Annotated in this window: 98 protein-coding genes (1 of these 98 running past the window's edge); 44 read left to right on the top strand and 54 right to left on the bottom strand. The window is 60.9% G+C overall.

Going from position 1 to position 115,343, the window contains the following annotated elements; all coding sequences use genetic code 11:
* Positions 1-353, bottom strand: partial view of a heme ABC exporter ATP-binding protein CcmA gene (gene ccmA, locus H6M51_RS06250; protein ID WP_185809343.1) — the 5' portion only. 295 nt of this gene lie to the left of the window's left edge; the window shows 353 of its 648 coding nt (coding positions 1-353); the start codon lies at positions 351-353; its stop codon lies beyond the left edge, outside the window.
* Positions 354-625: 272 nt separating this feature from the next.
* Between ccmA and acnA the strand changes: the two genes are divergently transcribed.
* Entirely contained in the window at positions 626-3,319 is a 2,694-nt protein-coding gene (gene acnA, locus H6M51_RS06245) for an aconitate hydratase AcnA (RefSeq protein WP_185809035.1), read from the top strand.
* A 186-nt stretch (positions 3,320-3,505) separates the two neighbouring features.
* Entirely contained in the window at positions 3,506-4,270 is a 765-nt protein-coding gene (locus H6M51_RS06240; protein WP_246780423.1) for a thioredoxin family protein, read from the top strand.
* 273 nt (positions 4,271-4,543) lie between these two features.
* Here the strand turns inward: H6M51_RS06240 and H6M51_RS06235 are convergent, their stop codons facing one another.
* From H6M51_RS06235 to chvE, 9 genes are all read right to left on the bottom strand, one after another.
* Positions 4,544-5,176 carry a 2-dehydro-3-deoxy-6-phosphogalactonate aldolase gene (locus tag H6M51_RS06235; protein ID WP_185809034.1) on the bottom strand — a complete coding sequence of 211 codons (633 nt, stop codon included), beginning with the start codon at positions 5,174-5,176 and terminating at the stop codon, positions 4,544-4,546.
* 3 nt (positions 5,177-5,179) lie between these two features.
* Positions 5,180-6,112: a 2-dehydro-3-deoxygalactonokinase gene (locus H6M51_RS06230; protein WP_185809033.1), complete on the bottom strand. Its 933-nt coding sequence runs from the start codon at positions 6,110-6,112 to the stop codon at positions 5,180-5,182.
* A gap of 9 nt (positions 6,113-6,121) precedes the next feature.
* Positions 6,122-7,636, bottom strand: coding sequence for an aldehyde dehydrogenase (NADP(+)) (locus H6M51_RS06225; protein ID WP_185809032.1), 1,515 nt, complete (start codon positions 7,634-7,636; stop codon positions 6,122-6,124).
* A gap of 21 nt (positions 7,637-7,657) precedes the next feature.
* Positions 7,658-8,587, bottom strand: coding sequence for a Gfo/Idh/MocA family protein (locus H6M51_RS06220; RefSeq protein WP_185809031.1), 930 nt, complete (start codon positions 8,585-8,587; stop codon positions 7,658-7,660).
* Between the two features lie 11 nt (positions 8,588-8,598).
* On the bottom strand, positions 8,599-10,344 hold the full coding sequence (gene araD, locus H6M51_RS06215) for an L-arabinonate dehydratase (RefSeq protein WP_185809030.1): 1,746 nt from the start codon (positions 10,342-10,344) through the stop codon (positions 8,599-8,601).
* 49 nt (positions 10,345-10,393) lie between these two features.
* Positions 10,394-11,359 (bottom strand): AraD1 family protein, encoded by a 966-nt coding sequence (gene araD1 / locus H6M51_RS06210; protein WP_185809029.1) that lies wholly within the window; start codon positions 11,357-11,359, stop codon positions 10,394-10,396.
* A gap of 10 nt (positions 11,360-11,369) precedes the next feature.
* Complete coding sequence (gene mmsB, locus H6M51_RS06205; protein ID WP_185809028.1) at positions 11,370-12,581, bottom strand: multiple monosaccharide ABC transporter permease; 1,212 nt, start codon at positions 12,579-12,581, stop codon at positions 11,370-11,372.
* Entirely contained in the window at positions 12,581-14,116 is a 1,536-nt protein-coding gene (gene mmsA / locus H6M51_RS06200) for a multiple monosaccharide ABC transporter ATP-binding protein (RefSeq protein ID WP_185809027.1), read from the bottom strand. Before mmsA ends, mmsB begins: the two co-directional genes overlap by 1 nt.
* Before the next feature lie 120 nt (positions 14,117-14,236).
* Positions 14,237-15,307 carry a multiple monosaccharide ABC transporter substrate-binding protein gene (gene chvE, locus H6M51_RS06195; protein WP_185809026.1) on the bottom strand — a complete coding sequence of 357 codons (1,071 nt, stop codon included), beginning with the start codon at positions 15,305-15,307 and terminating at the stop codon, positions 14,237-14,239.
* 171 nt (positions 15,308-15,478) lie between these two features.
* On the opposite strand from chvE, the gene H6M51_RS06190 reads away from it, so the two are divergent.
* Positions 15,479-16,417: a LysR family transcriptional regulator gene (locus H6M51_RS06190; RefSeq protein ID WP_185809025.1), complete on the top strand. Its 939-nt coding sequence runs from the start codon at positions 15,479-15,481 to the stop codon at positions 16,415-16,417.
* Positions 16,418-16,521: 104 nt separating this feature from the next.
* Positions 16,522-16,920, top strand: coding sequence for a DUF2794 domain-containing protein (locus H6M51_RS06185; RefSeq protein ID WP_185809024.1), 399 nt, complete (start codon positions 16,522-16,524; stop codon positions 16,918-16,920).
* A gap of 3 nt (positions 16,921-16,923) precedes the next feature.
* Here H6M51_RS06185 and H6M51_RS06180 read toward each other — a convergent pair whose 3' ends face one another.
* Positions 16,924-17,475 carry a GNAT family N-acetyltransferase gene (locus tag H6M51_RS06180; protein ID WP_185809023.1) on the bottom strand — a complete coding sequence of 184 codons (552 nt, stop codon included), beginning with the start codon at positions 17,473-17,475 and terminating at the stop codon, positions 16,924-16,926.
* 413 nt (positions 17,476-17,888) lie between these two features.
* Between H6M51_RS06180 and H6M51_RS06175 the strand changes: the two genes are divergently transcribed.
* Both H6M51_RS06175 and H6M51_RS06170 read left to right on the top strand, forming a co-directional pair.
* The gene (locus H6M51_RS06175) at positions 17,889-18,920 is read left to right on the top strand and encodes an aspartate-semialdehyde dehydrogenase (protein ID WP_185809022.1); all 1,032 of its coding nucleotides are present in this window, start codon (positions 17,889-17,891) and stop codon (positions 18,918-18,920) included.
* A 232-nt stretch (positions 18,921-19,152) separates the two neighbouring features.
* Complete coding sequence (locus H6M51_RS06170; RefSeq protein ID WP_246780435.1) at positions 19,153-19,923, top strand: lytic transglycosylase domain-containing protein; 771 nt, start codon at positions 19,153-19,155, stop codon at positions 19,921-19,923.
* Between the two features lie 58 nt (positions 19,924-19,981).
* On the opposite strand, the gene H6M51_RS06165 is transcribed toward H6M51_RS06170, so the two are convergent.
* The gene (locus tag H6M51_RS06165; protein WP_185809020.1) at positions 19,982-20,635 is read right to left on the bottom strand and encodes a carbonic anhydrase; all 654 of its coding nucleotides are present in this window, start codon (positions 20,633-20,635) and stop codon (positions 19,982-19,984) included.
* Positions 20,636-20,699: 64 nt separating this feature from the next.
* Complete coding sequence (gene pdxY / locus H6M51_RS06160; RefSeq protein WP_185809341.1) at positions 20,700-21,584, bottom strand: pyridoxal kinase PdxY; 885 nt, start codon at positions 21,582-21,584, stop codon at positions 20,700-20,702.
* Between the two features lie 188 nt (positions 21,585-21,772).
* Between pdxY and H6M51_RS06155 the strand changes: the two genes are divergently transcribed.
* Together H6M51_RS06155 and H6M51_RS06150 are read left to right on the top strand one after the other, a co-directional pair.
* Complete coding sequence (locus H6M51_RS06155; protein ID WP_185809019.1) at positions 21,773-26,560, top strand: NAD-glutamate dehydrogenase; 4,788 nt, start codon at positions 21,773-21,775, stop codon at positions 26,558-26,560.
* Positions 26,561-26,658: 98 nt separating this feature from the next.
* Entirely contained in the window at positions 26,659-27,990 is a 1,332-nt protein-coding gene (locus H6M51_RS06150; RefSeq protein ID WP_210314729.1) for an MFS transporter, read from the top strand.
* Between the two features lie 76 nt (positions 27,991-28,066).
* On the opposite strand, the gene purH is transcribed toward H6M51_RS06150, so the two are convergent.
* The 4 genes from purH to htpX all read right to left on the bottom strand — a co-directional run bounded on the left by purH (position 28,067) and on the right by htpX (position 33,993).
* Complete coding sequence (gene purH / locus H6M51_RS06145) at positions 28,067-29,683, bottom strand: bifunctional phosphoribosylaminoimidazolecarboxamide formyltransferase/IMP cyclohydrolase (RefSeq protein WP_185809017.1); 1,617 nt, start codon at positions 29,681-29,683, stop codon at positions 28,067-28,069.
* A 100-nt stretch (positions 29,684-29,783) separates the two neighbouring features.
* On the bottom strand, positions 29,784-31,460 hold the full coding sequence (locus tag H6M51_RS06140) for a heparinase II/III family protein (RefSeq protein ID WP_185809016.1): 1,677 nt from the start codon (positions 31,458-31,460) through the stop codon (positions 29,784-29,786).
* A 191-nt stretch (positions 31,461-31,651) separates the two neighbouring features.
* Complete coding sequence (locus tag H6M51_RS06135; RefSeq protein ID WP_185809015.1) at positions 31,652-33,040, bottom strand: RsmB/NOP family class I SAM-dependent RNA methyltransferase; 1,389 nt, start codon at positions 33,038-33,040, stop codon at positions 31,652-31,654.
* Positions 33,031-33,993 (bottom strand): zinc metalloprotease HtpX, encoded by a 963-nt coding sequence (htpX, locus tag H6M51_RS06130; protein WP_185809014.1) that lies wholly within the window; start codon positions 33,991-33,993, stop codon positions 33,031-33,033. The genes H6M51_RS06135 and htpX overlap by 10 nt, the downstream gene beginning before the upstream one ends.
* 124 nt (positions 33,994-34,117) lie before the next feature.
* Here htpX and H6M51_RS06125 point away from each other — a divergent pair, with 124 nt between their 5' ends.
* Genes H6M51_RS06125 through H6M51_RS06115 form a run of 3 tightly spaced genes read left to right on the top strand, consistent with a single transcriptional unit; the run spans position 34,118 to position 35,137 of the window.
* Complete coding sequence (locus H6M51_RS06125; protein ID WP_185809013.1) at positions 34,118-34,324, top strand: DUF1674 domain-containing protein; 207 nt, start codon at positions 34,118-34,120, stop codon at positions 34,322-34,324.
* On the top strand, positions 34,263-34,823 hold the full coding sequence (locus H6M51_RS06120) for a thermonuclease family protein (protein ID WP_348644410.1): 561 nt from the start codon (positions 34,263-34,265) through the stop codon (positions 34,821-34,823). Before H6M51_RS06125 ends, H6M51_RS06120 begins: the two co-directional genes overlap by 62 nt.
* A gap of 35 nt (positions 34,824-34,858) precedes the next feature.
* Complete coding sequence (locus tag H6M51_RS06115) at positions 34,859-35,137, top strand: excalibur calcium-binding domain-containing protein (protein WP_348644408.1); 279 nt, start codon at positions 34,859-34,861, stop codon at positions 35,135-35,137.
* Positions 35,138-35,179: 42 nt separating this feature from the next.
* Here the strand turns inward: H6M51_RS06115 and acs are convergent, their stop codons facing one another.
* Positions 35,180-37,132, bottom strand: coding sequence for an acetate--CoA ligase (gene acs / locus H6M51_RS06110; RefSeq protein ID WP_185809011.1), 1,953 nt, complete (start codon positions 37,130-37,132; stop codon positions 35,180-35,182).
* Between the two features lie 233 nt (positions 37,133-37,365).
* On the opposite strand from acs, the gene H6M51_RS06105 reads away from it, so the two are divergent.
* Positions 37,366-38,067 carry a DUF1013 domain-containing protein gene (locus H6M51_RS06105; protein ID WP_185809010.1) on the top strand — a complete coding sequence of 234 codons (702 nt, stop codon included), beginning with the start codon at positions 37,366-37,368 and terminating at the stop codon, positions 38,065-38,067.
* 70 nt (positions 38,068-38,137) lie between these two features.
* Here H6M51_RS06105 and H6M51_RS06100 read toward each other — a convergent pair whose 3' ends face one another.
* Positions 38,138-40,075, bottom strand: a complete 1,938-nt coding sequence (locus H6M51_RS06100; protein ID WP_185809009.1) for a propionyl-CoA synthetase — start codon at positions 40,073-40,075, stop codon at positions 38,138-38,140.
* A gap of 111 nt (positions 40,076-40,186) precedes the next feature.
* Positions 40,187-40,846: a YggS family pyridoxal phosphate-dependent enzyme gene (locus H6M51_RS06095; RefSeq protein ID WP_185809008.1), complete on the bottom strand. Its 660-nt coding sequence runs from the start codon at positions 40,844-40,846 to the stop codon at positions 40,187-40,189.
* A gap of 193 nt (positions 40,847-41,039) precedes the next feature.
* Here H6M51_RS06095 and leuS point away from each other — a divergent pair, with 193 nt between their 5' ends.
* The 3 genes from leuS to holA are packed head-to-tail and all read left to right on the top strand — an operon-like array spanning position 41,040 to position 45,222.
* A complete protein-coding gene (gene leuS, locus H6M51_RS06090) occupies positions 41,040-43,661 on the top strand; it encodes a leucine--tRNA ligase (protein WP_185809007.1) in 2,622 nt (873 codons plus the stop codon).
* Positions 43,651-44,166: a hypothetical protein gene (locus H6M51_RS06085; RefSeq protein ID WP_185809006.1), complete on the top strand. Its 516-nt coding sequence runs from the start codon at positions 43,651-43,653 to the stop codon at positions 44,164-44,166. The genes leuS and H6M51_RS06085 overlap by 11 nt, the downstream gene beginning before the upstream one ends.
* 9 nt (positions 44,167-44,175) lie before the next feature.
* Positions 44,176-45,222, top strand: coding sequence for a DNA polymerase III subunit delta (gene holA / locus H6M51_RS06080; protein WP_185809005.1), 1,047 nt, complete (start codon positions 44,176-44,178; stop codon positions 45,220-45,222).
* Here holA and H6M51_RS06075 read toward each other — a convergent pair whose 3' ends face one another.
* The 8 genes from H6M51_RS06075 to hemE all read right to left on the bottom strand — a co-directional run bounded on the left by H6M51_RS06075 (position 45,223) and on the right by hemE (position 53,876).
* Positions 45,223-46,104 (bottom strand): ParB/RepB/Spo0J family partition protein, encoded by an 882-nt coding sequence (locus H6M51_RS06075; protein WP_185809004.1) that lies wholly within the window; start codon positions 46,102-46,104, stop codon positions 45,223-45,225. It lies immediately after the preceding gene.
* A gap of 21 nt (positions 46,105-46,125) precedes the next feature.
* Positions 46,126-46,920, bottom strand: coding sequence for a ParA family protein (locus tag H6M51_RS06070; protein WP_185809003.1), 795 nt, complete (start codon positions 46,918-46,920; stop codon positions 46,126-46,128).
* 15 nt (positions 46,921-46,935) lie between these two features.
* Positions 46,936-47,559, bottom strand: coding sequence for a 16S rRNA (guanine(527)-N(7))-methyltransferase RsmG (gene rsmG / locus H6M51_RS06065; protein WP_185809002.1), 624 nt, complete (start codon positions 47,557-47,559; stop codon positions 46,936-46,938).
* A 10-nt stretch (positions 47,560-47,569) separates the two neighbouring features.
* Positions 47,570-49,441 carry a tRNA uridine-5-carboxymethylaminomethyl(34) synthesis enzyme MnmG gene (gene mnmG / locus H6M51_RS06060; protein WP_185809001.1) on the bottom strand — a complete coding sequence of 624 codons (1,872 nt, stop codon included), beginning with the start codon at positions 49,439-49,441 and terminating at the stop codon, positions 47,570-47,572.
* A gap of 28 nt (positions 49,442-49,469) precedes the next feature.
* Positions 49,470-50,795: a tRNA uridine-5-carboxymethylaminomethyl(34) synthesis GTPase MnmE gene (mnmE, locus tag H6M51_RS06055; protein WP_185809000.1), complete on the bottom strand. Its 1,326-nt coding sequence runs from the start codon at positions 50,793-50,795 to the stop codon at positions 49,470-49,472.
* A 51-nt stretch (positions 50,796-50,846) separates the two neighbouring features.
* Positions 50,847-52,112: a transcription termination factor Rho gene (gene rho / locus H6M51_RS06050; RefSeq protein ID WP_185808999.1), complete on the bottom strand. Its 1,266-nt coding sequence runs from the start codon at positions 52,110-52,112 to the stop codon at positions 50,847-50,849.
* A gap of 193 nt (positions 52,113-52,305) precedes the next feature.
* The gene (gene hemJ / locus H6M51_RS06045) at positions 52,306-52,842 is read right to left on the bottom strand and encodes a protoporphyrinogen oxidase HemJ (RefSeq protein ID WP_185808998.1); all 537 of its coding nucleotides are present in this window, start codon (positions 52,840-52,842) and stop codon (positions 52,306-52,308) included.
* A 2-nt stretch (positions 52,843-52,844) separates the two neighbouring features.
* Entirely contained in the window at positions 52,845-53,876 is a 1,032-nt protein-coding gene (hemE, locus tag H6M51_RS06040) for a uroporphyrinogen decarboxylase (RefSeq protein WP_185808997.1), read from the bottom strand.
* 404 nt (positions 53,877-54,280) lie between these two features.
* On the opposite strand from hemE, the gene H6M51_RS06035 reads away from it, so the two are divergent.
* Genes H6M51_RS06035 through dnaQ form a run of 5 tightly spaced genes read left to right on the top strand, consistent with a single transcriptional unit; the run spans position 54,281 to position 57,883 of the window.
* On the top strand, positions 54,281-55,102 hold the full coding sequence (locus tag H6M51_RS06035) for a pyruvate, water dikinase regulatory protein (RefSeq protein ID WP_185808996.1): 822 nt from the start codon (positions 54,281-54,283) through the stop codon (positions 55,100-55,102).
* Between the two features lie 32 nt (positions 55,103-55,134).
* On the top strand, positions 55,135-55,734 hold the full coding sequence (locus H6M51_RS06030) for a Maf-like protein (protein WP_185808995.1): 600 nt from the start codon (positions 55,135-55,137) through the stop codon (positions 55,732-55,734).
* Entirely contained in the window at positions 55,727-56,587 is an 861-nt protein-coding gene (locus tag H6M51_RS06025) for a shikimate dehydrogenase (RefSeq protein ID WP_185808994.1), read from the top strand. Before H6M51_RS06030 ends, H6M51_RS06025 begins: the two co-directional genes overlap by 8 nt.
* Entirely contained in the window at positions 56,584-57,189 is a 606-nt protein-coding gene (gene coaE / locus H6M51_RS06020) for a dephospho-CoA kinase (RefSeq protein ID WP_185808993.1), read from the top strand. Before H6M51_RS06025 ends, coaE begins: the two co-directional genes overlap by 4 nt.
* Positions 57,182-57,883: a DNA polymerase III subunit epsilon gene (dnaQ, locus tag H6M51_RS06015; RefSeq protein WP_185808992.1), complete on the top strand. Its 702-nt coding sequence runs from the start codon at positions 57,182-57,184 to the stop codon at positions 57,881-57,883. Before coaE ends, dnaQ begins: the two co-directional genes overlap by 8 nt.
* Before the next feature lie 52 nt (positions 57,884-57,935).
* Here dnaQ and secB read toward each other — a convergent pair whose 3' ends face one another.
* Together secB and H6M51_RS06005 are read right to left on the bottom strand one after the other, a co-directional pair.
* On the bottom strand, positions 57,936-58,412 hold the full coding sequence (gene secB, locus H6M51_RS06010; protein ID WP_185808991.1) for a protein-export chaperone SecB: 477 nt from the start codon (positions 58,410-58,412) through the stop codon (positions 57,936-57,938).
* Between the two features lie 87 nt (positions 58,413-58,499).
* The gene (locus H6M51_RS06005; RefSeq protein ID WP_185808990.1) at positions 58,500-58,991 is read right to left on the bottom strand and encodes an FxsA family protein; all 492 of its coding nucleotides are present in this window, start codon (positions 58,989-58,991) and stop codon (positions 58,500-58,502) included.
* A gap of 149 nt (positions 58,992-59,140) precedes the next feature.
* Between H6M51_RS06005 and H6M51_RS06000 the strand changes: the two genes are divergently transcribed.
* The 5 genes from H6M51_RS06000 (at position 59,141) to gyrB (ending at position 64,451) form a co-directional block, all read left to right on the top strand.
* The gene (locus H6M51_RS06000; protein WP_185808989.1) at positions 59,141-59,839 is read left to right on the top strand and encodes a Tim44/TimA family putative adaptor protein; all 699 of its coding nucleotides are present in this window, start codon (positions 59,141-59,143) and stop codon (positions 59,837-59,839) included.
* Positions 59,836-60,951 (top strand): murein transglycosylase A, encoded by a 1,116-nt coding sequence (locus tag H6M51_RS05995; protein ID WP_185808988.1) that lies wholly within the window; start codon positions 59,836-59,838, stop codon positions 60,949-60,951. The genes H6M51_RS06000 and H6M51_RS05995 overlap by 4 nt, the downstream gene beginning before the upstream one ends.
* Complete coding sequence (locus H6M51_RS05990) at positions 60,952-61,512, top strand: Smr/MutS family protein (protein WP_185808987.1); 561 nt, start codon at positions 60,952-60,954, stop codon at positions 61,510-61,512.
* Positions 61,509-61,874: a helix-turn-helix domain-containing protein gene (locus H6M51_RS05985; RefSeq protein WP_185808986.1), complete on the top strand. Its 366-nt coding sequence runs from the start codon at positions 61,509-61,511 to the stop codon at positions 61,872-61,874. The genes H6M51_RS05990 and H6M51_RS05985 overlap by 4 nt, the downstream gene beginning before the upstream one ends.
* Positions 61,875-62,015: 141 nt before the next feature.
* Entirely contained in the window at positions 62,016-64,451 is a 2,436-nt protein-coding gene (gene gyrB / locus H6M51_RS05980; RefSeq protein ID WP_185808985.1) for a DNA topoisomerase (ATP-hydrolyzing) subunit B, read from the top strand.
* A 111-nt stretch (positions 64,452-64,562) separates the two neighbouring features.
* Here the strand turns inward: gyrB and H6M51_RS05975 are convergent, their stop codons facing one another.
* Positions 64,563-65,153: a nitroreductase family protein gene (locus H6M51_RS05975; RefSeq protein ID WP_185808984.1), complete on the bottom strand. Its 591-nt coding sequence runs from the start codon at positions 65,151-65,153 to the stop codon at positions 64,563-64,565.
* Positions 65,154-65,429: 276 nt separating this feature from the next.
* Between H6M51_RS05975 and H6M51_RS05970 the strand changes: the two genes are divergently transcribed.
* The 8 genes from H6M51_RS05970 (at position 65,430) to H6M51_RS05935 (ending at position 73,277) form a co-directional block, all read left to right on the top strand.
* On the top strand, positions 65,430-66,713 hold the full coding sequence (locus H6M51_RS05970; RefSeq protein WP_185808983.1) for a polyhydroxyalkanoate depolymerase: 1,284 nt from the start codon (positions 65,430-65,432) through the stop codon (positions 66,711-66,713).
* 143 nt (positions 66,714-66,856) lie between these two features.
* Positions 66,857-67,288, top strand: coding sequence for a DUF2852 domain-containing protein (locus tag H6M51_RS05965; RefSeq protein WP_185808982.1), 432 nt, complete (start codon positions 66,857-66,859; stop codon positions 67,286-67,288).
* Positions 67,289-67,383: 95 nt separating this feature from the next.
* Positions 67,384-68,142 carry a M48 family metallopeptidase gene (locus H6M51_RS05960; RefSeq protein ID WP_185808981.1) on the top strand — a complete coding sequence of 253 codons (759 nt, stop codon included), beginning with the start codon at positions 67,384-67,386 and terminating at the stop codon, positions 68,140-68,142.
* Between the two features lie 72 nt (positions 68,143-68,214).
* On the top strand, positions 68,215-68,889 hold the full coding sequence (locus H6M51_RS05955; protein ID WP_185808980.1) for a phosphoribosylanthranilate isomerase: 675 nt from the start codon (positions 68,215-68,217) through the stop codon (positions 68,887-68,889).
* Positions 68,886-70,106 carry a tryptophan synthase subunit beta gene (gene trpB, locus H6M51_RS05950; RefSeq protein ID WP_185808979.1) on the top strand — a complete coding sequence of 407 codons (1,221 nt, stop codon included), beginning with the start codon at positions 68,886-68,888 and terminating at the stop codon, positions 70,104-70,106. The genes H6M51_RS05955 and trpB overlap by 4 nt, the downstream gene beginning before the upstream one ends.
* Positions 70,107-70,108: 2 nt before the next feature.
* Positions 70,109-70,948, top strand: a complete 840-nt coding sequence (gene trpA / locus H6M51_RS05945; protein WP_102021214.1) for a tryptophan synthase subunit alpha — start codon at positions 70,109-70,111, stop codon at positions 70,946-70,948.
* Between the two features lie 38 nt (positions 70,949-70,986).
* Positions 70,987-71,895: an acetyl-CoA carboxylase, carboxyltransferase subunit beta gene (gene accD, locus H6M51_RS05940; protein ID WP_185808978.1), complete on the top strand. Its 909-nt coding sequence runs from the start codon at positions 70,987-70,989 to the stop codon at positions 71,893-71,895.
* Positions 71,896-71,936: 41 nt separating this feature from the next.
* Positions 71,937-73,277 (top strand): folylpolyglutamate synthase/dihydrofolate synthase family protein, encoded by a 1,341-nt coding sequence (locus H6M51_RS05935; protein WP_185808977.1) that lies wholly within the window; start codon positions 71,937-71,939, stop codon positions 73,275-73,277.
* Positions 73,278-73,328: 51 nt separating this feature from the next.
* Here H6M51_RS05935 and trxA read toward each other — a convergent pair whose 3' ends face one another.
* The 12 genes from trxA to H6M51_RS05875 all read right to left on the bottom strand — a co-directional run bounded on the left by trxA (position 73,329) and on the right by H6M51_RS05875 (position 90,887).
* The gene (trxA, locus tag H6M51_RS05930) at positions 73,329-73,649 is read right to left on the bottom strand and encodes a thioredoxin (protein ID WP_006724193.1); all 321 of its coding nucleotides are present in this window, start codon (positions 73,647-73,649) and stop codon (positions 73,329-73,331) included.
* Positions 73,650-73,724: 75 nt separating this feature from the next.
* The gene (addA, locus tag H6M51_RS05925; protein ID WP_185808976.1) at positions 73,725-77,282 is read right to left on the bottom strand and encodes a double-strand break repair helicase AddA; all 3,558 of its coding nucleotides are present in this window, start codon (positions 77,280-77,282) and stop codon (positions 73,725-73,727) included.
* Positions 77,275-80,463, bottom strand: a complete 3,189-nt coding sequence (addB, locus tag H6M51_RS05920; RefSeq protein ID WP_185808975.1) for a double-strand break repair protein AddB — start codon at positions 80,461-80,463, stop codon at positions 77,275-77,277. Before addB ends, addA begins: the two co-directional genes overlap by 8 nt.
* Position 80,464: 1 nt before the next feature.
* Positions 80,465-81,199 carry a nucleotidyltransferase family protein gene (locus H6M51_RS05915; protein ID WP_185808974.1) on the bottom strand — a complete coding sequence of 245 codons (735 nt, stop codon included), beginning with the start codon at positions 81,197-81,199 and terminating at the stop codon, positions 80,465-80,467.
* 4 nt (positions 81,200-81,203) lie between these two features.
* Positions 81,204-82,733 carry a tRNA (adenosine(37)-N6)-threonylcarbamoyltransferase complex ATPase subunit type 1 TsaE gene (tsaE, locus tag H6M51_RS05910; protein WP_185808973.1) on the bottom strand — a complete coding sequence of 510 codons (1,530 nt, stop codon included), beginning with the start codon at positions 82,731-82,733 and terminating at the stop codon, positions 81,204-81,206.
* Positions 82,730-85,273, bottom strand: a complete 2,544-nt coding sequence (locus H6M51_RS05905) for a PAS domain-containing sensor histidine kinase (protein ID WP_185809339.1) — start codon at positions 85,271-85,273, stop codon at positions 82,730-82,732. The genes tsaE and H6M51_RS05905 overlap by 4 nt, the downstream gene beginning before the upstream one ends.
* 240 nt (positions 85,274-85,513) lie before the next feature.
* Complete coding sequence (ahcY, locus tag H6M51_RS05900) at positions 85,514-86,911, bottom strand: adenosylhomocysteinase (protein WP_185808972.1); 1,398 nt, start codon at positions 86,909-86,911, stop codon at positions 85,514-85,516.
* Positions 86,912-87,071: 160 nt separating this feature from the next.
* Positions 87,072-87,350, bottom strand: a complete 279-nt coding sequence (locus H6M51_RS05895; RefSeq protein WP_185808971.1) for an HPr family phosphocarrier protein — start codon at positions 87,348-87,350, stop codon at positions 87,072-87,074.
* Positions 87,351-87,355: 5 nt separating this feature from the next.
* Positions 87,356-87,757: a PTS sugar transporter subunit IIA gene (locus H6M51_RS05890; protein WP_185808970.1), complete on the bottom strand. Its 402-nt coding sequence runs from the start codon at positions 87,755-87,757 to the stop codon at positions 87,356-87,358.
* A gap of 117 nt (positions 87,758-87,874) precedes the next feature.
* On the bottom strand, positions 87,875-88,333 hold the full coding sequence (locus H6M51_RS05885) for an HPr kinase/phosphorylase (RefSeq protein ID WP_185808969.1): 459 nt from the start codon (positions 88,331-88,333) through the stop codon (positions 87,875-87,877).
* Positions 88,330-90,111, bottom strand: coding sequence for a sensor histidine kinase (locus tag H6M51_RS05880; RefSeq protein WP_185808968.1), 1,782 nt, complete (start codon positions 90,109-90,111; stop codon positions 88,330-88,332). Before H6M51_RS05880 ends, H6M51_RS05885 begins: the two co-directional genes overlap by 4 nt.
* A 50-nt stretch (positions 90,112-90,161) precedes the next feature.
* Entirely contained in the window at positions 90,162-90,887 is a 726-nt protein-coding gene (locus tag H6M51_RS05875) for a response regulator transcription factor (protein ID WP_210314727.1), read from the bottom strand.
* A 340-nt stretch (positions 90,888-91,227) separates the two neighbouring features.
* Between H6M51_RS05875 and H6M51_RS05870 the strand changes: the two genes are divergently transcribed.
* The 3 genes from H6M51_RS05870 (at position 91,228) to H6M51_RS05860 (ending at position 94,018) form a co-directional block, all read left to right on the top strand.
* The gene (locus H6M51_RS05870) at positions 91,228-92,838 is read left to right on the top strand and encodes a phosphoenolpyruvate carboxykinase (protein WP_185808966.1); all 1,611 of its coding nucleotides are present in this window, start codon (positions 91,228-91,230) and stop codon (positions 92,836-92,838) included.
* 113 nt (positions 92,839-92,951) lie between these two features.
* The gene (gene arfB / locus H6M51_RS05865) at positions 92,952-93,386 is read left to right on the top strand and encodes an alternative ribosome rescue aminoacyl-tRNA hydrolase ArfB (protein WP_185808965.1); all 435 of its coding nucleotides are present in this window, start codon (positions 92,952-92,954) and stop codon (positions 93,384-93,386) included.
* A 2-nt stretch (positions 93,387-93,388) separates the two neighbouring features.
* A complete protein-coding gene (locus H6M51_RS05860; RefSeq protein WP_185808964.1) occupies positions 93,389-94,018 on the top strand; it encodes an alpha-ketoglutarate-dependent dioxygenase AlkB in 630 nt (209 codons plus the stop codon).
* A 15-nt stretch (positions 94,019-94,033) separates the two neighbouring features.
* On the opposite strand, the gene coaA is transcribed toward H6M51_RS05860, so the two are convergent.
* The 3 genes from coaA to hisF are packed head-to-tail and all read right to left on the bottom strand — an operon-like array spanning position 94,034 to position 96,142.
* Positions 94,034-95,029, bottom strand: a complete 996-nt coding sequence (gene coaA, locus H6M51_RS05855) for a type I pantothenate kinase (RefSeq protein WP_185808963.1) — start codon at positions 95,027-95,029, stop codon at positions 94,034-94,036.
* Complete coding sequence (locus tag H6M51_RS05850; protein ID WP_185808962.1) at positions 95,026-95,349, bottom strand: phosphoribosyl-ATP diphosphatase; 324 nt, start codon at positions 95,347-95,349, stop codon at positions 95,026-95,028. Before H6M51_RS05850 ends, coaA begins: the two co-directional genes overlap by 4 nt.
* 16 nt (positions 95,350-95,365) lie before the next feature.
* Entirely contained in the window at positions 95,366-96,142 is a 777-nt protein-coding gene (gene hisF / locus H6M51_RS05845) for an imidazole glycerol phosphate synthase subunit HisF (protein WP_185808961.1), read from the bottom strand.
* A 50-nt stretch (positions 96,143-96,192) separates the two neighbouring features.
* On the opposite strand from hisF, the gene H6M51_RS05840 reads away from it, so the two are divergent.
* Positions 96,193-96,954 carry a DUF3800 domain-containing protein gene (locus H6M51_RS05840; RefSeq protein ID WP_185808960.1) on the top strand — a complete coding sequence of 254 codons (762 nt, stop codon included), beginning with the start codon at positions 96,193-96,195 and terminating at the stop codon, positions 96,952-96,954.
* 124 nt (positions 96,955-97,078) lie between these two features.
* Here the strand turns inward: H6M51_RS05840 and hisA are convergent, their stop codons facing one another.
* The 3 genes from hisA to hisB all read right to left on the bottom strand — a co-directional run bounded on the left by hisA (position 97,079) and on the right by hisB (position 99,163).
* Positions 97,079-97,810 carry a 1-(5-phosphoribosyl)-5-[(5-phosphoribosylamino)methylideneamino]imidazole-4-carboxamide isomerase gene (hisA, locus tag H6M51_RS05835; RefSeq protein ID WP_185808959.1) on the bottom strand — a complete coding sequence of 244 codons (732 nt, stop codon included), beginning with the start codon at positions 97,808-97,810 and terminating at the stop codon, positions 97,079-97,081.
* A 17-nt stretch (positions 97,811-97,827) separates the two neighbouring features.
* A complete protein-coding gene (gene hisH / locus H6M51_RS05830) occupies positions 97,828-98,478 on the bottom strand; it encodes an imidazole glycerol phosphate synthase subunit HisH (protein WP_185808958.1) in 651 nt (216 codons plus the stop codon).
* Positions 98,479-98,566: 88 nt separating this feature from the next.
* Positions 98,567-99,163: an imidazoleglycerol-phosphate dehydratase HisB gene (gene hisB / locus H6M51_RS05825; protein WP_054149978.1), complete on the bottom strand. Its 597-nt coding sequence runs from the start codon at positions 99,161-99,163 to the stop codon at positions 98,567-98,569.
* Between the two features lie 199 nt (positions 99,164-99,362).
* On the opposite strand from hisB, the gene hslV reads away from it, so the two are divergent.
* The 6 genes from hslV (at position 99,363) to H6M51_RS05795 (ending at position 108,199) form a co-directional block, all read left to right on the top strand.
* Positions 99,363-99,890 carry an ATP-dependent protease subunit HslV gene (gene hslV, locus H6M51_RS05820; protein ID WP_185808957.1) on the top strand — a complete coding sequence of 176 codons (528 nt, stop codon included), beginning with the start codon at positions 99,363-99,365 and terminating at the stop codon, positions 99,888-99,890.
* A gap of 68 nt (positions 99,891-99,958) precedes the next feature.
* Entirely contained in the window at positions 99,959-101,266 is a 1,308-nt protein-coding gene (hslU, locus tag H6M51_RS05815; protein WP_185808956.1) for an ATP-dependent protease ATPase subunit HslU, read from the top strand.
* A 164-nt stretch (positions 101,267-101,430) separates the two neighbouring features.
* Entirely contained in the window at positions 101,431-102,381 is a 951-nt protein-coding gene (locus H6M51_RS05810) for a DUF1402 family protein (RefSeq protein WP_407073559.1), read from the top strand.
* Positions 102,382-102,419: 38 nt separating this feature from the next.
* Positions 102,420-103,823 carry a cytochrome P450 gene (locus H6M51_RS05805; protein ID WP_185808955.1) on the top strand — a complete coding sequence of 468 codons (1,404 nt, stop codon included), beginning with the start codon at positions 102,420-102,422 and terminating at the stop codon, positions 103,821-103,823.
* Positions 103,824-103,921: 98 nt separating this feature from the next.
* Entirely contained in the window at positions 103,922-105,925 is a 2,004-nt protein-coding gene (locus H6M51_RS05800) for a hydantoinase/oxoprolinase family protein (RefSeq protein WP_185808954.1), read from the top strand.
* A gap of 105 nt (positions 105,926-106,030) precedes the next feature.
* Positions 106,031-108,199, top strand: coding sequence for a malate synthase G (locus tag H6M51_RS05795; protein WP_185808953.1), 2,169 nt, complete (start codon positions 106,031-106,033; stop codon positions 108,197-108,199).
* 80 nt (positions 108,200-108,279) lie between these two features.
* Here the strand turns inward: H6M51_RS05795 and H6M51_RS05790 are convergent, their stop codons facing one another.
* On the bottom strand, positions 108,280-108,945 hold the full coding sequence (locus tag H6M51_RS05790) for a L,D-transpeptidase (protein ID WP_185808952.1): 666 nt from the start codon (positions 108,943-108,945) through the stop codon (positions 108,280-108,282).
* A gap of 177 nt (positions 108,946-109,122) precedes the next feature.
* Here H6M51_RS05790 and H6M51_RS05785 point away from each other — a divergent pair, with 177 nt between their 5' ends.
* Entirely contained in the window at positions 109,123-109,605 is a 483-nt protein-coding gene (locus tag H6M51_RS05785) for an MmcB family DNA repair protein (protein ID WP_185808951.1), read from the top strand.
* Here the strand turns inward: H6M51_RS05785 and H6M51_RS05780 are convergent, their stop codons facing one another.
* From H6M51_RS05780 to H6M51_RS05765, 4 genes are all read right to left on the bottom strand, one after another.
* On the bottom strand, positions 109,606-110,202 hold the full coding sequence (locus H6M51_RS05780) for an ActR/PrrA/RegA family redox response regulator transcription factor (RefSeq protein WP_246780422.1): 597 nt from the start codon (positions 110,200-110,202) through the stop codon (positions 109,606-109,608). It abuts the gene before it with no gap.
* Between the two features lie 71 nt (positions 110,203-110,273).
* Positions 110,274-111,575 (bottom strand): ActS/PrrB/RegB family redox-sensitive histidine kinase, encoded by a 1,302-nt coding sequence (locus H6M51_RS05775; protein ID WP_185808950.1) that lies wholly within the window; start codon positions 111,573-111,575, stop codon positions 110,274-110,276.
* Between the two features lie 28 nt (positions 111,576-111,603).
* Entirely contained in the window at positions 111,604-114,075 is a 2,472-nt protein-coding gene (gene hrpB / locus H6M51_RS05770) for an ATP-dependent helicase HrpB (RefSeq protein WP_185808949.1), read from the bottom strand.
* Positions 114,072-115,025 carry an ornithine cyclodeaminase family protein gene (locus H6M51_RS05765; protein WP_185808948.1) on the bottom strand — a complete coding sequence of 318 codons (954 nt, stop codon included), beginning with the start codon at positions 115,023-115,025 and terminating at the stop codon, positions 114,072-114,074. Before H6M51_RS05765 ends, hrpB begins: the two co-directional genes overlap by 4 nt.
* Positions 115,026-115,343: the final 318 nt, after the last annotated feature.

Below are 115,343 nucleotides of genomic sequence, written 5' to 3'. Positions count from 1 at the left end.
GCTGCAGCCTCCTCGACATCAAGGCTTCGCCCCGTACCGATATCGCCCAGAAACGACTTCCAGAAGGCGAGGTTTTCGGCAACCGTCAATTCCCGCTTCATGCCGTTGCGATGACCGAGATAATGGCTGAATTCACCCGCCGGTCGCGCCTCCTTGTCCGTGCTCGACAGGCAGATCGCCCGCCCTGTTTCGGGGCGAAGCAATCCGGCAACGACACGCAGAAGTGTCGATTTGCCGGAGCCGTTCCGACCCGTCAGGACCAGCGCCTCTCCGGCGCTCAACGTAAAGGAAACATTAACGAAAATCAGATCTTCGCCACGACGTGCTGAGAGATTTTCGGCTTCGAGCCTGATCATGGTCGCTTTCTGGCAGGATGAGGCCTGCCTCATAAAAAAATCCGTTTTCGCCCTTCGTCGGTCTGGCGCCTTTCTTAGAAATTATCTATAAGACCTGCAACCACGCCAGCGGCCGGCGTGACGTTCATCCTTGTGCCGAACTTGAACATCGCAAGCAGCGATTTCACGAGCGGACAGCGGAAATGGTCGTACCCGCATCCTGATGTGCATGAAGTGCATGGGCGTCCGCACGATTGTGTTGGCTATCAGTTTCAAGCGGGGTTCTATCCGTGGCTAAATCTCTCGACAGCTTCAATTGCCGTTCGGTCCTGACCGTCGATGGCAAGGACTATGTCTACTACAGCATTCCGAAGGCCGAAGCGAACGGTCTTGCCGGTGTATCGAAGCTCCCCTACTCGATGAAGGTGCTTCTCGAGAACCTGCTTCGCAACGAAGACGGTCGTTCCGTCACCAAGGCCGATATCGAAGCCTGCGCCGCCTGGCTCGTCAACAAGGGTCTGACCGAAGCCGAAATCGCCTATCGCCCGGCCCGCGTGCTGATGCAGGACTTCACCGGCGTTCCCGCCGTCGTCGACCTCGCCGCCATGCGTGACGGCATCAAGAACCTCGGTGGCGATCCGGAAAAGATCAACCCGCTGGTTCCCGTCGACCTCGTCATCGACCACTCCGTCATCGTCGACGAGTTCGGCACGCCCCAGGCCTTCGCCCGCAACGTCGAGCTGGAATACCAACGCAACGGCGAGCGCTACCGCTTCCTGAAGTGGGGCCAGCAGGCATTCAAGAACTTCCGCGTTGTTCCCCCGGGCACCGGCATCTGTCACCAGGTGAACTTCGAATATCTTGGCCAGACCGTCTGGACGAAGGACGAGGACGGCGAAACGATTGCCTATCCCGACACCTGCGTCGGCACGGACAGCCACACCACGATGATCAACGGCCTCGGCGTTCTCGGCTGGGGTGTCGGCGGTATCGAAGCGGAAGCGGCGATGCTCGGCCAGCCGGTCTCCATGCTGCTGCCGGAAGTTATCGGCTTCAAGCTGACCGGCACGCTGAAGGAAGGCGTCACCGCGACCGACCTCGTTCTGACCGTCGTCCAGATGCTGCGCAAGAAGGGCGTCGTCTCGAAGTTCGTCGAATTCTTCGGCCCCGGCCTCGACACGCTGCCGGTCGCAGACCGTGCGACGATCGGCAACATGGGTCCGGAATACGGCGCGACCTGCGGCTTCTTCCCGGTCGATTCGGCCACCGTCGGCTATCTCGACATGTCCGGTCGCTCCAAGGACCGCATCGCACTCGTCGAAGCCTATTCGAAGGCACAAGGCATGTGGCGCGACAATGACGGCGCACAGCTCGTCTTCACCGACACGCTGGAACTCGACCTTGGCGACGTCGTCCCGTCGATGGCCGGCCCGAAGCGTCCGGAAGGCCGTCTGCCGCTCGAAACCATCGCCCCGAACTTCGCATCCGCTCTCGAAGGCGACTACAAGAAGCCCGGCCAGCTCTCCCAGCGTTGGGCCGTCGAAGGCACCGACTACGATCTCGGCCATGGTGACGTGGCAATCGCCGCCATCACGTCGTGCACCAACACCTCGAACCCGAGCGTGCTGATTGCTGCCGGCCTGCTGGCACGCAACGCCGTGGCCAAGGGCCTGAAGACCAAGCCATGGGTGAAGACCTCGCTCGCACCCGGATCCCAGGTCGTCGGCGAATATCTCGAAAAGTCCGGCCTGCAGAAGGAACTCGACGCGCTCGGCTTCAACCTCGTCGGTTTCGGCTGCACGACCTGCATCGGTAACTCCGGCCCGCTGCCGGGTCCGATCTCGAAGACGATCAACGACAAGGGCATCATCGCTGCCGGCGTTCTCTCGGGCAACCGCAACTTCGAAGGCCGTATCTCGCCTGATGTCCAGGCGAACTACCTCGCCTCCCCGCCGCTCGTCGTCGCCTACGCGCTCGCCGGCACGGTCCAGAAGGACCTGACCAAGGAGCCGATCGGTGAAGACCAGAGCGGCAACCCGGTCTACCTCAAGGACATCTGGCCGACCTCTGCCGAAGTGCAGGAGTTCATCCAGAAATACGTCACCCGCGCACTCTTCGAATCGAAGTATGCCGACGTGTTCAAGGGCGACGAGAACTGGCAGGCCGTCCAGGTTCCGGAAGGCCAGACCTATGCCTGGGACGACAAGTCGACCTATGTCCAGAACCCGCCCTACTTCGTCGGCATGGGCAAGACCGGTTCGGGCCTGAAGAACATCAAGGGCGCCCGCGTCCTCGGTCTCTTCGGCGACAAGATCACCACCGACCACATTTCCCCGGCCGGTTCGATCAAGGCCGCATCGCCGGCAGGCGCATACCTTACGGGTAACGGCGTCGCAGTCGCAGACTTCAACCAGTACGGCACGCGCCGTGGCAACCATGAAGTCATGATGCGCGGCACCTTCGCCAATATCCGCATCCGCAACCACATGCTCGGCCCGAACGGCAAGGAAGGGGGCTACACCATCCACTATCCGTCCAAGGAAGAGCTGTCGATCTACGATGCGGCCATGAAGTACAAGGATGAGGGCGTTCCGCTCGTCATCTTCGCCGGCGTCGAATACGGCAACGGTTCGTCGCGTGACTGGGCTGCCAAGGGCACCAACCTGCTCGGCGTCAAGGCTGTGATCGCCCAGTCCTTCGAGCGCATCCACCGCTCGAACCTCGTCGGCATGGGCGTCGTGCCCTTCACATTCGAGGAAGGCACGACCTGGGCTTCGCTGAACCTGAAGGGCGATGAGATCGTGACGATCGAGGGCTTGGAAGGCGATATCAAGCCGCGCGAGAAGAAGATCGCCAAGATCACCTACTCCGATGGCACCGTGAAGGACGTACCGTTGCTCTGCCGCATCGATACGCTCGACGAAGTCACCTACATGAACAACGGCGGCATCCTGCAGACCGTTCTGCGCGACCTCGCTGCCTGATCGTCTGCCGATGTGACCATGGGAGGCCGCCGGGAAACCGGCGGCCTTTTCTTTTGGGGCGCCGCACACCATCAGATGCCGAAAGTTTCACCCCATCGTGACTTCTCGGATGACGCTGTTGGCGTTATCAGTGCAGCACTCAAGTGAAGGCATCTCGATAGCATGCGGCACACGATCAATAAAAAAATGGCAGGATGGCTCACGACAGGGACGATGGTGGTCCTTGCCGCGCTGAGTCTTGTCTCATTCTCCGAAGAGGTCTTCGCCGAGGAATTCGAGGAGCCGAAAGGAGTGGTCGAACTCTTCACGTCGCAAGGCTGCCGCTCCTGTCCGCCTGCCGATCGCGCCTTTGAACAGCTGGTACGCCAGGGCGATGTTGTCGCCCTCTCCTACCACGTCGACTACTGGAACTATCTCGGCTGGGCAGACACGCTCGCCTCTCCTGAAAACACCGAGCGGCAATATGCCTATTCGAAGGCCTTCGGTCGCAGCGGCGTCTACACCCCGCAGGCCATTCTGAATGGCCGGGAACATCTCAAGGGCACGGATGCGGCCGACATCGACCGCCGTCTCGAGCGGCTGCAGGCTGAGGGCCAAGGCCTTGTCGTGCCCATCCGCGCCTCGCGCCAAGACGACCACCTGTCGATCTCAGTCGGCGCCGGTCAGGGAAAAGCGAACGTTGTCGTCGTATACTTCCGCCAGCATCAGACGGTCGAAGTGCTGAAGGGCGAGAATGTCGGGCAGAATCTCGACTACTGGCACAGCGTGACAGATGTGCAGACGGTCGGCATGTGGGAAGGCAAGCCGCTGGATTTGACGCTTCCGGCAAAGCGCATGGGCGACGAGAAAAGCGACGGCTGCGCGATTCTCCTTCAGGCTGCTGACGACGAAGGAAACCCGTCTCACATCGTCGGGGCGACGGTGATGATGGAAACGCCCAAGACACTCTGATGAGAAACCTGGTGTGGTCCGGCCCGGAAGCATTGGGGGGCTGGGGGTAAGGGGTCAATGCGCCAGACCGGACCGTTTGGCGCACCGCGCCAACCAAGTTAGTTATATACTATCGCAAAAAGCGGCGCACGTATGTTCAAAATTGGGCAACGGCGCACTTATATGATTTAATGCGTGATAATCGTCACAGCATCCCGGCATGTCGGAAATGAAAAAACCTGCCCGGCGTGCCGGACAGGTTTCGCATGTCATTTCGCCTAGCGGCTTCAGGTATCAGCCTTGCAGCGCGTCGTAGGCCTTCACGCTCTTCAAGGCGCGCTCGCCAATGAGCTTGGCATCGTCGCCCGGCTTGTAAAGGCTGGAGCCGAGACCAAAGGCTCGCACGCCAATCTTCCAGTAATCGGCAAAGTTCGCGTCCGAGACGCCCCCGACGGCACCGATCGGCAGATGCGGAGGCAGGATCGCCTTGATCGCTGAGATGCCGCCCGGTCCAAGGACACTGGCCGGGAAGAACTTCAGGGCAGCAGCACCCGATTTTGCGGCAAGCAGAGCTTCCGTAGGAGTAAATACGCCAGGCATCGTCACCATGCCGTGGCTGACTGCGCGACGAATCACATCCGGCTCGACATTGGGGGTCACCAGAAGATTGCCGCCGACATCATTGAGACGATCAACCTGCGACACTTCCAGAACCGTACCGGCTCCGATCAGGACATTGGCAGGTGCGCGCTTACGCGCCTTCTCGATGGACAGAAATGGATCTGGAGAATTGAGCGGAACTTCGATGGCTTCGAAGCCCGCCTCGACAAGAGCGTCGACGGTCGCTTCTATCTCGGCCGGCTTGATGCCGCGCAGGATGGCGACGAGGTTACGGCGAAGCGCGGGCCAGGCAACGGATGCAGTCATCGTTCAGTCCTTGAATTCGTGGTCGAAAAGCGAAAGGGCCGATGCGAGCAGACCCCGGCGCACAAGCAGGCCGCCATCGAGCATGGCAGGGTCGCCGCCGGCCTTAGTGATGGCCCTGGCATACAGACGGGTCAGCTTGCCGGTCCCGATCAGATAGGCCTTCCCGTGTCGCAGCAGGTCATCTCGGATGGCAGCGATCTCGGCACCGATCAGGAGGCCGGAGAGGCGCGCTGCCGGATAGACCTTGGCGCCTTGGCTGGCGAGAAGGCTTTCGGCGCGGATCGAAAACAGGACGGAGGTCAGCGCGAACCCGGGTTGCAGCGCCTGATCAACAGCAGCATCGAAAATGTCAGGATCGGCTTCCGCATCCCCGTCCTCGGGAACAGAGAGCCGCAGGATGGATTGCCGGCTAATCAGATTGAAGAGTTCCCCGGTCATGACGGTCGAAAAGCGGCGAACCTGGCCCTGTTCGACCAGAGCCCATTTGGAATGCGTCCCGGGAAGGCAGAACAGGGCATTGTCCAGCCCCTGCTCAAGCGCGCCGGCGAGTTGCGTTTCCTCGCCGCGCATCACGTCATAGGCACCGCCCTCCCGCTGGCAGACACCCGGCAGGATGTAGACGGGGCGATGGACGCCCTCGGGCTTCACCGCCTGCCGGAACAGGCCCACCAGTGGCGCCGGCGTTTCCACATAGGGTGCTTCCCGCCAGCCGGTACGGGCCCCGGCCATACCGGCGACAACCACCGGGAGATCCGGTGGCGCACCGAGCGCAGAAAGATGCCCTTCCAGAACGGCAGGATAGGCAGCCTTGTCCAGGCTGCCCATGCCTTCTGGCGACTGCCTTTCACCGAGCACCGCACCCTGGCTGTCGATGAGCCAGATACGCAGGTTGCTGGTGCCCCAATCGACGAGCGCGGCAAACGGTGATGCAGTCACGGCATGTCCTCAGGCGAGATCGATCGGCAGCAAGGCCGCCGGGATATCCTGGAAGCAGACCGGCCGCAGGAAGCGGCGGATCGACAGCGTACCAACGGAAGTGGCGCCGAAGTTGGTCGAAGCCGGGTACGGGCCGCCGTGAACCATGGAATCGGCCACCTCGACGCCGGTCGGGAAACCGTTGGCGAGTACGCGACCCGCCTTCCGCTCAAGCACCGGCATCAGGCGCTTCGCCAGCGCTTCGTCACCGTCTGCGAGATGGATGGAAGCCGTCAGCTGGCCGGACAGGCTGCGGGCCATGGCAACCATTTCGTCTTCGCTATCCGCAATGACGATCAGGCCGAGCGGTCCGAAGACTTCTTCACCGAGCACGTGGTTATCCAGCCAGTCCTTCGCCGTCGTCTGGAAAAGGTAGGGCGTGGCATTGCGCAGGTCGCAGGTCGACGTGAGCACCGAGCGCACTCCTTCGGTACCGGCGATGCGGGTTGCACCGTCCCGATAGGCCTTGGCGATGCCGTCCGTCAGCATCGTCTGCGGACCAACAGCCGAGAGGGCTTCGGTTGCGGTTTCGACATACTTGTCCGCATCGGCACCCTTCAGAAGGACGACGATGCCAGGGTTGGTGCAGAACTGCCCGGCGCCCATGGTCAGCGAACCGACCCAGCCTTTGGCGATGGTTTCGCCACGGCTGGCAACGGCCTTGGGCAGCATGAACATCGGGTTCACAGAGCCCAGTTCGCCGAAGAACGGGATCGGCTCCGGACGCTGGGCGCAGAGATCGAACAGCGCGCGACCGCCACCGAGCGAACCGGTGAAGCCGACTGCCTTGATCAGCGGATGCTGGACGAGAGCCTGGCCGACGTCGCGGCTGCCGCCATGGACGAGCGAGAAGACGCCCGGGTGAACGCCGGTGCGCTTGATGGCTGCATCGATCGCCGAAGCCACGATTTCGCCCGTGCCCGGATGGGCGTCATGCGCCTTGACCACCACAGGGCAACCGGCAGCAAGAGCGGCGGCCGTGTCACCACCAGCCGTGGAGAATGCGAGCGGGAAATTCGACGCGCCAAAGACGGCAACGGGACCGATCGGCCGCTGAACCATCTTCAGGTCAGGCCGCGGCAAGGGCTTGCGGTCGGGCAGGGCCTCGTCATGGCGACGGTCGAGATAGTCACCCTTGCGGATATGCGCCGCAAAGAGGCGAAGCTGGCCGACGGTGCGGCCACGTTCGCCGATCAGGCGGGCTTCCGGCAGACCGGTTTCCTGGCTGCCGATCTCCGTGATCGCGTCCCCCCGGGCATCGATTTCTTCGGCGATCGCCTCGAGGAAGGCGGCCCGTTCTTCGCGGGTGGAATAGGCATAAGTCTCGAACGCCTCTTCGGCAGCCTTCACGGCCTGGTCGACCAGGGCGGGGGTGCCCTTCGAGAAGGTGTGCGAAGAACCGGTCGCGGGCGACGAAGCGAATGTATCCGTGCTGGCAATCCAGTTGCCGGCGATCAGGTGTTTTCCAGTCGGTGTATAGGCCATGGGAGGGGCCTCCTTTTGATCTCAGTCTTCAAAGTGAGCGACGACTTTCCGTTCCCCGCAGAGGAACGAATCCGCCACGATGCGCAGCGGCTGATAGTCGGTGTCGCTCTGGCGGGAGCGGATAAGCTTGGCGAAGCGTTCGTAGATGCCAGCATATTCGCGGTCCGGGCCGGACGCCTGTTCCTTGCCCCCGATATAGAGTTCCGAGCCGCCCTTTGAAAGGCGCAGCTCCCCGGCATTCGTCTGGACTGTGATGTCCCACGTCTGCGGGCCTTCCTGTCGCCAGTCGAATTCGGCCGTGATTGGCGCGCCCTCGACGGTCCGCATGGCGATGGAAGCGGCAATCGGCTGCTTCTTGTTTTCGGGGAACTCCAGAACCGACTTCTGGACCATGATATGGCCAGGAACGATTTCGGTCAGGATGGACAATGCATTGATGCCGGGATCGAAGACACCGAAGCCGCCCGGCTCCCAGATCCAGGCCTGGCCCGGATGCCAGCGACGAACATCTTCCTTCCAGACGATTGAGATCGACTGGATGTTCTTGTCCGCGAGCCACTGCTTGGCCGGCTCAACACCAAGGGCAAAACGCGAATGCCAGGTGGCAAACAGCGTCACGCCGGCCTTGGCAGCAAGTTCCGAGAGGGCCTCGGCCTCGCCCAGCGTCGTCGCCGGCGGCTTTTCCATGAGGACGTGGCGACCGGCCGCAATGGCTGCCTTCGCCATGTCGAAGCGCACCTCCGGCGGTGTGCAGAGCGACACGACCTTGATATCGGGCCGTGCGGTCAGGAAGGTGTCGAAGTCCGTGAAGTTTTCCGCACCTTCCACCTTGCCATGACGGCTGACGCCGGCGGCGACGACAAAATCGTCACCGCCTGCGATCGACGGAATATGCTGGTCGCGGGCGATTTTGCCGATGCCGACAAGCGCGAGCGGGATACGATCTGCCATTGTGATATCCCTCAGTGTGCATCCTTGCCGACCGGCGAACCGCGGCAGCCCTTCAGGAAATCGAAATCGGCGCCGGTATCGGCCCCTTCGACATGATCGTGGAACAGGCGGGCATAGCCGCTGGCCGGCGGATCGACAGGCGGACGCCATTCGGCGAGACGACGCTGCAGTTCCTCGTCCGAAATGTCGAGGTGCACGCGGCGGGCTTCGACATCGACTTCGATGAAGTCGCCATTCTTGACGATCGCGAGCGGGCCACCACGGGCTGCTTCGGGCGAAGTATGCAGCAGAACCGTTCCATAGGCCGTGCCGGACATGCGGGCATCAGAGATGCGAACCATGTCGGTGATGCCCTTGCGCAGCACCTTGGGCGGCAGACCCATGTTGCCGACCTCGGCCATGCCGGGATATCCGCGCGGACCGCAGTATTTGAGGACCATGACGCAGGTTTCGTCGATATCGAGCGCTTCGTCGTTGATCTTGGCCTTGTAGTCGTCAATGTCCTCGAACACGACGGCGCGACCGCGATGCTTCATCAGATGCGCAGAAGCCGCCGACGGTTTAAGCACGCAGCCCTTCGGTGCAAGATTGCCACGCAGGACAACGATGCCGCCCTGTTGGGTCAGCGCCTTGTCGACCGGCAGGATGACGTCCTCGTTCCAGTTGCGGACATCCTTGACCTCGTCCCAGATGCTCTCGCCGGAAACGGTGAGCGCATCCTTGTGCAGCTTGCCGGCTTCGCCGAGCATCTTGATGACGACCGGCAGACCGCCGGCATAGAAGAACTCTTCCATCAGGTACTTGCCGGACGGCATCAGGTTGACGATCGTCGGGATATCGCGACCAAGGCGATCCCAGTCGTCGAGGGTGAGATCGACACCGACGCGGCCGGCCATGGCAAGGATATGCACGACCGCATTGGTCGAGCCACCGATGGCACCGTTGACACGGATCGCGTTCTCGAAGGCTTCCTTGGTCATGATGTCGGAGGGCTTCAGGTCATCCTTGACCATCTGCACGATGCGGCGACCTGACAGCTGTGCCATCACCTTGCGGCGGCTGTCGACGGCCGGTATGGCAGCGTTTCCAGAAAGCGCCATGCCGAGCGCTTCAACCATGGAAGCCATGGTTGAGGCCGTACCCATGGTGTTGCAGGTACCGCTAGACCGCGACATCGAAGCTTCGGCTTCCAGGAATTCCTCCTGGCTCATCTCGCCCGCCTTTACGGCTTCGGAGAATTTCCAGAGATGCGTACCGGACCCGACACGTTCGCCGCGGAAATAGCCGTTGAGCATCGGACCGCCGGTGACGACGATCGACGGCAGGTCGGTGGAGGCAGCTGCCATGACCAGCGACGGGGTGGTCTTGTCGCAGCCGACGAGCAGGACGGCGCCATCGATCGGCTGGCCACGCATGGCTTCCTCAACGGCAAGGGCCGCAAGGTTGCGATACATCATCGCCGTTGGACGGAAGGTGTTCTCCGACGCCGAGAAGACCGGGATTTCGACCGGGAAGCCGCCGGCTTCCCAGACGCCCGCCTTCACCTTCTCCGCGAGTTCGCGCAGGTGACCGTTGCAGGGCGTCAGATCGGACCATGTATTGAGGATGCCGATGACCGGACGACCGTCGAACAGGTCGTGCGGGTGTCCCTGATTTTTCAGCCAGCCGCGGTGGTAGATGGTGTCGCGCGAGGTGCCACCATACCAGTGCTGCGATCTGAGTTGGCGCGGCCAGGCCGCCGGTTTGAACTTGCTCATGGCTTTCGTCCTGTCTCTGGAAAATGGGCGGGTCGGGGCACCGATCCGCTCAGAGCATCTTCACCCTGACGGTCTCTGCTGCCGCCTTGGCGAGACGGTTGCGCAGCGGAAGGCCGAATTGCGGGGATACGATTTCGAAAACGTCACCCTCTTCCGTGACGAAGCCGTCTGCGACCGAAAGCGTGGCCGTGCCATACATGTGCACATGCAGGTCACCCGGTTGGCAGAACAGTGCGTATTTGAAGTGGTGATATTCAAGATTTGCGATCGTGTGGGACATGTTCGCCTCACCCGAGAGGAACGGCTTTTCCCAGACGGTCTTGCCCGCGCGGATGATGCGCGAGGTACCTTCGACGTGATCAGGCAAGGCGCCGACGCGAAGTTCCGGGCCGAAGGAGGCCGGACGCAACTTCGAATGCGCGAGGTAGAGATAGTTGATCTTCTCCGTCACGTGGTCGGAGAACTCATTGGCCACCGAAAAGCCGAGGCGGTGCGCCGTGCCGTCATCGCCGATGATGTAGTAGCCGGCCATCTCCGGCTCTTCGCCGCCGTCGAGCGCAAAGGAGGGGGAGACCAGGTCTTCGCCCGGAGCAACGGCGTTGAAGCCATTGCCCTTGTAGAACCATTCGGGCTGAACGCCGGTTTCGCCGGGCTTCGGCTTTCCGCCCTCAAGACCCATGCGGAACATCTTCATCGAGTCGCTCATGCCTGCCGTATCGGCATGCATGCTGTCGCGAGCCGATGCAGAGCCCGTATGCGTCAGACCGGTTCCGGTCAGATACATATGCGCCGGATCCGGATGACGGACCGGGCAATCGAGCTTTCCGTCGGCTGCCAGCGCGACGAGATCGACACTGTCGCCGGCACCCTGCTTTTCGATCAGAGCCGCAACGGTCGTGCCGGCGGCAATCGCTGCCTTGGCAAGGTCGTAGGTGGTGTTGAATCCTGGGACAAGGCGCGCAGCCTCACCCTGGCGGCAAATGATGCCGCCAGCCTTCAATTGCGAGAGAAACATAAGCCTATCCTCAGACTGCTTTGTTCTTGTTGTAGACGTCGAAGAAGACAGCAGCCAAAAGCACAAGGCCCTTGATGAGCTGCTGATAGTCGATGCCGATCCCCATGATCGACATGCCGTTGTTCATGACGCCCATGATGAAGGCGCCGATGACTGCACCGGTAATCTTGCCCACGCCGCCGGACGCCGAGGCGCCGCCGATGAAGCATGCCGCGATGACGTCGAGCTCGAAGCCGACGCCGGCCTTCGGGGTCGCCGAGTTGAGGCGAGCCGCGATGATCATGCCCGCCAGAGCAGCGAGAACGCCCATGTTGACGAAGGCGAGGAAGATCAGCCGTTCGGTGTTGATGCCCGAGAGTTTTGCCGCTTTTTCATTGCCGCCAAGCGCATAGATGCGGCGACCGATCGTCGTACGGGTGGTCACGAAGGAATAGAGCGCGATCAGAACCGCCATGACGATCAGAACGTTCGGCAAACCGCGATAGGTCGCGAGCTGATAGCCGAGGAAGAGAGCAACCGCGCTGATGATGCCCATCTGTACGACGAAGAACACGAAGGGCTCGTTCTCCGTGCCGTGCTCATCATTCAGCCGGCGGTTCTTCATGCCATTGTAGATGGCGAGCGCGACCAGGCCGATCACCGCGATGATTGCGACATGGTTGACGATGCCCGTCGCTTCCGGATTGGTCAGCGGCAGGAAGTCCGGCACGAAGCCGGTGGAGAGCAGGGTGAACTCCTTGGGGAAGGGGCCGATCGGACGTCCGTCAAGAACGACATAGGTCAAGCCGCGGAACACGAGCATGCCGGCCAGAGTCACGATAAAGGATGGAATCTTCTGATAGGCCACCCAGTAGCCCTGGGCAGCCCCCATGAGGCCGCCCAGCACCAGACACAGCGGCACGACAAGCGAGAAATGCCATCCCCATTTGACCAGCATGATCGCCGAAATGCCGCCGATAAAGGCCACGATCGAGCCCACCGACAGGTCGATATGGCCCGCCACGATGATCAGGAGCATGCCCAGCGCCATGATGACGATGAACGAGTTCTGCAGCACGAGGTTCGTGATGTTGACCGGACGGAAGAGAACGCCGTCCGTCAGGACCTGGAACAGCAACATGATGACGACGAGCGCAAGCAGAAGGCCGTATTCACGGATGTTGTTGCGCAGGTAGTCGCCCACGGAGACCTTGGGGGTTTCGGTTCTTGTGTCGATGGCCATTAGTGTTTCTCCCCAGAGCGCATGATGGCACGCATGATGGACTCTTGGCTTGCTTCTTCCTTGGTGAGTTCCGCGACGATGCGCCCTTCGTTCATGACGTAGATGCGGTCGCAGGTGCCGAGCAGTTCGGGCATTTCCGACGAGATCATCAGAATGCCCTTACCTTCGGCGGCAAGCTGGTTGATGATGGTGTAGATTTCGAACTTCGCCCCGACGTCGATGCCGCGGGTCGGCTCGTCGAGGATCAGGATTTCCGGATTGGTGAACAACCACTTCGACAACACGACCTTCTGTTGGTTGCCGCCCGACAGATTGACGGCTTCCTGATAGATCGAATGGGAGCGAATCCTCAGCTTCTGCCGATAGTCGGCAGCCACCTTGGCTTCCTTGCGCTCATCGATCACCGTGCCGCTCGACACACCTTCGAGATTGGCGAGTGTGGTGTTGTCCTTGATATTGTTCTGTAGCACGAGACCGAGATGCTTGCGGTCTTCGGTCACATAGGCGAGGCCGGCATCGATCGCCTTAGGGATCGTCGAGACGTCGACCGGCTTGCCGTGCATCAGGACGTCGCCGGTGATCCGGTGTCCCCAGGACTTGCCGAAGATGCTCATCGCCGTTTCGGTGCGTCCCGCGCCCATCAGCCCCGCGATCCCGACCACTTCGCCAGCGCGAACGTTGAAGGCGACATCGTGCAGGAACTGGCGATCGCGGTGGTTCTGGTGGAAGACGTTCCAGTTCTTTACCTCGAGCAGCACATCCCCGATTTTCGGCTCGCGTTTCGGGTAACGGTCCTCCATGTCGCGACCGACCATGCCCTTGATGATCCGGTCTTCCGTGATCTCCTGGGTATGACAGTCCAGCGTCTCGACCGTGCCGCCGTCACGCAGGATCGTGATCTGGTCGGCGACCTTGCGAATTTCGTTCAGCTTGTGGGAGATGATGATCGAGGTCATCCCCTGCTTGCGGAACTCCATGAGAAGTGTCAGCAGAGCGTCCGAGTCCGTCTCGTTCAGCGAGGCAGTCGGCTCGTCGAGGATGAGCAGGCGAACCTTCTTTGACAGAGCCTTGGCAATTTCGACAAGCTGCTGCTTGCCAACGCCGATGTCGGTAATGCGCGTCGACGGAGCATCCTTCAGGCCGACCTTTTCCAGCAGCTCTTTCGTCCGCGCAAAGGTCTGGGGCCATTTGATCACGCCCTTGTGGGCGATCTCGTTCCCGAGGAAGATGTTTTCGGCAATCGACAGGAGCGGCACGAGCGCCAGTTCCTGGTGAATGATGATGATGCCGAGATGTTCGCTGTCGGAGATGCGGCTAAAGCGACGGACTTCGCCGTCGTAGAAAATGTCGCCGTCATAGGTGCCGGCGGGATAAACACCGCTCAGGACCTTCATCAGCGTAGACTTGCCGGCACCGTTTTCGCCGACCAGCGCGTGGATCTCGCCCTCGCGAACCTTGAAGCTGACATTGTCCAGCGCCTTGACGCCGGGGAATGTCTTCGTGATGCCACGCATCTCGAGAATGATGTTGTCCATGTGCAGAATTCCAGCGCTCGTTCAGCGATCTCTAAAGATCTAGCCGAAGGCGCGAGCTCCCTCAATGCGTATAGAAAATGGGTCCGCGACGAATCGCGGACCCGAGAATGATCCTGAGGATCAGTTGTCGATCTGCTCGGCGGTGTAGTAGCCGGCGCCGACGAGGACGTCCTTGGCATTGGCCTTGTCGAGAGCGACGGGCTTCAGCAGGTAGGACGGAACGACCTTCACACCGTTGTTGTAGGTCTTCTCGTCGTTGATCTCGGGGGTCTTGCCGCCCATGATGGCTTCAACCATCGAGACAGCGACCTTGGCGAGTTCGCGGGTATCCTTGAAGACGGTCGAGTACTGCTCGTCGGCGAGCATCGACTTGACCGACGGAAGCTCGGCGTCCTGACCGGTGACGATCGGCATCTTGAGGTCGCCAGAGCCGTAGCCAACGCCCTTCAGAGCCGAAAGGATGCCGATGGACAGACCGTCATACGGCGAAAGAGCGCCGTGCAGCTTGTCTTCGGTGTAGGTCGAGGAGAGCAGGTTTTCCATGCGAGCCTGGGCAACGGTACCGTCCCAACGCAGCGTACCGACCTGGTCCATGCCCTGCTGGCCGGACTTGATGACGATTTCGCCGCTGTCGATCATCGGCTGCAGGACAGACATGGCACCGTCGTAGAAGAAGAAGGCGTTGTTATCATCCGGCGAACCGCCGAAGAGTTCGACGTTCCACGGCTTGACGTCCGGGAAGCGCTCCTTGAGGCCAGCAACGAGGCTGTTGGCCTGGAGAACGCCGACCTGGAAGTTGTCGAAGGTGGCGTAGTAGTCGACATTGCCGGAATCGCGGATCAGGCGGTCGTAAGCGATGACCTTAACGCCAGCATCGGCAGCCTTCTGCAGGATGTCGGACAGGGTCGTGCCGTCGATGGCGCCGATCACGAGAACCTTGGCACCCTTGGTGACCATGTTTTCGATCTGAGCCAGCTGGTTCGGAATGTCGTCGTCAGCAAACTGCAGGTCCGGCGTATAGCCGGCTTCCTTGAACAGCTTCTCCATGGTCTCGCCATCGGAGATCCAGCGGGTCGACGTCTTCGTCGGCATGGAAATGCCAACCATACCCTTGTCCTGTGCAAAGGACATGGGCGCGAATGATGCGATACCGATTGCGAGCGACGCAATCAGGGCGCCAAGTTTCTTCATGGTAACCTCCCTGGTCATACCGTGCGAGGCCAAGCTCCTCCTGGCACCCGCTGAAACAAGAACGAGCGGCTGACGCGGCAGCCCCCAGCTCCGCGGCGAGTCTTATCGCGCCCCATATACCGATCAAATGAATATTTTGACTTTCTGCATATCAAGGTTGATATACCGTTCATGTCTGAGATTCATATCAACCGTTTGCAGCCAAAACACTTGAACCTCATTCGCTCGATCGCCGAGCTGGGGCAATTAAGCCTTGCTGCTCAGGAACTTGCCCTGACCCAGCCTGCGGCTTCCCGCATGTTGGGCGAGATCGAGCGATACGTCGGCTCGCCTATCTTCGTCCGGACCCCGAAAGGCATGGAGCCGACCGCGGTCGGCAGCGCATTGGCGCGGAGAGCGCAGAATGTGCTTGAGGAAATGCGCGAAGCCGCCCGGGAGGTTGAAGCCATTCAGCGGGGCCTCACCGGCAAGGTGAGGATCGGCGCGGTTACCGGGGGAGCTGTGGGATATGTGGTTCCTGCCATTCGCGCGCTGAAAGCCGAGGCTTCCACCGTCGATATCCATGTTGATGTCGCCCCGAGCGGAGAAATGATCAGAGACCTTCTGACAGGACAATACGATTTTGTTCTGGGCCGGATTCCGCCCGGCATTGATGCCCGCCAGTTTCATGTCGAAGGTGCGACCATGGAGGAAGTGGAGATCGTCGTGCACCGACTCCATCCCTTGGTGAATGTCGACCGCCTGAACATATCCGACATGGCGCATTTCCCGTGGGTCATGCAGGCGCCCGGCACACCCTTACGCCAGGCGGTTGAGAACGTCTTTATAGAGAAGGGGGCGCCGATACCGCGCAACATCGTCAACACGACGTCTCTTCTTGTGATGATCGCAATGCTTGCATCGTCAAACGCCATCGCTCCCATGTCGCGGGAGGTCGCGGATCTCCTCTGTCGCCAGTCGCCTGTCGGCGATCTCACCACTTTGAAGCTGGACACGGCGATCGAAGTGACGCCGTATCATCTGATCACCCTGAACGGCAAAAGAATGTCGCCGATTGCGTCACGCCTGCGCGACCTTCTGCTGGGCCACTTTCTCAGCAGGAGCCGCTGAGGCTTTTTGTGAAGCCGGACCGATCGAGCCGTTAAGCTTGCATTTTCGGGCATGTCAGGCACACTGTCACGCAGCCGTCATGAATCGGAGCTCGTGGAGCATTGATGACAGAGCAGCCGGAAGGGCAGCGTCGCGAAGACGAAGTAACCGAAAAGAGCGCCAGCGGCGTGGTGGATCTCGGTATCTACAGACAATCTCTGGATCCGCTCCCTGTCACATTCCATCGCCGCGAACTGGATGCCATTCTCTGGATCTATGGCCGGATGGTCGGTGAAGGGGAGTGGCGGGACTATGCGATCGATCATCTCAAGGATCGCGCAGTGTTTTCAGTCTTCAAACGGTCAGGCGAATATCCGCTCTACCGGATTGAAAAGAATCCAAAGCTTGCCACCAAGCAGGGCGCGTTTTCAGTCGTTGCGATGGATGGCCGTATCCTGAAGCGCGGTCATGACCTGCGCCAGGTCCTCAAGGTTTTTGACAAGACGTTGAAAGCCGTCGACTGACGATCAGGCCAAAGTGCCGGGATAGCGAGATAGATCCGGCAAGCTTGAAGTCCCCTCGCCAAGGGTCTTCTGCATGAAGATGGTATCGAGCCACCGGGCGTGTTTAAAACCAGTGCCGACCAGGCGACCGGCGGCTTCAAAGCCGCAGCTGCGATGCACGGCCACGGATGCTTCGCTCGCGCCGCCGATCACCGCCACCATCTGCCGAAAGCCCAGCGCCTCGCAACGAAAGAGCAACTCCGTCAAGAGCGCTTTTCCAACGCCGCGCCCCCGGGCGGAAGGATGTATGTAGATGGAATCTTCGACCAGCCAGCGATAGGCGGGGCGGGTGCGGAAGGCCGAGGCATAGGCGTAGCCCGCCAGCGCACCCTTTTCATCGACAGCCGCCAGATAGGGGTATCCCTTCGATCTTAGCGCCTCGTATCGGCCGGTCATTTCGGCAAGATCCGGCGCGACGATCTCGTAGCTCGCAGTCCCATTGTTCACCGCGTCGGCATAGATCGACACTGCGGCCGGAAGGTCCTCAGGGATCAAGTCGCGTATGCTGAGTTCCATGCTTTGACTCCGCTCGGAAGGACACCCTATTTCCACGGGGAAGGGCAGGGAGGCAAGCGATGGCTTGTCACGGTGACACGGCGATCGACAAGTTCAAATTCGCTTTTCGCCGAAGCGGCGGGTGTGTCGGCTTGACTCACGCTGAAAACCTTGTAATCCCTCGCCGCGAAGAGGAATTCGGTCCATGCACGCTTTCGGGCAACCCTTTGCGGTCTTCCACCCCCTGCAGCAAGCTGCTGCCGGTGGCGCATGCCTTTCTCTTGCATCCACGACCAAGGCTAAAACGACGACGAAAACCGTCTGACGTCTTCGGCCACCGCTCTCTCCCCGGCACGGCCGGGGACAAGGAAGGTTGCGTCCTGTCGCGAACTTCCCCCTCACCATCCGCGGAGAGACAGAAAGAGAGCATAGACATGGGTTTCAAGATTGCAGTCGTAGGCGCCACCGGCAATGTCGGTCGCGAAATGCTGAACATCCTGTCCGAGCGCGGCTTCCCCGCATCGCAGGTCATCGCGCTGGCATCCGCCCGCTCGCAGGGCACAGAAGTTTCCTTCGGCGATAGCGTTCTGAAGGTCCAGAACCTCGAGAATTATGACTGGTCGGACACGGACATCTGCCTGATGTCGGCAGGTGGAACCATCTCGCAGAAGTGGTCGCCGAAGATCGGCGCTCAGGGCTGCGTTGTCATCGACAACTCGTCGGCCTGGCGCTACGACGCCGACGTTCCGCTGATCGTGCCGGAAGTGAACCCGGATGCGATCGTCGACTTCAAGAAGCGCAACATCATCGCCAACCCGAATTGCTCGACCGCCCAGCTCGTCGTGGCCCTGAAGCCGCTGCATGATGCGGCAAAGATCAAGCGCGTCGTCGTTTCGACCTACCAGTCCGTTTCCGGCGCTGGCAAGGAAGGCATGGACGAACTCTTCACCCAGACCCGCGCCGTCTTCGTCGCCGATCCGGTGGAAGCCAAGAAGTTCACCAAGCGCATCGCCTTCAACGTCATTCCCCACATCGACGTCTTCATGGAAGACGGCTACACCAAGGAAGAGTGGAAGGTCCTCGCCGAGACGAAGAAGATGCTCGATCCGAAGATCAAGGTGACCTGCACGGCCGTGCGCGTTCCCGTCTTCATCGGCCACTCGGAATCGGTCAACATCGAGTTCGAGAACGAGATCACCGCCGACCAGGCCCGTGACATCCTGCGCGACGCGCCGGGTTGCCTCGTCATCGACAAGCGCGAGAACGGCGGCTACATCACCCCTGTCGAATGCGCCGGTGAAGATGCGACCTACATTTCCCGCATCCGCGAAGACGCGACGGTCGAGAACGGCCTCAACATGTGGATCGTATCCGACAACCTGCGCAAGGGTGCAGCTCTCAACGCCGTCCAGATCGCAGAGTTGCTGGTCAATCGCGGCCTGATCAAGCCGCGCGCTGCCGCCTGACTTATTGAGCGTCGAGGCTTCCCGGATGATCCGGGAGGCCTCCGGCGGACCTTTCAGCGGAAAGTGATCCCGATTTGAGACGCAAGCGGCCCTACATGAGCACTGGACGGATGACAGACTTCTCATTCGCTGGCATGGTGCCGCCGATTCGAACCTATCCACAGTCTGTAATGAGGCATGAATGCGACTGACATCAACTCTGTCGGCAGCCCTGATTTCCGTAGCCACCATCATGGCGGGCGCCGGATCTGCGGCCGCGGCCGCGTGCAGCAATACCTCCGAAGGTTTCGAGGCATGGGCCGACGCCTTCAAACAGCAGGCAGCCGGCCAGGGCTTCAACCCGCGCATGCTCGACAAGGTCTTCTCGACCGTCAACTACAGCCGCAGCACGATCAGCGCGGATCGCGGCCAGAAGAGCTTCAAGCTCTCCTTCGAACAGTTCATGCAGAAGCGCGGCGGTCAGACGATCATCAATCGCGGCAAAACCATGAAGAAGAACAATGCCGCGCTTTTCGCGCGGCTTGAGCAGCGTTACGGTGTTCCCGCCGGTCCCCTGATCGCGATCTGGGGCATGGAGACCGGTTTCGGCTCCTTCCTCGGCAAGGAGCACACGCTCTCCGCCGTGGCGACGCTCGCTTTTGACTGCCGCCGCAGCGAGTTCTTCACCGATCAGCTTTACGCCGCCCTGGAGCTCGTCCAGGCCGGCAATCTCGATGTCAACGCCAAGGGCGCAGCCCATGGCGAAATCGGCCAGACGCAATTCCTGCCGCGCAACGTGGTTCGCTATGGAGCCGACGGTGACGGGGATGGCCACATCGACATGGTGCGCTCGCGTGCCGATGCGCTCGCGTCGACCGCGAACTTCCTGCGTGGCCACGGCTGGCAGCCGGGCGCGGGCTATCAGCAGGGTGAGCCGAATTTTGTCGCCATCCAGGGCTGGAACGCCGCCAAGGTCTACCAGCAGGCGATCGCCTATATCGGCGCCCAGATTGACGCCCAGTGAGCAAACCGAAACGGCGGCTAAGGGCCGCCGTTTTGTTACCAAGCGGATGAGATGAGTTTCAGCTTGAGGCTTCGGGATCGAGGCGCACGAAGTCCTGCGATTTGGGATCCATCAGCCACAACTCGCCATTGCTGATATCGAACCAGGCGCCGTGGATCTTTAGCTTGCCGCGCTCTTCCAGGATCTTGACGCAGGGGAAGGTGCGCAGGTTGGTGATCGAGTTGCGGATGGAGATACGCTCGAGCGCCGTCTGCCGCTCCGCCGGGGTCATGACAGAATTGCCCTGGATCTGCTCGGCAGCCGGTGCGACCAGATTCATCCACTTCCCGATGAAATCGCCCGGTGAAAGGGGCTCCGCATTCGGGTCGAGTGCTGCCCGGATCCCGCCGCAGCGGCCGTGACCCATGACGATGATATCCTGCACTCGCAGCGCCTGGACGGCAAATTCGAGCGCCGCCGAAGTGGAGTGATACTGCCCGTCAGGCTCGTAGGGCGGCACCATGTTGGCGACGTTTCGCACCACAAACAGTTCGCCGGGAATGGAATCGAAGATCATCTCGGGTGCCGCACGGGAATCGCAGCAGGCAACGACCAGTGTATTCGGCTTCTGCCCCTGTTCGGCGAGGACCCGGTAGCGGTCGCGCTGATCGTGGTAGCGACCACCCATGAAGTTGCGGTAGCCGTTGAGAAGTGCGGGAGGAAAATTCGTCATCGCTACCGATTACAGCGCGTAACCGGCCGTGGCAACAGACGAGCCGCAGAGAAGTGGGCAGACCTCAGGATGCTCCGGTTGGCTTTTTCTGTGCCGGATGCAGAAGCCTGCGCATCTGGACCATGGCCATCGGCGTAGCGAGACTGGATGCGTCGCTCTCGAGCGCAAGCTCGTCACCGCCCCTCTTCGCCGTCCGCGCCAGGATCTCGAAAACGCTGGCGGTCGCCAGCTGCAGCGCCTTCTCTTCGTCCAGTCCCTCCAGCAGGCGTGCCAGAAAGACAGCAGCCAGAAGATCGCCAAGACCATTCGGCGGATCGTCGATCAGCCGGTGCTCGGCCAAGAGCGCCGATCGGCCACTGAGAAGCAGGTTGCCGGTGCCACCGGCCATCATCGGCACGGCGGATGTGACCAGCATCCGCTTTGGTCCAAGGGACAGGGCCGCATCGATAATGGCTTGGTTGCTCGCCAGTTCACTGCCGACCATCCACTGCAATTCGTAGCGATTGGGGGTTGCCAGATCCGCAAGGGGAATAAGCCGGTCACGGATCGCGCTGGCGGTCTCGACAGGAACATACAGTCCTCCGAGATCACCCATCACCGGGTCACACACATAAAGGAGATCGGGATTGGTCTGCCTTGCCGCCTCGACAAGCCGGGCAACGGTGGCCGGCTGACGTGCGCTGCCGAAATAGCCCGAGAGGATCGCCGAGACCTCGCCGAGCCAAGGGGCGCGGATCAAATCATCGATCGCCCGATCAAAGTCGTCGTCCGGAAAGCGCAGGCGCGTGGCCGGCCCATGACCGGGATGCCATGGCAGAACAATGGTGGGAAGCGCCCAGACCGGACGTCCAAGCGTTTCAAGAGCAAAGACCGCAGCTCGATTGCCCACCGATCCTCGAACCACATGACTGGAGATGACGATGACGGCCCCATCTGTTTTTTCGCGCATTTTACGTGTTTCCATGTGCTACTCCGGCAATTGACCCGTTGATCGGTCCATACGTGCCAAAATTTCCTGAATTGAGAGATTTTGACCGCATATTTTTGCCTGATTTTTTCCTATTTCTGTTCCATACATACTTTTGCAAACCATTTGCGTGAAGATTACGCGAAATGGCGCGAGCTACGGAGGGGTAAATGGGTAGGACTGGGGTCAGCAAGCGGGACGAGCTGCTGGAAAATGCGGACGCGAAGGCACGAGATCAGGGCAGCGCCTTCATTTCGCCGGCGATCATCTTCGGCAGGGCGAGCAAAGACGATATGGATCGTTATGATGCAGCCACGCTTGCACGATCTGCGGCACGCGCGGCGAGCGACATCGCCAGCTGGGATCGCCAGAAACCTCATATCTGCATCGAGACAATCGACGGCGTGAGCCCGAACGGAGTGCCGGTCAGCGTGCTCTCGATCGTCGACCATAACAAGTCGTTCCTCTACGACTCGCTGATGGGCGAAGTCACCAGTCACTACCGCGACATCTACATGGCGGTTCATCCGATCCTCGCTGTGACACCACGCGGTGATGTCTCGCTTTCCAACCCGGACTCTGATCCGGAAGGCGCGATCAAGGTCAGCTACATCCAGCTTCACCTCGCGCCACTGTCGAGCGAGCAGTCTGCCGATCTGATCAAGCGGATCGAACACGTCCTTGGACAGGTCAAGATGGCCGCCACCGACTGGAAGCCGATGCTGAACCTGTTGGAGACCGCGTTGTCGGAGCTGCGAGACCTGCCTGCAGGGCGCAGCGAAGCCGAACGAGATGAGGCAGTCGCCTTCCTCGAATGGCTGCGGAACAACAATTTCACCTTCCTCGGCATGCGCGAATATGTCTATTCCGGAGAAGGCGCCGATGCGACCGTGGAACGGGGCAAGGGCAGCGGCCTCGGAATTCTCTCGGACCCCGATGTTCTGGTTCTCCGCCAGGGGCAGAACCAGGTGACGACCACTCCGGAGATCCTCGCCTTCCTGCAAGGGCCGGATTATCTCATCGTCACCAAGGCGAACGTCAAATCCGTGGTCCATCGTCGCGCCTATATGGATTATGTCGGCATCAAGCGCTTCGGACCGAACGGCAAGGTCGTCGGTGAATTGCGTATCGTCGGCCTGTTCACGGCCACGGCCTATACCCGATCCGTCAACCAGATCCCGCTTCTGCGCGCCAAGGTCGAGAAGGTCGTCTCGCATTTCGATTTCGACCCACGCAGCCACTCGGGCCGCATGCTACAGAACACGCTCGAGAACTATCCGCGTGACGATCTCTTCCAGATCACGCCCGAGCTGCTGGCGAAATTCTGCGAACAGATCAACGACCTCTCGGAACGACCCCGCGTGCGTGTTCTGCCGCGCATCGACCACTTCGATCGCTTCGTCTCGCTGATCGTCTATGTGCCGCGCGAGGACTACAACTCGATCGTCCGCGAGAAGATCGGCCTCTACTTCCAATCCGTCTATAAGGGCCATGTTTCGGCCTTCTATCCGGCCTTCCCCGAAGGGGGCGTCGCCCGCGTCCACATCATCATTGGCCGGCGCGAGGGAACGACACCCGACATTCCCCAGGCAACCCTCGAAGAGGCGGTCCGTCAAATCACAGCCCGCTGGACCGACCGTTTCGCCGCCTTGGCCGGCGCCGGTGCACCCAGTCTCGACGTCGGTCAGGCTTTCCAGGAGGCCTTTACGCCGGAAGAGGCGGTGAGCGATCTCAAGCATATCAAGGCCTGCATCGCCGGTGCGCCCCTCTCGCTCGAATTCCACGAGGTGACGAGCGAACACGGCCCGCTTCTCTACCTGAAGATTTTTCACGCCGGCGACCACCTGCCGCTCTCCCGCCGTGTACCACTGCTCGAAAACCTGGGCTTCCGGGTGATCAGCGAACGCACCTTTGACATCGGCCTGAGCAAGTCCGGCGAGGCACAGCGATCCGTTGTCCTGCATGACATGGAGCTGCAGGTCCCGGATGGTGTGAGCTTTGACATCCGCCAGCACGGGTCCCAGGTTGAAGAAGCCTTCCTCGCCGCCTTCACCGGCGCTGTGGACAATGACGCCTTCAACCGGCTGATCCTCGCGGCCGGCGTGAACGCCCGCGAAGCGTCCGTGCTCAGAGCCTATGCTGCCTATCTGCGCCAGGCAGGCGCCGTCTATTCGCTGACCTACATGGCAGAAACGCTGGCGAAACATCCGGCGATCGCCGCCGACCTCGTTGCGCTCTTCCGGACCCATTTCGACACAAAGCTCGCCGAAAAGAGCCGCAAAACACGCCAAGTGGAGCTCCTGCAAGCTCTGGAAACCAAGCTTGCCGACGTGAAGAGCCTCGACGAGGACCGGATCCTGCGCCGCTACATCAACGCGATCGAGGCAACGCTCCGCACCAACTTCTTCCAGAAGGGCTACCGTGAGAGCGAACGCCCGATGCTCGCCTTCAAGTTCGACCCGCACAAGCTGGACGGCCTGCCCGAGCCGCGTCCGTTCCGCGAGATCTTCGTCTATGGCGTCGAGGTCGAGGGCGTGCATCTGCGCTTCGGCAAGGTGGCCCGTGGCGGCCTTCGCTGGTCCGACCGCGCCCAGGATTACCGCACGGAAGTGCTGGGCCTCGTCAAGGCGCAGCAGGTGAAGAATGCCGTCATCGTCCCCGTCGGCGCCAAGGGTGGCTTCTTCCCGAAGCAACTGCCACCGCCAAGCAACCGCGAAGCCTGGTTTGCCGCCGGCACCGAGGCCTACAAGACCTATATCCGCACATTGCTGTCGATCACCGACAACATTGTCGCAGGTGAGATCGTGCCTCCTGCCGATACCCTTCGGCCCGATGGCGATGATCCCTATTTCGTCGTCGCCGCCGACAAGGGCACGGCCACCTTCTCCGACACGGCAAACGGCCTCGCGCAGGAAGCGGGCTTCTGGCTGGACGACGCCTTCGCATCGGGTGGTTCTGCCGGCTATGACCACAAGAAGATGGGCATCACCGCGCGCGGCGCCTGGGAAACGGTCAAGCGCCACTTCCGCGAGATCGATACGGATATCCAGACCACTCCCTTCACCGTCGCTGGTGTCGGCGACATGTCCGGCGATGTCTTCGGCAACGGCATGCTGCTTTCGGAAAAGATCCGGCTGATCGCCGCCTTCGACCATCGTGACATCTTCATTGATCCCAATCCGGATCCGGCAGTGTCCTTTGCCGAGCGCAAGCGCATGTTCAATCTGCCGCGCTCCAGCTGGCAGGACTATGATCGCGCCACCCTCTCGCCCGGAGCGATGATCATCTCGCGTGCCGAAAAATCGGTGACACTCACCCCTGAAGCAGCAGCCGCGATCGGCCTGGAGACAACAACGGCCACGCCGATGGACATCATGACGGCGATCCTCAAGGCGCCCGTCGATCTCCTCTGGTTCGGTGGCATTGGCACCTACATCAAGGCAGCCGCCGAGACAGATGCTGAAGTCGGAGACCGGGCCAATGATGCAATCCGCATCAACGCTACCGATGTGCGCGCCAAGGTCATCGGCGAAGGCGCCAATCTCGGCGTGACCCAGAAGGGCCGTATCGCCTATGGCCTGAATGGTGGCCGCTGCAATTCCGACGCGATCGACAACTCGGCAGGCGTCAACTCCTCCGACGTCGAGGTCAACATCAAGATCGCGTTGAGCCCGGCCATGCAGGAGGGTCGCCTGCCGCGCGACAAGCGCAACGTGCTTCTCGCCCAGATGACGGATGAAGTCGCAGGCCTCGTGCTGCGCAACAATTACCTGCAGTCGCTTGCGATCTCGCTGACCGAAGCCAAGGGAGCCGGAAACCGCGAAGAGCTGAGCCGGCTCATGGATTATCTGGAAGGCATGGGCCGCCTCAACCGCAAGGTCGAGACCCTGCCGGATTCCGCCGGCGTTGCCGAACGTTACGTCTCCGGCAAGGCGCTGACCCGCCCGGAAATCGGCGTGCTTCTCTCCTACGCCAAGATCGTGCTCTTCGACCAGTTGATCGAAAGCGATCTCCCTGACGATCCCTATTGCGAGACGACGCTGTTCAACTATTTCCCGGCCGCCATGCGCAAGGCCTTTGCACACGACATCGCCGGGCATCGCCTGCGTCGGGAAATCATCGCGACCGTTCTTGCCAACCATGCCATCAACCGGGGTGGCCCAGGCTTCGTCGTTTCTGTATCCGATGCCACCGGAAGCTCACCCGATGCGGTGGTCAAGGCGGCCCTGGTCACCCGGGATGCGCTGGGCCTGTCGGCACTGTGGGACAAGATCGACGCTTTGGATGCCAAACTTGCCGGTCAAACCCAGAACCGCCTCTATGCCATCGTCGCCGAAGTCTATGCGGCAATGACCCGGCTCCTGCTCGACACCGGCCTGGTGAAGGGCTCTGTCGGCGAAGCGGTTGCCCAGATCGCGAGTGCCGTTTCGACCGCCGCTCCGGTCTTCAGAAAGGCCGTCCCGGCGACGCTCCGCCAGCATTTCGACGAGCAGATTGCCACTCTGATCGAGGCCGGTGCGCCGGCGGCTCTGGCAACCGAGGTGGTGAACCTGCAGACCATGCAGCTGCTGCCGGAGATCCTGCAGATCGCCGAGCGGACGGGTGCTGATTTTGCGAATGCCATGCGCGGCTTCTTTGCTGTGTCGGAAGCCTTCCGGATCGGGCGCATCGTCGAGAATGCCGGACGGATCCAGACGACTGATCACTATGACAGTCTGGCGCTCACCCGCAGCCTGGACCGGATCGGCCAGGCGCGACGCCAGATCGTTTGCGCGGCTCTGACAAGCCACGGCAAGGAAAGCCAGCCGGTGCAGGCCTGGATCGAGACCGACCGGAACCGCGTCGAGAGGATCGGCAAGGAACTGGCCTCTATCGTCGACAGCGGCGAACCGAGCATTTCCAAACTTGCCGTTGCAGCAGGGCTCCTGGGTGACCTTGCACAAGACCACGTGAGGTGACACTGTCCCGGGCCTGAGAGCCTGTGGGGGTGCGTGTGACGACAAGTGTAGAGACAAAATCCAGCCACGGTCCCATCGACAGGGGGGTCCGTGGCTGGATGTTTTTCGACTGGGCCGCACAGCCGTTTTTCACGGTGGTGACGACCTTCATCTTCGGCCCCTATTTCGTGTCGCGAATGACCGATGATCCGGTGAGTGCGCAGACCGCCTGGAGCAATGCGGCCACGATCTCCGGCGTCATCATCGCCATCCTTGCGCCCATCCTGGGTTCGATTGCCGATGAATCGGGCGCGCGCAAGCCTTGGATTGCGTTCTTCGCGCTGATCAAGATCGCCTGCCTGGCGCTGCTCTGGACGGCCGCCCCGGGCTCGCCGGTGGCCTTCGTCATGCTTTTGATGATCCTGGCAAGCGTCGCGGCCGAGTTCTCGATCGTCTTCAACGATTCCATGATGCCACGTCTGGTCGGCCAGCAGGATGTCGGACGCGTCTCCAACATCGCCTGGGGCATGGGCTACATGGGCGGCATGATCGTCCTGATCTTCGTTGTCCTGTTCCTTGCCGGCAGCCCGACGACCGGCAAGACGCTGATCGGCCTGGATCCGCTGTTCGGCCTGGACCCGGCAGCGGGCGAGGATGCCCGCATCACCGGTCCGATATCGGCCGTCTGGTACCTGATTTTCATCCTGCCGATGTTCTTCTTCACACCCGATACGGCGAAGGGCAAGACGCTGGGCGCGGCCGTCCGCTCCGGGCTGCGTGAGATCCGCTCGACACTGGGCGAATTGCGTCACCGCGGCAACATTCTGCGCTTCTTGATCGCCCGGATGATCTATCAGGACGGCGTCAACGGACTGCTCGTCCTCGGCGGCGTCTTTGCTGCGGCGATGTTCGGATGGTCGACAATGGAAATCGGCATCTATGGCATTATTCTCAACATCGTCGCCATCTTCGGCTGCCTGGTGGCCGGCCGCGTGGACAGGGCCCTGGGATCGAAGGTGGTGGTTCTCGTGAGCCTGGCCATGCTGATCGCAGCGACCTTCGGCATCGTATCGACCGGTGTCGACTTCACGCTTTTCGGGTTAGTCAGCCTGCCGATTACGGGGACGGAGGGCCTCTTCGCAACCCCCGCTGAAAAGGCCTATATTCTCTATGGCCTCCTGATCGGCATGTCCTTCGGGCCCGTTCAAGCCTCGTCCCGGTCCTACCTTGCCCGAAGCGTCGAGCTTCATGAAGCGGGCCGCTATTTCGGCATCTACTCGCTTTCCGGCCGCGCGACGAGCTTCCTTGCAACGCTCTCCTTCTCGGTCGTGACGGCCTGGTCCGGCTCGGCACGCGCCGGGATGGCAACGCTGCTCGTCTTCCTCGTCGGTGGCTTGGCACTGCTCTGGAAGACTCCCTATCCCGCCAGGGACCGGGTGAAGCCAGTCTGACCTCAATAACGCGGCAGAAACACGAAGGGCCGGCGGATCGCTCCGCCGGCCCTTCGTTTGTAAGGGTATGATCAAATCAGTGGCGGAAGTGCCGGATGCCGGTGAAGACCATGGCCACGCCATGCTGATCGGCAGCGGCGATCACCTCTTCGTCGCGCATCGAGCCGCCCGGCTGGATGACGGCAGTGGCACCGGCCGCAATCGCCGCCAGCAGACCATCGGCGAAGGGATAGAAAGCTTCCGATGCGACTGCGGAGCCCTTGGTCAGCGGTTCGGCAAGGCCAAGCGCCTTGGCAGCATCTTCCGCCTTGAGTGCGGCGATGCGGGCGGAATCCACGCGGCTCATCTGGCCGGCACCGATACCGGCCGTCTGGCCATCCTTGGCATAGATGACGGCATTCGACTTCACATGCTTGGCGATCTTGAAGGCGAACTTCATGTCTTCGAGCTCGGTCGCGGTCGGCGCACGCTTGGTCACGACCTTGAGCTCCAGATCCTCGACCATGACATTGTCTCGGCTCTGGACGAGCAGGCCGCCCGAAACCGTCTTTGCCATGACTCCACGGGCGCGCGGATCGGGCAGGGCACCCGTCGTCAGCAGGCGCAGGTTCGGTTTCGCCGCAATGATCGCCTTCGCCTCGTCTGTCACTTCAGGCGCGATGATCACTTCGGTGAAGAGCTTGACGATCTCCTGTGCCGTCTCGGCATCGAGGATCTGGTTGAGGGCAATGATGCCGCCGAAAGCCGAGGTGCTGTCGCAGGCGAGAGCCCGCTTGTAGGCTTCGACCAGGCTCGATCCTGTGGCCACGCCGCAAGGATTGGCATGCTTGATGATCGCGCAAGCCGGACCGTTCTCCGGCGGGAACTCGGCGACGAGTTCGAAGGCGGCGTCGGTGTCGTTGATGTTGTTGTAGGAGAGCTGCTTGCCCTGCAAAAGCGTGGCCGTTGCGACACCGGGGCGGTTTTCGCCGGTGACGTAGAAGCCGGCGCTCTGATGCGGGTTCTCACCGTAGCGCATCTTTTCCTTCAGTGCGCCGCCAACGACACGGTAGGCCGGCATGTCGATCTCGAGCGCCTCGGCGAACCAGTTGGAAATCGCTGCATCATAGGCAGCCGTGCGCGCATAGGCCTTGGCCGCGAGCCGCTGGCGGAGCGCATAGGTGATCTGTCCATCATTGTCGCTGAGAGCCGCGATGACCTCCGGATAATCGGCGGCATCCGTGACCACGGTGACATAGGCATGGTTCTTGGCCGAGGCGCGGATCATCGCTGGACCGCCGATATCGATGTTCTCCACGGTGGTCGGGTAGTCACCACCGGCGGCGCGCACCTGTTCGAACGGATAGAGATTGATGACGGACAGATCGATGGCTTCGATCCCGTGCGCCTTCATGGCCTCGACATGCTCGGCATCGTCTCGGATCGAGAGGAGCCCGCCATGCACCAGCGGATGCAACGTCTTGACGCGGCCGTCCATGATCTCGGGGAAGCCGGTGATTTCCGAGACATCGATGACGGGGAGCCCGGCGGCAGCCAGCGTCTTATGCGTGCCGCCCGTCGACAGAAGCCGCACGCCGCGCTGATGCAGCGCCTGGGCAAACTCCACGATGCCGGTCTTGTCGGACACGGACAGAAGTGCCGTGCGCACGCGCACGAGGTCAGGGGCGGGGATCTTCTTGGAAACGACGGCCATGGTTCACTCCGAGCTGGCAGGCGCCCGGACCAGCGGCGGCGGGCGCGATGCCGCCGCCTAGCACAGCTTCATCCGCGATGAAACCGCAAGATCGCTGCCATCAGGCGTGATGGGCGAGAAACCATCGGATTTCCGGGCCCTGGAAGACGATCTCCAGCTGCTGCGATGGCCGGATCCCCGATACGTCGGCGAAGAACACATCCTCGCCGATCACCAGCTCGCCGACCGGAATGGAGAAGGACCAGCTTTCGCCGTCCGGCGCAACGAGGCGCACCTTGCGGTCGTCGACACGATCCACGGTGATCGACGGGTGGATGTGAAACCGTGCAATGACCTCCGCCCCCGGCAGGTTCGGTGTCGGCAAGCCATCCGGCAATAGCAGGCGATCGCGTCCGGCGATCTTGGTACCCTGCTCGTTGACGCGGATTTCACGCTCATGCAGCACCCCGAACCGCTCCACATAACCGTCGTGACGCGCCGAAAGTCGGTCGCTGCCGTCGGGACCGGTCTGGCGATCGATTTCGATCTTCGAAGGACCGGACACGATGATCGGACCGAGATGTGATGAATGTGCGATGCTGGCGGATGAAACATCGCCAATGCAGACGGTGGTGTGGGCAGCCGTCGTGCGCGCCAGCTGCCGCAGCCGCTCGCCCGCAAAACGCGGCGATCCGCTGTTGATGATGAACCGGTTGCGCCCCGACGAAAGCTCGAAGGACAGGCAGCCTGCATGGGCGGTGTTCGACAAGCGGGCCGAAATGGGCTTGCCGGTATCAACCAGGATGGTGGTGTCACCGCCGGCAAGGCGCTGATACCCGCCATGCGGCAGGGCCTTGAAGGGTTGACCTGCCGTTTCGTCGTAACGCAGCACGCTCATCAGGTCGGTCGCCAGGGACGAACTGGCTCCATTGAACAGTGCCAGATCACCGCTGCTGTGGCGGAAGAAGCGAACCGCCGGGTACATGCGATCGACGGCGGGAATCAGTTTCGACGGCACTTCATGGCCAAGATTGATGTAGCTCTGACGCAGGGGCAGCAGGTCGAAGAGCAAATCCACGCAAGCCTGCGGATTTCGCGACACGTGGCTGCCGTCCGGCAGGACCTGCCGTTCGAGCTCGCGATCGAGTAGCCGCCCGGCCCGACGGATGGCACCCGGTCGCGCTTCAGCGGCGATCGAGGCCATGGCGATGGCGATTCGGGCTTTCAGCCGCGGCAGGCCATCCGGCAGGGACCCGGTTCGGCGCTGGAGATGGCGGATCTGTTGCCCGAGGGATGCGGTGAAGCGGCGATAGAACCCGGCATCGGCATCCTGCAGCAGGATGGGCGAGTGAGAGAGCCAGCTGATGATCCGTCGCGAGACGACTTCGCTATCCCAGGCGATCCCCCTGGTGCGACTGCCATGAAGCGAAATCCACTGGTCAGTGATCCGACGTGCATGGCTGCAGGTCGCGGGAGTCTTGTCCGCCCGTATATGGCGCAGCCAGCCAAACCCATGCAGGCGCCGCGCAAACTGCAGGGAGGGAAGTTCCAGTTCAAAGGGTGACTGCCCGTCAGTATCCAGAATGCGCCCCGCCAGCGGATAACGCCCATGGATGATCTCTTCGGCAACGAAGGAATCGACCGCCCTGAGATCGGTGGGTGCAACGACCACACGGCTGACGCGGAAACCACCGCGATGCAAGACGGAAGGGGTCAGGACAGCAGCCGTCTGGCGCAGGCGTCGCCAGGATTCGGCGATGTGAAGCGAGATCAGGCGGGCGCGATCATTGATTCGCATACTGTTTCCTGTCACCGGATCATGATGATCCGACCATTTCGGTTGTCCAAGTCAACGGAAGCCCGGCCGGAAATGCCAGCCGGGGCCTTTTTCTGGAGCACGAAACTGCATGTCATAACGTCCCACTTCGTTCAGGCGGAGCGAGACGCGACGTCCAAGCAGACTTCCCAACAGGTTTATTGAGATATTAGTTAAATTTTAGCAATGACTGCCGCGTAGAAGCCATCCAATCCGCCGCGATCCGCGAGCATCGCCGGCGTGGTGCGGAATTCGCCCCTGCTGCTGATTGCCTCTTCGAGCCCTGGCCAGTCGGCCGGATCGATCGGTACCAGGCGCAGGTCGGGAACCTCGGCAAGCAGCCCGTCAACCACCTGCTCGCCCTCAGACGGGTCGATCGAGCAGTTGGAAAAGACGAGCCGTCCGCCGGGCTTCAGCAGGGTGACCGCATGACGAACGAGCTTCGCCTGGAGCGCGGCAAGCTTGGCGATATCGGCCGCATCCTTGGTCCACAACACATCGGGATGTCTGCGAGTCGTTCCCGTGGATGAGCAGGGCGCATCGAGAAGGATCGCGTCGAAGCCTTCGGCATCCTCGATATCGAGCAGATTGACGCAGCGCGTCTCTGCTGAGAGGGCCAGTCGCTGGAGATTGCTTTCGAGGCGCTTCAGACGGGACTTCGACTGCTCGACCGCGACCACCTCACCGCCGGCAAAGACAAGCTGCGCCGTCTTGCCACCAGGGGCGGCGCAGAGATCGGCGACGCGCTTGCCGGTGAGATCACCAAACAGCTTGGCTGGGATGGCGGCAGCAGCGTCCTGGACCCACCAGCTGCCATCCTCGAAACCTTCAAGGGTGGTGATCGAGCCACGGAAGCGGTCGAGGCGAACGCTGCCGGTCGGCAGAACATGCCCGCTCAAGCGCGCGGCCCAGCCTTCAGGATCAGCCTTCACGGTGAGATCGATCGTTGGCGGCTCAAGTTGCGAGGCGGCGATCGCAAGCGCCTGCTCTGGTCCATAGACCGTGGCAAGCCGCTGCATGAACCACCCGGGCATGCAGGCAAGCTCCTCGACGGAAGCGAGGAGGTCCGCCTTTTCGCGACCGATGCGGCGCAGGATGGCATTGACCAGCTTCGCAAACCGTCGGCTGCGCGGATCGCTGTTCGCCTGCTCGACTGCCAGGTCGACTGCCGAGTGATCCGGCACATCGAGATACAGCATCTGAGCGGCAGCGACGACGAGCAAATGATGGAGGGATCGCGCACCATCCGGAAGCGGGCTGTCGAGCAGCTGACCGATGATGGCTTCGATGCGTGGCAGATGGCGCAGCGCACTTTGCAAGATCGCCTTGACCAGACCGCGATCCGCGTCATTCAGCACCATGAAGGCTGGATTGCCATGTTCGGCATCCAGCATCCCGTCGAGCGATGTCTTCTTGTCGATGACGGCAGCCAGGATGCGGGAGGCGGCGATACGCGCGTCGAGCCCCGGCTTGTCGCTGCGCCGGGGTGCTGCGTCTTTGCGGCTTTGATGGCGTCTTGGCTTGTTCTTGGATGCGTCCGTCGATCGATCGTTCAAGACCATGGTCCCTTGGGTGGTTCGGCATTGCCGCGCCCCCAACCGGTGGCCGGAACGGAACGCGCCGTGCGCGTGGCCTTAACAGGCGCCTCCGGCGGCGTCGATCCCCCCGGGCGGATATCGGTCATCGCCAGCAGGGCTTCGATCCGGTTGCGCGTATTTGGATGGGTGGAGAACAGATTGTCCATCCTTTGTCCATTGAGGGGATTTATGATGAACATATGCGCGGTTGCCGGATTGCGCTCGGCATCCACGTTTTCGATTTGGGAGGCGTCGCCTGCGATCTTCTGCAGCGCGGAGGCGAGCCAGCGTGGCTGACCGCAGATTTCCGCTCCGCGACGGTCAGCCGCATATTCGCGCGTCCGACTGATCGCCATCTGCACCAGCATGGCAGCAAGCGGGGCAACGATCATCGCGATGATGACGCCAACGAAGCCGAGGGGATTGTTTCGATCATCCCGGCCGCTTGAGAACAGAAAGGCGAAGTTCGACAGCATCGAGATCGCACCGGCAAGCGTTGCCGTGATCGTCATCGTCAGCGTGTCGCGGTTCTCGATATGGGCAAGCTCATGTGCCATGACGCCCGCGACCTCTTCCGGAGTGAGCCGCTGCAACAGTCCCGTGGAAGCGGCAACGGCTGCGTTCTGGGGATTACGGCCGGTCGCGAAGGCGTTTGGCTGGGGGCTGTCAAAGACATAAACCTTCGGCATCGGCAGACCGGCATTCCGCGCCAGATCCCGCACCATGACATAGAATTCGGGCGCGGTCCGCTCGTCGACCTCCTGGGCGTGGTAAGCACGCAGCACCATCTTGTCCGAATTCCAGTAGGAAAAGAAGTTCATGCCTGCGGCGATGACGAAGGCAATCATCATCCCGCCTCGGCCGCCGATGAGAAAGCCGACGCCCATGAACAGGGCGGTCATGAAGGCGAGCAGCATGGCAGTCCGCATGGTATTCATGTCGAGCTCCTCCGGAAGCAGCATATCGGCAAATTCCTTGCCGTTTTCGCCTGTTGATTTAAAAAGCGCGCACCCCAATTTCAATGTTGGAGTTGGAAATGCCGTCTCAGCGAAGGACGATGTGATGTCAGAAGATCGTGAAGCCGAAGTCAGTGTGGACGAACAGCCACGCGAACTCAGCCCGGCCGCGAAACGGGCACTCGCCGAGGCCGAGGAGCGACGCCGGAAGGAAGCAGCGCCTGAGATGCCGCCGGAAATCGGGGGACGCGGTGGTGCAGATCCTGCCCGCTTTGGCGATTGGGAGATCAAGGGTCGAGCAATCGACTTTTGAGGAAAGATTCCCCATTGATTGCCCCGCGATATCGGAATATGTTCCTATTATGTTCCGGATCTATTGCGCCGCTGTGACCATTTTCCTGTCTGCCGTGTCTGCTGTTGCAGGCAGCCGGCTGATAGACGGCCCTGTCGCGGCAGAGCTCATCAAGATTATCGACGGTGACACGGTGCTGGTCGAGGCCATGCCCTGGCCCGATCACAAGGTGAGCACCTATGTGCGCCTGCGCGGCATCGATGCACCCGAGCTTCGGTCGAAATGCCCCGCCTTCCGCAAGGCGGCGCAAGAGGCAAAGAGTGAACTGGCAAGCCTGATGGACGGTGAGCGGATGGTGCAGCTAACCGATATCTCCGGGGACAAGTATTTCGGCCGCGTGGTCGCCGATCTTACCCTGCCAGACGGTACGCGACCGGCGGATCGTCTATTGGAGGCGGGCTTGGCTGAGCGATACGCGGGAAAGCAGAAGATCAGACGAACTTGCCCTGGCAGATTGTAGGGCGTTTGTAGACAGCTGCCGGCAGATGCGGCTTGATGCTACGCATGTTGATTCGCCAGATTTCTATCTTCCGCTGGTCATGTTCGCTTATTTTGCTTCTTTTCGCGCAGGCAGAACCGCTCGCGCATGCACAGACAACCTCATTCGAAGTGGCAGCGCGCTCTTGCAAGCAAGTGTCGAGTTGTGAGGAAGCCGTTGTCCTGTGGTGCAGTGGATACCGTCGCGCCGATGGCGATAACGACGGCATACCTTGCGAGAACGTCTGCTCGACAGTAGATCAGGTCAACGAGATCCGCCGTGCGATCGGATGTTGAGGCAGCCGGGAGCTATAGGGAGCTCCCGGCCTACGTTTTCAGTTAGGCGCTCTTATTCTGTCGGTTAGCGATCAGATCATCCACGACAGCCGGATCGGCGAGCGTCGAGGTATCACCAAGCGCGCCGAAATCATCCTCGGCGATCTTGCGAAGGATACGGCGCATGATCTTGCCCGAGCGGGTCTTCGGCAGGCCGGGCGCGAACTGGATCTTGTCCGGTGTGGCGATCGGGCCGATTTCCGTACGGACATGCTTCACCAGGTCGGCACGCAACGCATCATTGCCCTCGTGCCCCGACATCAGGGTGACATAGCAATAGATGCCCTGGCCCTTGATGGTGTGCGGGTAACCCACGACAGCCGCTTCGGAGACGAGGTGGTGGGAGACCAGCGCTGACTCGACTTCGGCCGTTCCCAGACGGTGACCGGAGACGTTCAAAACGTCGTCCACGCGACCCGTGATCCAGTAATAGCCGTCTTCATCGCGCCGGCAGCCGTCACCCGTGAAGTACTTGCCCTTGTAGGTCGAGAAGTAGGTCTGCACATAACGGTCATGATCGCCATAGACGGAGCGTGCCTGACCCGGCCAGCTGTCGGTAATGCAGAGATTGCCGTCGGTTGCGCCTTCCAGAACATTGCCTTCGTTGTCGACAAGCTCAGGCTTGATGCCAAAGAACGGTCGGGTCGCGGATCCGGGTTTCAGCGCCGTGGCGCCGGGCAGCGGCGTGATCATGATGCCGCCCGTTTCCGTCTGCCACCAGGTATCGACAACAGGCGATTTTTGCTCGCCGACGACGTTGTAATACCATTCCCAGGCTTCCGGATTGATCGGCTCGCCGACAGAGCCGAGAAGACGGAGCGACGAACGATCCGAGCGCTTGACGAAATCGTCCCCCGCACCCATCAGCGAACGGATCGCGGTCGGTGCGGTGTAGAAGATGTTGACCTTGTGCTTTTCGATCACTTCCCAGAAGCGGCCTTGGTCAGGGAAGGTCGGGATACCCTCGAACATCAGGGTCGTCGCGCAGTTCGAAAGTGGTCCGTATACGATGTAGGAGTGACCGGTGACCCAGCCGACATCGGCCGTGCACCAGTATACGTCGCCATCGTGATAATCGAACACATATTCATGCGTCATCGAGGCATAGACGAGGTAACCACCCGTGGTGTGCATGACACCCTTCGGCTTGCCCGTCGAACCCGAGGTGTAGAGAATGAACAGCGGATCTTCTGCCTTCATCTTCACCGGCGGGCAGTCTGCCTTGACCGTGTGCACTTCCTGGTGATGCCAGATGTCGCGGCCCGGCGCCCAGCCGATCTTGCCGCCCGTACGGCGCACGACGAGAACCTTGTTGACGATGACATACTGCTTGGCGGCGATGTCGATCGCAATATCGGTGTTTTCCTTGAGCGGTACCGGCTTGCCGCCGCGCACGCCCTCGTCGCAGGTGATCACGAAGGTCGATTCGCAGTCGACGATACGGCCGGCGAGCGCTTCCGGCGAGAAGCCGCCGAAGACGACCGAATGGATGGCACCGATACGGGCACAGGCGAGCATTGCATAGGCCGCCTCCGGAATCATCGGCATGTAGATGGTGACGCGATCGCCCTTCTTGACGCCGTGCTTCTTCAAGACATTCGCCATGCGGCAAACATGCTCGTAGAGCTCGTTGTAGGTGATCTTCTTGTCGATATAGGGGTTGTCGCCTTCCCAGATGATGGCGGTCTGCTCGCCATGCGTCTTCCGGTGACGATCGATACAGTTGTAGGAGACGTTGGTGAGGCCGTCTTCGAACCACTTGATCGGGACCTTGCCCTTGAAGGACGTGTTCTTGACCTTCGTATACGGCTTGAACCAGTCGATACGCTTTCCGTGCTTGCCCCAGAATTTTTCCGGATCCTCGACGCTCTCCTGATACCATTTCTGGTACTTGTCATCGTCGATCAGGGCGCGGGTTTTTGCAGATTTCAGCACCGGATAGGTTTTGGCTGACATGAACTCCTCCTCATGTTGACGGGCCACTACTGGCGACCAGGACCGTCCTCCCCGGCCTATCGCCGACATTCATAGCAGGTGCAACATGGCCAGCAATTAGACAAAGGTCATTCGTGACTTCGCGAATTGCAATTTCGTTACATAATCGCTATAAGGACGCCGAATTCCCGGAAATAGTGGTTTAAACCCACGGCCCGCGACAACCGGCGCGGACCCTCAGAAGGATTGTATCCATGGCCCAGACACTGCTCATGCCGAAGGCGACTGCCGTATGGCTCGTCGACAACACCGCTCTGTCATTCGACCAGATCGCGCAGTTCTGCAAGCTGCACCCGCTCGAGGTGAAGGCGATTGCGGACGGCGAAGCAGCCCAGGGCATCAAGGGTCTGGACCCGATCGCAACCGGCCAGCTCTCGCGTGACGAAATCGCTCGCGCCGAAAAGGACGTGAACTACAAGCTGAAAATTTCCGAGCCGAAAGTTCGCGTTCCCGACAACAAGCGCCGCGGCCCGCGCTACACGCCGGTCTCCAAGCGTCAGGATCGCCCGAACGCCATTCTCTGGCTGGTTCGCAACCATCCGGAACTGAAGGACGCCCAGATTTCCCGTCTCGTCGGCACGACAAAGTCGACGATCGAACAGATCCGCGAGCGCACGCACTGGAACTCGGCCAACCTGACGCCGATGGACCCGGTCACACTCGGCCTCTGCAGCCAGATCGATCTCGACCTGGAAGTGGAAAAGGCATCGAAGGGCCGTCCGCTTCCGACCGCAGCCGAACTCGGCGCAACGCTCCAGTCGGCCAGCGAGACCGAAAACCTCGGCTTCGGCTACGACCGCGAGGAAGAGAAGGAAATCGACGCCAACGCCGTCTTCGCCAAGCTGCAGTCGCTGAAGTCCGACCGCCGCAACGACGACGAAGACGATCAGTACTGATCGCTTTCGCAACGGATTGAGCCCCGGCAGCCCATGGCAGCCGGGGTTTTTTATTGCCCGCAATTCTGGTTCACGCGCTGGCGGCGGCCTTTGTCACGACCGGAACCTGGCCATGCGCCTGCAGCACGGCGGTGATTTCATCAAGGATCGCCGGATCGTCGATCGTCGCCGGCATCTTCCAGGGCAGACCATCGGCTATCTTCTGCATGGTCCCACGCAGGATCTTGCCTGACCGCGTTTTCGGCAAACGATCGACCATCAGCACCATCTTGAAGGCGGCAACCGGCCCGATCTCATCCCGCACAAGCTGGACGACTTCCTTCGAGATGAGAGCATGGTCGCGATGCACGTTCTTCTTTAACACCAGGAAGCCGCAGGGGATCTGCCCCTTCAGGTCGTCGGCGATGCCGATGACCGCACATTCCGCGACATCCGGATGCATGGCGCAGACCTCTTCCATCGCACCGGTGGAGAGACGATGACCGGCACAATTGATGATGTCGTCCGTGCGGGCCATGACGAAGACATAGCCGTCCTCGTCGATGATCCCGGCATCGGCAGTCTTGTAGTAGCCCGGGAATTCTTCGAGGCACGAGCTCCGGAAGCGATCGTCAGCATTCCAGAAAGTCACCAGGCAGCCGGGGGGCAGGGGAAGCTTGGCCACGATATTGCCAAGCGTGCCGGGGGCGACCGGGTGGCCGGCATCGTCGAGGACTTCAAGCGCATAGCCCGGCATGGCCTTGGTCGGTGAGCCATGTTTCACGGGAAGCAGACCGAGCCCTGCGGGATTGGCGGCGATCGCCCAGCCCGTCTCAGTCTGCCACCAGTGGTCGATAACAGGGATCTTCAGAATCCGCTCCGCCCATTTCAGCGTCTCCGGATCGGCCCGCTCGCCGGCCAGGAACAGAGCGCGAAGCCCAGAGATGTCATAGCGTGCAACATGCTCGCCGTCGGGATCGTCACGACGGATCGCGCGGAAGGCCGTTGGCGCTGTGAACAGGGCTTTGACATCATGATCGCTGACGACGCGCCAGAAAGTCCCGGCATCCGGCGTGCCAACCGGCTTTCCTTCGAAAACCACGGTGGCATTGCCGGCCAGAAGCGGCCCGTAGACGATATAGGAGTGACCGACCACCCAGCCGATATCCGAGGCCGCCCAGAAGACTTCCCCGGGTTTCACGCCATAGATGTTCTTCATGGTCCAGTTGAGCGCGACCATGTGTCCGCCATTGTCGCGCACCACGCCCTTCGGCTGGCCGGTGGTACCGGATGTGTAGAGAACATAGAGCGGGTCGGTTGCGGCCACCGGCACGCAATCGACAGACGAGCCATTGATCTTTTCCTGCTCGATCGCCTGGGCGAGATCGACATCGCCGTGTTCGTAGCGCAGCGGTGCATGATACTGGTCGCGCTGCAGTATCAGGCAGTAGTTCGGCTTCACCTTGGCCATGTCGATCGCCTGATCGAGCAACGGCTTGTAGGGAACGATGCGGCCCGGTTCGAGACCGCAGCTGGCGCCGATGACCACTTTCGCGCCGGAATCATCGATGCGGGTCGCCAGTTCATGCGCGGCAAAACCTCCGAAGACCACGGAATGCACGGCACCGATACGTGCGCAGGCGAGCATGGAAAACACGGCTTCCGGGATCATCGGCATGTAGATGATGACGCGGTCACCCTTGCCGACACCGTGATTGCGCAAAACGGCCGCAATCGCAGAGACTTCGGTCAGGACCTGATCATAGCTGTATCGCGCCGTCTGACCGGTCATTGGACTGTCGTAGATGACGGCCGTCTCAGCACCACGCCCGGCTTCAATATGCCGGTCGATACAGTTGTAGCAGGTATTGGTCTCGCCACCGGCAAACCACCGGCCATAGGTGCCCTGAGACGGATCGAAGACGCTCTCGGGTGGCTTGAACCAGTGGATGTCTTTCGCCGCAGCCTCCCAGAAGCCCTCGGGGTTCGCCTTCCAGGAATCATAGATGTCCTGATAGCTCTCGCGCATGTCGATCCTCCCATGACAACGCTTGAGGCTTTCGCCTTTACCGCCATTTTAGGATCGACGAAGGGAGGAGGAAAGAGAGACCAAAGCGCTATGCCGAAGGTCTAAGGCAAATTAACGTGTGCCAAAAATGGCGGAGCCGACGCGCACGCTCGTTGCCCCGAAGCCGATGGCCGTCTCGAAATCGCCGGACATACCCATCGAGAGCTTCGACAGTCCATTTTCCCCAGCGAGTTTGGCAAGCAGGGCAAAGTGCGGCCCCGGGTTTTCATCGACCGGCGGAATGCACATCAGGCCTTCAACATGCATCGCAAGTACATCCCGGCAGAGCGCGACGAACGACGCAACGTCATCGGGCGCAATGCCGGCCTTCTGAGGCTCGAGACCGGTATTGACCTGGATGTAGAAGCGGATCGACCGGTCCTGCCGCTTCGTTTCCTCTGCAAGCGCCCGGGCGATCTTCTCACGATCGACCGTTTCGATGACATCGAAAAGGGCCACCGCATCTGCTGCCTTGTTGGATTGAAGCGGGCCGATGAGGTGCAGTTCGAGATCCGGGGTTTCCGCCTTCAGATCGGGCCATTTCCCCTGGGCCTCCTGGACACGGTTTTCGCCGAACACACGCTGCCCAGCGACGATCGTCGGACGGATATGCTCGGCATCGAAGGTCTTGGAAACCGCAACAAGCGAAATCGAATCCGGCTTACGACCGGCTTCCTGCGCTGCACTTGCGATCTTGTCCCGGACGTCCTGAAGCCGCTCTACAACCGACATGCCCAATCCTCGTTTTCATCTGGCTGATATCTGGCGTGACCAGATCTTTCGGCAAGGGGTTAATATCAGGCTCGGAGGTTGGCAAGCGCTTGCCCGGAAAGCCCACCCGAATGCCTCAAAAACTTGACGCTTGGCCGGTTTCATGATGAAGGTCGGCCCTCTCTTTTTGATGCTATTCCCGGAAATGCGATCCATGGCTACCGAACGTTACAATCCGCGCGACGCCGAGCCCCGTTGGCAGGCGAAATGGTCTGAAGACAAGGTCTTCGAGACCGACAATGCCGATCCGCGCGAGAAATACTACGTGCTTGAGATGTTCCCGTACCCCTCGGGCCGCATCCACATGGGCCATGTCCGCAACTACGCCATGGGCGATGTCGTCGCGCGTTACAAGCGCGCCCGCGGCTACAACGTGCTGCATCCCATGGGTTGGGACGCCTTCGGCATGCCGGCCGAAAATGCCGCCATGAAGAACAAGGTCCACCCCAAGGCCTGGACCTACGAAAACATCGCAACCATGCGCGGCCAGCTGAAATCCATGGGCCTGTCGCTCGACTGGTCGCGCGAATTCGCGACCTGCGACGTCGACTACTACCATCGTCAGCAGCATCTCTTCCTGGATTTCCTGGAAAAGGGCCTGGTCTATCGCAAGAACTCCAAGGTCAACTGGGATCCGGAAGACATGACCGTGCTCGCCAACGAGCAGGTCATCGATGGCCGCGGCTGGCGCTCGGGCGCTCTGGTCGAACAGCGCGAACTGACCCAGTGGTTCTTCAAGATTACCGATTTCAGCCAGGACCTGCTCGACGCCCTCGACGAGCTCGATAACTGGCCGGAAAAGGTCCGGCTGATGCAGAAGAACTGGATCGGTCGCTCGGAAGGCATGTTGGTCCGCTGGGAGGTTGCCTCCGGCAGCGAAGCCGGCGAAGTGACCGTCTACACCACCCGTCCCGATACCCTGTTTGGTGCCTCCTTCCTGGCGATCGCTGCCGATCACCCCTTGGCCAAGGAAGCGGCTTCCCGTGACGCGGCTGTTGACGCCTTCTGCCAGGAATGCCGGCATGCCGGCACGTCCTTGGCGGCGCTCGAAACCGCCGAAAAGAAGGGTATCGACACCGGTATTCGTGTGAAGCACCCGCTCGACCCGAGCTGGGAGCTGCCGGTCTATGTCGCGAACTTCGTCCTGATGGATTACGGCACGGGCGCGATCTTCGGCTGCCCCTCCGGCGACCAACGCGACCTGGATTTCGCCCGCAAATATGATCTGCCCGTCGTCCCGGTCGTCATGCCCAGGGATAGCGACGCCGCAAGCTTTGCGATCGGCGAGACAGCCTTCACCGATGACGGCGTAATGATCAATTCGCGGTTCCTGAATGGGCTCTCGACAACGGAAGCCTTCGAGGAAGTCGCCAACCGTCTGTCGTCGCAGCAGCTGAACGGCGGACCTCAGGGCGAACGCAAGGTGAATTTCCGTCTGCGTGACTGGGGTATTTCCCGTCAGCGCTATTGGGGCTGCCCGATCCCGGTCATCCATTGCGATGACTGCGGTGTCGTACCCGTCCCGAAGAAGGACCTGCCGGTCAAGCTTCCCGACGATGTCACCTTCGACAAGCCGGGCAATCCGCTCGACCGCCATCCCAGCTGGCGCCATGTCGCTTGCCCCCACTGCGGCAAGGATGCCCGTCGCGAGACGGACACCATGGATACCTTTGTCGATTCAAGCTGGTACTTCGCCCGCTTCACCGCACCTTGGGAAGACAATCCGACGGATCCCACGGTTGCCAATCGCTGGCTGCCGGTCGACCAGTATATCGGCGGCATCGAGCATGCGATCCTGCATCTGCTCTATTCGCGCTTCTTCACCCGCGCCATGCGCGAGACCGGGCATCTGGATCTGAAGGAGCCCTTCAAGGGCCTCTTCACCCAGGGCATGGTCGTGCATGAAACCTACAGCATCGGCGAGGGCCTGGAGCGTGAATGGGTGGCACCCGCAGACCTGCGCATTGAGGAAACGGACGGAACTCGCCGCGCTTTCCTGCTGAGCAATGGTCGGGAAGCCAAGATTGGCTCGATCGAGAAGATGTCGAAGTCGAAGAAGAACGTCGTCGATCCCGATGACATCATCGGCTCTTACGGCGCCGACACCGCTCGCTTCTTCGTTCTCTCCGACTCACCGCCGGACCGTGACGTCATCTGGTCGGAATCGGGTGTCGAAGGCGCCCATCGCTTCGTCCAGCGCGTCTGGCGCCTGGTTTCGGAAGCAGCCGACAGACTGAAGTCCGTTCAACCGAAGCCGGCTAAGGAAGGCGAGGGGCTCCCCGTTTCGCAGATTGCCCACAAGACGCTCAGGGCTGTTCAGGGCGACCTGGACAAGCTCGCCTTCAACAAGGCGATTGCGCGCATCTACGAACTGGTCAATGCACTCGCGGCACCGCTGACCAATGTCGCGACTGGGCAGGGTGACGCTGCCTATGTCGCCGCCGTCCGCAATGCCGCCGAGATCCTCGTGCAGCTGATCGCGCCGATGACACCGCATCTGGCCGAAGAATGCTGGTCAGTCCTCGGCAATCAAGGTCTTGTCGCCAGGGCATCCTGGCCGCAATTCGACGAAGGCCTCGTTGCTGAAAACGAAATTGTCCTGCCTGTTCAGATCAACGGCAAGAAGCGCGCCGAATTGACAATCGCACGCGACGCAGACCAGAATGCAGTCCAGGAGGCCGTACTGGCTCTCGACGCCGTCCAGGCCGCCCTCGGCGGTCAGGCTCCGAAGAAGATCATCGTTGTCCCGCTAAGGATCGTGAATATTGTCCTCTGAACTCAAGCCTTCCACGGTGCTTCGGCGCTCGCTACTGATTGGTGCGGCTCTGCTTCTGGCGGGCTGCCAGGCACGCCCGCTGTATCAGGATGCCAATGGTGAAACGCGCGGCGCTCTTGCCGCGATCGCCTATTCGGAAGCCAGCAGCCGGGTTGGGCTGGAGACGCGCAATCGTCTGATTTTCTTGACGAGCGGTGGTGCCGAATCAAAGACGCCGGAGTATCGCGTTGACCTGGCCGTCAGCGGCGCTGTTGAAGGCATCTTGCTTGATGACACGTCGGATACAGCCAATGCCGGCCGTGCCGTCGTCACCGGCACCTATACGCTGAAGCGAATTTCCGACGACACCGTCGTCAAGACGGGTCGCCGCTCGGCGGTTGCGCTCTTCGACTACCCGCGTCAGGAATTCGCAAAGCTCCGCGCCGCGCGCGACGCTGAAACACGCGCCGCCCTGGAACTCGCAGAGCTCATCTACGCCGATCTTGCCATGGCTCTCGGTCGCTGATTTGCGGCCATGGTAGACGTCAAGTCGCACGAGTTTGAGGGTTTCCTGGCCAAATCGGCCAGGCACTACCGCATCTTCGTTGTTTATGGGCCCGACCGCGGCCTTGTCGCCGAGCGAGCAGGAGCCATCGCCGGCGCAACCGGCGTTGATCTCCATGATGGTTTCGCCCTGATCCGGCTGGATGTCTCCGACATTCAGTCCGATCCCGGCCGTCTGGTCGATGAAGTCAACGCCTTTGGCCTGTTTGGTGGGGAGAAGCTGATTTGGGTTCGCGGTGCCGCCAATGAGAAGCAGCTGGTCGATGGGCTCTCCCATCTCGCTGCCAATCCGCCCGAGGGCAGCTATCTCCTGATCGAAGCGGGAGACCTGAAGAAGGGATCAGCGCTTCGGAAGGTGGCCGAGGGTGAGCGCAGCATCGCTTGCATCGCCTGCTACCAGGATGATGCCCGTGCCCTGAACGCATTGATCGACACCGAACTCTCGGCCGCCAACCTGAGGATCACCCCGGCAGGCCGTGAACTGCTGGTGGAATCGATCGGCGGCGACCGCATTGCGTCGCGAAACGAAATCCAGAAGCTTGTGCTCTATTGCATGAAGGATGACCTGATCGACGAGCGCCACGTTCTGGAGATCGTCGGTGATGCAAGCGCAGTGTCGACCGACGAAGTTGTTGACGCAGTCCTTTCAGGTGACCCGGACGGCTTTCTCCACGCCATCCAGAAGGTCATTGCGTCGAAAACCGCTGTCTTTCTTGTCCTGCAGGGCACGATGAAACAGATCCAGCTGCTGGAAACCATGCGCCTGGACATGGAAGAGCGTCAGCAGCAGGCTGCGCAGGTCATGCAGACGCTGGGGCGTGGCATCCATTTCAAGCGGAAGCCGATCATCGAAAAAGCGTTACGGAACTGGAACAGTCTCGATCTCGGGCGTGAGAGTGCGCGGCTGAATGCAGCCATTCTGCAGAGCAGGCAAAATGCACCCCTGGAAGATAATCTGGCGATCCAGACCTTGCTGGCAACGACACTGCAGTCCGCCAGGCGCAATCGACGAGGCTGATCAACGCGCTTCGAGAAGCCGGCAGATCTCTTCGAGTTGGTCCAGCGTCTTGTAATTGATCTTCAGCTGACCACCGCCACCCTTGTGGTTGATCGAGACCGAAAGACCAAGACGATCCGACAGGCTGCGCTCCAGCGCTATGGTGTCCGAATCTTTCGCTTCGCGGGGTTCGGCAAGGGCAGGCGCCTGTTGAGCCTTGATGTGGTTCTGCGCGAGCTTCTCCGCGTCGCGAACCGATAGCCCCTTCTGGGCAATCGTCTTGGCGAGCGCGACAGGGTCCGGCGTTGACACCAGCGCACGGGCGTGACCGGCCGAGAGACTGCCATCCGCCAGCATGTCCCGGACCGGGTCGGGAAGTTTCAGCAGTCGGAGACTGTTTGCCACATGGCTGCGGCTCTTGCCGATGATTTCGCCCAGGTCATTCTGGGTATAGCCGTGCTCCGCGATCAGCTGCTCGTAACCGAGCGCTTCTTCGAGCGGGTTGAGATCGGCGCGCTGGACGTTTTCAACGATCGCCAGCTCAAGCGCCGTCCGATCATCAACGTCGCGGACGATGACAGGGATCTCGACCAGGCCCGCAAGCTGGGCGGCACGCCAGCGACGCTCACCGGCAATGATTTCATAGCGATCGCTGCCAATGGTGCGTACGACGACCGGCTGCACGATCCCGTGCTGGCGAATGGAACCAGCGAGGTCCTGAAGTTCTGCCTCATCGAAATACCGGCGGGGGTTTTTCGGACTGCGCGCGACGAATTCGATTGGGACAGTACGGTCGGCACTGATCGCAGGACGCGTCTCGCCGACGGGTACCGGCTGATCCATCTCGCCGATCAGCGCTGCAAGTCCACGCCCCAGGCGCCGTTTCGATACGTCTTCGCTCATACTCACACCTTTGTACGAAGATTAGGCTGCTTTGCGCTGCCGCTCGCGCTGAATGACCTCGGACGCCAGCTGCAGATAGGCCTGACTGCCGGCGCATTTCAGGTCATAAAGGATAGCCGGCTTACCATAGGACGGTGCCTCGGATACGCGGACGTTGCGTGGAATGAGGGTCGCATAGACCTTCTCGCCGAGATGTTCGCGGACGTCGCTGACCACCTGCTGCGCCAGATTGTTGCGCGAGTCGAACATTGTCAGCACGATACCCTGGATATCCAGGGTTGGATTCACGCTCTGTCGAACCTGATTGATCGTTTCCAGCAACTGGCTGAGACCCTCCAGTGCAAAAAACTCGCACTGCAGCGGCACGAGGACCGAATGGGCCGCCGCCATCGCATTCATTGTTAAAAGATTGAAGGAAGGCGGGCAATCCAAGAGCACATAGCTATAAGCGCGTGCATCATCAAGATTGAGGGCCTTCTTGAGGCGGAACACGCGATCTGCCTGCTGCGAGATCTCCATTTCGAACCCGAGCAGATCCATCGTCGACGGCACGATCGAGAGATTCGGCACGGCCGTTTCAAGCGCGGCCTCGCTGATCGAATTTGCACCGATCAGCACATCATACGACGACAAACGCCGGTCCCGCCGGTCAATGCCGAGGCCTGTACTGGCGTTTCCCTGCGGATCAAGATCAACGATCAACACGCGCTCACCGATAGCCGCCAGCGCTGTAGCGAGGTTGATCGCAGTCGTTGTTTTGCCCACGCCGCCCTTCTGATTGGCGATGGTGATGATGCGGTTCTTTTCGAGACTCATTTGGCACCCGAAGCGTTAAGCCCTGCGCGTGAGAGAGGAGATCTCCAGGATAACGGAATCCGGCTCGACAACGCTTTGATGTTTTACCAGATCGAAGTCCCAGCGACCACGCGCTTTATCGATTTCCTGCTGGTAATCCCGACCTTTGTGGAAGATCAATCTGAGTTCTGGATTGGCAAGTGCCCAGGGATGGGCATAGGCGAACAAAAGATCGAGTTCGGCGAGCGCACGTGCCGAGATGAAGTCCGGTGGGGCCAGCGTCTTCGCCGCATCTTCGATCCGCAGAGGGTGAACGGATGCCCGAGCACCAATCTCGGTAATCGCCGTCCGTAGAAAGCCGCACTTTTTGTTGTTGCTTTCAACCAGATCGACCCAGCCGGCCTGGTCCTCAATCAGGGTGATGGCGGTGATGATCCCTGGAAATCCCCCGCCGCTCCCGAGATCAATCCATCGACCAGGAGTCGGCACAATGTTTCGGAGTTGCAACGAGTCTGCGATATGGCGCGTCCAGAGCTGTTCGACCGTCGATGGAGCAATCAAATTGATTCTTGCGGCCCATTTCAGGAAAAGGTTGGCGAACCGATCAAGGCGCTCCTGCGTTTCACGTGAAACATCGATTCCATAGGGAACGCTTTTCATTCTTTGCATATCAGGATGCCAACTTATTGATTTGGTTCTTGCGTAGATGCGCGACAAGTAAGGCGACAGCCGCCGGCGTCATACCTTCAAGCCGGCTTGCCTGGGCAATATTGCGTGGCTTGTTGGCGACCAGCTTGATCTTCAGCTCATTCGAGAGACCCGATAGGGCAGAATAGTCGAAATCATCGGGAATGACGCGCTCTTCTTCAGCACGCAACCCTTCAATATCCGCCGACTGTCGCTCGAGATAGACATGGTACAGACAATCGATCTCAACGGCAGTTGCGATCTTCGCATCAACCGACTTCAGTTCGGGCCAGACCTGGCGCACCTGATCCCAGCCGATGTCCGGATAGGACAGAATCTCCCGAGCCGTGCGACGACGACCATCCTGATTGATGGTTGCTCCGGCGAGCGCCATCTCATTGGGTGACGCAGTCAGCGATCCAAGTTGTTCGTAAAGGGCTTCGCGCTGGGCCCGATAGGCCTCAAACTTTTCGGCCCGTTCCGAAGACACGCAACCTAGCTCGATACCATACGGCGTCAGCCGCATATCGGCATTGTCAGCACGCAATGACAGTCGATACTCGGCGCGGGAGGTGAACATCCTATAGGGCTCCGCCACGCCACGCGATGTCAGATCATCGATCATCACCCCGATGTAGGAATCCGTACGGCTGAAGGAGAATCCGCTTCGGCCGGCTGCGAGCCGGGCCGCATTGATCCCAGCCAGCAAGCCTTGAGCGCCCGCCTCTTCATAACCTGTAGTGCCATTGATCTGACCAGCCAGATACAAGCCCCTAACGCCTTTGACCGCCAGGGACAGATCGAGCTGCTGCGGATCAACAAAATCATACTCAATCGCATAACCAGGCTGCAGGATACGGACATTCTCGAGCCCCGGAATAGAGCGAATGAACTGCTCCTGGACATCCTCGGGCAGGGAAGTCGAGATTCCGTTTGGATAGATGGTATCATCATCAAGCCCTTCGGGCTCCAGAAAAATCTGATGTCCATCACGATCGCCGAAACGATTGATCTTGTCCTCGATCGAGGGGCAATATCGCGGTCCGACACCTTCGATCTGGCCGGAATACATGGCCGATCGATGAATGTTTTCGCGGATGATCCGATGGGTTTCAGCCGTCGTGCGCGTGATGCCGCAAGCAATCTGCGGCGTCGTCACGGATTCCGTCATGAATGAGAAGGGAATGGGGTTCTCATCCGCCTCCTGGACTTCCAGATCCTCCCAACGAATGGTCTTGCGGTCCAGCCGCGCCGGAGTGCCGGTCTTAAGCCGACCCAACTTCAGGCCGAGTGCTGCGAGATCCTCGCTCAAGCCCAGCGCCGGGGCCTCACCGACACGGCCAGCAGCAAGCTTCTTGTCCCCGATATGGATCAAACCATTGAGAAACGTACCCGTTGTCAGCACAACCGCGGCTGAACGAAGCTCCAGGCCGTTTGACAGGATCACGCCGTTTATTTCGGTAGAGTCACGAACGAAGCGGACCACACCACCTTCAATAATCTCAAGGTTCGGAGTTTCCGCGAGCAGACGCTGGACAGCCAGGCGATAGAGCTTGCGATCAGCCTGCGTACGCGGGCCCCACACTGCTGGGCCCTTTTTGCGGTTCAACATGCGGAACTGAATGCCGCCTTCGTCAGCAGCGCGACCCATGATGCCATCGAGTGCATCGATTTCGCGAACGAGATGGCCTTTGCCCAGGCCGCCAATGGCCGGATTACAAGACATGACGCCGATCGTTTCGGCCTTGTGTGTCACGAGCGCGGTTCTAACGCCCATGCGTGCCGATGCGGCAGCCGCTTCGGTACCGGCATGACCGCCGCCAACAACAATTACATCGAAATGTCTCTCAGACATGATCGCGGTACAGCCTGTTTCACGTGAATCACTTGCCGACACAGAATTCGGAGAAGATCTTACCCAAAAGCGTTTCGGTATCGATTCGACCGGTCACTCTCGCCAGTTCGACGGATGCCAATCGCAACTCTTCGGCTCGGATCTCAAGTGGCAACAACGCGCCCTCAAGCGCAGATGCGAGATATTGCGACGCCAAACGAAGGCGCTCTGCATGCCTCATACGGCTTGGAATTGCAAGGCTCTCAACCTGAGTATGACTTCTGACCGCATCCAGCAGCCGCTCCCGAAGCAGTTCGAGACCTTCCCCCGTGGCAGAAGACACATGGAGGTCATAGGCTTCCTCCGTGGGAATATCACGCATGAGGTCGACTTTCGTCCCGATACGCAGAGCCGGTCGCTCGAAATCCATCAACTCTGCATCGGAATTCTCGGACAGGTCGACCAGATGCAAAATGAGGTCCGCATCATTGATCGTCCGGAATGCCCGCCGGATTCCCTCCCGCTCGACCAGATCTTCGGTCTCCCTGAGGCCAGCTGTATCAAAGAGTTCAAACTTGTAGCCGTCAATATCCAGTTCGCAGCGAACCACGTCACGCGTCGTGCCAGCGATCGGGGTAACGATGGCCACATCGCGCTGCGCCAGCGCATTCATCAAGCTTGATTTGCCTGCATTCGGCAGCCCGGCCAGCGCCACCTTGAACCCGTCGCGGATGATCTCACCCGCCCTAAGATTGCCGATTGCGCGGTCCAGCTGGACCTTGAGTTCTGCGACATCGGCCCAAACGCGATCTGATAGAGAACCAGGAATGTCACCTTCGTCGCTGAAGTCCAGCTCCGCCTCAAGCATCGAGCGAACGAAAATCAGCTTTTCGCGCCATTCATCGTAAACGGCGGAGAGATGACCGTTGGCCTGCTCCCCCGCAAGCCTTCTCTGCATTTCAGTCTCGGCGCTGAGCAAGTCAGCGAGACCTTCAACCTCGACGAGATCCATCTTGCCGTTTTCGAATGCCCGTCTCGAGAACTCGCCAGCTTCCGCCAGTCGAACACCATTGAATCCGGCTAATGATCGCAGCGCTGCGTTCACGACTGCACGGCCACCATGCAGATGGAGCTCGACACAATCTTCGCCCGTAAAGGAATTGGGTCCTGGGAAAACGAGAACCAGACCACGATCAAGGAACTCGCCATCAGCCGCCCGGATCGTCCGCAGCGAAGCCATGCGCGGCTCCGGCAGCGATCCAATCATCTGACGGACGGCATCGAAGCAGGCCGGACCGCTCACTCTGATAACGGCAACGCCGGCGGGCAAGCCGCCGGACGCAAGAGCACAAATCGTATCGGATCGCGCTGTCACGAGATCACCCACAGGCAAAGCCTGAGGCTGCCGGTCGGAACCGGCACCGCATCAGGTGTTCATCGAGTCGAAGAAGTCGCCGTTGTTCTTCGTCTGCTTGAGCTTGTCGATCAGGAATTCGATCGCATCCGTGGTACCCATCGGTGCGAGAATGCGGCGCAGGACGAAAATCTTCTGGAGATCCTGGCGCGGAACCAGCAGGTCTTCCTTACGCGTACCGGACTTGAGGATATCCATGGCCGGGAAGATACGCTTGTCGGCAACCTTGCGGTCGAGCACGATTTCCGAGTTACCCGTACCCTTGAACTCTTCGAAAATGACTTCGTCCATGCGGCTGCCGGTATCGATCAGCGCCGTAGCGATGATCGTCAGCGAGCCACCTTCTTCGATGTTACGTGCAGCACCGAAGAAACGCTTCGGGCGCTGCAGGGCGTTTGCATCAACACCGCCGGTCAGAACCTTACCCGATGAAGGCACAACCGTGTTGTAGGCGCGACCGAGGCGGGTGATCGAGTCCAAGAGGATGACGACATCACGGCCATGCTCGACGAGGCGCTTTGCCTTCTCGATGACCATTTCTGCGACCTGAACGTGGCGCACGGCCGGTTCGTCGAAGGTCGACGACACGACCTCGCCGCGCACCGAGCGCTGCATGTCGGTCACTTCTTCCGGACGTTCATCAATCAAGAGAACGATCAGATAACATTCCGGGTGGTTCGCCGTGATCGAATGAGCAATGTTCTGCAGGAGAACGGTCTTACCAGTTCTCGGCGGAGCAACGATCAGTCCGCGCTGGCCCTTGCCGAGCGGGGCGACCAGATCGATCACGCGGGCAGACAGATCCTTCGACGTGGGAACATCGAGTTCCATCTTGAACCGCTCGTTTGGATAGAGCGGCGTCAGGTTGTCGAAGTGGACCTTGTGGCGGATCTTTTCCGGATCCTCGAAATTGATCGTGTTGACCTTCAGAAGCGCGAAGTAGCGTTCGCCTTCCTTCGGGCCGCGGATCGGACCTTCAACGGTATCGCCTGTTTTCAGCGAGAAACGGCGGATCTGAGAAGGGGAAATGTAGATATCGTCAGGGCCTGGCAGGTAGTTGGCATTCGCCGAGCGAAGAAAACCGAAACCATCCTGAAGTACTTCAACGACGCCTTCACCGATGATCTCTACATCCTGGCTCGCAAGCATCTTCAGGATCGCAAACATCAGCTCCTGCTTGCGCATCGTGCTCGCGTTTTCGACTTCGAGCGATTCGGCAAAAGTCAGGAGATCGGTCGGCGATTTGCTTTTGAGTTCTTGTAGCTTCATTTCAGCCATGAAGAGGGACCACGTCAGATAGATTTTTCAAGGGGAGCGGCGAGCTGGTGGAATTCGGTACGATCGCGAAGGCCGCAAATGACTGAATATTACGCAAGCCAAAAGAGGAAGTGGCGCGAAAATAGCGACTCGCGGATTCGACCGCAAGCGAAAAGCCCGTGCGCATGAAAATAATGCGTGATGAGCAGAGAGCTCAGAAAGGCTTCACCACCGCAAGCACGACGATCAGGATCATCAACAGCGTCGGTGCTTCGTTCATCATCCGCCAATAGCGAGGTGTACGAATGTACTCGCCACGGCCGAAAGACTTCACCGCCTTGGAGAAATAGCCGTGAACGCCGGAAAGGGCGATGACGGCTGCGATTTTTGCATGCAGCCAGCCGCCCTGAAAGTCTAAGACCTGCCAGGCGAGATAGAGGCCAAGCACCCAGGACACGACCATGGCGGGGTTCATGATCACCTTCATCAGCCGAGCTTCCATCACCGCAAAGGTTTTCGCCTGCTGCGAGGAGGGGTCACAGTCTGAGTGATAGATGAAAAGCCGCGGCAGATAGAGCATGCCGGCCATCCACGAGATGATGGCAATCACGTGCAACGCCTTGATCCAGGGATAGGCCTGGTCCGGTCCTGCCAGCATGATCCCGCCGCCAATCGCTGCAAAGAATACGAGCGCCGTGGCTGCCTTCCTGGCAGCCTGGGCTCCCGGCTTCGCATCAATCTGCTTTTCCATCCTCAGCCGAAGCTCCTGACCTGGGCCACCAGCTCGCTGACATGCTGGGGATCAGCTTGCGGCGTAATGCCGTGTCCGAGGTTGAAGATCAGCGGACCTTGTCCGAGAGCCTGCAGGATCGCATCGATGCCGTCCTTCAAGGCTGCACCACCGGCGACAACCCGCATCGGATCGAGATTGCCCTGAACTGGCCCGTCCTTCTGAAGTTCGACGGCAAAGCTCAGCGGAACGGACCAGTCGAGGCCTATGGCATCGGCATTCGTATCCTGGCGATAGCGCTTCAGGAGAATGCCGGCTCCCTTGGCAAAGGCGATGACCTTGGCCCGCGGCCGGCGCGCCTTGACCGAGTCGATGATCCGACGAACAGGACGAACGGCATAGGCCTCGAACTCGGCTTCACCGAGGACACCAGCCCAGGAATCGAAAATCTGCACGGCGTCCGCACCGGCATCGATCTGGGCAACCAGATAATCGGCAGACACGTCAGCGAGAAAATCGAGGAGCCATGCAAAGACCTCTGGATGACGATAGGCGAAGAGCCGGGCAGGGGCCTGATCGGGTGTTCCATGTCCAGCGATCATATAGGTCGCAACCGTCCAGGGGGCGCCACAGAAGCCGAGAAGCGTGGTTTCTGTCGGAAGCTCGGAACGCAGCTTCGACACCGTCTGCATGACCGGCTTCAGGTGATCCATCACACCATCGGTCGAAAGCCCCTTGATGCCGTCGACATCGATCGGATCCATCTGAGGACCATGACCCTCGGAGAACCGCACATTGCGATGCAAGGCATCCGGGATCACCAGAATGTCGGAGAAGAGGATCGCAGCATCGAAACCGTAGCGACGGATCGGCTGCAGGGTAACCTCCGTCGCAAATTCCGGCGAGTAACAGAGATCGAGGAAGCTCCCGGCTTTCTGACGCGTCTCTCGGTATTCCGGCAGATAGCGGCCTGCTTGTCTCATGAGCCAGATGGGCGGCGGCGTGACCGTTTTCCCATCCAAGACGTCGAGGACTTTTCGGTTCGTCGTGCTCAAGGCCCAAGCCCTTTCAAAAAAGAAAAGAGATATTGAATCTTCTTCTATTTCTAAGAGTCTCTGACTATCAAGGATTAATCCAGAGCCACAGCTTGTTCTCGCAAGATTGCCTACCCATCCGGGATCGGCAGGGATATTCCAAATGCCGCCTGGATAATGGGGATAACCGGAAATTAACCCGCGATTCCATCCACTTCGAAGAGGCAGAGAAGACCGTTAACAGGGGACGAGGAGTCGATGAGGATGGGCCATCCTTCTTTCCTCACCACAATTCACAACCCCCGAAATTCGAAGACCGGCTGGTGACCGATTGTGGATAAATCGGCACTTTTCCTCTTGCCCCTCCGCCTGCATCGCCGCTACCTCTGTTTATCCCGAACAATCAACAGGGCACGGTGAACAACGTGGAGAACCGGAAAAACTTCTTCCATCTCCACCTGATTTCTGACTCAACGGGAGAGACTCTCATCTCTGCTGGCCGAGCCGCAGCCGCTCAGTTCCGGGGTTCGAACGCCATCGAGCACGTCTACCCGCTCATCCGCAGCAAGAAGCAGATCAAGGCGCTGATCGAAGCGCTCGATCGCGAGCCTGGGATTGTGCTCTACACCATCGTCGACCAGGACCTCGCCGCCCTCGTGGAAACCGGCTGCCATGAACTCGGCCTGCCCTGTGTCAATGTGCTTGCCCCGATCATCGAGAAGTTCCAGGCTTATCTGGGAGCGCCCTCGCGCGGCCGGGTGGGTGCCCAGCATGTGCTCAATGCCGAATACTTCGCGCGGATCGAAGCGCTCAACTTCACCATGGACCACGATGACGGACAGGCTCCCGAAGATTATGACCAGGCGGATGTGGTCATCATCGGCATCAGCCGGACATCGAAAACACCGACAAGCATCTATCTCGCCAATCGCGGCATCAAGACCGCAAACCTGCCGATCGTCCCGGGTGTGCCGCTGCCCGATGGACTTCTGACAGCAACTCGACCTCTGGTCGTCGGGCTGATCGCGACATCCGACCGGATCTCTCAGGTGCGGGAAAACCGCATCCTCGGCGCAACGGCTGGCTATGACAAAAGCGAATATGTTGATCGGGCATCGATCACCGAAGAACTGAAATATGCGCGCTCGCTCTGTGCCCGCAACAACTGGCCGCTGATCGATGTCACCCGTCGCTCGATCGAAGAGACGGCGGCGGCTATTCTTGCCCTGCGTCCAAAGCCGCGCTAAGCGATGACCATTGCCATTACGAAGGTATCGTCATGAGCTCACACTTGATTCTCGCGTCTGGCAGCAAGGCGCGGCAGATGCTCCTCAAGAATGCCGGTCTTGAATTCAGCGCGGTTCCGGCGTCGGTCGATGAACGTGCGATCGAAGAGAGCCTTCCGCTCGCCGGACGAGACCCGGTCTCCGTTGCACGCCATCTCGCTTTGGCCAAGGCCAACGAGGTTTCGCGGCGCTTCCCTGGCACTTATGTGATCGGCTGCGATCAGACCATGTCTCTGGGCTCCAAGATCTTCCATAAGGCGAACTCGATTGCGGAGGCGCGGGAGACCTTGCTCGCTTTGCGGGGAAGGGCGCATTTCCTGAACAGTGCGGTTTGCCTCGTCCGAGACGAGCAGCTGCTGTGGAGCGAAGTCGTCAAAGCCTGCATGCAGGTGCGCGAATTCTCGGACGAGTTCCTTGCCGGCTATCTGCAGCGCAACGGTGACGCCGCCTTGTCGAGTGTCGGCTGCTATCAGTTGGAAGGGGAGGGCGTGCAGTTGTTCGATACCATCGCCGGCGACTATTTCACGATATTGGGTCTGCCGCTTCTGCCGTTGCTCGCAGCACTTCGGCAACACGAGATTAACCATGCGTGATTCACGTGAAACATTCCCGGCCCGGGCTTTTGTCGCCGGCTATCCGATCAAGCATTCCCGCTCGCCGATCATCCATGGCTATTGGCTCGATCAGTATGGACTGCCTGGGTCCTATGAGAAAGTTGCAGTTGCGCCGGAGAACTTTGCCGACTTCATCGCCCAATTGAAGCATGCCGATAGCCCCTATCGCGGCGGCAATGTCACGATCCCCCACAAGGAGGCGGCCTGCAGTCTTGCCGATCGCATTGATCCGGTCGCCGAGGAGTTGGGAGCCGCCAATACCCTTTGGCGTGAGGATGGATTGTTGCACGCTACAAATACCGACGGTGTCGGCTTCGTCGCCAATCTGGATTTGCAGCATCCCGGCTGGGACAAGGTCGGACGCGCCATCGTTTTGGGTGCAGGGGGAGCCAGTCGTGCCATCCTCCAGGCGCTTCGCGATCGCCAGATACCGGAGATCCATGTCGTGAACCGCACGGTGGACCGCGCCCGGGAACTGGTCCAACGGTTCGGAGCGCCCCTTGAGGCGCATGGTATGGAGGCACTGGATGCCCTGCTGGAAGGGGCCGGATTGTTCGTCAACACGACGTCACTGGGGATGGATGGAACGGCAGCGCCGACACTGGCTTTTGATCGGATGCGGAGCGACGCTGTCGTGACCGACATCGTCTACGTGCCGTTGAAGACCCCATTTCTGATGCAGGCCGAGCGGGTCGGCTTGGATACCGTCGATGGCCTGGGCATGTTGCTGCACCAGGCGGTCCCGGGGTTCGAACGGTGGTTCGGCAAAAAGCCTGAGGTGGCAGCCGAGCTCCGACGCCTTGTGCTCGAGGATATCGAGGCCCATAAATGATTGTCCTCGGCCTGACCGGCTCGATCGGTATGGGGAAGTCAACCACCGCCGCAATGCTTGCGGAGGAAGGCGTGCCTGTAAACGATGCCGACCAGGTGGTTCACGATCTCTATCGTTCGGAAGCCGTTGCACCGGTCGCCGAACTTTTCCCCGACGTCATTGTCGGTGGGGCCGTCGACCGTCAACTGCTGTCGGCGAATCTGGCGAAGAATCCGGCTAAGTTCAGGGAGCTCGAGGCCATCGTTCATCCGCTGGTTCGGACGCGGGAAAAGGCTTTTCTCGATCGGCAGCGAGATCTCGGACAGGACTTGGTGGTCCTCGATATCCCACTGCTCTTCGAGACCGGTGCACAGGACCGTGTCGACCGGGTCATCGTGGTGAGTTGCGATCCGGAGGTCCAGAGAGCGCGTGTTCTGGCGAGGCCCGGTATGACCGAGGAGAAGTTTCAGCTCATTCTCGCACGCCAGGTGGCCGATTCGGAAAAACGCGCGAAGGCCGATTATGTCATCGATACGGGGCACGGCCTTGACACCGCCCGTGCGCAGGTCAGAACCATCGTCAGAGAATTACGCGAGCAGGCGAAACGGACGAACCATGCGTGAGATCATCTTCGATACGGAAACAACGGGCCTCGACAACAAGGCCGACCGCGTCATCGAAATCGGCGGTATCGAACTGCTCAATCATTTTCCGACGGGCCGTACCTTCCATGTCTATATCAACCCGGGCGACCGCAAGGTTCATCCGGACGCGCTCGCCGTCCACGGCATAACCGACGACTTTCTGAAGGATAAGCCGCTCTTTGCAGAGATTGTCACCGACCTGCAGGAATTCTTCGAGGGCGCCAAGTGGATCGCCCATAACGCCACCTTCGACATGGGCTTCATCAACGCGGAATTCGAACGGCTTGGCCTCCCACCCGTGCCCTCGGATATGGTCGTTGACACGCTGGCGCTGGCGCGTCGCAAGCATCCGATGGGACCGAACTCTCTCGATGCTCTGTGCCGCCGATATGGAATCGACAATTCCCACCGTACGAAGCATGGCGCCTTGCTCGACTCCGAGTTGCTTGCGGAAGTCTATATCGAAATGCTGGGCGGACGGCAGGCAGCGTTCGGCCTGACCACGATCGAGGCCCGCCGGAACCAATCGAGCGAAACCGATGAGGTGATCGAGATCACCTATGAGCGTCCGCGCCCCTTGGGACAACGTCTGTCGGCCAGTGAAATGGAAGCCCATGCCAAGCTTGTCGCGCGTCTCGGCGGCAAGGCACTCTGGGCAAAATACGACGGATAACAAAAAGGGCCCCGGACGGGCCCTTTCTCAATTCTTCATCAGATGAAGCTGATCAGTTCGGGACTGCCTGGCTCTTGGCGCGGGACTGTTCTTCTGCCACGCGCTGCGCGAACATTTGCGCAAAGTCGATAGGATCGATCATCAGCGGCGGGAAGCCGCCATTGCGCGTCGCGTCCGCAATAATCTGACGAGCAAACGGGAAGAGCAGGCGCGGGCACTCGATGAAGAGGACCGGCAGCATGTGCTCCTGAGGGAAACCGGAAATGCGGAACACGCCGCCGTAAACCAGCTCGCTTACGAACACGACCTTGTCGCCGTCCTTGGCTTCTGCGTTCAGCGCCAGCACGACATCGAAGTCGGTATCCGAGAGCGGGTTGGCGTTGACGTTGACATTGATGTTGATGGCCGGCGCCTTGTCACGAGCCTGAAGCGAACGCGGCGCACCCGGGTTCTCGAAGGAGAAGTCCTTGATATACTGGGCAAGAATGTTGAGGGACGGAGAAGTCGTTCCCTGATCGTTGTCGGCCATAGGGCGTTTCCTTGAAGATGAACTGCTAAGGCCATCTAACATCTGAGACTTCACCTTACAACCCTACGCAGGGAAGGGGGAGAAGCATCAATCGCGGCCGATTCGCGGGTCCCGCCAGGGTGAATTCGGGTTCGGTTCTCGGCGGTATTCGTCATCGCCGAGATCGACGACATTCTCGCCCGTTGGCTTGCCTGGCCTGAAGCCGCCATCTGCGAAGCCTGCGCTCCGTACGACGATGCGTGGCTTGATCAGACGCCAGGCGAAGTCTCGGACGTAAGGAATGAAGAGCAGGATGCCGATGATGTCACCGAAGAAACCCGGAACGATCAGAAAAAATGCTGCGACCACAAGCAGCGCAGCGTGAACGAGTTCACGGCCGGGGTCGAGACCCTGCCGGGCCTCGCTCTGCAGACGGCGAAGAATGCCGGCGCCCTGAAAACGAAGAAGGGCAACGCCGGCAACAGCCGATAGGACGATCAGCGCGAGCGTGGGCAAAACACCAATCGCCCGACCAACAATGATGAAACTCGCGATCTCGATGAGTGGTGCAATCAAAAAAAGCACCAAAGGCAGGCGCATAAGCTGGCTCCAAACGCCTTTGTGATCCGGATATCGCAAGAGTCGGCGCTTACTCGATGCAAAGAATGCATTGCGCCATTTGAATGATGCGGCGCTGGAGACTATATGGGGGAACGAAAAATCAAATTCAATCAAGCCTGGCGGTATTCATGGGATCTAGCGATTTCGTTACATTGTTCTTCCTGGTGGCTGCGGTACTGATCTTTTTTCAGCTTCGCAGTGTGCTGGGACGCCGCACGGGCCATGAAAAGCCGCCGTTCGATCCCTTCGCGCAACGCGATCTGTCCAAGGGCGCCGCACGCGATGACGGCAAGGTCGTAACGCTTCCGCGTCGTGAAGATGCGACAGGCGAAGAGCGTTTCAACGCGATCGACGCCTATGCTCCAGCTGGCACGGCGCTGAATGACCAGCTGCGCGAACTTCTGCGCCACGATCCGAACTTCAATCCGAAGGAATTCCTGAACGGTGCGAAGATCGCATACGAGATGATCGTGATGGCGTATGCCGAGGGTGACAGAAAGACGCTCAAGGGTCTCCTATCCCGGGAAGTGTTTGACGGTTTCGAGAGCGCCATTGCAGATCGTGAAAGTCGTGGCGAAAGCGTCCGGTCGACATTCGTGGGCATCGAAAAGGCAGAAATCACACAGGCATCCGCGCGCGACAACGAGGAACAAGTCACAGTTCGCATCGTCAGCCAGTTGATTACGGCGACCTTTGACAAGGATGGCGTCCTCATCGATGGCGACGCCGAAGCCGTGTCTGAAGTCAACGACGTCTGGACTTTCGCTCGCGATGTCCGTTCGCGCGATCCGAACTGGAAGCTGATCGCGACCGAAGCGGAACAATGAGCGAGCAAGGCTCCTTCCACCTGAAGCCAGTGTCGTTCGACGACCTGCCCGGCTGGAAGGCGGATAGTCCCACACCTCTCTGGGCAGCTATGGCCGACTGCAGGAACTATCTGCGGTCGGTCAAGCCGTATAAGGCCGGCCGTCTTGGATTGACCGCGCAGGATCTTCTGCCGCTTCTGGATGCCGCGGAGGGATTCCAGCCCTCAGGGGCCGACGACGCGCGCGACTTTTTCGAGCGGGAAACCCGTCCTTTCTTGATCATGCCCGATGGTGGCAAACAGGGTCTGGTCACAGCCTTCTATGAGCCGGAAGTCGCCGTTAGCGATAGGCCTGATCAGGAGTATCGCCATCCCTTCTATCGTCGGCCGCTCGACCTCGTAGATGTCGATGAGGCCAACCGTCCGGCGGACCTCGACCCATCCTATGCTTTCGCCTTGAAGACCGATCAGGGGCTGCGGCCCTATCCGGACCGGCGTGAGATCGATCAGGGCTGGCTTGAGGGCAGGGGGCTGGAAATTGCCTGGGCCCGCTCGAAGGTCGATGTGTTCTTCGCCCATGTCCAGGGGGCCGCGCGGTTGCGCTATCCGGATGGTCGCCTGCGTCGTATCACCTACGCGGCCAAGGCCGGTCACCCGTTTTCGGGGATAGGCCGACTACTGATTGACCTCGGCGAGATCCCGGAAGCCGAGATCTCCATGCAGTCGATCCGCGCCTGGCTCGCGGCCCATCCTGAACGCGTCGATGAAATCCTCTGGCACAACAGATCCTACATCTTCTTCCGCGAGGCCGATGTCGACGATCTCTCGCGCGGCCCGATCGCCGCAGCCAAGGTGCCGCTCATTGCCGGCCGTTCGCTCGCCGTCGACCGCAACATCCATACCTTTGGCTTTCCCTTTTTCATCCATGCAAGGGGCCTGACCCACATGGACGGCGGGCAGGATTTTGCCCGCACGATGCTTGCCCTGGATACGGGCTCTGCAATCCTCGGTCCCGCCCGCGGCGACATCTTCACCGGCTCGGGAGACGAGGCTGGTGACTTGGCGGGCGCGGTGCGCAACGCAGCGGATTTCTATATACTGATCCCGAAGCAGGCAGCAGAGAGGTTTGTCTGAGTGTCGGGTGCACCAAAGCTCAATCCGGAAGATCGCATCCTCTGGGCCAAGGTCGCGCGCTCGACCCGGCCCATGCCTGGCCGTATGGAGGAACTGCTGAGTTTCGAGGAGCAGTTTCAGACGGCCGTCGAGGAAAAGGAGGTGCTGGCGCTCAACCGCGCAGCCCTTTCGACGTCGATTTCAACATCCGAGACCGATCGCAAACCGGCAGCGCACGCCCATCACCCTCTGGAAAAGCCGGTCAAGCGCAAGCTTTCCCGCGGCCATCTGGCACTCGAGGCGCGCATCGACCTGCATGGTCTGATCCAGAGCGAAGCCCATGGAATGCTGCTCGACTTCCTGATCCGGGCGCATGAGCGGGGCCTGCGCCATGTGCTGGTCATTACGGGCAAGGGCAGCTCGCTCGGCAGCGAAGGTGCGCTTAAACGCGCGGTACCGCTTTGGTTTGCGATGCCTGAGTTCCGGTTTCTGATCTCGTCCTATGAGCCGGCCGCCCGCCATCACGGCGGGGATGGTGCTCTCTATGTGCGGCTGTCCCGCCGCGGGCAGGACCGTCGATGACACCGTTTGGCGATGCCCTTCGGCAGTTGCGCGAGCGCAAGGGAGTTTCGCAAAAGGAAATGGCCGCTGCGATCGGCGTCTCGCCCGCCTATCTCTCGGCGCTTGAGCATGGAAAGCGCGGCCTGCCCAATTTCGATTTCCTGCAGCGTGTCGCAGGCTACTTCAACATCATCTGGGACGAAGCCGAAGAACTCTTTTCCACGGCCGGTCGGTCAGATCCCCGCGTGGTGGTCGATACGTCAGGGATGAAGCCTGAATACACCGCATTCGCCAATGATCTGGCGAAGCTGATTCGCCAGCTCTCTCCCGATGTGATACGAGACATGCAGGATATTCTGGATAGCGCCAAAAAACGGCCTTGAAGGGGTTGAAAAGCCCTGTCTATCCACGACAAACGACGCCCTTGCCTTTGGAACTCAGGCCAAAACCCCTATAGTCGGGCCACTTGAAGCTGCTGATTCGAATCAGCCGGGCCTTTGAGAATTGACTGGAAAGATTGCTGAATGACCGACTTGCCGATCGCGGATAATGGTGGACCGGCCGAATACGGCGCGGATTCGATCAAGGTTCTGAAGGGACTGGACGCCGTCCGCAAGCGCCCCGGCATGTATATCGGTGATACGGACGACGGCTCCGGCCTGCATCACATGGTCTACGAAGTCGTCGACAACGCGATCGACGAAGCCTTGGCAGGTCATGCGGATATCGTCACGGTCACGCTGAATGCCGATGGTTCGGTCACCGTTACCGATAATGGCCGCGGTATCCCGACGGACATCCACACCGGCGAAGGCGTCTCGGCTGCCGAAGTCATCATGACCCAACTCCATGCCGGTGGTAAGTTCGACCAGAATTCCTACAAGGTTTCAGGTGGTCTGCACGGCGTCGGCGTCTCGGTCGTCAACGCACTCTCGGTGCGCCTCAGCCTCAAGATCCGCCGCGCTGGCAAGATCCACGAGATGAGCTTCACCCATGGCGTGGCCGATGCACCTCTGAAGGTGACCGGCGACTACGAAGGCCGTTCCGGCACCGAAGTCACCTTCCTGCCGAGCCCCGAAACCTTCACCAAGACCGAATTCGACTACGGAACGCTCGAGCATCGTTTGCGCGAACTCGCCTTCTTGAATTCCGGCGTGCGCATTCTCCTGACTGACAAGCGCAAGTCCGACATCCGTCAGGAAGAGATGATCTATGACGGCGGTCTTGAAGCCTTTGTGCGTTATCTCGACCGCTCCAAGAAGCCGCTGGTTGATAAGCCCGTGGCCATCAAAGGCGAGAAGGACGGGATCACTGTCGAAGTCGCCATGTGGTGGAACGACAGCTACCACGAGAACGTGCTCTGCTTCACCAACAACATTCCGCAGCGCGATGGCGGCACGCATATGGCCGGCTTCCGCGCCGCGCTGACCCGCCAGGTCACCTCCTATGCCGACAGCTCCGGTATCACCAAGAAGGAAAAGGTGACGCTGCAGGGCGAAGACTGCCGAGAAGGTCTCTCGGCAGTTCTTTCGGTCAAGGTTCCCGATCCGAAGTTCTCGTCGCAGACCAAGGACAAGCTTGTGTCCTCGGAAGTGCGTCCGGTCGTTGAAAACCTCGTCAACGAGGCCCTCAGCACCTGGTTCGAGGAGCATCCGACCGAAGCCAAGATCCTGGTCGGCAAGGTCGTCGAAGCCGCCGTTGCCCGCGAAGCCGCCCGCAAGGCGCGTGAACTCACCCGCCGTAAAGGCGCCCTCGATATCGCGTCTCTGCCCGGCAAGCTCGCCGATTGCTCCGAGCGTGACCCGGCCAAGTCCGAACTCTTCCTGGTCGAGGGTGACTCGGCAGGTGGTTCTGCGAAGCAGGGTCGCTCGCGCGAGAACCAGGCCATCCTGCCCCTGCGAGGCAAGATCCTCAACGTCGAGCGTGCCCGCTTTGACAAGATGCTCTCAAGCCAGGAAATCGGCACGCTGATCACGGCCCTTGGCACCTCGATCGGCAAGGACGAATTCAACGCGGATAAGCTTCGTTACCACAAGATCATCATCATGACCGATGCTGACGTGGACGGCGCACATATCAGAACCCTGCTGCTCACCTTCTTCTTCCGTCAGATGCCGGAGCTCATCGAGCGCGGCCATCTCTACATCGCTCAGCCGCCGCTCTATAAGGTCGCGCGCGGCAAGTCGGTCCAGTATCTGAAGGACGAGAAGGCGCTCGAAGACTACCTGATCACCATGGGTCTCGAAGAAGCGACCCTCACGCTCGCCAACGGTGAAGTCCGTGCCGGACAGGATCTGCGCGACGTCATCCAGGACGCGCTGCGTCTCCGGTCACTGATCGATGGCCTGCATTCTCGCTACAACCGCAATGTCATCGAGCAGGCAGCAATTGCCGGTGCGCTCAATCCCGAACTGACAGGCAACCGCCAGCAGGCCGAGGTGACCGCGGCGCTGGTCGCGAGCCGTCTCGACATGATTGCCGAAGACACCGAACGCGGCTGGCAGGGCTTCGTCACCGACGAAGGCGGCCTGCGCTTCGAACGTATGGTTCGTGGTGTCAAGGAAGTGGCCGCAGTCGATGTAGCGCTGATCGGCTCGGCTGACGCTCGCCACATGGACCAGATGTCGGCACGCCTGCGCGAGATCTATTCCGAACCGCCGGTTCTCACCCGCAAGGATGGCCGCAGCGACATGTCGGGCCCGCGCGCGCTTCTCGACTCGATCTTTGCAACCGGCCGCAAGGGCCTTTCCATGCAGCGATACAAGGGTCTCGGTGAAATGAATGCGGAGCAGCTCTGGGAAACCACGCTGGACCCGAATGTGCGCTCGCTGCTCCAGGTCCGCGTCAACGATGCGACCGATGCCGACGGCCTGTTCTCGCGCCTGATGGGCGACGAGGTCGAGCCGCGCCGCGAATTCATCCAGGACAATGCGCTGAGCGTCGCCAACCTCGACATCTGACGGCTTGCGCCGGAAGTTGAAATGGGCCGCTTTCGGGCGGCCCATTTGCGTTCACAGACTTATCTGTCTGAATGGTTAACGTGATTCACGTGAAACCATCGGCTAGGCTTCTCAGAACCGACCTTCGAAGGCGACCTCTGCGAGCGGCTTTCGCTCGTTCGGCGTTTCGCGCGACCGGAGACCTTCGGGCAGCGTCTCCTTGTCGCCCAGCTTGCCGATCGCGACCGCCGCATTGATGTGAAAGCCTTCCGGTGCCCCAAGCTCTGCCAGCGCGCGATCGAAGCTGAAGCCTGTCATCGCGTGCGCGAAGTAACCGGACTTGATCGCCTGCATCGACAGAAGGCCCCAGGCGGCACCCGCATCGAAACTGTGGCTGCGGTAGGACTTTGGCTCCGAGCCATCCGCAGGCCGGCTCAGCGTGTCCGAGAAGATGAAGACGAGTGCCGAGGCATTCTTTGCCCAGCCCTGGTTGAACTCGATCAGGATGTCGAGAAATTTGTCGAACTCGGGTGTTCCCTTCAGTGCGTAGATGAAGCGCCAGGGCTGGTAGTTAAATGCCGACGGTGCCCAATGTGCAGCATCCAGAATGGTCAGAAGATCTTCCTTCGGCATCGTGCTGCCGTCGAAGGCACGCGGCGACCAGCGATCAAGGAAGATCGGATCGACATTGTATTCGGACTTGCGGTTGTTGCTGCTGGTCATGGTGTTCCTTCACTCATGTCTTGGGATGACGGATGGAACAAACATCAAATCGCAAGCTTCGGAAAGGGTAGGACCTGCAAATTCGGTTGAACACTGTGATCGTTGATTAACCGCATCCGCAGCAGGGAACCTTAAGGACTTTCGCACATCATCCGGAGTCTGGAGTCTTCTTGCGTCGCGGCTTGAGGGAAATCCGGGCTTTTGCAGCGCACAAAGTCTGTTAGTGTAGCGAATGAACGCGGATCTCCGGTGATCCGGTATGAAGGTACAGAACCCATGTTCTATCAGCTCTATGAACTCAACCACGCATTCATGGCGCCTTTCCGGGCAACGGCGGATGCGATGAATCTGGCCTGGCGGAACCCGCTGAACCCCTGGTCGCATACGGCCCTTGGACGTTCTTTCTCTGCCGGCTTCGAGGTCTTCGAGCGCGTGACGCGGCGCTATGGCAAGCCGGCTTTTGGTCTCCCGAGAACGATCGTCGAAGGTGAAAGCGTGGCGGTCGAGGAAGAAATCGTCTGGCGCAAACCCTTCTGCGATCTGATCCATTTCAAGCGCCATTTGCCGGCCGGAGCTGACAAGGGCCCTCGGATCCTGATCGTCGCTCCGATGTCGGGCCATTATGCAACGCTACTGCGTGGAACGGTCGAAGCACTTCTGCCGAGCGCCGATCTCTACATCACCGACTGGATCGATGCCCGCATGGTGCCGGTAACCGAGGGCGACTTCGACCTCGACGATTACATCGACTACGTGATCGATATTCTCCATCACCTGGGTCCGGACACCCATGTGGTCGCTGTCTGCCAGCCCTCGGTTCCCGTCCTTGCCGCCGTTGCGGTGATGGAAGGGGACCAGGACAGCTGCGCACCGTCCTCGATGACCCTGATGGGCGGACCGATCGACACACGTATCAATCCGACCGCGGTCAACCAGCTGGCCCAGGACAAGCCGCTTTCCTGGTTCCGCGACAACGTCATCATGCAGGTGCCGTGGCCGCAGCCGGGTTTCATGCGCAATGTCTATCCTGGCTTCCTGCAGCTCTCGGGCTTCATGTCCATGAACCTTGACCGGCACATGATCGCCCACAAGGACTTCTACATGCACCTCGTCAAGAACGACGGGGACTCGGCCGAAAAGCATCGTGATTTCTACGACGAATACCTGGCCGTGATGGACCTCACGGCGGAATTCTATCTGCAGACCGTCGATACCGTCTTCATCAAGCACTCCCTGCCGAAGGGTGAGATGATGCATCGCACGAAGCGTGTCGATACGGCAGCGATCCGCAACGTCGCGCTGTTGACAGTCGAAGGCGAAAACGACGACATCTCCGGCGTCGGTCAGACGAAGGCGGCGCAGACTATCTGCACGAATATCCCCGACCACATGCGCCTGCATTATATGCAGCCCGATGTCGGTCACTACGGGGTCTTCAACGGCTCGCGCTTCCGTCGCGAAATCGCGCCGCGGATCATCCAGTTCGCCCGGACCCATGGCAAGAAGGCCAAGGCCACAACGCCGGTCAAGCGCGTCATCAAGGGCGGTAAGTCCCTCTGACATTTTCGTCATTCCGAATTTAAGAAGTGGATTCAATCGGTTCTCCGATTGGCTCCGCTTTTTTCTTGAAGGGCAGGCTGCCATTTCCCACATCGAAACCATCGGAGGGCATTCCGCCCTTCGTGTGAACGAGGTTATCGATGATGAACCAGTCAGCACTGCTTCGGCCGGATTGGACTCCGGCAACCGTCGCCCTGATGGTGCTGGGCTTCGTGGTCTTCTGGCCGCTCGGTCTGGCCATGCTCGCCTACATTCTGTTCGGCGAGAAATTCCAGAGTTTCAAGCGGGAAGCCAACCGCAAGGCAGATACTGCCTTTGCCTGGTGCCGCACCAACAGCTACAGCGCCTCCGCGCCGACCGGCAATGTCGCCTTCGATGATTGGCGCAAGGCCGAACTCGAGCGTCTCGACGAAGAGCGCCGCCGTCTAGACGAGATGCGCGCCGAATTCGACACCTATGCCCGCGAACTGCGTCGGGCCAAGGATCAGGAAGAGTTCGACCGCTTCATGCGCGATCGCCAGCAGGTCAAGCCGGCAGGCGAGGGCGGTCCGGCTCAGGGCTTCACCGGCAACTGATGTGTCGGTGTCTATGTTGACGAGATCGAGGCCGGCGCCCTTGTGCCGGCCTTTTTTGTTGCAAGGTGACACCACGAATCGGCTAGAACAGACGCATGTTTCCCCTGCTGAAAAAGCTGACACCCCAGAGAGCCCCGGCGATCCAGCTGGAGCGGGCGATTGCCGTGGATGGACGGTCGGTTCCGCTCACGATCCGCAAGAACAGCCGTGCGACCCGCATTACGCTCAGGATCGAGCCCGGCGGTCGGGCATTGAAGATGACCATTCCGCCAGGGCTGCGCGAACGCGATATCGAGGACTTCCTCGATCGACACCAGGGCTGGCTTAGCACCAAGCTCAAGCGCCAGAAGACCGCTGGAAACATTGAGGACGGGGGCGAGATCCTGCTTCGTGGCATCCCTCACCGCATCGTGCATACCGGGCAGCTTCGTGGACTGACCCAGTCGATCGACAGCGAGATCGGCCATATCTTGAGCGTCAGTGGCCTCGAAGACCATCTGCCCCGTCGCGTCGCCGATTTCCTGAAGAAGGAAGCACGCCGCGATCTCGAGCGACTGGTGGCACTGCATGCCGGAAATGTCGGCAAGCCGGTGAAGAGCATGACCCTGAAGGATACCCGAAGCCGCTGGGGATCCTGTTCCTGGGACGGTAAGCTCAGCTTTTCCTGGCGCATCGTCATGGCCCCGCCGCTCGTCATCGATTATCTCGCAGCCCATGAGGTCGCGCATCTGCGCGAGATGAACCATGGTCCGGCCTTCTGGGCGCTCTGCCGCAAGCTCTGCCCGAAGATGGATGAGGCCAAGACTTGGCTGAAGCGGCACGGCTCGGCCCTGCATGCCATCGACTTCGACTGAGCAACCCGCGACCTTTCGGCCTTTGTCGCAAATTGGCTCGACTCTTTTTTGATTTCGTGCGACTTCGCTGCCATGAGACCCGATATCAAGATCTGCGGACTGAAGACGCCGGAGGCTGTCGATCGTGCGGCTGACCGCGGCGCGAGCCATATCGGCTTTATCTTCTTCGAAAAGAGCCCGCGCAACATCGAGCCCGACATTGCTGGTACGCTTGCCGATCGCGTTCGCGGCCGGGTGAAAAGCGTTGCGGTGACGGTCGATGCCGACAACGACGATCTCGACGAGATCATCGCCTTGATGCGCCCGGATATCCTGCAGTTCCATGGTCATGAAAGCCCGGAGCGCCTTCTGACGGTCAAGGCCGTGACCGGTCTTCCGATCATGAAGGCATTTTCCATCCGCGATGCCGATGACCTGAAGCGCATCGAGCCCTATATCGGAATTGCCGACCGTTTTCTCTTCGACGCAAAGCCGCCTGCGGGATCCGATCTTCCCGGTGGTAACGGCGTCACCTTCGATTGGCGTCTGCTGCGTTCGCTTGACGACAGCGTGGATTACATGCTTTCCGGAGGCCTCAACAAGGCCAATATCGCAGAGGCCCTGCGGGAGACCGGGGCGCGGGCGATCGATATCTCGTCCGGCGTGGAATCCGCCCCGGGCGTCAAGGATCTTCAGATGATGGACGAGTTTTTTGCGGCCGTTGCCGAGGCAAGTCGTGCACAGCCGGTTTCAGGGAGTGTCAAGTGAACCAGTCACCGAAACCCAATTCCTTCCGTGAAGGTCCCGATGAGGACGGCCGTTTCGGCATCTTCGGTGGCCGCTTCGTTGCCGAAACGCTGATGCCGTTGATCCTCGATCTGCAGGCGGAATGGGAAAAGGCAAAGACGGATCCGGAATTCCAGGCAGAGTTGGCGCATCTCAACACCCATTACACCGGTCGCCCGAGCCCGCTTTATTTCGCCGAGCGGCTGACGGCGGAACTCGGTGGCGCGAAGATCTACTTCAAGCGCGACGAACTGAACCACACCGGTTCGCACAAGATCAACAACTGCCTCGGCCAGATCCTGCTCGCCAAGCGCATGGGCAAGACCCGCATCATCGCCGAAACCGGCGCGGGCCAGCACGGCGTCGCCTCGGCCACGGTTGCCGCCCGCTTCGGCATCCCTTGCGTCGTCTATATGGGCGCAACCGACGTCGAGCGCCAGGCGCCGAACGTCTTCCGCATGAAGCTTCTCGGTGCCGAAGTGAAGCCGGTCACCGCCGGCCATGGTACCTTGAAGGATGCCATGAACGAGGCGCTGCGTGACTGGGTCACCAATGTCGACGACACCTATTACATGATCGGCACTGCCGCCGGCCCGCATCCCTATCCGGAAATGGTCCGCGAGTTCCAGTCGGTGATCGGCCGCGAGACCCGCGAGCAGATGCTGGCCGCCGAAGGCCGTCTGCCGGACATGCTGATTGCTGCCGTCGGTGGCGGTTCTAACGCGATTGGTCTCTTCCATCCCTTCCTGGATGACGAGAGCGTGCGGATCGTTGGCGTCGAAGCCGGTGGCAAGGGTCTCGAAGGCGAAGAGCATTGCGCCTCGCTGACTGCCGGCACGCCGGGCGTCCTGCATGGCAACCGCACCTATCTGCTGCAGGATGGCGACGGCCAGATCAAAGAAGGTCACTCGATCTCCGCCGGCCTCGACTATCCCGGCATCGGTCCCGAGCACTCCTGGCTGAAGGACATGGGCCGCGTCGAATATGTCCCGATCAAGGATGACGAGGCGCTTGCCGCCTTCCAGCTCCTGACACGCACCGAAGGCATCATACCGGCGCTCGAGCCGAGCCACGCGCTCGCCGAAGTCATCAAGCGCGCGCCGAAGATGGACAAGGACCAGATCATCGTGATGAACCTCTGCGGCCGCGGCGACAAGGACATCTTCACTGTCGGCAAGATTCTCGGTATGGGGCTCTGATCATGACTGCGCGTATGGACCAACGTTTTGCTGCCCTGAAGGCAGAAGGCCGCCCGGCTCTCGTCACCTATTTCATGGGTGGCGATCCGGACTACGACACGTCGCTTGCGATCATGAAGGCCCTACCAGAAGCCGGCGCCGACGTCATCGAACTCGGCATGCCCTTCTCGGATCCGATGGCCGACGGCCCGGCAATCCAGCTTGCCGGTCAGCGGGCTTTGAAGGCCGGCCAGACCCTCGTGCGCACGCTCGATCTGGCCCGCGAATTCCGCAAGACGGACAACGAAACGCCGATCGTCATGATGGGTTACTACAACCCGATCTATGTCTATGGCGTCGAGCGTTTCCTTGACGACGCACTCGCAGCCGGCATCGATGGCCTGATCGTCGTCGACCTTCCGCCGGAAATGGATGACGAACTCTGCATCCCGGCCCGCAGCCGCGATATCAACTTCATCCGTCTGGCGACCCCGACCACCGACGACAAGCGCCTCCCGACCGTTCTCAAGAATACCTCGGGCTTTGTCTATTATGTCTCTATGAACGGCATCACCGGTTCGTCGCTGCCGGATCCTTCACGCGTCGCTGGCGCTGTCCAGCGCATCAAGGCGCATACAGACCTGCCGATCTGCGTCGGCTTCGGCGTCAAGACCGCCGAACATGCCCGACTGATCGGCGCCAATGCCGATGGCGTCGTGGTTGGGACCGCGATCGTCAATCAGGTTGCCACCAATCTCACAGCCGATGGTAAGGCGACGGCAGATACGGTTCAGGCCGTCGCCACCCTGGTGCGCGGACTGGCCAGCGGCGTGCGCTCTGCGCGCCTTGCTGCTGCCGAATAAGCACCCCATATGGGCTTTAAACATCAGGAGTAAGCCGCGTGAACTGGATCACCAACTATGTGCGCCCGCGCATCAATTCCATGCTGGGTCGCCGCGAAGTTCCGGAAAACCTCTGGATCAAGTGCCCGGAAACGGGCGAGATGGTCTTCCATAAGGACCTGGAAGAGAACAAGTGGGTGATCCCGGCTTCGGGCTACCACATGAAGATGCCGGCCAAGGCTCGCCTGACCGACCTCTTCGACGGTGGCCAATACGAGGCCCTGCCGCAGCCGAAGGTGGCGCAGGATCCGCTGAAGTTCCGCGATTCCAAGAAATACACGGATCGTCTCAAGGACAGCCGTCTGAAGACCGACCAGGAAGACACGATCGTCGCCGGCGTTGGCACGGTACAGGGCCTGAAGCTCGTTGCCGTGGTACACGAATTCAACTTCATGGGTGGCTCGCTTGGCATCGCGGCCGGCGAAGCGATCGTGAAGTCCTTCGAGCGCGCGATCAAGGAAAAGTGCCCGCTGGTCATGTTCCCGGCTTCGGGCGGCGCCCGCATGCAGGAGGGTATTCTTTCCCTCATGCAGCTGCCGCGCACAACGGTTGCCGTCGATATGCTGAAGGAAGCTGGCCAACCCTATATCGTGGTCCTCACCAACCCTACCACGGGCGGCGTCACGGCCTCCTACGCCATGCTCGGCGATCTCCACATTGCAGAACCCGGCGCCGAGATCTGCTTTGCCGGCAAGCGCGTCATCGAACAGACGATCCGCGAAAAGCTTCCCGAAGGCTTCCAGACCTCGGAATACCTGCTGGAACACGGCATGGTCGACATGGTCGTCAAGCGTCATGATATCCCGGACACGCTGGCCCGCGTCCTGAAGATCATGACGAAGCGTCCTGCAAACGACGTGGCGGCTCCCGCAAACGTGCCGAAGCCGGTTGCCAAGGCTTCGGCCTGAGCCTTGCTTACCCTTGAGGCCGCGCTCGCGGAACGAGTGTCATGACAGACCCTATCGTCAGCCAGGCCGACGCCGAGATCGACAAGCTCATGGGGCTGCACCCCAAGGGCTACGATCTCTCGCTCGACCGTATCCGGCGCCTCCTTGAGGTTCTGGGCAATCCCCATCTGAAGCTGCCGCCGGTCATCCATGTGGCCGGCACCAACGGCAAAGGCTCGGCGACGGCCTTCTGCCGCGCGCTTCTGGAAGCCCAGGGCCTGTCCGTCCACGTCCACACATCGCCGCATCTCGTGCGCTGGCACGAGCGCTATCGCATCGGCGTCAAGGGTGGCCGCGGGCAGATCGTTGATGATGCAATGTTTGCCGATGCCCTGCGCCGCGTGGCCGAGGCCAATGGTGGCAAGCCGATCACCGTCTTCGAGATCCTGACGGCGGTGACCTTCATCCTCTTTTCCGAGCAGCCTGCCGACGTCGTCGTGCTGGAGGTCGGTCTCGGCGGACGTTTCGACGCCACTAACGTCGTCGAAAAACCGGCAGTCTGCATCGTGCAGCCGATTTCGCTCGATCATCAGGCCTATCTCGGCGACCGGGTCGAGCTGATTGCCGCCGAAAAGGCCGGCATCATGAAGCGCGGCGTTCCCGTGGTCATCGGTCACCAGGAATTCGACGGTGCGAAGGATGTGCTGATCAGCACCGCCGAGCGCCTCGGCTGTCCACTCGCGGTCTTCGCCCAGGATTTCCTCGCCTATGAAGAATTCGGACGGCTCATTTACCAGGACGAATTCGGCCTCATGGACCTGCCGCTGCCGCGCCTTCCCGGTCGCCACCAGATCGGCAATGCCGCAACCGCCATCCGCGCCGTGAAGGCGGCCGGCTATCCGGTGACGGAAGAAATTGCGGAAAAGGCGATGTTGTCGGTCGAATGGCCGGGCCGCTTGCAGAGGCTGACCGAAGGTCGGCTGGTGGAGCGTGCGCCCCAAGGTGCAGAAATCTGGCTCGACGGCGGGCATAACCCGGGTGCCGGCGAAGTCATTGCCGAAGCCATGGCGGCCATGGAAGAGCGCCAGGCGCGCCCGTTGCATCTGGTCATCGGCATGATCAACACCAAGGACCCGATCGGCTTCTTCCGCGCCTTTGTCGATATCGCCCATAATGTCTACACCGTGCCGATCACAGGCTCCGATGTCGGCCTCGACCCTGTGGCGCTCGCCCAGTCCGCAGCAGAGGCCGGTTTGAAAGCTCTTCCGATGGGCTCACTGGGCCAGGCGCTCGATGCCATCCGTGAGCGCAGCGAAGGTGGCATTCCCCCGCGCATCATGATCGGCGGCTCGCTCTATCTTGCGGGCAATGTGCTCGCCGAGAACGGCACCATACCCAAATGAAAAAAGCCCGGCGAAACCGGGCTTTTTCTTTGGTCATCAGTGCCGTGAGCCTTAGGCTGCACCGGCGATCCAGCTGGACAGCGCGGTCTTGGGCGCTGCACCCACCTTGATATCGGCCACTTCGCCACCCTTGAAGACGGCCAGCGTCGGGATCGAGCGAACGCCGAACTGGGCAGCCAGTTCCGGGTTTTCATCGATGTTGAGCTTTGCGATCTTCACCTTGCCGGCGAGCTCGTTCGAGATTTCTTCGAGGCTCGGTGCAATCATCTTGCACGGGCCGCACCATTCGGCCCAGAAATCCACGACAACTGGTTCGGAAGCGTTGAGCACCTCGGCCTGGAAATTGGACTTGTCGACTTTAACGGTAGCCATCGGGCTCTCCCTTCATAAATACGGAATTGACTAGATATGTGATGCCGCACGGCAGCAATTTCAATATGCGGTATCTCACGATGTTTCGAGGTCGGCAAGGGACCGCTGAAGAAGGGCGTCATCGAGCCGGATGAGGCTGCCGTTTTCGGTGTAGATCAGCCAGCATTCGATCTGTTTGCCGGGATAAAGCGGCTGCAGGATCTCGCGATAGATGGCGAGCTGCACCCGGTGGGAGAGGGGAGCTTGCGCAGCCTCCAATGGAGGATTCCGGTTCGTCTTGTAGTCGGCGATGATCACCCGGTCGCCAAGCACGGCCATGCGGTCGATCCGGCCTGAGACCGCACGCAACTCGCCCTTCAGCCGCATGGTCCCCATGACCGAGACTTCGGCGCGGCTGCCGGCATCGAAGAGCGGATGAAGCGCCTCGTCTTCCAGCACGGCCATGACGGTAGAGACCAGTCTCTGTCGTTGCTCGACCGGCCAGAACCGGGCCGCACGTTCCGCATAACGTTCGGCCGCCTCACGGCGGTCACCCTCCGGAAAGCCCGGCAGGTTCTGCAGCATCCGATGGATGAGCCGTCCCCGCTGCAAGGCAAGATCCGCCTTTTCCGTCGTCGAGAAGAGCGCCGACGCCGTCAGCGCGTCCTCGTCGTCGTCGATGAAGATGCTGCCGGCACCCGATGGGCTGAGCGGTCTCGGCAGGCTGACCGGTGGCGGCAATGGTTTCCAGAGCGTCTGCGGAAGGCTGTGGCTCTCCTCGCTTTCGGCGCTCTCTTCGCTCGCGGGCAAGTCAGGCTCTGCGTCGCCGAGAGACCAGCGCAGTCCCGTCCAGCTGCCATCCGGTCCGGAAAACTCAATCGGCTTGCAGCGCGTTTCGTCGGCGCTGAGCGACCGCGCGATCATCTTGTGCCAGATCTCGCCCGTGTCCTGCACGCCGCGATAGCCGCCCACGATCAGGCGATCGGCGGCGCGGGTCATCGCGACATAGAGTAGCCGGCGATATTCCTCCTCGGCCTGGTCCTTGCGCCGATCCATGTCGGCAGCGGAGATCGAATTACCAAGTGACTTCGAGGGGACCCAGATCGGGAAGGGCAGGCCTTCGGCCGTCTCGATGATCCTGAGCTTGGCCACATGGTTCGAGTTGAACGGTTTCGAGCCACCGTCGATCAGGAAGACGATGGGCGCTTCCAGACCTTTGGAGGCGTGCACTGTCATGATGCGAACTTCGTTGCGCTCCTTGTCCTGCTCGCGCTTGACCTCCGGCGCTTCCATCTCGAGCGTCGAGACAAAGGATTGCAGCCCTGGCAATCCGCTGGTCTCGAAGGAGAGCGCAAAGGTCAGGAACTCGTCGATGATGTCGCTCACCTCGGAGCCGAGGCGACCGAGATAGGCCCTTCGGCCACCATGAACGCTGAGCACGCGGGCATAGAAATCATGGACCGAGTGCTCTAGCGCCTGTTCGAGAAACAGGGTGAGCCGGTCGCATGTCTTCTTCCACGCTGTATCGGTCTCAGCCTGCACTGTCAGTCTCGTCCAGAGGCTCTGCGCTTCCGGTCGTTCGGCTGCCAGCGCCATCAGATCGTCTTCGCTGTGATTGAACAGCGGGCTCTTCAACAGGGAAGCCAGCGAAAGATCGTCCCCCGGCAGCAGCAGGAAGCGGCCAAGCGCCAACATGTCCTGCACGGCGATATGGCTTGTCAGCTTCAGGCGGTCTGCACCGGCGACCGGAATGTTATAGGGGCGTTTCAGGGCGCGAGTCAGCGCATTGACGAAGCCGTCGCGCTTGCGCACGAGCACGAGGATATCGCCCGGGCGGATCAGCCGCTTATTGCCCTTCTCGATGATCGTTTCGCGTCCGACGATCTGGCTGATCTGATGCGCGACGCGACGCGCAAGGATCGCGGACGGAGCGCTTTCCGGCGTTGCGTCGAAGGGGGCGGTCCAGTCCTCGTCCTTCTCCTGCCTTTCAGCAGCGATCATGTCCCAGATATCGACCGTTCCCGGATGCCCGATGCGGCTCGACTGGTGGATGACAGGGTCCCCGCCGGCGCTGAGGCCCCGGCTGTTTTCCGGCAGGCTGAAGACCTGGTCGACGGCCGCGAGCACCGATTGCGTCGAGCGGAAGGAGAGCGGCAGACGCACCGTGTTGAAGTTCTGTCCGCTTTCGGTGACCGCGCGTTCCGTCTGGCGGGCTTCCTGCGAGAACTGCTCCGGGCGTGCGCCCTGGAAGGAATAGATCGACTGTTTCTCGTCCCCCACGGCAAAGAAGGTGCGGATCCCGGGCCGGGCGCTAAGACCCGTAAAAAAGTCCTCGCGCAGCGACCGGATGACATCCCATTGCACCGGGCTCGTGTCCTGCGCCTCGTCGACGAGGATATGGTCGATACCCTGGTCCAGCTTGTAATGTACCCAGGCACCGACATCCCCGCGCGTCAGAAGCCGGGCGGTGCGCACGATCAGATCCTCGAAATCGAGCTGCGAGCGCCTCTTCTTCAACTCCTCGTAGTCGGTGTCGAGACGCACGGCCAGCGTCAGCGCCGAACGCGTCGCCTCATACATGCGGAAGATCCGCAGCCGGTCCCGCATGGCGACCACATGATCGCGAGCCGCAATCACGGCGTCCTTGAGATCAGGCGCCATCTTGGTCATGGCAGCTGCCATCAGAGAGCTGTCGGCCTTCGGCGCTTCCTGCGCCGTCAGGAAAGCCTGGTCCAGAAGCTTCGCCCGCTCCAGGGGATCGGTTTCCACCAGCGCCCGCTCCAGCACTTCCGCGACGGTCCGCACTTTCTCGCCGCCCTTTTCGAGGGCAAGCTGGATGTAGCGGCTGAAATTGCCACCCGACAAACCGGCAAGCGGCCAGTAATCCTCGGCGCGGCTGGTCTCGCTTTCGAGCGGTCCGATACCCAAGCCCTTCCGCAGCGTCGGCTCAAGCCCACCCGCCCGTTCCGCCCGCTGCCGAAACTCGCGGATCGCATGCCGGTTGGCCACGGTATCGGCAATCAAACCTTCGAGCCCGCTTTCATCGGCAATGCTCAACACCTGCGAGAAGGCTTCGGCGAGTGCTGCATCATTCTCCGTCGACGTGGCCGTCAGCAGCGACCGCCGCGCTTCGGCAAGAACGGTGACGGCGGCCCGATCGTCGAGCACGTTGAAATGCCCGGCGACATTCGCTTCCAGCGGAAACTGGTGCAGAAGCGCTTCGCAGAAGGCGTGAATCGTCTGGATCTTCAGGCCACCCGGCGTTTCCAGCGCCTTGGCAAAGAGCCGCCGTGCGGCAGCCAGCGTCGCCCGATCCGGCTCCCTCTGTTCGATGGCCGCAATCCGCTTGGCAAGTTCGAGGTCATCCAGCGTCGCCCATTCCGCCAACCGCTCGAAGACGCGGTTCGACATTTCGGACGCTGCGGCCTTGGTATAGGTGAGGCAGAGAATGGACGAAGGGCGAGCGCCGGCGAGCAGCAGCCGGATCACCCGCTGCGTCAGCACATGCGTCTTGCCGGAGCCGGCATTGGCCGACACCCAGGCCGATTGGCCGGGATGAGACGCTTTCGACTGGGCAAGTGTCGTCCAGCCGAGCCAGGCGGTGGGGTCGCTGCCGGCCGGCAGCTCGTCGAGGGCAAAGCGCTGATCACTCATCGCCGGCTCCTTCCTCGGCTTCCGCCGTCGACCATTCGGCTACACGCGCCAGATGGTCGTATTCGCCGCCATAGGCGTTCTGTTCCGCCGGGATGAGACGGGAGACGTAACCCCGCTCGCCGCTCTGCAGCGCCTGGACGAAGCGGCCGAGTTCGTCGACGGATTGCGTGGCAAGCTCAAGCGCAGACTTCTTGTTGTCACCCCGCGTCGCCATCTCGTTGTTCACCTGGTCGGCCGAGAAGCGATCTCCGGGTCGCAGACGCACATAGACCAGGTTGAGCGGCTTGACGTCTCCGGCAGGCTTAAAGGCGCCTTGGAGAAGGGCTGCAGCTTCGAGGGCCAATTGTGGGTCGAGCAGGCTGCGCGCCTGGTTGGCGCTCGGATTGAGGCCCGTCTTGTAGTCTATGATGTCGGCAAAGCCGCCGCCCCGGATGTCGATCCGGTCGGCGATCCCGCTGATGGTGATGTCGACGGGCCGGAGCAGCACATTGCCTCTGACTTCCGTCAGCGAGCGCTTGATCTCCGGTCTCCGCTGCCGCTCCCAGCCGAGAAAGGCCGAGGCGACGCTGTAGAAGCGCTGCCGCCAGACGATGTCGATGTGGAGCGGCAGAGCCTCCTTGAGAAACTCCTCATCGGTGATCCGGTGCAGGATGTCGAGCGCGTCCAGCCGGGCCGGATCATGATCCTCGCGGATGAATTTCTCGACGATACGGTGATAGAGCGTTCCGCGTTCCGCCGCCCCCGGATCCTGGTTGAAGGGATCGACGGGGTCGAGACGCAGGATGCGCCGGGCATAGATGGCATAGGGATCGCGCCGGAAGCGCCCGACCTCGGAAAAGCTGAAGGCGCGGGGTTGTAGCTCGGTGCGCGGCCGTGGCGCGGGGCGCTGGGCCGGAGCCTGGTTTTCGCCCTGGTCGATCAGGTCGGCATAGCGCCGGTAGATCTGGCCGCGCTTTCGCATCTCGTCTTCAAGCATGGGCCCGCCGAGTGCCATCAGACGCTGGAGCCAGCGCGAGGCAACCGTCGGCGCAGATCCTTGTCGCAGCGAGCGCGAGAAAATCAGTTTCCGCGTACCGCAGGCCATCTGGAAATCATGCGCCACCTGGCCGATCTGCCGTTCCGGCGGCTCAAGCCCGACTTCCGTCTTCATGACGCGTGAGAGGAAAGGATTGTTCTTGGTCTGGCTGGGCCAGCTCCCCTCGTTCATGCCCCCGATCACCATCATGTCGACATTCTGCAGGCGTGCTTCGAGCGTACCGAAGATGAAAACGCGCGGATGCCGCATGGCGCGCGGCTTGACTGCCTGGCCAGCCATCAGCGCCGTCAGGATATCCACCCATTGCGGGCCGTCCGCCTCGATCTGCCCGTCCGTCTCCAGCACTTCGGCGAGAAGCCGCGCCAGAGCCTCACCGGCTGCATCGCCCCAGAGGCCTGCAAGATCACCCCGCTCGTCGACCGTGACCGCCTCCAGCACGCGACCCGTGCGTTCGGCCCAATCGCTCACGGTCAAACTCTGCGACAGCACGCGTCCGTCCGTTGACCGGATGACCGCCGACACGAGCGGTTCGACCGCCGAGGTGATACGGCTCGCGAGCAGACGAGCGAGCTCAAGCTCCTCGGGCGTAATCGAAATGCGCCATTGCGGCTTGTGCCGGTCGGCGAGATGCGCCTCGAACCCATCGGCGAAAAGCGGTTCCATTTCGGCAAGATCGAGACTTTTCAGGCCCCCACGCAGCGCGATACGTTCCAGCGCGTCGGCAGCCTTGCGCATGTCCTCGGCGGTGAAGCCGAAACGTGCCAGCGGATGCTTGATGAGCGAGACGATCGCCACGGGGTCACCCGGACGCAGGCAGGCCTCGGCCACCACCTGGGTCAGCATGGCAGCCTGGGTGCCGGTCATCGGCGTACCCGCCGAATCGTCCGCCTCAATCCCGAACCGCGCGAGTTCGGACATCACCCGCCGGGCCAGCGCGCGATCGGGCGTGATCAGAGCTACCCGGCTTTCGGGATTGTCTGATGCCTCTTCGAGCCCCAGCCGCAGCGCAATCGCAATTGCCGTTGCTTCCTCGCGCTCATTGGCCGTTTCGATCAGCGCGACATCGCGAAATGCCGCAAGCACGCGTGAATCGTCGATCTGCTGCCGCCAGGCCTTCCAGGTGTCAGTTGCCTCGGCGGGCGCCATGGCGCGCGACAGAAATTCGGCCCTATCCTGAAGCGCCGGATCGGAGGCTTCGAGAACACGGACATCCGCGCGTTCGAGTTTCATATGCCGCAGCAGATGCGCCAGACCATATTGCGGATGTCCGCGCACGGCAGGGCTTGGACTGATCACCGAGATCTCGCGGTCGTTGAGCTTCGCCCAGTCCTCATCCGGCATGTCGAGATCGAGCCCGGGCAGCACCACGACACCCTGGTCGAGCTCGGCAATCGCGGCAATCAGTTCGGCCGCTGCCGGGATAGAGCCGGTGGAGCCTGCAACGATCACCGGGCCAGAAGACCCCTGTCTTCTTAACCGCTCGGCCTCGGCCCTCAACACCGCATCACGGTGGCGCGCGGGAGACGACCGCACCAGTTCCTGCAGCCGCGCCGGCCAGAACTCCGTTGCGATCGTCAGAAACTCCAGCGTCAGCTGCCACCAGGAGCCGAAATCCGCCGATTGCAGCTTGTCGAGATCCTTCCAGTCGCAGCCTTCGGTTTCCGCCGCTTCGATCAGTTCGACCAGCGCTCGGGCGAGCCAAACGGCGTCGGCGGGGCTTGCGGGCGCGACCAGCGGCGTATCCGAATGGATCGACCGGACGATCTCCGGCAGCTGGTTGCGCCAGGCGAGGATCAGGCGCGCCAGTTCCAGAAGCATGACGGTGCTGCTCACCGCCGGGGCGAGATCCATCAGCTGCGGCGCATCGAGATCGAAGAATCCGCTGTCGTCGTCGGTTTCGCCCAACGTGCGAATATCGGGGAGGATCGCCGCGCTGCCGCCGAGCAGATCGACGAATTCGGACCGCAACACGCGGGCTGCGCGCCGGGTCGGGACGAGCAGTGTCACCCCTGCCAGCGAAAGCGGATCGGCGGGGTCGTAGCGAAAACTGTCGGTCAGGCGACCGTCGAGCAGCGCTTCCGTCAGCGTCCTGAGAAAGGGCCGGCCCGGAGGGATCGTCAGCAGACGCGGCACCTTGCTGACCATCTCAACGGCCTCCGCCGTAGCGGGCCACCACGGCTTCGGCAGGCGCGATCGCGTCAGGGGTGCCCACGGTCAGCCACTGTCCAACAAGGTCCGTACCGAACAGCCGGCCTGCGGCAATCGCATGATCGAAATAGATGTTGAGGTTGAAGGGACCGGCAGGCGCGTCATCGAAGAGACGCGGCATCAGCGCTAGGGCCCCGGCATAGACGACCGGGTTCGGTGCGCCGGAGACATAGCGGGTCAGCCTGCCGTCATCCGCCATCGAGAAATCGTTCTTGCCGTTATGGCCTGTGGTCCGTTCCTGCTCGACGCAGAGCATCGCCATGTCCATCCGGGAGGGATCGAACTGCTGCGCCAGCCGGACAAGATTGCTCGGCTCATCATCGCGTTCTCCGACCCAGAAGAGATCAGCATTCATGACAAGTGCCGGCTGGTCCTGGTCGAGTAGCTTGAGACCCTTTGCGAGACCACCGCCCGAATCCATCAACTGAGCCCGTTCGTCGGAAATGCGGATCTCCGCCCGTCGCTCGTTCGCCAGATGAGCTTCCATCTGGTCGGCATGGTGATGCACGTTGACGGCGACCGTCTCGACACCGGCGCCGACAAGTGCGTCGAGCACATAGTCGATCATCGGCTTGTCCCCGATGCGGACCAGCGGCTTCGGCATTGTCTCTGTAATCGGGCGCATCCGCGTGCCGAGGCCGGCCGCGAGCACCATGGCTTGCTTGATGATCATTTGCTCAGGCCGGTGATTCGGGAAGCTCGATTCCAGCCTCAATGCACCAGTTCCGCAAGGGGGCGAGGACAGGATGTTCGAAAGCAACGCTCAGGTGCCAGAGCGTGCGGGGAAGGTGGCGCATATAGCCCGGCTTGCCGTCCCGCTCCTTCAATCGCACCCAGAGCCCGTTCAGCTTGCAGGCGCGCTGCGCCGACATGATCGCCCAGCTTTTCAGGAAGGCGGCCTCGTTGAAATCCGCTTTCCTGGCGCGTGCCGAGAGATAGTCGGCCATCAGCTGATCCATCAGTGGTCGCTCGATCGTCACGCGCGCATCTTGGACCAGCGAGACGAGATCATAGGCCGAGGGACCGATCATCGCGTCCTGGAAATCGATGAGGCCGACCCTGTCATGCCCTTCGCGATCATCGCGCCAGATGATGTTGGGCGAATGAAAGTCACGCATGACGATGGATGTGTCTGACCCCGCCAACTCGTCGATCAGCTCATCCCAGATGGCGAGATAGCGGGCACGTTCCTCCGCCGTTGCCGGTTGACCGGCACGTTTCCACGGCAGGTGCCAGTCGAGAAGCAGCTCCACCTCGAACTTCATCGCCGCACGATCGAAATCCGGAATGACATGTTTATGCCCGCCGGCAATGACGATCTCCCGATCAAAGGGCGTGTCGTGAATGGCGGCGAGACAGGCTGCGCTGGCGCGGTAGCGATCGGCAATCGGCTTTCCCTGCTCGTCGATAACACTACCTTCGCCAAGATCTTCGAGAAGCAGGATCCCGGCATCCAGATCCTGTGCCAAGACTTCGGGAGCGGCAAAGCCGCGCTCGCGCAGCGCCTGTCCGATGGCCACGAAGGGACGCACATCCTCGGCCAGATGCACGAGCTGCGAATACGGTTTGCCATCGCGGATCGGTGGACCGTTCGGCCGCTTCGGCGCGTCCATCAGGACAAGGCGGGCGCTTCCATCGGCCGGATAGACATGCTCATAGGCGCGGTTCGAAGCGTCACCCGTCAGATGGCGTCTGCGGGCACCCTGATGGCCATGACTGTCGAGAAAGCGGCGGATCTCGGTGACGCGCTGCAGCCGCGCCAGCTTTGCCCCGGGCGCACTGAGGGTGACGGTCCGTCCACCTGCGGCAGTGAAGGCGAAGTCAATGTCGATCCTGTTCTTGGGCAGCGCACGACCGGCCTTACTTGGCCATTCGATCAGGCAGATACCGTCGGCCAGCGCCTCGCCAAGACCCAGTTCATCGAGTTCGCTTTCATCGGAAAGCCGGTAGAGGTCGAAATGCGCAACGGGGATCTTCAGGTCGTAGGTCTGGACCAGCGTGAAGGTCGGGCTCGGAACTTCAAGCTCCGGATCATCGGCGAGTGCCCGGATCAGGGCGCGGCTGAGGGTAGACTTGCCCGCGCCGAGATCGCCGTGGAGCGCGACGCAATCGCCGACCTCAAGGGCTAGGAGAAGATCCTCGCCGAACAATGCGGTGGCGCAATCGTCGGCGAGATCAATGGCAAGCGGGGCGGTCTCAGCGCTCATTCGGCAGCGGCAATCAACTGCGATAGACTGGCATTGGGAATGCGGCAGTGGACAGTCGTTCCACGTCCCGGCTCGCTTTCGATCTTCACCTCACCCTTGTGCAGGTTGACGAAGCTCTGGACGATCGACAGTCCAAGGCCCGGGCCGCTGCGCTTCCCGCCCTTGGCGCTGGTCGAGAAACGGTCAAAGGCCGAGGAGACGAGGTCCGGGCTCATGCCGCAGCCGCTGTCGCTCACGGAGAAGACAAAGTCCGTCGCTTCGCGCCAGCACTTCATCGAGACGACAGTGCCCTCGGGCGCGAAGTTAACAGCGTTGGTCAGGATCTTGATGAGAATCTGCTTCAGCCGCTGCCGGTCAGCGACCAGATGACCCAATTGTGCGGGTGCAGCGATCTCAAGCGTGACACCGCCTTCCTGCAGCCGGTCCGTCATCTGCATGGAGACGTCATCCAGCAGGTCGCTCAGATCGATCTCGGAGTAGTCGAGCTGCATGATGCCGGCGTCGACGGTCGCAAGATCGAGAATGTCGTTGACGATGGTCAGCAGCACCGAGGACGAGGTCGAAATGTGGTCGATGTATTCGGCCTGCCGCTCGTTCAGCGGGCCGATCGCGGTGGTCTTCAGGAGATCGGTGAAGCCGATGATGTTGGTGAGCGGCGAGCGTAGCTCGTAGGAAACGTGCTGGACGAAGTCGTTCTTCAGCTCGTCCGCCTTGCGCAGCGCCTCGTTCTTTTCCTTCAGCGCCCGTTCCGCACGCACGCTGTCGGTCATGTTGACGAAGGTCAGCATGGTCTGGGCGTTGGGTAGCGGTGTCACCGCATAGTCGAGAACCAGGCCGGAATAGAGTTCGAGGGTCCCCTGGCTCGAGGGGCGCTCATCCTCGAAGCTGGTGATCAGCTTGCCGAAGGTCTTCCAGCCATCCGGCTTGTCATAGGAGGGCGCACAGGCCGCTTCGAGCAGGCGGATATGCGTGCCGACGGCGGCCTGCGCTTCGTTAATGCCCCAGAGAGCGCGGAAAGCCGGGTTGGACAGCTGGATCCGACCATCCGGGCCGAACACCGCGACCCCTTCCGAGAGGTGGTCGATGGTTTCGCCCTGAACCTGAACAAGCGTATTGTAGCGGGTCTCGAGGTTGAACTGTTCCGTCAGGTTCTCGAACACCCATGTCGCGCCACCTTGGGGATGCGCAGAGGCAATCACACGCAACGTCTGACCATTGGGCAGGTGCCAGAGATCGGTCTGGGTTTCGAGCGCCTGATAGACGGACAGGCAGTTCTCCTTCCAGGATTTCCAGCTTAGTTGCTCCGGCAATTTGTGCGCGGCGCGAAGCCGGTCAAGCAGCTCGGCATGATCCGGACGGCTCTCAAGGAACTTGGTTTCCAGGTCCCAGAGCTGCGCAAAGGCCTGATTGTAGAACTGCAGGCGACGCTCGGCATTGAAGATCGCAACCGGTGTCGCCAGATGATCGAGCGTTTCGGCGTGGCTCCTGAGCGTTCGGGCCAGTTCCTCACGAAGGGTCTCGGAGGAGGAAACATCAATCGCCATGCCGCAGGACCCGGTCGGGCCGCGAACATCCACCACGTCGAAGAAGGTGCGCGCACCGCGAACGGCAGTCGAAACCGTATCATGGAACGGCGACTCAGGCGTCGCGGACGCCTTGATCTTTTCGCGGGTCAGCGTGCCGAGGATCTCCCGACCTTCCTGGACCGCCTGATGCGGCGAGGCAGCCTCGACGGCATCGCTATAGGCCTGGTTGACCCAGACGAGACGGCCTTCGGCGTCGCGCTGCCAGACCGGCTGTTCGATCGAATCGAGCAGGGATTCGAAGGTTGCGATCGAGGTCCGCAGCCGATTGCGCTCGATCTTGAGTTCAGCAAGTTCGGCACGCAGATTGTCGAGGGCCACGAAATGCGCAAAGGCGCGTCCGCCAAACAGCTTGCCTTGTACGTCAAGCACTTCGCCGCGCTGTGTCTCCACGGAAAGCTCGAATGATTTCGCGTTGACCCGCAGGTCTTCGATCGCCCGTTCGATTTCGCTGGCGCTATGAGGTTTCAGCCAGCGGCCAAAGGCCAGGAAATCCGGATCGTGCTGAGGAGCGCCGGTTTCAATCGGCAACTGGCCGACGAGTTCGGCCTTGCCGCTGTGACCCTGCCAGATCACGGTGCGCCGGTTCTGATCGGCGATCAGGGTTTCGTATTGGGAGATGCGCTGCTGGCTGTCCGAAAAGGCCGAGCGCAGTTCGCCCACTTCGCCATCCAGCCGGTTCCGCTGGCGTAGCAGGACGGTCGCGAAGATCAGTGCTGCCGAAACGGTGCCGAGAAGGATTGCGTAACCAGCAACGTCGACGCTGTCGAAGCTCCGGTTCGGCAGTGCGACCGCCTGCGCCCAGGCGAAACCGGGAGCCATCAAACCTGCCAGCGCGCTGCCACAGGCAAGCGCGTGCCGCGTCGCGGCCACGGCAGGGCGAGTTGCTACCCTGCGGAGCATCCCGATGATGAGGTTAGAACCTGGCCGCCAGAGGCTTGGAACACCGGCCGTCATAGCCGTATCCCGCTGACGCGGGGCGCGTTGATGTACCGACATTCTCGGTCTGTCTCCGTCTTATTATGTGCCGCATCGTCGACAAGACATCCGTATTCGCGGACCGCTCGTGCAGTCCACGAATCAAGTCCTAAAACAATACCGCCGAAGGAAAGTGTCGGGAAGGCTTCGGGCCAAAAAAGAGGGCGGCGTCTTTGTCAAGACGCCGCCCACTAGATGTAGATATTATCCAGCTATATTTTAGTAGCGGTAGTGTTCCGCCTTGAACGGACCCTGCGGCGTGACCCCGATATAGGCCGCCTGCTCGTCCGAAAGCGTCGTCAGCTTCACGCCGAGCTTTTCGAGGTGCAGTCGGGCGACCTTTTCATCGAGGTGTTTCGGCAGGACATAGACGCCCGGCTTGTATTCGTCGGTCTTGGTGAAGAGCTCGATCTGGCCGAGAACCTGGTTGGTGAACGAGGCGGACATCACGAAGGACGGATGGCCTGTGGCGTTGCCGAGGTTCAGGAGACGGCCTTCCGAGAGCAGGATCATGCGGTTGCCCTTCGGGAACTCGATCATGTCGACCTGCGGCTTGATATTGGTCCACTTAAGGTTCCTGAGAGCCGCAACCTGGATCTCGTTGTCGAAGTGGCCGATATTGCCGACGATCGCCATGTCCTTCATCTCGCGCATATGGTCGATGCGGATGACGTCCTTGTTGCCGGTGGTGGTGATGAAGATGTCGGCGGAAGAAACGACGTCCTCGAGCGTGACGACCTCAAAGCCGTCCATCGCGGCCTGCAAGGCGCAGATCGGGTCGACTTCCGTAACCTTCACGCGGGCGCCGGCGCCGCGCAGCGAGGCAGCAGAGCCCTTGCCAACATCGCCGTAGCCGCACACGACGGCAACCTTGCCGGCCATCATCACATCGGTGCCGCGACGGATACCGTCGACCAGCGATTCCTTGCAGCCATACTTGTTGTCGAACTTCGACTTGGTGACCGAGTCGTTGACGTTGATGGCCGGGAAGGGGAGGAGGCCCTTCTTTGCCAGCTCGTACAGACGATGAACGCCCGTGGTCGTTTCTTCGGTAACGCCCTTGATGGCATCACGCTGCTTGGTGAACCAGCCTGGCGAGGCGGCGAGGCGCTTCTTGATCTGAGCGACGAGGATTTCTTCTTCTTCCGACTGCGGATTGGAAAGCACATCTTCGCCGGCTTCGGCGCGGGCGCCGAGCAGGATGTACATGGTGGCGTCGCCGCCATCGTCGAGGATCATGTTGGAGACGCCGCCATCGGCCCACTGGAAAATCTTGTCGGTGTAGTCCCAGTAATCCGAAAGGGTTTCACCCTTGACGGCGAAAACCGGAATGCCGGCGGCAGCGATCGCAGCAGCGGCGTGGTCCTGGGTCGAGAAGATGTTGCAGGACGCCCAGCGAACCTCGGCACCGAGAGCAACGAGCGTCTCGATCAGAACAGCGGTCTGGATCGTCATGTGCAGCGAGCCGGTGATGCGGGCACCCTTCAGCGGCTTGCTGGCGCCGAATTCCTCGCGGCAGGCCATCAGGCCCGGCATTTCGGTTTCTGCGATGCTGATTTCCTTGCGGCCGAAATCGGCAAGACCGATATCAGCGATGACGTAGTCATGTTTGCTCATGGGATTCTCCGGCTGGATCCGACCCGATCCGCATCTCATGGCGGACGGATAAACTGGCTCTCCCGCAGTCAAGGCTGCGGGGCTGGGCACCTTCTAGCAGGGAATGGAAACAAACGCAATCTGACATAAAGAAGTCTTTATGTCTTTATGTCGCGATGCTTTACATCTCTTCACCGAAACGGTCGGCGACGAGGGCGGCGAGAGCATCCATCACAGCTTGCGCCTGGTTCCCGGAGGCTGTGACGGAAATCGAGCAGCCGGGGCTTGCGGCAAGCATCATCAGGCCCATGATCGACGTTCCGCCGACCGTCGTGCCATCCTTCGACACGCTGACATGAGCATCGAACCCGCTGACGGTCTGGACGAACTTGGCAGAGGCCCTGGCATGCAGCCCGCGCTTGTTGATGATCAGGAGATCGCGAGAAACGGGGTCGGCCATGGTGCTCACTTGCCGCTCAACACGCGGCTGGCGACGTTGATGTACTTTCGGCCAGCCTCCGAAGCTTCGATCAGTGCACGGTCCATGTCGTTGTCGCCGCGAACTCCGGCAAGCTTGATCAGCATGGGCAGATTGACACCCGCGATCACTTCGATGCGCCCGGTGTTCATCACGGAGATTGCGAGATTGGACGGCGTTCCACCGAACATGTCGGTCAGGATGATGACGCCATGACCATCGTCGGCGCGCATCACGGCATCAAGGATATCCTGACGACGTTGGTCCATGTCATCTTCGGGGCCGATCGAAACGGTCTCGATGCATTTTTGTGGGCCTACGACATGCACCACCGCATGGTGGAACTCTTCAGCCAGCTTGCCATGTGTGACAAGCACAAGTCCGATCATTCTCTACTGCCCCTTCGCGCAACTCTCGCCAAATAGCTCAAGATTGGCGTTTCGTCCATCAATCGGACGCCATCTTGTCGATCAAAGCGGGAAGTGCAAGCCAAAACAGCGTGTAAATCAGCCCTTCTCTGCAAGGCTGCGAATGCGCGCAAGAATGAGGCTCAGCGGAAAACGGCTCCATGGGGCAACCCTGATCAAGGGAAGTCGAAGGCCCATCGCGATCTCCACATGCTCGTCATCAGGAGGAAGACGCTCCTCTTCATTCCCGGAAACGAGCTTTACCGCATAGTGCAGCTGCGCTTCCGCGACCGTGTCGACGCTGACGATTCCGGTGTAGCGAAGTTCAATCAGCCCTCGAATTGTCTCGGGCCCCCGAGCGATGGTCTCGCCGTTCTCACGGAACACCAGAACACGGTCATCCGACACCAGGGCAGCCGGCAGTCCCGCCAGTTTCGCCTCGGCCAGGCAATCGAAGGCAAGTGCTGATTTGCCGCAGCCGGATGGACCGAGGAAAAGCAGGCCGATGCCGTCGACGGCAATCGCTGTCGCGTGAATATTGTCGGTAGGCGCGGTCACGCAGAGCTTCCGACCGGCAGAGACAGGGCGAACCGGGCGCCGGTGATGCGGCCCGTTGCCGTATCAATGACATTCTCCGCCCTCAGCGTTCCCCCGTGAGCTTCAGCGATTTGTCGACTGATGGAAAGGCCAAGGCCGGAATTCTGGCCGAAACTCTCGCCCTCAGGCCGATCGGTATAGAAACGTTCGAAGATGCGATCGATGTCTTCCGCCTGGATGCCAGGACCGTTGTCCTCGACCTGGATCAGGCATCGTGTCCGGTTTCGCGACAATTTCACCAGGATACGGCCGCTGTCTTCCGGCACGAAGGAGCGCGCGTTCTCGATCAGATTGGTCACGATCTGGCCAAGGCGCAGGTCATGGCCGTTCACGACGAAATCTTGGTTCGATCCCGGCTTCTGATCGACAACATAGTCGATCTTAACGGCCTTCTTGCCGCTGCGTATTTCCCGCGAAATATCCACGAGGCTCGAGAGCAGGACTTCCAGATTGACCGGTTTCGCATCCGAACGGGCAAGCTCGGCATCGAGACGCGACGCATCAGAGATATCGCTGATCAGGCGGTCCAGGCGTCGGACATCGTGCTGGATGATGTCCATCAGCCGCTGCCGGGATTGATCTGTCTTGGCCAGCGGCAGTGTCTCGACAGCTGATCTCAGCGACGTGAGCGGATTCTTCAGTTCATGGCTGACATCGGCTGCAAAGCTTTCGATTGCATCGATCCGATCATAAAGCGCCGTCGTCATCTCGCGCAGTGCGATGGAGAGGTTGCCGATCTCGTCCTGCCGGACAGAGAAATCCGGGATTTCCTCGCGCTCTTTGGCGCCCCGCCGGACGCGGATTGCAGCGGCTGAGAGGCGGCGCAAGGGATTGGCGATGGTGGACGACAAGAGCAGCGACACGACGATATTGACGAGAGTCGCCACACCGAAGACGCGCAGGATGGCAAGGCGTTCGGCATGCACGATCTTGTCGATGTCTCCAGCCTGGGTCGACAGCAGAAGAACGCCGAGAACCGCGCGCGAACGCTGCACGGGCACGGCCACCGAGACGATCAGTTCCCCCTCGGCTGTCACGCGCACCACGGCACCGCGCACACCTGTCAGCGCGTTCATGACTTCCGGATAGATCGAGCCGTCACCACCGGGAGCCTCGCGGTAGACGGGCAGATTGCCGGGCTGGAGGATTGTGTTGAATAGGCGCGTGATCCAGTCGGTGAAGCTGGTCGAGTCGTTGTCGACGGGCGGCAGGTCGAACCGCAGCACCTGACCGCGTGAATAGAGGTGCCGCGAATCAAGCAACAGGTTGGCGTCGGCGTCAAACAGGCGGGCACGGATGCGCGTGGGCGAGATCAGACGCCGGAGCACCGGCGCAACGCGTTCCGGATTGATCGGAAACTCCAGATCCTCGTCGTTCGGAACGGGCGTGATGCTCTGACCGGCTTGCAACTCGAGCAATTTTTCCGGATCGATTGTGATCGAATTGGTGTCGACCGAGGCCGAGGCCGACACCGCTGCGGCAATGATTTCGCCTTGGGTAAGCAGGCTCTCGACGCGCGCATCGATCAATCCCTCACGGAACTGATTGAGATACATGATGCCGCCGACAAGCACGATCAGCGCGGCGAGGTTGAAGAAGACGATCCGCCGCGTCAGGCTGGAAAACAGGGCGTGGCCGAAGATCCGCCGGATGAGCGTGAAGGGATGGCTGAACAGCCGACGCTTCTCGGAGCCGGAATCCGTCTCCTCCAGATGTCCCTCGTCAACCTGCTGGGTCAAACCTTTGCCTTTCGCCCGTCCGTCCTGGCCCAAGCCCTGACGACGAGACCTTACGCTGCTTCGCGGAAGCGGTAGCCCACACCGTAAAGGGTTTCAATCATGTCGAAGTCTGTATCGACCATCTTGAACTTCTTGCGCAGGCGCTTGATGTGGCTGTCGATCGTGCGGTCATCCACATAGACCTGCTCGTCATAGGCCGCATCCATCAGGGCGTCGCGGCTTTTGACCACGCCGGGGCGCTGAGCCAGCGACTGCAGGATGAGGAACTCGGTGACAGTGAGCGTGACCGGATCACCCTTCCAGGTGCAGGTATGGCGCTCCTGGTCCATGACCAGCTGACCGCGCTCAAGCGTCCGGGCCTGCTGCTCGGGACTGCCCTTGGCAGGGCCGCCGCCGGCTGCGAAGCTTTCCCGGCTCGCCGCCCGACGCAGGATCGCCTTGACGCGCTCCACCAGCAGGCGTTGCGAGAAGGGTTTTGTGATGAAATCGTCGGCGCCCATCTTGAGGCCGAAGAGTTCATCGATTTCCTCGTCCTTCGAGGTCAGGAAGATGACAGGCAGATCGGACTTCTGCCGCAGGCGACGCAGCAATTCCATCCCGTCCATGCGCGGCATTTTGATATCGAAGATAGCCAGTTGCGGCGGGCGTGCGAGCAAACCGTCGAGAGCCGAGGCGCCGTCGGTATACGTTTCGACCTTATAGCCTTCGGCTTCCAGTGCGATGGACACCGAAGTCAGGATGTTACGGTCGTCATCCACGAGGGCGATCGTCTGCATTGAGTATGTCTCCGTCATCGTAGCGCTGCTCCTGGTCTGTCCAGCCCAGCTCTGGTTCCATGGCAGTGCGATATGGGGATAAAGGTGGAACAAATTGTGGCAGAGAGGAAGGGCCGCCCTCCCTCAATTGCCAGTCAACCTCAGATTTTTACCTCAGCTCGTCGGCGACATGCACGGAATGGAAGCAGAACTAAACGATTTAAAATGACCCTTTTCTGTTTTAAATCGATTAAATAATTGATATCATTATATTTTTCCGTTGGGCCGCCTTGCGTTTTAAGCCTTCAGCGTTTAGGTTTCGCTCATTCAAGTTCTGGCCCATGTGAGAGGAAGGCGGACCATGGAGGAATTCGGCGTGAAAAACCCGGCTGCGGGGATCGCGGAAATCGGCTTGGGAAAGGCCGCCAGCGTTCGCTACAATCTTTTGGAGGCGGCTCTTTATGAGGAAGCCATCCGTCGGGGCGAGGCCGAACTGACGGCCGATGGTGCTCTGCGTGCGCTGACCGGCCAGCACACGGGTCGCTCCGCCAAGGACAAGTTCGTCGTTCGCGATGCAAAGACCGACGGGCAGATCTGGTGGGACAACAACAAACCGATGTCTCCAGAGCATTTCGCCGTCCTGCATCAGGACATGCTGGCTCACGCTGCAGGCAAGGATCTCTTCGTTCAGGACCTGATTGGCGGCGCCGATGCCGACAACGCCCTCCCGACCCGGGTCGTGACCGAGTTTGCCTGGCACTCGCTTTTCATCCGCAATCTGCTGATCCGCCCGGAACGTGAAGCTCTGCAAGGCTTCCTTCCGAAGCTGACGATCATCGATCTGCCGAGCTTCCGCGCGGATCCTGCCCGCCACGGCTGCCGGACAGAAACCGTCATCGCTTGCGATCTGACCAATGGCATCGTCCTCATCGGCGGCACATCCTATGCCGGCGAGATGAAGAAGTCGGTCTTCACCGTGCTCAACTACCTGCTGCCGTCCAAGGGTGTCATGCCGATGCATTGCTCGGCCAACGTAGGCCCTGACGGCGACGCGGCCGTCTTCTTCGGCCTCTCCGGCACCGGCAAGACGACTCTGTCGGCAGATCCGAAGCGCACGCTGATCGGCGACGATGAGCATGGCTGGGGTGAGAACGGCATCTTCAACTTCGAAGGTGGTTGCTACGCCAAGACCATCCGTCTTTCCGCCGAAGCCGAACCCGAGATTTACGCTACGACCAAACGGTTCGGCACCGTGCTGGAAAACGTCGTGCTCGACGAGCACCGCGTTCCCGACTTCAACGATGGCTCGCTGACGGAAAACACCCGTTGCGCATATCCGCTGCATTTCATCCCGAATGCGTCGGAAACCGGCATCGCCCCGCATCCGAAGACGATCATCATGCTGACGGCCGATGCCTTTGGTGTCTTGCCGCCAATCGCCAAGCTGACGCCGGAACAGGCCATGTACCACTTCCTGTCGGGTTACACCGCCAAGGTGGCCGGTACGGAAAAGGGCGTGACCGAACCGGAAGCAACCTTCTCGACCTGCTTCGGCGCACCCTTCATGCCGCGCCATCCGACCGAATACGGCAACCTGCTGCGTGACCTGATCGCCCGCCACAAGGTCGATTGCTGGCTCGTCAACACCGGCTGGACCGGTGGCGCCTACGGCACCGGCAATCGCATGCCGATCAAGGCGACGCGCGCGTTGCTGACGGCGGCCCTGACCGGCGAACTGAAGAAGGTCGAGATGCGCACCGACGCGAATTTCGGCTTCGCCGTTCCGGTCGCTGTGGCCGGCGTTGACACGAAGATCCTCGATCCGCGTTCGACCTGGGCCGATGGTACTGCCTACGACGCCCAGGCCAAAAAGCTCGTCGGCATGTTCATCGACAACTTCGCCAAGTTCGAAGCCCATGTCGACGGCAAGGTCCGCGATGCGGCTCCCGGTATTCGCCTCGCTGCCGAGTGACCGATTGAATTTCTGAGGAGAGAGGCCCGGCAGGTTTGCCGGGCCTCTTTTGCTTGGCGCTTGCCTTTGCCGCTCTCGCGGCCGATATGGGATCGGAGAAAGAGACCGATGACATGGCAAGCGAACCCTTAGAGATCAACAATCGCATCACGATTGCAGGCTGGGAACTGACGGAGCAGTTCGTTCTGGCCGGCGGCCCGGGCGGCCAGAACGTCAACAAGGTCTCGACCGCTGTCCAGCTCTTCTTCAATCTGCTGGGGTCGCCTTCGCTGAACGATCGCGTGAAGCAGAATGCCGCCAAGCTCGCCGGCAAGCGCCTGTCGAAGGAAGGCGTGCTGATGATCGAGGCGAGCCGGTTCCGCAGCCAGGACCGCAATCGTGAGGACGCGCGCGAGCGCCTCAAGGAACTGCTGCTTGAAGCCGCCAAGCCGCCACCGCCTCCGCGCAAGAAGACCAAGCCCACCAAGGGCTCGATCGAGCGGCGTCTCAAGGAGAAGTCCGGTCGCTCGGATGTGAAGAGGATGCGCGGCAAACCGACGGGAGACTGACCATGGCCGGAGCGAAAGCCGAATTCAGCCTTCAATCCGGCCTTCGTTATCTGCCGGGCCGGCTATCGCGTCCCGAGCAGGAGGAGCTCGTCGAGATCATCCGCAGCGTGGTGGCCGAGGCGCCGCTCTATGTTCCCGTCATGCCCGGCAGCGGCCGTCCGATGTCTGTGCGCATGACCAATTGCGGGCCGCTGGGCTGGGTGACCGACAAGGAGCGCGGCTATCGCTATCAGCCGACCCATCCTGTCACGAATAAACCCTGGCCCGCTATTCCGGAAATTCTTCTTGATCTCTGGCGCGGGCTTTCAGGCCATCCGAAAGATCCGGAGGCCTGCCTCGTCAATTTTTACGCGGACGATGCCAAGATGGGCCTGCACCAGGATCGCGATGAAACAGACTTTTCCGCTCCGGTGCTCTCGATCTCGCTCGGCAACACCTGCCTCTTCCGCATCGGCGGATTGGCACGCACCGATCGCACGAAGTCGCTGAAGCTGGAAAGCGGCGATGTTTTTCTGCTGGGAGGCGAGGGGCGTCTCTGCTTCCACGGGGTGGATCGGATCTATCCCGACACGTCAACCCTACTGAAGGCCGGCGGACGCATCAATCTGACACTCCGTCGCGTGAATCCATAGCCGGCGATCTATCGCCTACAGTTTTCTGAGCGCCACCGTCTCGACGAGGTGATTGTTGCCCTTGCGCAGGATCAGATCGGCACGAGGGCGGGTCGGCAGAATGTTTTCCCGGAGATTCTTCAGGTTGATATTCGCCCAGAGCCCCTCGGCGATCTCCTTCGCCTCATCCTCGCTGATCGTCGCATAGCGATGGAAGTAGGAATTGGGATCGCGGAATGCCGTCTGCCTGAGCTTCATGAAGCGATCGACATACCAGCGATGGATCGCGTTCTCATCCGCGTCGATATAGATCGAGAAGTCGAAGAAGTCGGAGACCATGGGCACGATCTTGCCGTCGGCCGGCAGGTTGCGCGACTGCAGGACATTGATCCCCTCAAAGATCAGGATGTCGGGCCTGTCGATCACCCGGTGTTCGTTCGGCAGCACGTCATAGGTCAGGTGCGAGTAGCTGGGCGCCTTGACATTCGGCAACCCGGCCTTGATCGCCGACAGGAAGCGCAGCAGCGCGCCGATGTCGTAGCTTTCCGGGAAGCCCTTGCGGTTCAAGATGCCGTTCTTCACCAGATGCGCGTTCGGGTACAGGAAGCCGTCAGTCGTCACGAGATCGACCTTCGGGCTCGACGGCCAGCGGGCGAGAAGCTCCTTCAGGATACGCGCCGTCGTCGACTTGCCGACGGCCACCGATCCGGCAATGCCGATGACGAACGGCGTCTTGAAGACATCCGACATGCTCAAGAAGCGGTTCCGCTGCTCGAACAGAAGCTGCGAGGATTCGACATGCGACGAGAGGAGGCGCGACAACGAAAGATAGATACGACGAACCTCGTCGAGATCGATCGGGTCGTCGATCGATCGGAGCCGGTGCACTTCGTCGGCCGTCAGTGTCAGCGGCGTATCGGCGCGGAAATGCGCCCATTCCTCGCTGTCGAAGAACAGGTAGGGGGAATAGCCGTTCGCCTGGAAATGGTCGAGGACGTCTGGCGTTTCGGGGTCCCGCATAGCTATCGTCATGGATCCTGCCGACTGGCCTTCTCACTCAGGCCCGTCTGAGCGGTCCGACGCTCGAGTTCCTGCATCACTGCTTGTAAAGGGATGTCCGCAATTTTCAATACGACCATCAGGTGATAGAGCAGGTCGGCGCTCTCGTAGACGAGGTTCTCGTGATCGTCCTTGACCGCGGCCATGACAGCCTCGATCGCCTCTTCGCCAAGCTTCTTCGCAGCCTTGCCCTGACCGCCTGCGACAAGCTTCGCCGTCCAGGACTGGCTCGGCTCCGCCTGAGCACGGCTCGCGACAATGGCTTCCAGATCGGCCAGAGTGAAATTGCTCATGACAAGCCTTTCCGCGTCAGTCGAGACGCATGGCGATGCCGGCTGCGGCCATATGGGCCTTGGCCTCTGCAATCGAATAGGTGCCGAAGTGGAAGATCGAGGCAGCAAGAACCGCAGTCGCATGCCCGTCGCGAATGCCGGCGACCAGATCATCGAGATTGCCAACGCCGCCGGAGGCGATGACGGGCACGCGAACACTGTCGGCGATCATGCGGGTGAGGCCGATGTCATAGCCGCTCTTGGTGCCGTCGCGGTCCATCGATGTCACCAGCAGTTCGCCGGCGCCACGTTCGACCATCTTGATCGCGAATTCGACCGCATCGATCCCGGTCGGCTGGCGTCCGCCATGAGTGAAGATCTCCCAGCGATCCGTTTCGCCCGCGGCTGAAACCTTCTTCGCATCGATCGAGACGACGATGCACTGGTTTCCGAACTTGTCGGCGGCTTCCGCCACGAAATCGGGGTTCTTCACCGCTGCCGAATTGATCGACACCTTGTCGGCGCCGCACAGCAGGAGCTTGCGGATATCAGCGACGGTGCGAACACCACCGCCGACCGTCAGCGGCATGAAGCAATGATCGGCCGTCTGGGCAACCACGTCGAAGATCGTGTCGCGATTGTCCGAGGATGCGGTGATGTCGAGGAAGCAGAGCTCGTCCGCACCGGCTGCATCGTAGGCCTTGGCCGCCTCGGCCGGATCACCGGCATCGATCAGGTCGACGAAGTTGACGCCCTTGACGACGCGGCCGTCCTTGACGTCGAGGCAGGGGATCACACGGGCTTTGAGTGTCATGCTGTCGAGCGCCTTGTCTTGCTGACTATTTTCGCTTCATAGTCACAGGCATGCAGAATGGCGAGTATATTTTTTACGCCGACGAGAGCGGTGACCATTCACTGGTCTCGGTAGACGCTGCTTATCCTGTTTTTGTACTAACCATATGTGGCTTCAGAATAACCGAATACACTCAGCGAACCGTCCCCAGTTTTCAGAGATTCAAGTTCCGCTACTTCGGGCACGACATGACCGTCCTGCACGAACACGAGATCCGCAAACAGACAGGGGAATTCAAGTTTCTAACAGATCTGGCGATGCGTGAAAGATTTCATGCTGATCTCACTGGTCTCGTCGATGCGGCCAGTTTCAAAATCTTCTCCTGCATCATCGACAAACGGGTGTTTCGCGCAGATTTATTCCCAGACAATCCCTATCAGGTGGCCTTGTCGATCTGCCTCCAAATGATTTTCAGGTATCTACAGAAGAGCGGCCGGTCGGCGCGCGCCTATCATTTCGTTTTCGAGAAACGCGGAGACAAAGAGGATCGAGATCTCGAACTGGAGTTTCGGCGCATCGCAGATGGGCGAAATCCTCTGCATGTTCCATTCACGGGGTTTAAGCTTCGGTTTGCCGATAAAAGATCAAACTCCACGGGAATGCAGCTCGCCGATCTAACGGCTAGGCCAATAGGTCTTGCTTATCTGCGTCCCACTCAGCCGAACCGAGCTTTTGAGGTCATTCAACCAAAGCTGTGCAGGATCAAAATCCCTGTTAGTGCCCAAAGAGGAATTACGATCCCAGGGCCCAAAAAAGCGAAAGGCCCCGGATAAACCGAAGCCAAGCGCCGACCGGGAACCCCCAATCCATTTCCATCAATATAGAGAACAAGAATACGGAAATCAAGAATAATCTATTAGAATCAGATAATTGGCCAGGATTCCTGTAACTGATTCATTATTCTTGGCTTTTAATCAGCGCCAGCGCCTCTGCGGGGTCGATGCGCCCATCATAAAGCGCGCGGCCGGAAATCGCACCTTCGAGCTTCCTGGCATCCGGCTCAAGCATGCGCTTGATGTCTTCGATCGAGGCGAGGCCGCCGGATGCGATCACAGGAATCGAAACGGCTTGGGCCAGTTCCAGCGTCGAGGCCCAGTTGATACCGGTCAGGATCCCGTCGCGGTCGATATCGGTATAGATGATTGCAGCGACCCCTGCGCCTTCGAAACGCTGCGCAAGTTCGATCACACCGAGTTCGGAGGCTTCCGCCCATCCCTCGACCGCAACCTTGCCGCCCTTGGCGTCGATGCCGACGGCGACCTTGCCGGGGAAGCGCTTGCAGGCTTCGATGACAAGCGCCGGATCACGCACGGCGACCGTACCGAGGATCACGCGCGACAACCCACGCGACAGCCAGCTCTCGATATGGTCCAGCGTGCGGATGCCACCGCCCAGCTGCACCGGGTTCTTCGTCGCCTTCAGAATTGCATCGACAGCAGCGCCATTGACGCTCTCACCGGCAAAGGCGCCGTTCAGGTCGACGACATGCAGCCATTCGAAGCCCTGGTCTTCGAAGGCGCGCGCCTGGGCTGCCGGATCGGGATTGTAGACGGTCGCCTGCTCCATATCGCCCAGCTTGAGGCGAACGCACTGGCCGTCCTTGAGGTCGATGGCGGGAAAGAGGATCATGATTTCATCCGTGCCCTTCAGGGCGTCCAGGTCAGGAAATTGGCGATGAGTTTCAGGCCGAGGGCTTGGCTTTTCTCGGGATGGAATTGCGCACCCACCATGTTGTCGCGCCCGACAAAGGCCGTCATCGCGCCACCATAGTCGGTTGTCGCGATCACATCCTCGGGCTTGCGCGCAGCCAGATGATAGGAATGCACGAAATAGGCGTGCAGCCCGGTAGGCCCCGTCGGAATGCCCTCGAAGAGCGGATGCGGCCGGTTGAGCGTCAGCGTGTTCCAGCCGATCTGCGGGATCTTGAGGGACGGATCGGATGGCGTCATTTCGACCACGTCGCCTTCGATCCAGCCGAAGCCCTCGGTCACCGTCTTCTCGAGACCACGCGACGACATCAGCTGCATGCCGACGCAGATGCCGAAGAACGGGCGTCCCCTCGTTTCGACAACGTCAGCGATCGCGTCATGCATTCCGGGGACCGCATCAAGACCTTGGCGGCAGTCGGCATAGGCGCCGACGCCCGGAAGCACGATCCGGTCGGCGGTGGCGACCCGGTCTGCCTTGTCGGTGAGTTCGATCTCGGCGTTGAGGCCGGCCTCGCGGGCGGCCCGTTCAAAGGCCTTGGTGGCCGAGCGCAGATTGCCTGAGCCGTAGTCGATGATAGCTACACGCATATTTTGTCCAGTCCTTTCTGCTCGACGGTTCGGCTTCAACGCCCGAACCGGAGCAAGGTGGCAGTTTCCCCTGTGGGGGAGATGCCCCTTAAACCAGGGTGCCCTTGGTGGAGGGGATACGGTTTGCCTGCCGCGGATCGACTTCGGTTGCCGTCCGAAGTGCGCGCGCGACCGCCTTGAAGCAGGTCTCGGCAATATGATGGTTGTTCGCGCCGTAATGGTTCAGCACATGCAGCGTAATGCCGGCGTTCTGGGCGAGAGCCTGGAAGAACTCGCGCACCAGTTCGGTGTCGAATGTCCCGATCTTCGGCGCGCTGAAATTGACGTTCCAGACCAGGAACGGACGCCCGGAAACGTCGATGGCAGCCTTGGTCATCGTTTCGTCCATGGCAAGGTCGATCGAGGCATAGCGCGTGATGCCCTTGCGGTCGCCCAGCGCCTTGGAAATCGCCTGGCCAAGCGCAATGCCCGTATCCTCAACGGTGTGGTGATCGTCGATATGCAGGTCGCCCTTCACGTCGATATCCATGTCGATCAGCGAGTGGCGGCAGAGCTGGTCCAGCATATGGTCGAAGAAGCCCACGCCCGTCGAAATCTTGCCCGTGCCGGTGCCGTCGATGTGGACGGAAACCGAGACCGAGGTTTCGTTGGTCTTGCGGGAAACTTCGCCTTTACGCTCTGCCATCTGGCTGCTCCATGAGGATCTCGGCCCTCCCATAACAGCAGGGCGGTGAAATATCCAGAAGTTACATTGCGCTGCCGCAAGGCAGCGTCAGAGCTTTTGCCGCAGATTGCAATCGTCGAAACCCCACTTACATAGGAACCGACAAACCGGGCCTGACAGCCCGCTCCACAAGGCCCGCAGAGCGGGTGACAGGTGACTGATGACAACGATTATTACCGTACGCAAGGACGGCAAGGTGGTGATGGCCGGTGACGGACAGGTCAGCCTCGGCCAGACCGTGATGAAGGGCAATGCCCGCAAGGTCCGCCGTATCGGCAAGGGCGGCGACGTGATCGCAGGCTTTGCCGGCGCGACCGCCGATGCCTTCACGCTGCTCGACCGTCTCGAAAAGAAGCTCGAGCAGTATCCCGGCCAGCTGATGCGCGCTGCCGTCGAGCTTGCCAAGGACTGGCGCACCGACAAGTATCTGCGCAATCTCGAAGCCATGATGCTGGTGGCCGACAAGTCGATCACGCTCGCAATCACCGGCAATGGCGACGTGCTGGAGCCCGAGCACGGCACGATCGCGATCGGCTCCGGGGGCAACTATGCCTTTGCCGCCGCCCGCGCGCTCATGGACAGCGATCGCTCGGCGGAGGACATCGCTCGACGCGCGCTGACGATCGCAGGCGAGATCTGCGTCTACACCAACAACAACATGGTGGTCGAAACCCTCGACGCCGACTGACGGCTGCCGATCGTATTCCACACCAAGAGACGATGCGCGGCTGCGCGGCATCGTGAGGAGCAGACTGAATGACCAATTTTTCTCCGCGCGAGATCGTTTCCGAGCTCGACCGCCATATCATCGGCCAGCATGAGGCCAAGCGGGCAGTTGCGATTGCGCTGCGCAACCGCTGGCGGCGCCAGCAGCTCTCGGAAGACCTGCGCGACGAAGTCATGCCGAAGAACATCCTGATGATCGGCCCGACCGGTGTCGGCAAAACGGAAATCTCCCGCCGCCTGGCCAAGCTCGCCGGTGCCCCCTTCATCAAGGTCGAGGCCACCAAGTTCACCGAAGTCGGTTATGTCGGCCGTGACGTCGAGCAGATCATCCGTGATCTGGTCGAAGTCGGCATCGCTCTGGTGCGCGACAAGAAGCGTCAGGAAGTCCAGGCCAAGGCGCACCAACTGGCCGAAGAACGCGTGCTTGATGCCCTGGTTGGCGCCACCGCGTCGCCGGCTACCCGTGACAGCTTCCGCAAAAAGCTGCGCAACGGCGAGCTCGATGACAAGGAAATTGACATCGAAGTGGCCGATAGCGGTTCCGGGGCACAAGGGTTCGAGGTGCCCGGAATGCCGGGTGCCAATATCGGCATCCTCAACCTGTCGGAAATGTTCGGCAAGGCCATGGGCAACCGCACCAAGAAGGTGCGTACCACCGTCAAGGCCTCCTATGGCGATTTGATTCGTGACGAATCGGACAAGCTGATCGACAATGAGGTCATCCAGCGCGAAGCGCTGCGCTCCGTCGAAAATGACGGCATCGTCTTCCTCGACGAAATCGACAAGATCGCCGCCCGCGAAGGCGCCATGGGTGCCGGCGTTTCGCGTGAAGGCGTGCAGCGCGACTTGCTTCCGCTCGTTGAAGGCACGACCGTTGCGACCAAGTATGGGCCGGTGAAGACCGACCACATTCTCTTTATTGCATCAGGTGCATTCCACGTTTCCAAGCCCTCGGACCTTCTGCCGGAACTCCAGGGTCGTCTTCCGATCCGGGTTGAGCTGAAGCCGCTGACCAAGGAAGACTTCCGCCGCATTCTGACGGAGACCGAGGCAAGTCTCATCCGCCAGTACAAGGCGCTGATGGCGACCGAGGAACTCAACCTCGACTTCACGGAGGATGCGATCGACGCGCTCGCCGATGTCGCGGTCCAGCTCAACGAAACAGTCGAAAATATCGGTGCCCGTCGCCTGCAGACGGTCATGGAGCGGGTGCTCGACGAGATTTCCTTCCATGCCCCGGACCGCAGTGGCTCGGAAGTCATGATCGACTCGTCCTATGTGCAGGAGCATGTCGGCGATCTCGCCGCCAATACGGACTTGAGCCGCTACATCCTGTGATCTTTGTGCATCTATGGGTCGCTTTCGCCCTCGGCGTGCCGGGAAAGTGAAAGCGGCCCATATCGACAATACAGGGGCCTCTTATGTAATGAGTGCCGCTGTCGGATAACGGTCGTCCTGCGTCGCCAATCCGTTGAAGGACAAATGTCCAGGGGCCGCCCATCGTGCTGAACATCGCCAGAAATCTGATCGTCGCCGCCACGCTTGTTGGTATTGTGCCCGCAGCATCCTTTGCGGACCAGAAGGTGCCGTCGGGAAATCGCAATGTCGAACAGCCGGCAATCCCGGGTGCATCGGTACGCCGCACCAAGGCAGGCAAGACCAGCTTCGATCTGAAATATGAAAAGGTCCGCGACCTCCTGCGGACGGATTCCTCCCTGGTGGGCAAGATCAAGAAGACGGCCTCCGCCTACGGCATCGCACCCATTCACATGGTCGGTGCGATCGTCGGCGAGCATACCTATAATGTCGATGCCTATGACAGCCTGCAGAGCTATTATGTGAAAGCTGCATCTTACGCCGGCAACAGCTTCCGTTTCGGCTACAAGGACGAGAGCATTTCCGACTTTGTCGGTCGGCCGGAATTTTCCGAATGCAACAGCTATTCGGACTCCTACCGTCTGTGGACCTGCCGGGAAGACGTCTGGCAGAAGCGGTTCCGCGGCGAAACGGTGGGGGGAGTATCCTATCCCAACAACCGGTTCAGCGCCGTCTTCTTCCAGCCCTTCTATGCCGGTCAGACATTCGGTCTGGGTCAGATCAATCCGCTGACCGCGCTGATGCTGTCGGATCTCGTGCACGAAAAGTCGGGTTACCCGAAGCTCGATGAAAAAGATGCAGCCGGCGTCTACAAGGCGATCATGGACCCCGATATCTCGCTCGCCTTCATGGCGGCTGTGATTCGCAAGTCGATCGATGACTACAAGCAGATCGCCGATGTCGATATCTCTGGTAATCCAGGCCTGACCGCAACGCTGTTCAATATCGGAAATTCGCAACAGCGCGCCCGGGCCCTCGCCGCCAAGCGTGCCAGCGGTGCGGCGAATTGGCCCGAAGAGAACTATTACGGCTGGCTGATCAACGACCGGCTGGACGAGCTGGAAGCCCTGCTCTAACTCCTTGAGGGGCCGGGGTGCCCTCCAGGGAGCATGACATGGACGCCAGTCTGCGAAGATCGACCTTTGAGCCGCCCGCCCCGGTGCCACGCACCGTCCCGCCAAGCCGGCTTGAGATCATCCGCACGGTCCTGCGCAACCCCCTCGAGCTCTGGGGACAGCCCTCTTACACCTGGCCCTGGATCGTCACCCGCTTCTTCGGCCAGACCACCATCATCGCCAATGATCCCGGCCTGATCCGGCACGTGCTTGTCGACAACGCGGCAAACTACGAGATGTCGGAGATCCGACAGCTCGTGCTCAGACCCATTCTGCGCGATGGACTGCTGACAGCCGAAGGTCCCGTCTGGAAACGCTCGCGCAAGGCGATGGCGCCGGTTTTCACCCCGCGCCATGCCCGCGGCTTCGCCCGCCAGATGCGCGAGCAGAGCGAGCTTTTCCTTGAACGATATGAAGCTGGCGCCGAAGGCACGGTTCGCGATGTCGCCGTCGACATGACGGAACTGACTTATGCGATCCTCTCGGAAACCCTGTTTTCCGGCGGCATCGTCTCCGAACAGGGCGATTTCGCCAGGGACGTCGACGATCTCCTGCACAACATGGGTCGCATCGATCCGCTTGATCTGCTGCGCGCGCCAAAATGGATCCCGCGCCTGACCCGCATTCGCGGTCTCGGCGTGTTGCGCAAATTCCGCGAGCTCGTGCGCCGGACGATGGATCACCGCCGCGCCATCATCCAGGCAGAGCGCGACAAGGCGCCCGATGATTTCCTGACACTCCTCTTGGAACTCGAGGGACCGGACGGCCTGACCTCCGAGGAAATCGAGGACAATATCCTCACCTTCATCGGCGCCGGTCACGAGACCACGGCCCGCGCGCTGGCCTGGACACTTTATTGCGTCGCGCATTGTCCGGATGTGCGGGATTCCATGGAGCGGGAGATCGACGAAGTGATCAACTCCGGTGCCGATCCTGTCGAATGGCTCGACCGCATGCCGCATGTGCGTGCGGCTTTCGAGGAAGCGATGCGACTTTATCCGCCGGCCCCATCGATCAATCGCGATGCAATCGCCGATGACCAATACACGGCTCCGAACGGCGAAGTCGTTGAAATGGCCAAGGGCACGACCGTGCTGGTCATGCCATGGACGCTGCATCGCCATGAACTCTACTGGGACAAGCCGCGCATTTTCGATCCATCCCGCTTTTTGCCCGGCGAGCGGGAAAAGATCGGCCGTTTCCAGTATCTCCCCTTCGGCGCAGGTCCGCGCGTCTGCATCGGCGCCACCTTTGCCCTGCAGGAAGCGGTGATTGCGCTTGCCGTTCTGATGCAGCGCTTCCGTTTCGAGACCACGCCGCAGACGAAACCCTGGCCGGTGCAGAAGCTGACCACCCAGCCGGCCGGCGGACTCCCGATGCGGGTCACGCCTCGCAAGCCGTAAAGCGGCGTCTTCCTGACGCTCCCTCGCTGGAAATCGGAGCAAGGCCTGTGCCATAAGGGATGCGACGCCATCCGGGCGGGTACCATGGGGAAGACTGCGTGACATCCGATTACATGCTGGGCATCGATACCGGCGGCACTTATACGGACGCCGTGATCTACAGCGAAACGCACGGGATTGTCGCCAAGGCGAAGTCGCTTACCACCCGTCACGATCTGTCGATCGGCATCTCCGGCGCCCTCGAAAGCGTACTTGCCGAATCGGCGATCGATCCCTCGGCGATCGGCCTCGTATCACTGTCGACGACGCTTGCGACCAACGCGCTGGTAGAAGGGCAGGGCGGTCGCGCCGGCCTGATCATGATCGGTTTCGGACCTGAAGATCTGAAGCGTGACGGCCTGGCCGACGCACTCGGCAACGATCCCGTGCTCTTCATCGCCGGTGGGCACGATGTCCATGGTAACGAGACACCTTTTGACCAGGCAGCCCTGGAAACGGCACTGCCCGAGCTTTCGGCCAATGTCTCGTCCTTCGCCATCGCCGGCTATTTCGCCGTCCGCAATCCGGCGCATGAGCAACGGGCGCGCGACATCATTCGCCGCCATTCCGGCCTCCCCGTCACCTGCAGCCATGAGCTTTCCTCCAAGCTTGGCGGGCCGCGTCGGGCGTTGACCACGCTTCTCAACGCCCGACTGGTCGCCATGATCGACCGTCTGATCGGCTCCGCCGAACGCTACCTCGTTGAGCGTGGCATTCATGCGCCGCTGATGGTGGTGCGTGGTGATGGCGCGCTGATCTCTGCTGCGGAGGCCCGCCTGCGGCCAATCGAAACCATCCTCTCCGGCCCGGCCGCGAGTCTCGTCGGCGCGCGCCACCTGACGGGCCTTGATGATGCCGTTGTGTCCGATATCGGCGGCACGACGACGGACGTCGCCGTCATGGAGGCGGGCCAGCCGCGCCTCGATCAGGATGGCGCCGTTGTCGGCGGTTACCGGACCATGGTGGAAGCTGTCGCGATGCGCACCTTTGGTCTCGGTGGTGATTCGGAAGTCCGCTTCGACGATCGCGGCCTCGCGGCGAAGATCGATCTCGGCCCGCGCCGTCTCGTCCCCTTGAGCCTCGCAGCCGCCCTCCACGGAACGGCGATTACTGATGTTCTCGAACGCCAGCTGCGTGCGCCGCATCTCGGTCGCCATGACGGGCGCTTTGCCGTCCGCACCGGCGTGCCGGATCACCTGGCCGCCGGTCTGCAGCCGCAGGAAGCCGCCCTTTTTCAGAAGATCAGCACGGTGCCGCTGCCGCTTGACCAGCTGATCAGCTTCACTCAGCAGAAGGCGACACTCGACCGGCTCGTCGCTCGCGGCCTCGTCCATATCTGCGGTCTGACCCCGTCTGATGCCATGCATGTCCTGGATCGCCAGGGCCAATGGGATCGAACTGCCGCCGAACTCGGCATGGCCTTGGCCATGCGTCAGAAGGATGGCTCCGGTCAGCCGATCGCATCATCGCCTGAGGTGCTCGCTCAGCTCATCGTCGATCGCCTGACCCGCCAGTCGGCCGAAGTCATTCTCTCCGCAGCGTTGGCAAAAGATGGTCTTGCCGATGTCGAGCCTGCGAAATCGGTGCTCATCGACCGCGCCCTCAAGCGTCAGTCAGGGATCGTGCGGTTTGATCTCTCGCTTGACCGGCCTTTGATCGGGCTTGGTGCCTCTGCGGGCGTTTATTACCCGGCGATTGGCGAAATGCTTGCATCCGATGTCGCGGTGCCCGCAGATGCCGATGTCGCCAACGCCGTGGGCGCCGTCGTCGGACAGGTGCGCAGCAGCGTTTCGGTCACCGTCGGATCGCCGGAGGAGGGGCTGTTTATCATGACCGGCGCAGGCGAGAACGAGCGGATGACGGACGAAGCACATGCTCTGGAGCGGGCGAGATCACGGGCAGCCGAACTTGCGCGTTCGCGGGCCGAAGCGAGCGGTGCCGTCGATGTTGTCCTGATCCTGAAGGAAGAGCTCGATGCCCCCGAGATCGAGGGACGCCGCAAGCTCGTCGAAGCCCGGATCACGGCGACGGCGAGTGGCCGCCCGAGAACCGCACGTCAGTGATTTTCCATTTTGGAAAGAATATTTCTAATTTATGCAAGATTGACTGCTAATGCGTTTCGGTGATGCTGTGAACCGACAGCGATTACCAGTGCGAGGAGTGACGTCATGACATTCGTTGAAGCCCATGGTCTTTCAATCGACAAACGCCTCTACGACTTCATCGTAGACAAGGCGGTGCCGGGTACCAATGTCGACGCGGATGCCTTCGTGGCCGGTTTCTCAAAGATCGTTCATGATCTTGCGCCGAAGAACAGGGCTCTTCTCGCCAGGCGCGATGACCTGCAGGCCGAGATCGATGCCTGGTATCGCAAGAACGGCGCTCCTTCGGATCTTCCTGCCTATGAGGCCTTTCTGCGCCAGATTGGGTATCTGCTGCCCGAGGGTCCGGACTTCCGGATCGAGACGAGCAATGTCGATCCTGAGATCTCGTCGATCGCCGGTCCGCAGCTTGTGGTCCCCGTCATGAACGCGCGCTATGCGTTGAACGCCGCCAACGCGCGTTGGGGCTCCTTGTACGACGCGCTTTATGGAACCGATGCGATTTCCGAGGCCGATGGCGCCGAGAAGGGCAAGGGTTACAATCCCGTTAGGGGGGCCAAGGTTGTCGCCTGGGCCAAGTCCTTCCTCGACCGCAGCCTTCCCCTCGCGGGGGGCAGCTGGGCCGACGTAACCGGTTTCGAATTCGAAAACGGCGCGCTCTTCGTGGAGACCGCCGGCGGACGGACCGGTCTCGCCAGCCCCGACCAGTATGTCGGCTTCAAGCGTGAAAACGAGAAGGCCTACCGCCTCTATTTCCGCACCAACGGACTGCACACCCTCGTCTTCGTCGATCCCGATAGCCTGATCGGCAAGGACGATCCGGCCGGTATCGCCGATGTCGGCCTCGAATCGGCCCTCACCACCATCATGGACTGCGAGGATTCGGTCGCCGCCGTCGATGCGGAGGACAAGGTCACCGTCTATTCCAACTGGCTCGGCCTGATGAAGGGCGACCTCACCGAGCAAGTCTCCAAGGGCGGAAGGACCTTCACCCGGGCGCTGAGTAACGATCCCGAACTGACGGGCGCTGATGGCAAGGCTGTAACCTTGCCGGGCCGTTCTCTAATGCTTGTTCGCAATGTCGGGCACCTTATGACCAACCCTGCGATCACCGATCGTAACGGTAACGAAGTCCCTGAAGGCATCATGGATGCGGCGATCACCGCGCTGATCGCGCTGCATGACATCGGCCCGAACGGTCGCCGCAAGAACTCCCGCGCCGGTTCGATGTATGTCGTGAAGCCAAAGATGCATGGGCCCGAAGAGGTCGCCTTCGCTTGCGAGATTTTCTCCCGCGTCGAAGAACTGATCGGGATGGCGCCCAACACCATCAAGATGGGCATCATGGACGAGGAGCGCCGCACCACGGTCAATCTCAAGGAATGCATCCGTGCTGCACGCGAGCGCGTCGTCTTCATCAACACCGGCTTCCTCGATCGCACCGGTGACGAGATGCACACCTCGATGGAGGCCGGCCCGATGATCCGCAAGGGCGACATGAAGCAGGCGGCCTGGATTTCGGCCTACGAGAACTGGAATGTCGATATCGGTCTGGAATGCGGCCTCTCTGGGCACGCCCAGATCGGCAAGGGCATGTGGGCCATGCCCGACCTGATGGCCGCCATGCTGGAGCAGAAGATCGCCCATCCGAAGGCCGGCGCCAACACTGCCTGGGTTCCGTCACCGACAGCAGCCACGCTGCATGCCACGCACTACCACAGCATCAATGTTGCCGACGTCCAGAACGGCTTGAAGTCGCGCGCGCGCGCCAAGCTCGCCGACATCCTCTCCGTGCCGGTCGCAACCCGACCGAACTGGACCCCGGAAGAGATCCAGCGTGAGCTCGACAACAATGCCCAGGGCATTCTCGGCTATGTCGTGCGCTGGATCGACCAGGGCGTCGGTTGCTCCAAGGTGCCGGACATCAACAATGTCGGTCTGATGGAAGACCGTGCGACGCTGCGCATCTCCGCCCAGCACATGGCCAACTGGCTGCATCATGGTGTGGTGACGGAAGAACAGGTCGTCGAAACGCTGAGGCGCATGGCCGTCGTCGTTGACGGACAGAACGCCGGCGATACGGCTTACACTCCGATGGCTCCGAATTATGAAGGCTCGGTCGCCTTCCAGGCGGCACTGGAATTGGTGCTGAAGGGCAGGGAGCAGCCGAATGGCTACACCGAGCCGGTTCTGCATCGCCGCCGCATCGAACTCAAGGCAAAGACCGCCGCCTGATTTTCATGCCTGCGCAAGCAAAGCAAAAGGCCCGCCGGAGTGATTCGGCGGGCCTTTCGATTGACTGCTGCTTCGGCAGATTATTGCTGAACCACGACCTTGGCGTTGCGGCCGGGCTTTACGCGGTTGTAGAGATCGATCACGTCCTGGTTCATCAAACGGATGCAGCCCGAAGACGCAGCCGTGCCGATGGATGCCCATTCCGGCGTACCGTGCAGGCGGAACAGCGTGTCCTGGCCCTTCTCGTTGAAGAGATACATGGCGCGGGCGCCAAGTGGATTGCGCAGACCTGGGTCCATGCCCTTCTCGACATACTTGGCAACTTCAGGCTTGCGATCCGCCATTTCCTTCGGCGGATGCCATGTCGGCCAGGCCTGCTTCCAGGCGATATAGGCTTCGCCTTCCCAGGCAAAGCCCTGCTTGCCGACGCCGATGCCGTAGCGAACGGCCTTGCCACGCGGCAGCACGTAGTAGAGGAAGCGCTCGCGCGTGTTCACGACGATCGTGCCCGGCTTTTCCGTGGTCGTATAATCGACAATTTGTCGGTGAAACTTCTTGTCGATCTTCTGGATCGGTATCGCCGGCAGGGCATAGCCGGCGTCGGTCACGGCACCATAGGAGTCGCTGAAGATCTGCACCTTGGTGGTCTCGGCGACTTCGGTCTTGTCTCCGGTCGTCGTCGTGCAGCCTGCAAGGCCGATGGACATAACCAGGCCAAGCGCGGTCAGGATATTGCGAAAGCGCATGAGGAAGCTCGTGAATGGTGGCTGATAGATGATCAGGTGACCATCTTTGATTATGGTTTATTTTGAATTAATCTCGGCAGTGCAAGTGCTGTACTTCCGCCGGATGTCTGTGGCGGTGCAAAATGACTCCGCATGGCTTTTTTGCAACAGACCAGGGCGTGCGGGGCGGAGTTATCCATGACCTTAGTCTCCATCGCGGTAAACAATCCCCTAATCGACGGGCGGCAGTCCGATCGTGCCATGCTGATTCGTCGCGGTGTTCAGATCCTGCTGACGGACATGCGCTTTGCCGTCCTCCCTGAGCTGACACTGTCAAATGGGCGCCGCGCTGATCTGATCGCGCTCTCGGAAAAGGGTGAGATCTGGATCGTCGAGATCAAATCCTCGATTGAGGATTTCCGCGTCGACAAGAAGTGGCCCGACTATCGCAGCTACTGCGATCGCCTGTTCTTCGCCACGCATGCGGGTGTGCCACTGGAGATCTTCCCGGAAGACTGCGGGCTTTTGCTCTCGGACGGCTATGCGGGTCACATGCTGCGAGACGCACCGGAGCACCGCCTTGCCCCCGCGACACGGAAGTCGGTCACCCTCGATTTCTCAAGGGCCGCCGCTCAAAGACTCCTGGCCGCAGAATGGGCGGCACAACTCAAATCTGTCTGATCACTTCGGCGCCCGCTTGGCCAGGATGCGCTGCAGCGTCCTGCGATGCATGTTTAGCCGTCGCGCCGTCTCCGAAACATTCCGCTCGCAGCTTTCGTAGACGCGCTGGATATGCTCCCACCGGATCCGATCCGCCGACATCGGGTTCTCCGGGATCTCAGCCTTCTCGCCGGGACGCTGGGTCAGCGCCAGATAGACGTCATCGGCATCGGCAGGCTTCGCAAGATAGTCGAGCGCGCCGAGTTTGACCGCGGTAACGGCCGTCGCGATATTGCCGTAGCCTGTGAGAACGATGATGCGCGTGTCCGACCGGCGTTCACGGATGGCTTCGATCACATCGAGTCCCGTGCCGTCGCCAAGCCTCAGGTCCACGACCGCATAGGCCGGGGCCCCTTCTTTTGCTTTGGATATTCCTTCGGCGACGGAGCCTGCGAGTTCAACCACGAAGCCGCGACTTTCCATGGCCCGCGCCAGCCGGCGCAGGAATGGTGCATCGTCATCCACGATCAGAAGTGATGGGTCAGGACCAAGATCATGCGTGGTCGTCGCGTGGGTGCCCGCTGCGGATTTCGCGACCTGTGATGCTGCGTCTGCCATCGTGTTGTTCCTGCGACTGTTCGAAAAGCCCGCTCTTAGACCTTATGCGTGTCAAGGTCGAAGAGGTAAAGTCATAACGACGTGTCCAATTCCATGTATTCGCGCGGCCAGGTGACCACGACGCGCGCCCCGGACCCCTCGGGACTGCGGTTTTCGAAGCGAAGGCTCGCTCCCGACCGTTCAAGCAGCGTCTTCGCAATGAACAATCCAAGCCCAAGTCCACCGGCTCGCGTCTCGTTCTGCCTGCTGGTAACATAGGGCTCGCCAATTCTTTGCAAGACCCCGGGAGAGAAACCCGCCCCGTCATCTTCGATCATGACGGTCACTTCGGCAGATGTGTGCTCAACGCTGACAGTCACCTTCGAGCGCGCGTAGTCCACCGCGTTCTCCAAGAGATTGCCAAGACCGTAGAGAATTGCCGGATTGCGCGTCCCGACAGGCTCGAGTGCGCGGTCCGACAGCTCGATCAGCTCCACCTTCACGCCGAATTCCCGATGCGGTGAGATGACCTCTTCAATCATCGACGACAGCGGCAGTTCGCGCATATGCGCTTCGCCCTCGGTCGCGAGCGACGTCAGCCGTCGCAGGATGTCCCGGCAACGCTCGCTCTGGCTGCGCAGCAGCTGGACGTCCTCGCGATAGCGGTCGTCATGGCCTAGATCGCGCTCCATCTCCTTGGCTACCACGCTGATCGTTGCAAGCGGTGTGCCGAGCTCATGCGCTGCCGCCGCCGCAAGCCCGTCCAGCTGGTGCAGGTGCTTCTCCCGTTGCAGGATGAGTTCGGTGGCCGTCAGTGCGTCGGCAAGCAGACTCGCTTCCTGAGACACGCGGTACGCATAGAAGGCGGCAAACGCCGTCATCGAAACGATCGAGCTCCACATCCCGAGCTGCAGCAGGGGATGAACTTCCAGCGTGCGGCCTTCGAACCAGGGGAGCGGGTAGGGGGTAAAGGCGAGCAAGGTGATAAAGGCGAGCGCGGTGATGAACAGTGCAATCGAATGCCGGCTCGGCTGCGACGCGAAGGAAATGATCACCGGGATACAGATCAGGGGCGCAAACGGGTTGTTGAGCCCGCCGGTGATGAACAGCAGGGCTCCCATCTGAAACAGATCGAGCGCCAGAACCGCGAAAGCCGCCGCCGGCTCGAGCCGATAGGTCGGAGGAAACGCGATCGAAAGTAGCGAATTCGCCGCAGCCAGCGCAGCGATCAGCCCCAGGCAGGTCATCAGCGGCAGCGTGAAATCGAACCACAGCGCAACGACGAGGATCGTCAGCAACTGACCTGCGACGGCCACCCAGCGCAGCTTGACCAGCGTTTCGAGACGCAGCCGACGGCTGCTCGGACCGAACTTGGCTGCCAGATCCATGCTCATCGCTTCTGCCTTCCTCTGCCGCGCGCCGTCAGGTGTCGCGGGGTTTCGCTCGTGTCGTCGGTTCCGCCGAGGCCGGATCTTCGGGCCAGGGGTGCTTCGGGTAGCGCCCTCGCATCTCGGCTCGCACGTCCTTCCAGGATCCGGCCCAGAAGCCGGGAAGATCCCGAGTTGTCTGAATGGGTCGATGGGCGGGAGAGGTCAACTCCAGAAGCAGTGGCAATTTGCCGCCGCCGATCGTCGGATGCGATTTCAGCCCAAAGAGTTCCTGCACCCGGATCTGCAGGACGGGTTCTTCGTCATCATAACGGATGGGATGGGAATGTCCCGTCGGAGCGGTGAAATGGGTCGGCACCATCTGGTCCAGCTCGCGCTGCGACCCGCCCGGGATGAGGTTCATCAGCCCGTCATGGAGACTGGATGCAGTCACCTCCTGGAAGCTGGTCACCCCGGACTGAAAAGGCATGAACCAGTCATCGAGCCGCGCCATGAGCCCCTCGTCGCTCGTATCCGGCCATGGTTCACCTAGACTTCGATGCAGGAATCCGAGACGCTGCCGCAGCTGCGCAGCTGCCTTGGAGAAGGGGAGGGCGCTCAACCCCACCAGGCGTACACCCTCGGCCAGCGCTCGCGCAGCGTCCTCGCCTTTTGGTTTTGGCAAAGGCTGTTCTTCGAAGACAATCGCGCCCAGCCGCGTAACCCGTCTGGCCCGCACCTGACGGCTCGACGGGTCGAAACCGCTTTCATCGGCCGTTCGGATCGCCTTTGGCGTCAGCGCCTCGATCTCGTCGCGCGACACTTCCGCTGCCGCAAGAATGCGCGCCTGGGCGGCCTTGCCGGTCAGGTCGGCGACAACGAGAAGTTCTGCACCCGCCAGACGTTCCGTTGCCGCGATTTCCGCGCCACGCCCATTCGCCATGACAAAGCGTCCGCGCCCCCCCCGCTGCTTGGCGATCCGGTCCGGAAAGGCATGGATGAGGAGGGCGCCTGCCGAGCTCGCCACGCCGCCATTGTCCTGTCCTTTGGGGCTAAGGCCCGAAGCCAGTCGCTGGGCAAGGTTTCGAGCATTGCGGGCGCGCTCGCCCCTGTCGCGGCGGAACTGCCGAAGCCGTTCGTCGAGATCAAGGTCGTTTCCGCCCAGGCCCTGCTCCGTCAGGAGCACGGCAAGCTCGGCCGCCGCCTGCGCTTCGCCGTGTTCCGCGGCCCCGAGCACCATGGCCGCAAGCCGCGGCGGCAGCCCAAAATCCCGCATGCGCCGACCGCGTGCGGTGAGCTGCAGGTTGTCATCGAGGGCTCCAAGCCCGATCAGGAGCTGCCGTGCCTCCTTGAGTGCGGCCTCCGGCGGCATGTCGAGCAACTGGAGCTGGGCTGGATCCGCAACACCCCAATGCGCCATATCCATCGCAAGACCGGACAGATCGCTGGACAGGATCTCAGGCGGCGTGAATGCCGCAAGCGCTGCCGTCTGTCCGGCATGCCAGAGCCGGATGGCAATCCCTGGTTCCGTTCGACCGGCGCGCCCCGCCCGCTGATCGGCCGATGCCCGGGAAACACGCACGGTTTCCAGTCGTGTGATCCCCGTCGAGGGCTCAAAGACCGGCAAGCGCTGCAATCCGCTGTCGATCACCACCCGCACACCGTCGATGGTGATGGAGGTCTCGGCAATCGAAGTCGACAGCACCACCTTGCGCTTGCCTGCTGCCGCGGGCCGGATCGCCGCATCCTGTTCGGCCTGGCTCAGCATGCCATAAAGTGGCGCGATCACCACGTCCGGCCCGACTCGGCCTTCGAGCCGCTCGACCACCCGGCGGATCTCCGCCTGCCCTGGCAGGAAGGCAAGGATCGATCCCTGTTCGTCAGCAAGGGTCTTCAGCACCGCTGAGGTGACGGCATCTTCCACCCTTTCGTCACCGGGCCTGTCGCGATGACGGATCTCGACCGGAAAGCTGCGGCCCTCGCTGACGATCACGGGCGGACCGTCCAGCAGGGCTGCGATCCGCTCGACATCGAGTGTTGCCGACATCACCACGACCCTCAGGTCTGGCCGCAGGGCCGATTGCGCATCGAGCGCCAGCGCAAGCCCCACATCGGCATCCAGCGAGCGTTCATGAAATTCGTCGAAGAGCACGGCCGAGATGCCGTTCAACTCCGGATCGTCGAGGATCATCCGGACGAAGACGCCTTCGGTCACCACCTCGATCCGCGTCCGGCTGCTGATCCGGTTGTCGAGCCGCATGCGATACCCGACCCGCGCGCCGAGATCCTCGCCGAGCAGCGATGCCATGCGCGCGGCAGCCGCCCGGGCTGCAAGGCGCCGGGGCTCGAGCAGGATGATGCGTCCATCCCCGCGCCAGCTCTGGTCGAGCAGATGGAGCGGCACGAGGGTCGTCTTGCCGGCACCCGGGGGGGCCGACAGCACGGCCCGATTGCCGCTTCCGAGCGCCCTCGCAAGATCCTCGAGCCGGTCGCTGATCGGTAGAACAGGAAGAGCTGTAGGGCTCACGGAGCGATGTTACCCTGTCTGGCCGTCTCATAGGCGAGGATCGCGCCGGCGAGATCCTCCAGTGCTGCACCCACGGATTTGAACAGCGTGATCTCCTGCGCGCTTTGGCGCCCCGGATGGCCCTTGACCAGTTCGGCAAGCTCCCCCTGCACATGATCCTTGCCGATCACGCCGGATGCGATCGGCTGGAGGATATCGCCGGCTTCGCCAAAGGCGCCCGCCCGCGTATCGACGAAGACCCGGGCTCGCCGAACGGCTTCGTCGTCGCTCTCGCGCATGTCTTTGGTAAAGGCGCCGATCAGGTCGAGATGGCTCCCGGGTTTCAGCCAGGCGCCGCGGATCAGAGGAGAGCGGGAGAGCGTGGCGCAGGAAATGACGTCGGCCTCGCGCACCGCGGCTTCGAGATCCGATGCCACAGCTGCGGGATAACCAAGCTCACGGGCCTCGGCCGCAGCACGCTCTGCCTTTTCCGTGTCGCGACCCCAGATCATCACGCGGGTATAGTGGCGCACGCGACTATGGGCTTCGATCAGGTTCACCGAGAGACGACCTGTGCCAACCACCAGCAAAGTGGAGGCATCCTCACGTGCCAGGCTTTTCGCCGCCAGAGCCGACGCCGCCGCGGTTCGCCGCGCCGTGAGTTCCCCGCCGTCGAGCACCGCCAGCAATTCGCCGCTTCGACCCGAGGACAGAAGGTAGCTTCCGTGGATCGCAGGGAGAGCGCGCAGGTGATTGTCGGGAAACACGGAAACGAGTTTGACGCCGATATACTGACCGGGCTGCCAGGCGGGCATCAGAAGCAGTGTCGCATCGGCCTCGTCCGGCACCTCTATGGTATGGTGGTGCCGGACTGGCATCACGCAGTCGCCTGCGAACATTGAGGCGAGGGCCTCGATCAGCGCATCCCAGCCGAGATGGCGGCTTGTCTCTGCTTGGTTCAGTATGAGCATGCTTCTGGCACTCCGATCATGATGGCCAGACAGTAGCAAGGCGCGCCCGGCTTGCAAGCGTGGGCTAATGGCGCAGTGATGGAGGCGGATGAAGGAATGTTTGGCCGCAAAACCCGTGCAAGTCGGTGACATTTGCGACCAACTCGTGGGCCTACTCCAAAATTCATCATTATTTTCAGAAGGATGTCGATTTTTTGCACTTTTGTGAAAATGGCCTGTTGACTTCAAAAGGGGGTGGGGACTATACATCCGCTCACTGACGAGGGCGGCGGCGCTGCTGGCGACGACGACCTTCGCTCTAGAGAAATCCTTGGAAAT

Source organism: Rhizobium sp. AQ_MP, from assembly GCF_014237835.1.
Taxonomy (GTDB): Bacteria; Pseudomonadota; Alphaproteobacteria; order Rhizobiales; family Rhizobiaceae; genus Allorhizobium.
The sequence above is the reverse complement of the archived record's forward strand: the minus strand, read 5'-3'. Positions and strand labels throughout refer to the sequence as shown.

Excerpts from the sequence above, each read along its gene's own strand:
- H6M51_RS06240 (WP_246780423.1), top strand. The coding sequence starts at position 3,506 with ATGGCAGGATGGCTCACGACAGGGACGATGGTGGTCCTTGCCGCGCTG.
- H6M51_RS06235 (WP_185809034.1), bottom strand. The coding sequence starts at position 5,176 with ATGACTGCATCCGTTGCCTGGCCCGCGCTTCGCCGTAACCTCGTCGCC.
- H6M51_RS06225 (WP_185809032.1), bottom strand. The coding sequence starts at position 7,636 with ATGGCCTATACACCGACTGGAAAACACCTGATCGCCGGCAACTGGATT.
- H6M51_RS06220 (WP_185809031.1), bottom strand. The coding sequence starts at position 8,587 with ATGGCAGATCGTATCCCGCTCGCGCTTGTCGGCATCGGCAAAATCGCC.
- araD (WP_185809030.1), bottom strand. The coding sequence starts at position 10,344 with ATGAGCAAGTTCAAACCGGCGGCCTGGCCGCGCCAACTCAGATCGCAG.
- araD1 (WP_185809029.1), bottom strand. The coding sequence starts at position 11,359 with ATGTTTCTCTCGCAATTGAAGGCTGGCGGCATCATTTGCCGCCAGGGT.
- mmsB (WP_185809028.1), bottom strand. The coding sequence starts at position 12,581 with ATGGCCATCGACACAAGAACCGAAACCCCCAAGGTCTCCGTGGGCGAC.
- mmsA (WP_185809027.1), bottom strand. The coding sequence starts at position 14,116 with ATGGACAACATCATTCTCGAGATGCGTGGCATCACGAAGACATTCCCC.
- chvE (WP_185809026.1), bottom strand. The coding sequence starts at position 15,307 with ATGAAGAAACTTGGCGCCCTGATTGCGTCGCTCGCAATCGGTATCGCA.
- H6M51_RS06190 (WP_185809025.1), top strand. The coding sequence starts at position 15,479 with ATGTCTGAGATTCATATCAACCGTTTGCAGCCAAAACACTTGAACCTC.
- H6M51_RS06185 (WP_185809024.1), top strand. The coding sequence starts at position 16,522 with ATGACAGAGCAGCCGGAAGGGCAGCGTCGCGAAGACGAAGTAACCGAA.
- H6M51_RS06180 (WP_185809023.1), bottom strand. The coding sequence starts at position 17,475 with ATGGAACTCAGCATACGCGACTTGATCCCTGAGGACCTTCCGGCCGCA.
- H6M51_RS06175 (WP_185809022.1), top strand. The coding sequence starts at position 17,889 with ATGGGTTTCAAGATTGCAGTCGTAGGCGCCACCGGCAATGTCGGTCGC.
- H6M51_RS06170 (WP_246780435.1), top strand. The coding sequence starts at position 19,153 with ATGGCGGGCGCCGGATCTGCGGCCGCGGCCGCGTGCAGCAATACCTCC.
- H6M51_RS06165 (WP_185809020.1), bottom strand. The coding sequence starts at position 20,635 with ATGACGAATTTTCCTCCCGCACTTCTCAACGGCTACCGCAACTTCATG.
- pdxY (WP_185809341.1), bottom strand. The coding sequence starts at position 21,584 with ATGCGCGAAAAAACAGATGGGGCCGTCATCGTCATCTCCAGTCATGTG.
- H6M51_RS06155 (WP_185809019.1), top strand. The coding sequence starts at position 21,773 with ATGGGTAGGACTGGGGTCAGCAAGCGGGACGAGCTGCTGGAAAATGCG.
- H6M51_RS06150 (WP_210314729.1), top strand. The coding sequence starts at position 26,659 with ATGTTTTTCGACTGGGCCGCACAGCCGTTTTTCACGGTGGTGACGACC.
- purH (WP_185809017.1), bottom strand. The coding sequence starts at position 29,683 with ATGGCCGTCGTTTCCAAGAAGATCCCCGCCCCTGACCTCGTGCGCGTG.
- H6M51_RS06140 (WP_185809016.1), bottom strand. The coding sequence starts at position 31,460 with ATGCGAATCAATGATCGCGCCCGCCTGATCTCGCTTCACATCGCCGAA.
- H6M51_RS06135 (WP_185809015.1), bottom strand. The coding sequence starts at position 33,040 with ATGGTCTTGAACGATCGATCGACGGACGCATCCAAGAACAAGCCAAGA.
- htpX (WP_185809014.1), bottom strand. The coding sequence starts at position 33,993 with ATGAATACCATGCGGACTGCCATGCTGCTCGCCTTCATGACCGCCCTG.
- H6M51_RS06125 (WP_185809013.1), top strand. The coding sequence starts at position 34,118 with ATGTCAGAAGATCGTGAAGCCGAAGTCAGTGTGGACGAACAGCCACGC.
- H6M51_RS06115 (WP_348644408.1), top strand. The coding sequence starts at position 34,859 with ATGCTACGCATGTTGATTCGCCAGATTTCTATCTTCCGCTGGTCATGT.
- acs (WP_185809011.1), bottom strand. The coding sequence starts at position 37,132 with ATGTCAGCCAAAACCTATCCGGTGCTGAAATCTGCAAAAACCCGCGCC.
- H6M51_RS06105 (WP_185809010.1), top strand. The coding sequence starts at position 37,366 with ATGGCCCAGACACTGCTCATGCCGAAGGCGACTGCCGTATGGCTCGTC.
- H6M51_RS06100 (WP_185809009.1), bottom strand. The coding sequence starts at position 40,075 with ATGCGCGAGAGCTATCAGGACATCTATGATTCCTGGAAGGCGAACCCC.
- H6M51_RS06095 (WP_185809008.1), bottom strand. The coding sequence starts at position 40,846 with ATGTCGGTTGTAGAGCGGCTTCAGGACGTCCGGGACAAGATCGCAAGT.
- leuS (WP_185809007.1), top strand. The coding sequence starts at position 41,040 with ATGGCTACCGAACGTTACAATCCGCGCGACGCCGAGCCCCGTTGGCAG.
- holA (WP_185809005.1), top strand. The coding sequence starts at position 44,176 with ATGGTAGACGTCAAGTCGCACGAGTTTGAGGGTTTCCTGGCCAAATCG.
- H6M51_RS06075 (WP_185809004.1), bottom strand. The coding sequence starts at position 46,104 with ATGAGCGAAGACGTATCGAAACGGCGCCTGGGGCGTGGACTTGCAGCG.
- H6M51_RS06070 (WP_185809003.1), bottom strand. The coding sequence starts at position 46,920 with ATGAGTCTCGAAAAGAACCGCATCATCACCATCGCCAATCAGAAGGGC.
- rsmG (WP_185809002.1), bottom strand. The coding sequence starts at position 47,559 with ATGAAAAGCGTTCCCTATGGAATCGATGTTTCACGTGAAACGCAGGAG.
- mnmG (WP_185809001.1), bottom strand. The coding sequence starts at position 49,441 with ATGTCTGAGAGACATTTCGATGTAATTGTTGTTGGCGGCGGTCATGCC.
- rho (WP_185808999.1), bottom strand. The coding sequence starts at position 52,112 with ATGGCTGAAATGAAGCTACAAGAACTCAAAAGCAAATCGCCGACCGAT.
- hemJ (WP_185808998.1), bottom strand. The coding sequence starts at position 52,842 with ATGGAAAAGCAGATTGATGCGAAGCCGGGAGCCCAGGCTGCCAGGAAG.
- H6M51_RS06030 (WP_185808995.1), top strand. The coding sequence starts at position 55,135 with ATGAGCTCACACTTGATTCTCGCGTCTGGCAGCAAGGCGCGGCAGATG.
- H6M51_RS06025 (WP_185808994.1), top strand. The coding sequence starts at position 55,727 with ATGCGTGATTCACGTGAAACATTCCCGGCCCGGGCTTTTGTCGCCGGC.
- coaE (WP_185808993.1), top strand. The coding sequence starts at position 56,584 with ATGATTGTCCTCGGCCTGACCGGCTCGATCGGTATGGGGAAGTCAACC.
- dnaQ (WP_185808992.1), top strand. The coding sequence starts at position 57,182 with ATGCGTGAGATCATCTTCGATACGGAAACAACGGGCCTCGACAACAAG.
- secB (WP_185808991.1), bottom strand. The coding sequence starts at position 58,412 with ATGGCCGACAACGATCAGGGAACGACTTCTCCGTCCCTCAACATTCTT.
- H6M51_RS06005 (WP_185808990.1), bottom strand. The coding sequence starts at position 58,991 with ATGCGCCTGCCTTTGGTGCTTTTTTTGATTGCACCACTCATCGAGATC.
- H6M51_RS06000 (WP_185808989.1), top strand. The coding sequence starts at position 59,141 with ATGGGATCTAGCGATTTCGTTACATTGTTCTTCCTGGTGGCTGCGGTA.
- H6M51_RS05995 (WP_185808988.1), top strand. The coding sequence starts at position 59,836 with ATGAGCGAGCAAGGCTCCTTCCACCTGAAGCCAGTGTCGTTCGACGAC.
- H6M51_RS05985 (WP_185808986.1), top strand. The coding sequence starts at position 61,509 with ATGACACCGTTTGGCGATGCCCTTCGGCAGTTGCGCGAGCGCAAGGGA.
- gyrB (WP_185808985.1), top strand. The coding sequence starts at position 62,016 with ATGACCGACTTGCCGATCGCGGATAATGGTGGACCGGCCGAATACGGC.
- H6M51_RS05975 (WP_185808984.1), bottom strand. The coding sequence starts at position 65,153 with ATGACCAGCAGCAACAACCGCAAGTCCGAATACAATGTCGATCCGATC.
- H6M51_RS05970 (WP_185808983.1), top strand. The coding sequence starts at position 65,430 with ATGTTCTATCAGCTCTATGAACTCAACCACGCATTCATGGCGCCTTTC.
- H6M51_RS05965 (WP_185808982.1), top strand. The coding sequence starts at position 66,857 with ATGAACCAGTCAGCACTGCTTCGGCCGGATTGGACTCCGGCAACCGTC.
- H6M51_RS05960 (WP_185808981.1), top strand. The coding sequence starts at position 67,384 with ATGTTTCCCCTGCTGAAAAAGCTGACACCCCAGAGAGCCCCGGCGATC.
- H6M51_RS05955 (WP_185808980.1), top strand. The coding sequence starts at position 68,215 with ATGAGACCCGATATCAAGATCTGCGGACTGAAGACGCCGGAGGCTGTC.
- trpA (WP_102021214.1), top strand. The coding sequence starts at position 70,109 with ATGACTGCGCGTATGGACCAACGTTTTGCTGCCCTGAAGGCAGAAGGC.
- H6M51_RS05935 (WP_185808977.1), top strand. The coding sequence starts at position 71,937 with ATGACAGACCCTATCGTCAGCCAGGCCGACGCCGAGATCGACAAGCTC.
- trxA (WP_006724193.1), bottom strand. The coding sequence starts at position 73,649 with ATGGCTACCGTTAAAGTCGACAAGTCCAATTTCCAGGCCGAGGTGCTC.
- addA (WP_185808976.1), bottom strand. The coding sequence starts at position 77,282 with ATGAGTGATCAGCGCTTTGCCCTCGACGAGCTGCCGGCCGGCAGCGAC.
- addB (WP_185808975.1), bottom strand. The coding sequence starts at position 80,463 with ATGGTCAGCAAGGTGCCGCGTCTGCTGACGATCCCTCCGGGCCGGCCC.
- H6M51_RS05915 (WP_185808974.1), bottom strand. The coding sequence starts at position 81,199 with ATGATCATCAAGCAAGCCATGGTGCTCGCGGCCGGCCTCGGCACGCGG.
- tsaE (WP_185808973.1), bottom strand. The coding sequence starts at position 82,733 with ATGAGCGCTGAGACCGCCCCGCTTGCCATTGATCTCGCCGACGATTGC.
- H6M51_RS05905 (WP_185809339.1), bottom strand. The coding sequence starts at position 85,273 with ATGACGGCCGGTGTTCCAAGCCTCTGGCGGCCAGGTTCTAACCTCATC.
- ahcY (WP_185808972.1), bottom strand. The coding sequence starts at position 86,911 with ATGAGCAAACATGACTACGTCATCGCTGATATCGGTCTTGCCGATTTC.
- H6M51_RS05895 (WP_185808971.1), bottom strand. The coding sequence starts at position 87,350 with ATGGCCGACCCCGTTTCTCGCGATCTCCTGATCATCAACAAGCGCGGG.
- H6M51_RS05890 (WP_185808970.1), bottom strand. The coding sequence starts at position 87,757 with ATGATCGGACTTGTGCTTGTCACACATGGCAAGCTGGCTGAAGAGTTC.
- H6M51_RS05875 (WP_210314727.1), bottom strand. The coding sequence starts at position 90,887 with ATGCAGACGATCGCCCTCGTGGATGACGACCGTAACATCCTGACTTCG.
- H6M51_RS05870 (WP_185808966.1), top strand. The coding sequence starts at position 91,228 with ATGGAGGAATTCGGCGTGAAAAACCCGGCTGCGGGGATCGCGGAAATC.
- arfB (WP_185808965.1), top strand. The coding sequence starts at position 92,952 with ATGGCAAGCGAACCCTTAGAGATCAACAATCGCATCACGATTGCAGGC.
- H6M51_RS05860 (WP_185808964.1), top strand. The coding sequence starts at position 93,389 with ATGGCCGGAGCGAAAGCCGAATTCAGCCTTCAATCCGGCCTTCGTTAT.
- coaA (WP_185808963.1), bottom strand. The coding sequence starts at position 95,029 with ATGACGATAGCTATGCGGGACCCCGAAACGCCAGACGTCCTCGACCAT.
- H6M51_RS05850 (WP_185808962.1), bottom strand. The coding sequence starts at position 95,349 with ATGAGCAATTTCACTCTGGCCGATCTGGAAGCCATTGTCGCGAGCCGT.
- hisF (WP_185808961.1), bottom strand. The coding sequence starts at position 96,142 with ATGACACTCAAAGCCCGTGTGATCCCCTGCCTCGACGTCAAGGACGGC.
- H6M51_RS05840 (WP_185808960.1), top strand. The coding sequence starts at position 96,193 with ATGCAGAATGGCGAGTATATTTTTTACGCCGACGAGAGCGGTGACCAT.
- hisA (WP_185808959.1), bottom strand. The coding sequence starts at position 97,810 with ATGATCCTCTTTCCCGCCATCGACCTCAAGGACGGCCAGTGCGTTCGC.
- hisH (WP_185808958.1), bottom strand. The coding sequence starts at position 98,478 with ATGCGTGTAGCTATCATCGACTACGGCTCAGGCAATCTGCGCTCGGCC.
- hisB (WP_054149978.1), bottom strand. The coding sequence starts at position 99,163 with ATGGCAGAGCGTAAAGGCGAAGTTTCCCGCAAGACCAACGAAACCTCG.
- hslV (WP_185808957.1), top strand. The coding sequence starts at position 99,363 with ATGACAACGATTATTACCGTACGCAAGGACGGCAAGGTGGTGATGGCC.
- hslU (WP_185808956.1), top strand. The coding sequence starts at position 99,959 with ATGACCAATTTTTCTCCGCGCGAGATCGTTTCCGAGCTCGACCGCCAT.
- H6M51_RS05805 (WP_185808955.1), top strand. The coding sequence starts at position 102,420 with ATGGACGCCAGTCTGCGAAGATCGACCTTTGAGCCGCCCGCCCCGGTG.
- H6M51_RS05795 (WP_185808953.1), top strand. The coding sequence starts at position 106,031 with ATGACATTCGTTGAAGCCCATGGTCTTTCAATCGACAAACGCCTCTAC.
- H6M51_RS05790 (WP_185808952.1), bottom strand. The coding sequence starts at position 108,945 with ATGCGCTTTCGCAATATCCTGACCGCGCTTGGCCTGGTTATGTCCATC.
- H6M51_RS05785 (WP_185808951.1), top strand. The coding sequence starts at position 109,123 with ATGACCTTAGTCTCCATCGCGGTAAACAATCCCCTAATCGACGGGCGG.
- H6M51_RS05780 (WP_246780422.1), bottom strand. The coding sequence starts at position 110,202 with ATGGCAGACGCAGCATCACAGGTCGCGAAATCCGCAGCGGGCACCCAC.
- H6M51_RS05775 (WP_185808950.1), bottom strand. The coding sequence starts at position 111,575 with ATGAGCATGGATCTGGCAGCCAAGTTCGGTCCGAGCAGCCGTCGGCTG.
- H6M51_RS05765 (WP_185808948.1), bottom strand. The coding sequence starts at position 115,025 with ATGCTCATACTGAACCAAGCAGAGACAAGCCGCCATCTCGGCTGGGAT.